This is a genomic window from Enterococcus sp. AZ109 (genome assembly GCF_051714625.1).
GTDB lineage: Bacteria > Bacillota > Bacilli > Lactobacillales > Enterococcaceae > Enterococcus_A.
Genome location: NZ_JBIOSF010000001.1, coordinates 1,101,543 through 1,216,885, shown reverse-complemented (window position 1 = coordinate 1,216,885; position 115,343 = coordinate 1,101,543). Strand labels below are relative to the sequence as shown.

Here is a 115,343-nt window from a genome sequence, read left to right as displayed (position 1 = left end):
CTAGTAGCAATCGCATTAGGTGCAATCACTATTGGTACAGTTGCTATTGTAATTGACAAGAAAAGACGTGCAGCGTAGTTCAAGGAGTAGAAAGGAGAGGTAGAAAATGCATGTAACTAAACAACTGAAAAAACTACTCACTTTTTGCCTTCTACTTCTTATTATCTTTGGAGGGACGAGCATCTTGTCCCTCGGCTCACTGTTAAAAGCAAATGCCAGCAGTGCCGCTTTAGTTGATCTTACTATTAATGGAGAAGATTGGTCTGATGGTACGTTTGAAACAGAGGAAGAATCAGTAACTATTGCTTTAACCGCAAAAGAGCGCAGTCTATTAGAACTTCCATACGATGAAGAGGTACAAATCATACCGCTGGATGAAAACGAACAAGCGTATGCTTATCCAGAATTTGAAAAGGCTGATTTTGAAAAAGAAAAGTTAATCGAACAGTTTAATCAATCGGACGAAAGTGAGACAGCTAGTGAGGAAAGTCAAGCCTACGATTCTGCCATTTTATCTGTTCCCGAGAACGAGCAAAAAGGTATTTTCTATTTAACAATGGAAAAAGGCGAGGTTCAAAGGTTTAACGTAACTTGGAAAAGCACTTCAACTAAGGAAGTTATTGTACGTAGTGCCGAGGATAATAATTTTGTTCAAAAGCTGTTTCAATTTAGACCGGCGAAACAAGTGTTAACCCCAGATGTAATTCCTCCTCTGGATGCTGTATCAGAAGAATCAGAAGAGGAAGAATCGGATGCTGAGTTAGCTTCAAGTGGGAGTAGTCTAACCAATCCTTTTGGTGTAGAAGTTGAAGTCAGTCGTACAACGGGACTAGCACCTTTTGATGAAGGGCATCCATCTGGCTATGACGACCCTGGCTATGATTATGGTGGAGATGACAATATCGTTCGAACCTTTGATCAAGTGAGTTATCGTATAAATGTTGGAATATCCAATACCAATGAGCGCTATACTTCTCTTCGTGTTCGTTTGGATACTGAATTGCCTGATGCCTGGCGTATCGACAAATCAGGACAAGTCCGCCAAACTGCTGAGATTGCGAACGACGATCCCTTGATTGACACTGGAAATGGGACAAAAAAATCGAGTCGAAGCGTTTGGACAAAATTGGATAAGGCTTCTGGACAACTTTTTTTCACTGAAACAATCGAAACCTTTGGTGGAGTACACAAAGATAAGCTAGAACCAAAGTTCACTGTGACAATTGAAAGTGCGACTACAACTGACGAGGATGAACCCGAAGAGATTATTAATCAAAAAATCGACGGTAATGTAGTACCTAGTATGAATGACACAGTATATATCAGTGCCAAGCCATTAGTTGATGTGAATCTTGCTTGGACACCTAATAGAATGTCAAACTTTGAAAGTGCAACAGGCGTATCCTTACCTGAAAAGCAACATACAATGATCACAAATGTTGGTGTTTATGTTCAATTGAAACCTTTACCAGGAAGAGAAGATTTAACATCAATAAAGGGATCAACTTATCCAGTAGGCGGAATTGAATATGAGCTTGAACAAAGGATGATTTATACCAATGAAGAGACACATGAATCTAGAGATTTAATTATTGGAGAAGAGAATCCTCCGCTTGAGGTTATTTCATATGATGGATTGTTCCATACTGATATGCCTAATCCAATATTTACCGAAGAGTACCAAGCATATAAAGATGTTTATCAGTTTGTTAGTCGTCAAGGGTTGAAAGCTCCTGTTGGTTATACTCAAAATACTTATCCACCAAATCAAGAATACAGTACTAGGATAGGGATATACGACACAGGAACTCCGGAAGTTAAAAACTCAAATAAAGAATCAAATTATAATATTCAGTTGAGGAATTTAGACTATCAACCAATAAGTGTCGGTAGGAATAAATGGTTCTTATCAGGGGATCCGATGCCTAGCAATGCTGAACCTTTTTCAGTTACAGCGATGCAAGTGCTGTTTCCTTATGACTATTTAGAAACATCTGGTGTAGAAGGAAACATCAACTATCGATTATCCATATCAGAAATAAAATATGAAGGAAATACACAAGAAGTTGAAGAAGCTCTAGATATGTTATGGGAGAATAAATGGCCAGGAAGAATGAGGACTTTTGCTGCAGCCGTAGATGTTAACAGAATAGGACTTAGCACAAATCCTATTAATTCCAAAAATTATTCTAGTGCGGGAGATAGCATAACCGCAAGAGGAAATAGTATTTGGGGACAATTTTATGGTCCTTATGTGGATGTAGAAGCTGAGACAACTACCTTATACGGCAGATGGAATGCCAACAGTATGGTTTATGATGATAGTCGAACTATATTAGATAGAAGTAGTGGAGTGGAAGTACAAAAAACATATTATGGAGTTGGCCTTAAGGTTCCAGACAGAACAATAAGAACGGATGAGGACTTGGATGAGGATTATGAATGGTATGCTACTTCAGCGGAAGCTATGGCTAATGGTGAAATTTCAGCTGTAAAAGTAGAATATCAAGTTACTGATCCTGCCGGAAGTGGTTCACCGAGATTCTTCGTTCCGTTAAGGGCCGTAGGAGAAATCGGTGCTTTGGATGGTGATGGGAATCCTAATGTGCTATTAACGAACGTATTTAATTATGCTTCTGACGGTGAAATATTAACAAGTTATTATCCGACAGATCGTTTGCTTGATTACAGGCCTACTACTTATAAAGAAAATGGTGCTATTGATACAATCCATGTTCCGTTATCAGACTGGGGGGATACCTTATACATTAGCAACATGACAATTCGCCCGGCGATAACAGCGGATAAGGACACATATACCCCTGATGAGACAATTAACTGGACAGTGGACGGAAGTGTCGAAAGTGGTTATGAAGACAATCTTAAAGTAACCTTTAAAGTAACCATTCCGAAAGAAACACAATATATAGATGGCACAGCTAAAGACTTTCATGGTAACCCGTTACCTGATCCAGCGGCTTCTCAAAATGATGATGGAAGTTGGACGCTAAGTTGGACGCTAGATTATCTAGCGAATAGTAACTATAATCCTAGAGTCACGTTTGATACGTCGATTATTTCTTCGCAACTAGATTTTGATAATAATGTGGCGGATTTGAATGCAAAACTTGTAGTGGAAGTACGTTCAGAGAGCGATGAGAGTATCTATGATAATTCTAGAATTGAATTTAGAACTGCTACAGAGCAAGTCACTGTCACGAATTCCGGTGTATTAGTTGTAGATAAAATTGTCGATAAACCTTACATTGACAACGGAAAATCTGAACTTACTTATACAGTTGCTTATAGAAATCATTCGCCTTTTCCGATGGATGATGTTCGAATCCTAGATGTACTTCCATACAATGGTGATGGAAGAGGAACGAAATATAGTGGGAATTACTCTTTGACAAATGCGGAACAATTGAATGAAAGTATAGATGGATCTATTTGGTATACAAAGAAAACGATTACGGTAGATACAGATCCAAATACGATCGATTTAACCAATGGAGACTGGCACAAGTTAGGTTCGAATATGTCCGATTTAAATGATGCGAAGGCAGTCATGTTGGTTTATGACCGGTTGCCTAATGGTGAGGACATGTCTTTATCCCTCACAATAGAAACTGAAGAACAAACACCGGGAGATATTTTAATCAATTCACCATCATTGAATTCGTCAATGAATTTGTATGTCAACGGCGTTCCACGTAGCGTCCGGGTAGTAGGCCGTGACCTATCTGGTGTAGCTTGGTATGACGATAGTTACGATGGGCTGATCGGTGATAAATATGATCAAACCGGACCTGAAGACTTCGCTGCAGATATTCCAGTGAAGCTTTATAAGATAATAGATAAAAAGCCTCAATTGGTTGAAGAAAATTCGACTGGTGAAAAGTTCATCGATGGTAATGGGGACTCACTAATTAAAACCGATGCTGATGGTAGATATACATTTACTTGTCTTCCAGAAGGTAAATATGTAGTTGAGTTCATAGTTGATAGACAAAAATACCGCGCTACGAAAAAACTGGTGGGCGAGGATGCAACTAAAAATTCTAAAGCGAATCAGGAGTGTAAAACAACGAATTATACTCTACCACTTAACAACGATTGTGGTCCTCTTTGGGTTCTAGGCGATCCACAGAAATCAACACACCACACGACAGATGTCAATATTGGATTAATTGGCCCTAGCGCAATAAAACTTTTCAAGTACGAAGCAGGCACTGCGATTGATGAGGATGAAGATGGTGAACTAAGTGATTCAGAGAAAGCATCTGGGGCACCATTAGAAGGAGCAGTCTTTGATCTTCATGAAGGTCATGGCGGAACGGGCGATAAGATTGGTACAGCGACTACAGATGAGAAGGGGAATATACAGTTTACTGGTCTTTTCCCTGATGACTACTCACTAGTCGAAACCAAAGCGCCATCTAAAGAATATGAACTATTGAAGAAACCAATTAATGTAACTATCACTAGAGGAAACCAGGTAATCCAATTGTATCAAGACAATGAGAGGGGAACTGAGCTACCATTTACCGGTGGAAATAACCCGATACTTATTGTGTTACTCGTTTCAGCAGGTCTGTTAGCAATCGGATTTATCAGTATGATGGCTTATTATCGGCAATCTAAGCAAAGGGGGAAGCTATGATGAGAAAATTAACAACGTTTTTCTTCCTCCTTTCTCTTATTCTGGGCATCTTTTGTCTGCCGCAAAGTGTGGAGGCTGCAGATGCAGGATACAGTATCACCATCGTGAAACACAAACTAGATGCAGGAGTTAGTCTGTCAGAGGACGTGCCTCAAGATGGAACCAGAGCAGAGATAGTAACGGATATTAATGGGAATCAACTTGATCCCTTAGCTGGCATTTCTTATGAGGTTGTCCGGGTTTCACCGATGGAAGGTACCAGTGAGTTTCAGCCTGTCGAAGGTATAGATGCTTTTTCAACTACCATAACGACAGACGCTGAAGGAATTGCTCGTGTTGGGAATCTAGCTGCAGGTACGTATCGGGTAAGTGAACAACCAACGGATATGTTACGAAATGTAATGGCTCCGGTAATCGTTGAATTGCCGTTGCCGCAACGTACTGGCGAGGCACTTTCGGAAGTTTATTTGTATCCAAAGTCCAGTGTACAAGCATTGCCTGGAACAGCTGGGCAAGGAAGTTCTAGACGAACCACGACTGTAGCAGCTAGTAATCCTAATCGGCGACTACCACAAACGAGTGGAACTTTGGGGACGATGAAGCCACTGTATTTTATCTTAGCATTGCTTTTAGTGATGGGGACTATTGGCGGCTATTTTATGCAGAGTAAGAAGCATCATTTTAAATAATTCTAGCGAGTGGCTCTTGGAGCCGCTCGCTCTTTTAAAAAATCGTTGGCAAAGTGAGGAGAATTAGGAATGAAAAAAGCACATCCACAAAAGAAAAAACATTCCTTTTTGATGATCTTTGCCATCGTGATGATTGTCGCAGGTGTTGCTATCTTGCTGTATCCGATTGTCGGCAACTATTTAGCAAATCGTGAACGAAGCGAAGCAACAGCTGAATATGACCAAGTCTTAGAACGTATGAGTCAAGAAGAAATCAAGCAGCAATGGCAACTGGCAAAAGAGTACAATCGCTACGTTTACCAAAAACAACAAGGTGAAAACCCTGAGCCAATGGCATACGAAAACATCGCCAGCATAGGGGACACTATGGGTACCATTGATATTCCAGCAATCGATATTAAAGAGATGCCTTTTTATCATGGCACCTCTTACCAAACGCTAGATAAAGGTTTGGGTCATATCGAAATGACCTCTATTCCAGTAGGTGGTGAAAATACTCGTGCTGTGATAACAGGTCATAGTGGTGTGAAAAATCAAGTGCTATTCACCGATGTTCGTAATCTGACTGAAGGAGATATCTTCTATATCAACATTCTAGGTAAACGCTTGGCTTATGAAATTGAATCTTTTGAAGAAATATTACCTAGTGAAGTAGAAAAAATAAATATACAGCCAGGAAAAGATAAGGTGACCTTACTAACTTGTACACCACCAGGGATTAATACATACCGGTTGTTAGTTACTGGTCATCGAGTTCCGTATAAAGAAGCAATGAAGAAAGATGTCAAAAAACGCAATACCTTCAGTTACCAAAATGTAGTTTTAGCAACGTTAACTTTTAATATTTTATTATTCATTTTATTGATGATGATCTACCGGTACCAATCTAAAAAGCTCAATTCCAATGATATGAATGTATATCTTAAAGCAACTAAACAATTGAAGCGTTTGTTTTGGATAACACGAGCCTATTTTTTCCTTTTATTCTTTGCAATGCTGGCGACGATTGCTTTTGCGATCTACGGTTATTCGAAGATGCAAGAAGTAGTGCCCCTTGATGAAATACAGGTGGGGCAGCAATCGGAATTGTCTGACTACAACCTTGGAAAGATTAGCCAAGCCAACTATGGTGAAAAACAAATTGCCAGCGTCAATGTAGCAGACTACGCCAAAGCAAAAAATATGTTAAAAGACACGACGAATCAATGGGGTGTCGGAAAACTGGTTATTCCCAACGTGGATATTAATCTTCCTATTTTAGCCGGGTTGGCGAATCAAAATTTACTGACTGGGGCAGCAACTTATCAAGTTAATCAACAATTGGGTAAAAGCAACTATGTATTGTTGGCTCACAATATTTTTGACCAAGATTTGTTATTGCACCGGATTCAAAATTTGAAGATCAAGGACATCATCTATGCAACAGATTTCAAAGATATTTACCAATATGAAGTCACTGTAAATAAAATTATCCAAGATACAGAAATCTCCTACATAGAGGAAACCTCGTCCAATCAAACACCAATCATAACTTTATTAAGATGTGAAGGAGATATCGGCACTATTTATCGACGAGTTGTACAAGGAGAATTAGTGAAAAAAGAATCGTTACAGGCTGCCACTAATAACCAGTTAAAACAGCTAGGTGTCAAAAAGGATGGTCAGGTCGAAAATGGCGAGCTGTTGAAAAATGATCCAATATCCAAATTTATCAAGTTATGCATGAGTATTGCAGCCAAGATTATCTCAGATCCTATGCAGACTGTTATTCCCTTGTTTTTGTTAATGTTAGTACCAATCATATTTTTCGGATTAATTCGTTAGGAGCAAAACTAAGAAACCCTCTTGTACGTGTTGAGGAAAATAACCCCATACTGAGAACTCAAAATGTTGTCTAATTGATTTTTGAAATGGTTAACTAATAAATTTGAAAGAATGTAAATTGTATTTGTCGAGAATTACACGAAAAGCCTAGTAATTTGGATGCAATCCACGTTACTCATTAAAAATAAAATCAAGCGAAAGAAGGAGAATCTATGAGTCAAATCTTGCTCCTAACAAAAAATATTCTGTCCAATCAAGTATTACAAGAAAAATTTCAACAATTAAATTATGAAGTTTGGTGCTCTGCGCGGCTAGTTGAGCAAGTTCAACAATTTAGTACACCACCTACCGTTATTCAGCAATTTCAAACGGTTGTTTTCAGTAAAACTATTAGTGATTCTGAGGTGGAAGGCTTATTAGAATTTTTCTCTCGATACTCGATTGCTATTTTACGAGAGACTGAAACTCTTCCTTCCCCAGAAGAACAGACAAAATGGCTAGAATTAGGAATGCATGATTGGTTACTAGAAACGGACAATCTTATCGACTTGCGAGAGAAATTATCTCAAACTAAAATTACAGTAATGAAAAACATGGAAAGCAGTAAGCGAGTCGTTTCTTTTAGTAAAGTCAATGTGAAAAAAGACATAGACCCTTCACAAGTGCAATTAACGGGAAGAGAACGTAAATTATTAGATGTATTAATTAAAGCGGAAGGAAATTTAATTACTCGTACAGAATTGTGTGAAAAAATTTGGTCGGACGGAAAGACCTCTTCTAATATGAGCCAGCTTTCTTGTATGGTTAATCGGATAAAGCGAAAATTCAAAGATCATGGAATAGAAGAGAATATTATCTTGACGCAATGGGGAAAAGGATATCAACTGAGCGAATCTTTCTATCAACAATACGCTGAACGTAAGCAGCAGGTTTATCAGTAAGTCCAAGTCAGTTCTATTCAATACACTAAAAAGAAAAAGGTAAAGCGATCAAGGAAAAAATCTTTGGTTGCTTTTTTTGTTGGCAAAATTAGCGCAGTCCATACTAATTCTAGCGGTCTAAGAAACGATAAAGGCAACTAAAGAAGGGAGTTTTAGTTCATTAGTGATGTTTTTCGATCAAAAACAACTAGCTTCAAAAGGAGCAACAGGAATTTATAAAAAGAGGAGTGATTTATCGAGGCTGTGACATAAAACGTCACAACCTCTGAAAACCGAATAATCGGTGTGACTGAAGTAGCTCTTTTACGAAATAAGCCGCATAATCACAAAAATATGAGAAGCTATTTTCGGATTATGCGGCTTATTTCTCGGAGCTGAACACTTCTGTCACAACCTCCTTGTTTGTAAAGAAATTTACTTTGGCAAGTGGAAGACAGTTTGTTAAAATTATAGGAGATAAGGCGTCAAGAAAGGAGAATTAGCTGGAAATGGATAATGTTCTCATGTTTTTAGACAGAGCTGAATTTCGAACATGGTTAATGAAAAACTGCATGAGCAGTGAAGGTGTCTGGTTGCTTTTTGGAAAAAAAGGTGGTCCGACAACACTCTCAGCAAATGATGCGTTAGAAGAAGCACTATGTTATGGTTGGATCGATGGGCAAATGAAAAAGATTGACGAACAGTCCTACAAGAAATATTTTGCCAATCGTCGTATCAATAGCAATTGGTCAGAAAAAAATAAGAAATTAGTGGAAAAACTGGAAAAGCAAGGAATAATGACTGATTATGGTAGAAATAAGGTCAAAGAGGCGAAAGAAAATGGTCAATGGGACAAACCTAAGGCTCCAGCTATTACTGAAGAGGATATTGTGAGAGTCGCTGCTTTGTTAAAGGGGACCGAGCCGGCTTTTACCAACTTTGAGAGCATGTCACTTTCTGTGAGAAAGACCTATACTCGTGCATACCTAGATGCAAAAACGGATGCCGGACGAGAAAAAAGACTTACGTGGATGATTGAACGCTTGAACAAAAATTTGAAACCTATGTAAGTTCAATTGAAAAAGTGTCTTTGGATAATTTGAAAAATCTATTTTGAAGGATCAGTTGCGATCATCAGAAATAAGAGTAGAAGATATAATATAGTAGAAACTCGTTTTTCAACTATGTTTTTATGTGTGTCTATGTTTAGTTTAGATATATTGGCCGACGCAGAAAATTCTTTAATTAGCTAATCTGATCGAAAAACTGGCCAAAAGAAGAAGCTATAAGAAAATTAGTGAGTCTAGAGAGGTTACGATAGAAGTGTTCAGCTTATTTCCGACAGAGCTGATTCAGTTCCACCTATTATGTGGTTTTTTAGTGGCTGTGACGTTTTATGTCACGGCCACTATTCTAGGTTAACTAATTTTAATCAGCAGCCAGATAATACCGCATATCAGTACCATTTCAATACCAAATTCCAGCCAACTGTCCTCTTTCTTTAGGAAAGTTCCGCCTATTCTATATTCTTTAGGCAACAGGTCTCTCAAAAAAAGGCTAGTCAAAAATAAGCAGAAGACAACTAAATTAAAAACTAATCCCTTGCTGGGTATTGGAAATATTAAATATCCATAGACAATCAGCAGGCAATCTGATACGAGTTTAATTCGTCGTATTTCTTTTAAAGTCATTATTTTCCCTCATTTCTTGTTCGTTTATTCACTTTTAGTATAGCAGTATTTCAAAACAAAAGAAGTCCTTCATCTACGGTTAGTCTCAAAATGATATAATTCAAGTATAAAGAAGGTGAGATAGATGGTTGAAGAAACTTATTACAATAATGGTTTAGATGCATTTATGTTAAAGTTGCTGGCGATTTTTGGGATGACGCTGGATCATATTGCCATTGTGTTTGCTCCGCATTTATCGTTGGAGATACGAACGGTTTTTTATGCCTGTGGCGGAATAACGTTTCCGATTATGGCTTACCTATTGGTAGAAGGATATAAGCGCACGTCAAGCGTGAAGCAATATGGGGTGCGGCTACTGGGGTTTGCAATTATCGCCTATGTACCTTTTTCTTGGGCGATGGGGACATTCATGTTTAATGTGTTGTTTACGTTACTGTTAGGACTTATTACTCTCTATCTATATGATCATATGAATAGCCGACTTTTATTCTGGTTTGTGTTTGTGGGATTAACGCTTTTGTCTGTCATGATGGATTGGGGTCTAGTGGGTGTACCAATGGTTTTAATGTACTATACGGTGAAGGGAAAATGGGCGCATTATATTGTACCTTTGGCGCCGTCTGTTAGCTTAATAACTTTACTTGTACTTCTCCAAGTCAGCAATCTGGCGGCTGCATTTACAGATCTCCTTCCTCAGTTAGCCTTTTTTTATATCGGCGGTGGGATGAGTGTAGTGTTGCTAAAAAATTATAACGGACTGCGAGGTCGTTCGCTGAAATATCTATTTTATGGGTATTATCCAGCCCATTTACTGATGTTGGCTGTTATTCGCGATTTCGTTTTATAAAGTTGTTAGAGCTGTCAGTAATTGGCAGCTTTTTTATCATAAGAAAAGCCTGTAAAATGTAAAGGATTTCTTTTTTGTGGTTGACATATGAATATGTGATCATATATAATAAGTTATGAGGAAGTATTCATATGTTAACAGGAAGAAGGGACGAATTATGGAAAAGACATATCGCCTAGATGGACTGGATTGTGCTCATTGTGCTGCGAAAATTGAGCATGCAGTGCAGGGGATTAATGGTGTGAAACGAGCTAATGTTGATTTTATGACCACCAAAATGATTATTGAGGCACCAGAAAAAGAAATGCCTAGGATTTGTGACGAGGCAGAGAAAGCTGTACATCAATTTGAGCCTGAAGTTGAATTGAAAGATCTAACAGCACCCAAAGAAGAAGAGAGTCAAACGGGGAAAATCATTCAGATTCTCGTTGCGCTTGTTGCTACAGTAGCTTTAGTACTGCTTAACCCAGCGATGCCTTGGAAATTTGTCGCTTACCTAGCCGTGTATCTATGGATTGGTTGGGATGTGCTGAAAACAGCGGCGACTAACATCTTGAAGGGACAAGTCTTTGATGAAAACTTTTTGATGTCAGTGGCAACTATTGGTGCATTAGCGATTGGTGAATATCCTGAGGCTGTCGGTGTTATGCTCTTTTATCAAGTAGGTGAATTCTTCCAAGATTATGCAGTGAATCGTTCCAGAAAATCCATCAGCGCCTTGTTGGAAATCCGTCCCGATTATGCCAACCAGCTGATTGATGGAGAGGTTAAGAAAGTTGCACCAGAACAAGTCAGAGTAGGAGATACTATCATCGTTAACCCCGGCGAACGGGTGCCTTTAGATGGAGAAATTATCGAAGGACAGTCTTTTGTGGACACGTCGGCTCTTACTGGGGAATCAGTTCCTAGGAAAGTTGTCGCCGGTGAAGAACTCTTGAGCGGGTTCGTGAACCAAAGTGGCCGCTTGACGGTGAAAACTACGACTACTTTTGGCGAATCAACCGTTAATAAGATTCTGGATTTAGTTGAAAATGCTAGCAGTAAAAAGGCACCGGCTGAGAACTTTATCACCAGTTTTGCTCGTTATTATACGCCAATTGTTGTTGGACTTGCCGTACTATTGGCAGTTATCCCACCGATGGTACTTAATGAGCCGTTCCAAATGTGGATTTATCGGGCATTGACCTTCTTAGTCATTTCATGTCCATGTGCATTAGTTATTTCAGTACCGTTGAGCTTCTTTGGCGGTATTGGTGGCGCAAGTAAAGCTGGTATTTTGATTAAAGGGAGCAATTACATTGAACGTTTAGCTACGATTGAAACCGTGGTTTTTGACAAAACTGGAACCTTAACTAAAGGTGTCTTTGCAATTCAAAAAATGGAAACAACCATGGATCAGGAAAAATTCCTGCAGGGTGTGGCGAGTGTTGAACAAAATTCCAGCCACCCAATTGCGCAGTCTATTTTAAAAGCCAATCACGCGCCTTTGTTGCCAGTGTCTACATTAGAAGAACGGGCAGGATACGGAATCGATGCAGTAGTAGATGGTCAACATTATTTAGTAGGAAATGCTAAGTTACTAAATCAAGCTGGTGTATCCTTTGAACCAGTCAATGAAATCGGTACGGTGATTTATGTTTCGATCGATCAACAATACGTTGGTTACTTGCTGATTGCTGACGAACTGAAAGCAGGCGTATCAGAAACAATGGTTGAGTTGAAACAAGCAGGGATCAAACAAACAGTGATGCTAACCGGTGATAACAAGAATATTGCTGAAGCAATTGGTAATGAGATCGGCATTGATAAAGTTTATAGTGAACTATTACCAGCTGATAAAGTGGAGCAATTAGAAAAAATATTGGATCAAAAAGTTGCTTTCGTCGGTGACGGCATGAACGATGCGCCAGTTCTTGCGCGAGCGGATCTGGGGATTGCCATGGGCGGCCTAGGCAGTGATGCCGCAATTGAGGCGGCGGATGTCGTGATTATGGATGATCAGCCAGCTAAGATTCCAACTGCAATCAAAATTGCCCGTAAAACGATGCGAATTGTTAAACAAAATATTGTGTTTGCTATTGGTATTAAAGTATTCGTATTACTATTGGGGGCTTTGGGTATTGCTTCAATGGGCGCTGCTGTCTTTGCCGATGTAGGTGTGACAGTACTAGCTGTCTTGAATGCGATGCGGTGTTTGAAATAGAGAATTAAATCATTAAAGGACCAGACAGTCCAACGAGACTAAATTCGTTGGACTGTCTTTTTTCTGCAAAAAAATTTTAAAAAATGCGAGGTTATTCCTTGACCTTTTCCAATTACAATTGTAAACTGTATTTGTAATTACAATTGTAATCGGAAAGGAGGGGCGAGATGTCTGTTACGTTAGAACCAGTAAAGATCAGTGATTCCGAGTGGGAAATCATGCGCGTTGTTTGGACACTGCAAGCAGCCACGGCACAGGAAATTGTGGATGTTTTAAGCGAAAGCAAGGACTGGAAGCCGGCTACCATCAAAACGCTGCTAGGACGCCTAGTAAAAAAAGAAGCTTTAAACACTGAACAAGAAGGAAAAAAATACATTTACTACCCTAATGTCAGTGAAGCTGAAACGGTACAAAGTGCCACGGAGAATTTATTTTCCCACATTTGTGCCAAACGAATCGGCCATACGATCGGTGAGCTGATTGAGCAAGCGGACTTAACTAATGAGGACATTGCTTTTATTCAACAGCAATTAGCTGATAAACAACCAGTAAAAAATATTGAATGTAACTGTATCCCTGGTCAGTGTGAGTGCAAACACCATGGTAGCTAAAGATATAAAATAAAAATATATAAAATGGAGGAATGGATATTATGAAACAAAAATTTACTATTAACGGAATGAGCTGCAACCACTGTGTCGCAACAGTTGAAAAGGCGGTTAATGAACTACCAGGAATTCAAAAGGTAAAAGTGAACTTGAAGAAAAATGAAGGTGTCGTAAAATTTGACGAAGCACAAGTAGATGCTAAACAGATCGCAGAAAAAGTTACGGCGGCAGGTTTTGATACTGAGGTGGTTTAATTGTCAGAAGCGACGGTTGAAACATATGTAATCACAGGGATGACCTGTGCCAATTGCTCGGCTCGGGTAGAAAAAGAGCTGAAGGAAACACCTGGTGTGGTGGAAGCTACCGTGAATTTGGCAACGGAAAAGGCCACCGTTCAATTTGGTGACAGCCTGACTTCGGATCAGATTATTCAGCGGGTGGAAAACATCGGCTATGGCGCCATCATTTTTGATGACGAGCACAAGCAAAAAATTGCCGAAGAAAAAGCTAATTATCTGAAAAAGATGAAGCGGGACTTGATTGTCAGCGCTGTGCTGACTGCGCCCTTAATGATCGCTATGATTGCAATGCTTCTAGGCAGTCATGCCGGATGGGTACATTTCTTCCATCTTCCTTGGGTGCAGCTGCTGTTAGTCACACCGGTTCAATTCGGGGTAGGCTGGCGTTTTTATCAAGGGGCTTATCATGCCCTGAAAACGAAGGCACCCAATATGGACGTGCTGGTGGCGATGGGAACATCGGCGGCTTATGCTTTGAGTATTTATAATGGCTTTTTCAATCCCAATAATTCCGATCTTTATTTTGAAAGCAGCGGAATGATTATCACCTTGATCTTATTAGGGAAGTATTTGGAACAAAAGGCCAAAACCAAAACCAGCGAAGCAATTAAGCAGTTGATGGCTTTGCAGGCCAAAACGGCAGCTGTTTTGCGGGATGGACAGGAAGTAACCATTCCGATTGAAGACGTGCAGGTAGACGATATTGTCTTAGTGCGACCAGGAGAACAAATTCCAGTAGATGGTTTGATTGTTTCTGGGCAAACAACCATTGATGAAAGCATGCTGACGGGTGAAAGCTTGCCAGTTGATAAAAAAGTCGAGGACTCCGTTTTCGGCGGAACCATGAACACTACTGGAACCATTCAATTAAAAGCGACTCAAGTTGGCAGCATGACGGTGCTTTCCCGCATCATCCGGATGGTGGAAGAAGCTCAAGGTCAGAAAGCACCGATTCAGCAAATTGCCGATCGAATTTCGAAAGTCTTTGTGCCGACTGTTTTAGGTGTAGCTTTGCTTACTTTGGTTGCCACGGGTTTGATCACTGGCGATTGGCAGCAGGCGATTGTCCACAGTGTTTCGGTATTAGTAATTGCTTGCCCTTGTGCTTTAGGTCTAGCAACGCCAACAGCTATCATGGTGGGAACTGGCTTAGGTGCTAAACACGGCATTTTGATTAAAGGCGGCGGTGCACTAGAAAAAATCGCCCATTTGACGACAATCATTTTAGATAAAACAGGAACCATCACCGAAGGGAAACCAGTAGTCACTGAATTTGAAAGTAAAACACCAGATGCCTTAGCGATTTTAACCAGTTTGGAGAACCAATCAGAGCATCCGCTGGCTAAAGCGATCGTAGCCTATGGCAAGCAAGAAACCAACCTTTTACCCGTCAGCCAGTTCGAAAGTTTGACAGGTTTGGGAATAGTTGGTGAAATAAATAGTGAAGAGTATTTTGTCGGTTCAAAACGAGGAATTACTGCCCGTGGATTTTCATTGGCGGAGTGGGAAAAGATGCTGGATTTAGAGGCAGAAGGTAAAACAGTTATGTTCTTAGCTGATAGCCAACAGGTCTTAGCCGGAATTGCGGTGAGTGACCAAATCAAATCTTCCTCTAAGAAAGCAATTCAAGAATTGAAGAATCACGGCATCAAAGTCAAGATGGTTACTGGCGACAATCAACGAGCAGCTGGTTTTATTGGCCAGCAGGTTGGTTTGACCCCGGAAGAAATCGTCGCAGAAGTACTGCCGGAAAATAAGGCGGAAGTTGTCCAAGAACTTCATCAAACCAATGAATTAGTTGGTATGGTGGGCGATGGAATCAATGATGCGCCCGCACTAGCATTGGCCGATATCGGTATTGCCATGGGCAGCGGAACAGATATTGCCATGGAAACAGCCGATGTTACGTTGATGAACAGTGACTTATCTTCCATCAGTCAAAGCATCCAATTATCAAAGCTGACGTTGAAAAAAATTAAGCAAAATCTTTTTTGGGCGTTTTTATATAATGTAATTGGCATTCCTTTTGCAGCATTAGGATTTTTGAATCCAATTATTGCCGGAGGAGCTATGGCTTTTAGTTCTGTTAGTGTTTTGATTAATTCCTTGAGTTTGAACCGGAAAAAAATATAAAACCGGAGGGATTAGCAATGAAACAAGAGTCAAAGGAACAACATGCAAGGCACCATGAACATCACGATCATCAACAAATGAATCATTCCATGGAGGACATGGATCACATGCATATGGACCATGGCGATCATGGTGATATGGGAGGGATGGATCATTCGATGCACATGGGGAATTTCAAGCAGAAGTTCTGGATTTCTCTTGTTTTAGCCATCCCGATTATTTTACTGTCGCCAATGATGGGGATTAATCTTCCCTTCCAATTCACTTTCCCTGGTTCTGATTGGGTAGTCTTAATTTTAGCGACAATCTTATTCTTCTATGGTGGACAGCCTTTCTTTTCAGGAGCAAAAAGTGAACTGAAAGCCAAAAGTCCTGCTATGATGATGTTGATTACTATGGGAATTACAGTAGCTTATGTTTATAGTTTGTATTCTTTTATAGTAAATTGGATTAATCCTGAGGCGCATGTGATGGACTTTTTCTGGGAGTTAGCCACCTTGATTGTCATCATGCTGCTAGGCCATTGGATCGAAATGAATGCAGTGTCGAATGCCAGCAGTGCGTTGCAGAAATTGGCAGAGCTCTTACCTGATGAAGTAAACTTGCTGCAGGAAGATGGCAGTACCAAAGAAGTTAAGCTGCAAGAAGTTAAAACGGGCGATCAATTACTGGTAAGAGCTGGCGACAAAATGCCAACCGATGGCAATATCATTAAAGGCTCCACCACGGTTGACGAATCTGCAGTAACCGGTGAATCCAAAGGTGTCAGCAAAAATGTCGGAGATAAAGTTATTGGTGGTTCGGTCAATGGCAACGGCACAATCGAAGTGGAAGTTTCTGGCACAGGAGAAGATGGCTATTTAGCCAAAGTCATGAAAATGGTACGTCAGGCTCAAAGTGAAAAATCTAAGCTAGAATCGTTATCCGACAAGGTTGCTAAATGGCTCTTTTATATTGCGTTAGCAGCAGGGATTATTAGTTTTGTCGTTTGGTTAGTGGTTGCTGATTTACCAGAAGCCTTAAATCGGATGGTAACGGTCTTTATCATTGCCTGTCCCCATGCGTTGGGCTTAGCAATTCCGTTAGTCATTGCTCGTTCAACTTCTTTAGCTGCCCGCAATGGCTTACTGCTGAAAAATCGTCAAGCGTTGGAGCAGGCGAATGAGATGGATTATATTTTCTTGGATAAAACAGGAACTTTAACAAAAGGTGAATTTACCGTAACTGGCGTAGAAGTACTTGATTCCTCAATTGATAAAGAAACTGCACTGAAATATATCGGCGCCTTAGAAGCCCAGACCAATCACCCCTTAGCAATTGGCGTGATGAATTATTTGAAGAAAGAAGATATTACACCGGCACAAGCTAATGATGTGAAAGCCATCAATGGAGTAGGTGTTGAAGGAACGGTTGAGAACAAACAGGTTCTTTTAGCTAATCAAAAAGAAATTGAAAAACGTAGTTTAACGATTGATGAAGATCAGTTGACACGTTACCAACAGCAAGGCAACACGATCTCCTTCTTATTGATAAATGACAAACTAGCCGCTATCTTTGCATTGGGGGACACCATCAAAGATGATGCTAAACAATTCATTGCTGATTTGAAGGCTAAAAGCATTCAACCAGTGATGTTGACTGGTGATAACAATGAAGCAGCAAAAGCTGTTGCTAATTATCTTGGCATGGATGAGTTTTATGGTGAATTACTGCCAGACGACAAAGAAAAAATTATTAAGTCGTATACCGAAAAAGGGAAAAAAGTCATGATGGTGGGTGACGGTATCAATGACGCACCTTCACTGGCGCGGGCTACCATAGGAATGGCGATTGGTGCTGGAACAGATATTGCGATTGATTCAGCCGATGTCGTTCTAACTAACGATAATTTAGCAGACATTTTAAGATTTATTCAATTAGCTAACAAAACACGAAAAAAAATGATTCAAAATCTGTGGTGGGGTGCAGGCTACAATATTGTCGCTATTCCCTTGGCAGCTGGCGTCTTAGCACCGATTGGTATTTTGTTAAGTCCGGCATTAGGAGCAGTACTAATGTCATTGAGTACAATAATTGTCGCCATAAATGCATTATTATTAAACGTCTGAATTAATTTTCAGGCGTTTTACTTTTTTTATTAACAAGAATTAAAAAAGTTCAATCGGTACGTCTGTTTGTTTATGCTATGGTTATTTCAAGGGGGGAGAGTATGTTTTGGAAGAGCATAACAGAAAAACAAACAAGCCGTTATCTAACGATTCTAACTTTATTAAAAAATAGGGCGTATCCACTAGAAAAATTAGCCTATGAAGTAAAAATCAGTAGCAAAACGCTGCGGCGCTACTTGTGGGATTTAGAAAAAACATATCACTTGAGCTTTGAAAAGAAAAATCTAGTTGTCTGGAAAGATTGGCATAAATACAAAGCTTGCTATCAGCAAATACTTCGTGAAAGTGAGCAGTTCCAGCTTTTTTACAAGGCGTTATGGCAAAAGCCTTTTGATCAAAAACGATCGGTTATTCGGCGTTTAAATGATTGTCTGTTGCCATATAACTTATGGGTTGATTACCAGCAGCAACGAATAACAGGACCTATCCCACTGTTGTTGCGATTGCAGTTAAGATATATACAGGAATTCACCGTGTATTATACTCCTGAAGAGTTATCAAAGTGCTGGCAATCTTTAAAATTACCACCAATAACTAATAAGGAATTCGAAACATGGAGGCAGCTTATTGTCGAACCAGATTCTCTAGCAGCATTCATAACCAGCAGAGGTCTCCCAGAAAAATTGGGCTGCTTGCTGTATTTTGAATACCAGATATTTGACGCAAAGCGCCGTCAAAAATTCTATGAAAGCCACAAAGAACAAAGCACGCTTCTCTACCAGGCCACTGATCGGGTGACAGCAATCGTTACAAATGCGGTAAAGATAGAACGAGAATTTACTGAAATTTTACGAATACGTTTTTTCTATTTACTTTTGGAAATATGGCTAGGAGTTCCCGCAGCTTATTTTAGCAGTGCTCAACGGCCACCAAAAAGTTTAGACCAGTTAGCTGCAGCCAGTAAAAAAATAAAGCGGGAATTGAACCTATTTTTCAATTGTACAATTGAGGAATTAGCTTTGGCATTATACTCTGTTTTGAAACGTATATCACCAGATAGTCTAGTCGAACCGGCATTTTCTTTGGGATTAAAGCTTGACGGTTCTTATGAAGAAACTCAGCAACTTTGCTCTCAGTTAAATCGAGCTATTCAATTAAATTACCCAGTTATTTTTTCTCCAGTCTTAGAAGATAATTCACTCAATTACGACTTGTTAATTATTGAAGGTATTCCCCCAGCTGCCGATGTTGTGGAAGAAGCAATTTATTTAGATGACATTTCTTTTAATGAACTAGTCGACTTAGCAGATCAATATTTTTTAAGTAAAAAGAGCGAGACTGCCTTTCCATTTCCCTAATATGCTATAATTGTAAGAACGAGGCTGAAGGGAAGAGAGATATGGAATTGAAGAAACTAGATGTTCCCACATCTTCCATCACGGAAGTGAAGAAATCACCAATGGATGTTTTTGCGCAGGCGCGCAAGGCTGGAACAGGTGTGTATGTCTTTAACCGCGAAAAGATTGCGGGCGTGATGCTGACTAAAGAACAGTACGAAGAACTACTGGAAGAATTAACAGAATTACGGGATAAACAACACCAGCCAGTTGAACGTGAATTGCCGGTTCCGGAAGAATTAGAAGAATTAGCTGCCGCTTTGCGTTCTGCTATTGCTAAAGGTGCAGTTGTTTCGGTACGTCACTTAGATGAACGAATGGTTGCGATGGGTTTCATCACTAAAAAAACTGGTTTCGGTGGTGTAACGGAATTGCTGCGGGAATTGAATGAAACAGGGAAAATCATTTATCAATTAAGACGTCGGGAAAATAATAAAATCATTTATGCTGAAATTACGGCTGAAATGGAAGAACTACCTCGTGGGACAGATAAGTTACTAATTCGAAAAGTAAACTTAATTGAACGTTAGGCAGTTTTAGACTGTGAGAAACACTCGAATTAATTTTCGGGTGTTTCTTTTTTTTAGATAGCCATCATGCTTCATTAAAAAAATAGGTAGTTACTCATTTGTCACTGAACGCACGTTCGGGTATAATAGAGAGGTAAAGGCAGGTGATACGTGATGGCAGAGCTGTATTTTCCTTTGAAAAATGATACTTCTAGAAAAATTATACATATTGATATGGATGCTTTTTTTGCATCGGTGGAAGAACGGGATGATCCAGAGCTGGCAAAGCATCCGTTAGTCATCGCGCGCCATCCCTCGGATACTGGTGGCAAGGGAGTAGTAACCACTGCCAACTACAAAGCACGAAAATATGGCATTCACTCGGCAATGAGTGCACAAAAAGCTTACGAACTTTGTCCCCAGGCCATTTTCAAGCCTGGAAATCACGAAAAATACAATGCAGTCTCTAAGGAAGTTCGTGAGGTCTTTCATCGCTATACTGATGTCATTGAACCCGTATCGATTGATGAAGCCTATTTAGATGTTACTGTAAATAAGATGGGGATTCGTTCAGCAATTAAAGTAGCACGCATGATTCAACGTGATATTTGGGATGCGGTACACTTAACTTGCTCAGCAGGGATCAGTTACAACAAATTTTTGGCCAAGCTAGCTTCTGATAATCATAAACCAAGAGGAATGACAGTGATTTCACCAGATGAGGCAGTGTTGTTTTTAAAACAGTTGCCGATTGAAAAGTTCCACGGTGTCGGCAAGAAAACCGTGCCGAAGATGAATGAGCTAGGCATTTTTACTGGTGCTGATTTATATGAAAAGAGTGAAATGTTCCTAATTCAGGAATTTGGCAAGATGGGTTATTCTTTGTATCGGAAAGTCCGTGGAATTCATGATTCACCGGTTTCGGTTACTCGGGAACGAAAATCGGTGGGCAAGGAGCATACTTATGGTCGATCACTGACAACCGAAGAAGAAGTTTTGGCTCAGTTGCGCCAATTGGCAGAAAAAGTGGAAGGAGCTTTGCGGCGCGTTCAACGACATGGAAAAACCGTCGTAGTTAAAATCCGCTATACTGATTACACAACAGTAACCAAGCGCATAACGTTGCCTTATTACATAATAAAAAAAGAGGATCTGTTTTCTCAGGCCCGCTTAATCTGGGAAGAAGTGGGCGGGGTTGAAAAAGGTATCCGATTGTTAGGAATTACCTTAACCAATTTAGATCCAATGGCTTACGAAAATATTGTTTTGCCTTTGTGGGAAGAACGTACTTATTAGCAACAATCACATCAGAAATTTTGGTGTTGTTAAAGAAGAAATAAGGTGCCCTTTAAATGGAATTACAGCAAGAGACAAGGGGATAGTATCGGAGGTCACAATAAACAAACCGGATGCGCGCTCAGTTGCGTCCGGTTTGTTTTTAAATTAAGTTGTCTCTTTTCACTTGTTCAAAAGCTTTATTTGAGTCGTGAAGCTTTTCCCAAATTACAACTTCACCTTTTGCTAAAGATTGTTTCACATCAATGATTCGCTGATTAGAGCTACCGCGAAACTGCAGCATTAAATTCTTCTTGTTAATGTCGAAACGACCATCAACTAAAATATCAATCTTGCTTAACATTTCGAGCTTATCCTCGCTGTCTACTAACAGTTCCTCAAAAGTATAGCCGCTCCAAGACCAAATATCTTTTGTTTCACCAAATTCAGCGTGCAATCGATCAATCAACTGCAAACAGACTTGGGTATTTAAAAAAGGTTCTCCTCCCAGCAGGGTAATTCCTTGTACATAATCGTGGACGGTATCTTTGATGATCTGCTCTTCTAGCTCCTGAGTATAAGGTTTGCCATAGTGGAAATTTTGCGCAGCTACGTTAAAACAGCCTTCGCAAGCAAAGGGGCAGCCGCTGACATATAGGCTGTTGCGTACACCTTCACCATCGACAAAATTAAACGCTTTGTAATCAGCAATATAGTGTTGACTTAATTCGCTAGCCAACCATTCTTTGGGCTGCGGATTTCGCAATTGTTTCACCTAATTTCTTTGAAGAAGAGGTTGTGACGGAAGTGTTCAGCTCCGAGAAATAAGCCGGATAATCCGAAAATAGCTGCTCATATTTTTGTGATTATCCGACTCATTTCCGAAAGAGCTACTTCAGTTACACCTATTATACGGTTTTCAGTGGCTGTGACTTAAAACGTCACAGCCACTTGGTTTATTCATTTTAATTTGCTTAGCCTTTATTGATTCATGTGTTTAACGCGTGAAGAAATTTCTTTGTGACGACCGTGAACCATAGGACGTTGTTGTGGGTTGCCTAGGTAACCACAGGTACGTTTCACCACATCACAAGATTTCGGATCGTGATTTCCACATTGTGGGCATTCGAAGCCGCGTTTAGTTGGTTTGAAATCACCTTCAAAGTCGCATTCGTAGCAGCGATCGATCGGTGTGTTGGTACCAAGGTAACCGATACGGTCGTAGCCGTAATCCCAAACTGCTTCTAAGGCTGTTGGATTTTGCTGCAACACAGGATATTCGCAATAGTGTATGAACCCACCTGAACAGTATTTAGGATAATCCTTTTCAAAGTCCAATTTTTCAAATGGCGTGGGGTTCTTACGGACATCATAATGGAAACTATTCGTATAGTATTCTTTGTCTGTAATGTTATCAACGATGCCAAAACGTTCTAAGTCTAGACGACAGAAGCGGTCAGTCAAGCTTTCACTTGGTGTTGAGTACACACTGAAGTGGTAGCCGTATTCGTTGCCCCATGAGTCTGTATGTTGCTTTAAGTCTTTCAAAATATCTAAGGTAAATTCTTTGGCTTTAGGATCATTTTCCCAGTCACCACCAAAGAAGGCCGCCGCCGCTTCGTACAAACCAATGTAGCCTAATGAAATAGTTGCGCGTTTATTCTTGAACAATTCATTCACAGAGTCGTTGCGTTTCAATCGTTTGCCAAATGCACCATACTGATACAGGATTGGCGCATTTGCTGGGATAGCTTCTTTACAACGTTCGATACGGAAAACTAACGCATCTTTAGCTATTTGCAAACGTTCTTCCAACAGGCTCCAGAATTTACTGCGGTCGCCAGCAGCTTCCATGGCAATTCGTGGCAAGTTCAGCGTTACAACACCTAAGTTCATCCGGCCAACGTTGATTTCTTTGCCGTCTTCGTCTTTCCAGCCCTGTAAGAAGGAACGACAACCCATAGGTACTTTGAAACTACCAGTTAGTTCAACTAATTTATTGTAATTCAAAATATCCGGATACATGCGTTTAGTTGCGCATTCTAAAGCTAATTGTTTCACATCGTAGTTTGGATCAGTAGCTTCCAAGTTTACCCCACGGCGCAAAGTAAAAATTAGTTTAGGGAAGATCGCTGTGCGCTTTTCAATTCCCAGACCGTTAATCCGAATTTGTAGGATAGCTTTTTGGATTTCTCGTTCAAACCAATCTGTGCCTAAACCAAAACCAAGTGAGGTGAATGGTGTTTGTCCGTTGGAAGTGAACAGGGTATTGATTTCATATTCCAGACTTTGCATCGCATCGTAAATGTCTTTACGGGTTTTTTGTTTAGCATAGGCTTCACGCCGGTCTGGATTTTCAATCCATTCTTCGGCATCTTTCATGTGCTTGTCAAAGTTCAAGCGCGCAAAAGGTGCTAATAATTCGTCCACCCGGTCAGCTGAACAGCCGCCGTATTGGCTAGAAGCTACATTGGCAATAATCTGTGAGATTTGCGCAGTAGCCGTTTGGATTGATTTTGGACTTTCCACATCGGCATTCCCGATTTTAAACCCATTGTTTAACATGCCCTCGAAGTCAATCAAGCAGCAGTTGGTCATTGGGGTGTATGGATGGTAATCCAAATCGTGGTAATGAATGTCGCCTTTTTGATGGGCGTTGGCCACGTGAGGCGGCAGCATTTTCAAACCAATCGATTTGCCAACGATACCGGCAGTTAAATCCCGCTGGGTATTAAAGACATCGCTGTCTTTATTCGCATTTTCGTTTACAACAGATTGATCCTTGTTAATCAATTTGCCAATGGTAAAGTTAATGTCAGTTGCTTTGCTGCGGGCAAAGTCTCGTTGGGTCCGGTAGTTAATGTATTCCTCTGCCAATTCGTATTCATTGCTCTCCAGTAAAATGTGCTCTACAATGTTTTGAATTTCGTAGATTTTTACATTATCTGTGAACCGTTGGGCAAGCTCTCCGTCTATTCGTTCAACAATTGACTGGATGCGTCCGTGGGCCAAAGGATCAATTGTGCCATGGATTTTTGTCTCTGCTTTGATCAATGCATCGTAAATTTTTTGATCATCGAAGGCCACATGGCGGCCGTCGCGTTTGATGACTCTCATTTCCTTGAGAGTTGGTTGAACTTCGCTAGCTAAAGCGTCGTTGGTTCTCATTTCCATCATATCAACCACTCCATTCCTCTAAATTTCACTTCTTTATCATATAGTATTTTTTACTAGGTTGCAACGATATATAGTGGCAAAAATGCTTAAGAAAAGAAAAAACACACTATATATAGTGTGTTCTGAAATGAAAAGCTCAATGAAAACTACAGGCCATCGCCTTTGTTTTTGTGAAAAATAACGCAAAAAAAATTTGACCAATTTCTGACCAGATGACAAATTTGTCAGACAATCACTAGTCGTTGGTCACCTTATTTAGCCTTAGATATGATACCATAAAATGGAAGGATAAAACAGAAAAGTTCTGAGGAAATAGACTAATAATTTGTTAAAGGAAGTGAAAGGCTGATGCTAGCAGGCTTTGCTAGTCTTAAGCTTAAATAATATGAAGAAAATGATTGATGTGCAACATCTAAGTAAGAGCTACGGTGCTCGAACAGACAAAGTTAATGTATTAAGCGATCTAAATTTTTCGATTGAAGAAGGAGAATTTGTCGGAATTATGGGACCAAGTGGCGCAGGGAAAACTACCTTGATGAACATTTTATCTACTATATTATTGCCTACAATGGGGACTGTGAAGATTGATGGTCAGGATATCACTCAGATGAAGGACGGCCAAATGACCGATTTTCGGAGGGAAAAGCTCGGCTTTATATTTCAAGAGTTTAATCTGATTAATAGCTTGAGCGTAGCAGATAATATTTTGCTACCCCTGACAGTTGAGAAAATGTCTTACGAACAAATGCAACACCGTTTAACTCATTATGCTCGTATCTTGGGTATTGAAGGGATTTTGTCTCGTTACCCCGAAGAAATCTCGGTGGGGCAGCGTCAACGAACAGCAGCGGCTCGCGCCTTAATCACGCAGCCAAAAATTATTTTTGCTGACGAGCCGACTGGATCACTGGATTCGAAATCATCAGCGGATTTTTTACACTATTTAGCTGAAATCAATTTGCATGAAGATACAACGATTTTAATGGTTACGCATGATCCGTACACTGCTAGTTACTGTAATCGCGTACTTTTTATTAAAGATGGGCGTTTCTTTTCGGAAATCGTTCGTCGATCCTCAAGGCAAGCTTTCTTTGAGAAAGTGATAGATATGCAAGCAACTATTGGTGGAGGGGGGAAAACAAATGCTGATCAGATTGGCCTGGAAGAGTTTTAAGAAACAGGCTAGAGGGTATTTGTTGTTTTTCTTTAGTATGGTTTTTGCCGTGATGGTCTTTTATTCTTTTACCACCATGACTAATGAACAATTGCTGCAACGCAGTGCCGATACCACGCGCAATGTTATTTCGATGCTGGCTTTGGGCAATATGATGATTGTCTTTATTTTAATTTTCTTCATGCTGAGTGCTAGCCGATTTCTGATTGAAAATCGCCGTGAAGATATTGCTATTTTTCATTTGTATGGATTGAAGTATTATCAAATTTGCTTAGTCTTTATTTTTGAGCTGCTGTTTATCGGATTGCTTTCCTTTGTCAGCGGGATTTTGCTAGGAATTCTATTCTCACGGCTGTTCAGCATGATTCTGTTAAAGGCCATGGATCTTTCCTTACAGGTTACTTTTTTCTTTTCAACTAGTGCGGTTGCCGGGACGGGGTTGGTTTTGCTGGTGGTACTGGGTCTAGTTTCTTTTCAGACTTTATGGCTGGTCTCCAGCTATAAGTTAACTTCTAAGCGGAAGGAAAGAAAGCTCCACCGTCAGATTTCTAAGTTGAATGGCTGGAAAAATGGATTGGCTGTATTAGGTGTCACAATGCTGTTGCTTGGTTGGGCTGCGGCTGTCTACTATTTGACTATCGTAAGATCCTTGATTGAACGAGTCGGCTTTCTATTAGCTAATTTTTATACGATGATTGGCATCTTTACGTTGTGTGTAGTGGGCACCTACCTATTTTATGGTTATACTCTGCGTTGGTATTATAGTCGGAGAACCAAAACTAGTTATCAAAATCTACGTCTGCTTTCTCGCAGTGACAGCCTGTTTCGCTCTTACCGTGAACGAAATTTCTTGGGGTCGGTAACGATTCTGCTTGGACTGGCGCTAACTTTTTTAGGCGCTACTGCTGCCATGGTCTCGATTCAGATGGGGGGTGTGCCAGAACTAGCACCCGTTTCCTTAATGATGGATCATGAGGCCTTTGAAAAAATTCAACCGACACTTGAACAGAAGCTAACTTATGAGCATCAAACACTGACTTTTAAAACAGTTGGCGGATTGCAGAAGCTGGAATTTCCTGGTGAAGGAGTAGAGGAGCGACCCGAACCGATAGATTTAGTCGCGTTGTCTACTTATCAAAAGTTCCGCAAACTTAGTCCCAATCTGGCTCCAATAAGTTTAAACAGTTCTGTGTCAGCCGTGATGATGACACCATTTCAAACGATTTTCAAGGATTATTGGCATTACAGTCGGGATGTTCATTTGGTGGGTAGAAATTTGACTATTCAACAACTGGAAACGAATTATCTAGGTGATCCAACACTACGCTATGCCCGAAATTTATTAGTGGTGACTGACAATACCTTTGAAAACATCCAAGGAATCACTTACCAAATTGACGCAGTTGAAGTAGCTGATCAACAAGAAGACGTTTTGAATCAGTTAATAGCAAAAAATATAGAAGCCGATTGGATTGCACCAATTACTGCTGACTTAAATTGGCAGAACCAGCAGCTAACAGGAGAGGTTGTCGCAGGGGACTTTGGAGCAGAAAATCTTGATACGTATACTTCTTACCGCAGCAACTACACCACTTATCAGGAAACTTATCGGAAAAATCGTAGCAGTTCTGGTCTGTCGTTATTTGTCTTTACCTTTGTGGTGATGACCTTTATCATTATCACTGCCAGCACCGTCAGTTTGCGTCAATTGTCAGATACGAGTGAACAAAAAGAGCGTTACCGTTTGTTGAAACGTTTGGGGATTGGCCAAAAGAATTTGGAGCAGCTTATTTATCGAGAAAATCAGATGTTGTTCTTCCCACCAGTGCTTTTAGGGATGATCCATAGCTTTTTTGCCATCTATGTTCTTTCACAGGTGGTAGAAAGTGCCAATTATTGGTTTGTTTATCTATTCTTTGGAATCTTGTTTGTAGTTTACAGTATTTTCTTCTATTTAACATATCGCTATCAAAAAAAATTGCTGCTATAGAAAACAAACGCAGGCTGGGCTATCCAACCTGCGTTTGTTGCATCATTTATGAACCTACACAATCGCTCCGCCGCCATCAACAACAATAAATTGTCCAGTTGTATAGCTGGCACCATCACTTGAGAAGTAAATAATCGTTCCGTTCAATTCACCCTGTTTTCCAGGACGGCACATTGGGTTTGTACCATTGTATAAATTCAGGAAATCATCTGATTTAAACAAAGTATTTTCAGTCATTTCTGATTCGAACAAACCAGGTCCGATAGCGTTAACGGTAATATTGTATTTACCGTAAGAAGCAGCCATCCCTTTAGTTAAGCCCAGTACAGCTGACTTGCTGGCATTGTAAGAATGACGAATGAAGACATCTGCCTTGTCAGCAATAATAGCATTGATGGAAGCAACATTGACGATTCGGCCGTATTTGTTGTCCATCATATGAGGAACTACATATTTGCTTACCAAGAAAATCCCCTTGACGTTAACATTCATTGATTTGTCGAAGTCTTCAACGGATAATTGGTGCACACCACCGCCAACAGCGATTCCGGCATTGTTTAACAAAATATCCAAGTGTCCGAAATGATCAAATGCTTGCTGAATACCTGCTTTAACGCTTTCTTCATCGGTTACGTCCATTTTAATCGCTAAAACGTCGCGACCCATTTCCTTGATCTTTGCAGCAACTTCTTCTAGGCGTTCCAGTCTTCTTGCCAGTAAGACAACATCTGCGCCTGCTTCAGCGTAGGCGATAGCAGCATCTCGTCCCAAACCACTGCTGGCACCAGTAACGACTGCAACTTTTCCTGTTAAATCAAACATGTATACATCCCCTATCTATTATTTTAATAACAACTGTCAAGATCAACAATTGCCCTTATGAAAAGGTTACCAAAACTTTTGACTAGTTGTCAATACACCTAGTCAATTAAAGTTTTTTAGGGAAACGGCTGGTTCGGATCACTATTTTTTGTCGATCTTACTAACACATGAATGATCTTGAATAAATTATTATTAGTGAAATTACGTATGTTATGGTTTAATTTAAAGAAACTAAGTAAAGAAATCTATCAACCATTTTAGTACGAAGTGCAGACTCATATGTCTCAAAGATTTTATCGTGTTAGGAGACTGTTCGGCTTGATGTGCAAGAAAGGAATGATCCCATGAATGTAAAAGATATGCTAAAAATTCCATCTATGAAAGGTGCTAGGGTGTTATCCGGTGAGAATCAATTGGAGCGATTAGTCACGACGGTTTCTGTTTTAGAAGTTTCTGAGCCAGAGGCTTATGGAAAAATGCCTCTTAAAGGGGAGTATTCGGGGAACGAATTCGTTATCACTTCTTTTGCTCAAATCGCTGATAATCTTCAAAAGCAGCTAGAGATTGTTTCTATTTTACACCAGCATAATCAACTAGGGATTATTCTTTATTATGTAGGAATTATCATGCCAGAAGTATCTCCCCAGTTGATCAAAAAAATGGAAGAGCTTCAAATGATCTTGATTATTATGCCAGAAAATCGGATGGAACTGCGATATAGCGAAGTCATTACCGAAGTGTTGACGTATGTAAACAGCGAGGATTCTTGGTTGATAGAGCAGCAAGATATCCTGATGGAAACTATACGTAATTTACCCCAAAACCAGCATCAAATTGAAACGGGGCTAAGCATTTTATCTGATAAGTTAAAGTGCAGTCTTTTTTTGCTGAACGAGGAACAAGAGATACTGGTTTCAAAATCTTGGCCTAGGAGTTTAGATCAGCATTTGAGAGGGTATCTTCAGCAATCGGATGCAGCAAAACAAAAAAATGCAGTGATTGAATTGCAGCAATTACTTTATTTTTATACGAAAACACCTTTAGAATTGCCAACATTGCACCATGGATACTCATTGTCTGTTTTTAGAAAAGAGCCATTGTCAGATTCTCAGTTGTGTAGTTTACAAAGGATGATTGAAGGAATGATCAAGTTTTTTGGAGAAGAGCAATTGTTGAATACTAGCCAGCAATTCTTTTTTGCTTGTCAAACAAAGGACTTTAACATGGCTGAGCTCTTAGCAAAAAAAGCTGGAATCCGCGTGAATCAACCGTTAGATTTCTACTGTTTTTACAAGGAGCAGGGTGAAGGACGCTTAAAAGAGTTAGTCAAAGAATACCAAAACAACTTATATTACCAAGATGCAAAATTTGAATGGTTGATAGGGAATTCGACGAGTATAAAAAAAGGTGAGCAATCAATAACAGAGACTCCTGCTGAGTTCTTATTTCAAGCCAAACATATCTCTTCTTTCGCAATTGTCCATCAGCAAATGCAGCTGATTGAGAACAATTTGAACGATCTAATCCGGGTGTTTCCGAAAGCATCGGTGTTTGTTCCTGAAGATCTAAGTTTATTGATGGATGTAGGAACTAATTTTGTTCCTATTAAGTTACTTCAGTATCTAAAAGAAGCAGAGATGATCGAAACCTTAGCTGCCTACTTTTTAGATTATGATGAAAGCATAAATCAAACTGCTGAAGCACTATTTCTGCATAATAATACGATAAAATATCGTCTTAAAAAGGCGCAAGAACAATTAGATGTGTCTTTTTCACATACTTCCTCTCGTTATCTATTGGTAAAAAGTTTGATTCATTATCGTAAATATTGTTGATATAAAGAGTCGTTTGTCGATATTGACAAATGACTCTTTTGTTTTTAGTCGCTGAAACATAGCTATAGAAGAAGGTCTTAGCTATAATGTTAAAAATATTTATTTGTCAGAAAATTCAGAAATGAGGGGGATTTATGGAAGAGGTTGTAGAAAACAATACGGGAAATTACGAGAGAGAGCGGGTGCCAGAAAGTCAGCGGAAACGTTGGTTGTCCATTAGCATGGTTTGGATTGCTATCGGGATTGATCTATCTGGTATGTTCATGGGTGTTTCTTTGTCTCAGGGAATGGATTTTTGGACTGCTATTGCGGCGATAATGGTTGGTTCTATTGTTTTAGGTATTTTGGCAATTGGTGCTACTTATGTTGGAGCGAAAGCTGGCTTGTCTACGGGGATGATTTCTCGAGTAGCCTTTGGCAAAAATGGCGCAGCCTTGATGGGATTAATTATGGGGATATCATCCTTAGGTTGGTTTGGTGTACAAATCGGCTTTTTTGCGGAAAATATTCGTGGTGCGATTGCTCAATTGACAGGGGCTTCTATGCCGTTATGGCTACTTTCCTTAATTGGTGGTGGTCTGATGATGCTCTCGGCTTTTTGGGGCTATCAAGCGATTGAAAAGCTGTGTACGTATTCGGTACCTTTATTGGCTGTATTAATCATCGTTGCCACAATCATGTCAATTAGCAACAATGGAACTTCCGGTTTAGCTACACCGCCTCAAGGAACGCCAATCACTTTTGGTTTAGCGGTTTCTTTAGTTATTGGGGTTTATATGGTAGGAGTCGTCATGGCACCGGATGTTGCACGTTGGGCACAAAACCCGAAAGAGGCAATGATTGCTGGATTTATAGGTTTTACAGTAGGGAATAGTTTTATGATCATTATCTCGTTAATTTTGGTGAAAGTTATGGACACTGCTGATTTGACTGCCGTATTCTTTGCCTTAGGATTGGGGATCCCATCAATTTTGGTACTTACCTTAGCCCAATGGACGACTAATACCAATAATCTCTATTCTGCTTCATTGGATTTTTCGATCGTTTTTCGTAAGGTAAATCCTAAACTAATCACAGTGATTAGCGGTACATTAGGTATTCTAATGGCTATGTTGGGGATTTACGGGAAATTCGAAACCTTTCTTTCAATTATCACTGTCTTGGTCTCACCAATTGCGGGTATTTACATGATTGATTATTTTTTCTACAAAGAAAAATACGAATTTTCCTATGAAAGTCAATTGAAAGATTATTATCCCATTGCGATCATTTCTTGGGTGGTCGGCAGTATAGTTGCCTTTATGACAAGTGCCCCACCTGCAGGTTTTGGCTTATTCACAATGACAAATATCTCAGCCTTGGACGGCATTATCGCAGCAGGGATTTGCTATTTTATTTTAACGAAACTAACTAAAGGACGGAATTAAGAAAATGGAATGGATCACAGTAGATGATTTAAATGATATTGCTACAGGAGCAACACTGCTAGGAACCGGTGGTGGTGGAGATCCTTTTGTTGGTAAATTAATGGCACTTCAGGCATTGCAGAAATATGGACCGGTAAAAGTTTTAAGCGTTGATGAGCTGGATGACGAAGCGATGGTTATGCCGGTAGGAGCGATTGGAGCGCCTTCGGTTTCAAATGAAAAAATTGCTGCCGAGGAAGAAATTTTCGCACCAGTTGAGGCTCTAAAAGATTTTTTCCAAGAGAAGACACAAGCAATTATGCCGATTGAAATCGGTGGAGGAAATTCATTGTTGCCGATTGCTTGTGCCGCAAAAATGGGTTTACCGATTGTAGACGCTGATGCAATGGGACGCGCATTTCCAGAATCACAAATGGTAACTTTCTTTCTGAAGGGCTACCAACCAGAAGTGGTTGCAATGGCAGACAGCCAGGGAAACCGGGTTATTTATTACCCTAAAAATGGTGAATGGTCAGAAAAGATCGCTCGTTCGATTACTGATGTCATGGGTGGAAATGCGAATATGGTCGATAATGTATTTCCAGGAAAAGTCGTAAAAGAATGCGGAATTCGAGGGACTTTAAGTCTAGCTAAGAAAATAGGAGAAACTTTGTTCCGCTTAACTGACTCTGCTGCGCCAGTAGACGGTTTGTTAGATATGCTACAAGGGTACTCACTTTTTGAAGGGAAGATCAATCACATTGAACGCAACGTTGAAGGTGGTTTTACTCGTGGACGTACAACATTAACTGGTATTAATAAAAACAAAGATGAAGAATTAGAAGTTCTTTTTCAAAATGAACTATTACTAGCGAAAAAAAATGGAACAGTCGTCGCTTCTACACCTGATTTAATTTGTGCTTTAGACCATGAAACAGGACGACCAATCACAACAGAAACATTACGATATGGTGCTCGAGTTCATATGATCGCTCTGCCTTGTGATCCAAAGTGGCGAACGACTCGCGGAATCGAAGTCGCCGGACCCAAATATTTTGGCTATGATATTGATTACGTTCCAGTGGAGAACTTGATGGGAGATAATGCAAATGTATAGACTTGGGATTGACGTTGGCGGAACGAATACAGACTGTGCGATTTTAGATGAACAGCTGCAATGCGTTGGGAAAGTAAAGAGCCCTACAATGGAAGATGTGAGTCAAGGAATCGATCTAGCTATTCAAAAGGTATTACTAAAAACGAATATTCCAGCGGAAGAAATTAAAGTTGTTATGTTGGGAACCACCCATTGTACAAATGCAATTGTTCAACGCAAAGAGTTAAGCAAAGTTGGAATCTTACGACTAGCAAAGCCAGCAACTACTTCAGTTGAACCGATGGTGGGCTGGCCTGAGGATCTTGCCGCTAAGATGGACTGCCGTTCTTTTATTGTTGCAGGCGGGTATGAATACAATGGTGATAAAATAGCTGAAATCGATGAAGCAGAAATCCGCGAAGCTTGTCAAGAATTGAGAGGGAAAGTGGAGGCTGTTGCGATAGTTGGTGTCTTTTCCCCAGTGAATGATCAGCAAGAGCGACTTGTTGCTGAAATAGTGACGGAAGAACTAAATGTACCAGTCACACTTTCTAGTGAAATTGGTTCTGTAGGATTACTGGAGCGAGAAAATGCTAGTATTCTAAATGCCGCTTTGACGAAGACTATTGTCGAAATGGTTCAAGGCTTGCAACAAGCTCTCATGAAAAATAAACTTTCAGCAGATGTATATATTTGCCAAAATGATGGTACATTAATGAATTTATCCAAAGCATTAAGTTATCCTGTGTTAACAATTGGTTGTGGACCGACCAATTCAATTCGGGGGGCTGCACATTTGAGCGGCTTAAAGAATGCACTTGTAGTAGATGTTGGTGGGACGACTACTGATATTGGTGTTTTGAAGAAGGGATTTCCTCGTGAATCTTCTTTAGCAACAGTTATTGGTGGTATTCGTACGAACTTTAGAATGCCGGATGTATTGTCCATTGGACTTGGTGGTGGAACGATTATCACTCAAGATGAAGCAATCAAGGTAGGACCTGAAAGCTTAGGCTATCGTATTTTAGAGGAAAGCTTATCATTTGGAGGGAAGACGCTTTGTGCGACGGATATTGCTATCGCTAATCGTCAAAATCACGAAGTAACAGGTGCGCAATCACCGCATTTGGATGAAGGATTAGTAGCTGGTGCCAAAGAAAAAATTAAGGAGTTAATCGAAGATGCAATTGACCAGATGAAAACTGATAGTGGCGAGGTACCAGTCATTCTAGTTGGTGGTGGAAGTATTATTTTACCCCAGAAAATGAGTGGTGTTTCAGAAGTGATCATTCCCGAAAATTATGATGCGGCGAATGCGATTGGTGCTGCTTTAGGTGAAGTTTCTGGCGAAGTGAATTCGGTCTATTCATTAGAAGGAACGACGCAAGAGGCAGTGGTAGCCCAAGCACTTCAAACAGCAGAAAATGCGGCGGTGGAAGCTGGTGCAGCCAAAGAAGCATTAGCAACGATTTCTATTGAAGTGATTCCATTGGCTTATTTACCCAAACAGGCTGTAAATGTTAAAGCCAAGGTTGCTGGGAAATTATCTTTCTAATGAATGTAGTTAATGAAAAAATGGCCAGACAATTATTTGTCCAGCCATTTTTCATTTTATCATAAACGAATTCTTGCTTTATTCTTTATAGGTCTCAGGTAGAATAAAGGATTTCTGAGTCTCTAGTTGACGACCGATTGCTAGTAACAAATCTTCCCGTCCCTTTGAAGCCATGAATTGAATTCCTAACGGCAGACCTTCAGCTGTCAGATGCGTAGGTAGACTGATGCCTGGTTGACCTGTCAAATTAGCCAGTTGGGTAAATGGGGTAAGAGCCAAACTTTTTTCAAACATATCATAGACCATTTTTTCTAACTGATCTTCATTAAGTTTTTCAGCGTCAACCAAAGTTTCACGAATAGTATTGCTTTGCAGATCTTCATCAATTCTTGGTGCGGAAAAGGCCGTAGTTGGTGTTAAGAATAAATCATATTGAGTAAACAACTCTTCCATGGCAGCAGCAGTATGGTCCCATTGGTTTAGGGCCTGTACATATTTCTTCACAGGCACCTTTTCGCCATATTGATAAATTCCCCAGGTCATTAATTCCATATCATTTATAGTAAGTGGGTGGCCCAATTGTTGTTGAATACCGTCAAACATCGCAGAGGTTTCAGCAGCATTCATTAAATAATAGTTTTGAATCAACTGGTGTCCATCAACCGGCCAAGTAATTTCTGTGACCACATGTCCTAAGGCAGTAAGCTGCTTTAAGCTGCTTTCCACTGCTTTTACTGCTTCGTCTGAGACAGGAGTGCCAACTGGAGAGCCTGTCAGATAAGCAATCTTTAGCGATTTTGGAATTGCGTGTTGCTGCCATTCATCTCTCGGAGGATGATACGGAGCTGCTTTGTCATTTCCTCGTAAAGCATAGAATAATTTTTCCGTATCCCGCATAGAAACAGTCAAGGCAAAATCAATGGAGGCTCCTTGCCAGCCACGCCAGCCTCCTGGACCTGTTGGTATTGTTCCACGAGTAGGTTTTAGCCCAATTAATCCGCAAAAGGAAGCAGGAATTCGAATCGATCCCCCACCATCACTAGCCCCAGCAATGGGAAATAGTCCGCTGGCTACAGCCGCTGCCGCACCGCCGCTGGAACCGCCAGGTGAATAAGCGGTGTTCCAAGGATTTCTTGCCGGTCCATAAAGGCTTGGATCCGTAATATTTTTAAAGCCGAATTCTGGAGCATTGGTTTGTCCAGCAGGTATAAAGCCTACTTCCTCTAATTTTTTTACAAAGTTGGCAGTTTTTCCAGCGAATGAGTCAGCAAATAATCGCGAGCCGCTAGTAGATTTCCAACCAGCTTTGTCTTGACCAGATAACATTTTCAAAGTGATTGGTACACCAGCGAAAGGGGAATTTTCTTTGAACGAAATGCTCTCGACTTGCTGCTGTAATTCCTCAAAAGACCATTCCACTAAAGCATTCAGGGTCGGATTGTGTTTTTCTATTTTTTTATTTAACTCGTTATAGTATTCAGGCAAGCTTATCTTCTTATCTTTGAATTGCTCGCTCCAATAAGTTGCATCCTTCATAAAATTCCTCCTACAAATAGTCTGTTTTTAGTATAGCATGAGGGGCATTTCTCTTTATGGAAATAATGGAAGAAATATAGGTTTGGATTTATAGAAGGATTATTTATAAAAATGCCGACCTTCGAATAGTTATATAAACTAGCAATCTAAGGTCGGTATATCTTTTATGAGCAATACTTATCTATTGTCTATTGATACTCTTGATAATAAAAAATGGCTAGCTGAGTTCGATCTCGGACTTCTAATTTTTCTAGCAGCTGGCTGAGATAATTTCGCACAGTTCCCTCACTTAAGAAAAGTGCTTCGGCGATCTCTTTATTGTTCTTGCCGTGAGCCACCTCTAACAAAATAGCTTCCTCTCGATCCGACAGCTGATAATCGTGAACCTTTTTAGCTGGACCATTTTGTAAAATTTCTGTCAGTTTGCCGACAATCTCAGTACCAAATACGGATTGTCCGCTGTTCACTGCTTTGATAGCTGGAACAATAGCTGACAGGTTCTGCTTGATTAAGTAACCTTTGACCCCTAAGCTCAAGGCTTCGCGAATATACTCATCATCAGAAAAGGTAGTCAACAGTAAGATTACTGCATCCGGGACTTGCTGCAGAATCTCCTTGGCAGCTTGTATGCCAGTACTTTCTCCCATACGGATGTCGGTTAACAATACATCCGGCCGCTCCTTTAGAAACAAAGCCACCGCTTCTGGAGCGGAATTACCAGTGCCAACAACGATAATTTCTCCGCTGGCTTCTAAAATGGTTTTTAATGATTCTGTTACTAGGCAGTCATCATCAACTACAGCTACTCGTATCATCGGGTGCCTCCTTTGGTAAAATAATGTTGAGTTGGAATCCTTGGTCAGAAGGATGGACATGCAGCTGTCCATTAATTTTCTGAACCCGTTGGCGCATACTGGTCAACCCAATCCCACTGCTGATTTCAGGGTTTTCGGGAATTAATTTTCCGTTATCCAGAATTTTCAGGCGATAAAAAGCGGGTAATTCGTCAAAAATCAGCTGGACCTTAGTAGCTTGACTGTGTTTCATCACGTTAGATAGGCTTTCCTTTATGATTGCTAGAATGACCTTTTCCTGTCCTTTAGCGAGTGATGTGGGAATAATCCCTTCTATTATAACTGGGCAAAAGCGGAAATTTGCCAATAACAGTTGGATAGCTTTTTCCAGGGTTAATGAATTACTATGCAAGTTGTGAACACTTTGACGGATGCTGTCCATACCGGTATGGATGGTTTCTTTTAATTGGATCAGCAATTTTTGCATGGTAGGCTCTTGATTAATTGCTTCCAGGGCTCCTAATTGGATAATGGCGCTGGAAAGTAGGTGACCGACATTGTCGTGAATGTCTCGAGCAATTCGGTTCCGCTCTTCTGCTACTTCTAAATCTACAAAGGTTTCTTGGGTTCGCAGTAGCTCTTCGTTTTGCTCTCTCAATAGTTCTTGTTTCTCCCAGCTATCATCCTTCAGTTGTAAAAGTTCATTGCTCAAACGCAAGTAATCACGATCCCTCAAACACAAATACAAGGAAAAAACAGCCAAGCTGATTAGAATTAGGCGGATGAATAATGGCAAGACCGGTTGAAGCAAAACAATCAGCAAGCTAAATGGGACGAGCCAGTCATATTTAGCTTGCTCCTGCCAAATAATTCGTAGGTTTGCAGGCATAAAAAAGAGCATATTGGGCCATAAGATCCCTGTAATTAGCACAGCAACAAAGGTTAGCCACGATCCCAAATTGATCGGCAACAGCCGTGCAGGAGCCAAAAATAGAAGAGCTATTAGAATATACCAGACGTTAGTCGGTTGAAAAGTTTCACTAAATAATAAGAGAGCTCCAATGATAAAAAAGAAGAGGTATTCTAACCAATACATATATTTTGTCATGTGCACCTCCTGATAATATGACATTTGTCATAGTGGGTTTAGCATATCTTCACTATTCCTGTTACTTCTTTTCCATTATAGTCATTGTAATAAGAAAAAGAAAAGGAGTTTTTCCTCATGATGATCGAAATTGAAAACTTAGTCAAACGCTATGGCGATTTCACGGCCATTAACCATTTAAACTTACAAGTACGAGAAGGAGAAATTTTAGGATTACTAGGACCAAACGGCAGTGGGAAATCTACTACGATTAACTGCATGCTATCGCTGCTTTCTTACGATCGTGGCAGCATCAAAATTTTCGGTGAAGACATGAGTCCAGAAAAATACAACATTAAACAAAAAATCGGCGTAGTACCTCAGGAAATCGCTGTGTTTGAGGAATTAAGAGTTCGAGACAACATCGATTATTATTGTGGTTTATATGTAAATGACAAGAAAACTCGCAATCAATATGTTGATGAAGTGATTTCCTTAGTTGGTCTGGAAGAATTTTGCCGCTTCTTTCCTAAACAGCTAAGCGGCGGACTAAAGCGTCGGTTAAATATCGCCTGTGGTATTGTCCACAAACCTGAGCTGATTTTTCTAGATGAGCCTACCGTTGCAGTCGACCCCCAAAGTCGCAATAAAATTTTGGAAAGCATCAAGGAATTGAATCGTCAGGGTGCCACGATTGTTTATACCACTCACTATATGGAAGAAGTAGAAATTCTCTGCAACCAAATCGTGATTATTGATCAAGGTCAGGTAATTGCTGAAGGTACCAAGGAACAGTTGAAAAACATGGTTCGCACCAACGAAAAAGTGATCCTAGAAGTTCCAGAAATTTCACAAACCCAATTAAAAGCAATCAATGAGTTGCCGGGAGTTTTGGATATCAGCTACGATGAGTTGCATCTGGTGATACGGACGATGGAATTGAAGGAAAGCATGCTGCCATTGTTAAGCTATTTGGAACAGGAAAACATTCCTTTTGCCAATCTACAGACGGAAGAAGCAACCTTAAACGATGTATTTTTGGAAATAACCGGTAAAGAGCTGAGAGATTAGGAGGAAAGTCAGATGTTTATACGATTAATGATTTACCGAATTAAAGTTCTACTACAAAACCGTACCTTACTTTTTTGGACCTTTGCCTTTCCGGTTGTTCTAGGCCTATTGTTTAATTTGGCATTCGGCGGGTTAGATGATGTAGGCAGCCTGGAAACGACTGAGGTAGGAATCGTTTCGACAGATGAGCAAAAGACCGACATGTTTGTTGAAGTGCTGGCGTCGATCGAAAATGATGGTGAGCCGGTTTATCAGGAAGAACGTTTGACCAAGCAAGAAGCAATTACTCAGCTAGCCGATGATGAGATTGCCGGCTACTATGAGATTACGCCGGAGGATATTTCCCTGTCGGTTAGCCAAAACGGGATTCCGCAAACTGTCTTAAAAGAATTTTTGAACCAATATATTCAACGAACGGCTGAATTTGAAGCCTTAATAGCTTCCGGCAGTGTCCAGCCGCAGGATTTGTCCGAAGATACCTTCAGCGATACAGAATTTGTTACCGAGAGTCACGAATCCAGCAATTATAGTATCAAGTCATTTTACTTCTTTACGCTAGTTGCGATGGGAATTATGTACGGCTTCATGTGGGGATTAAGAAATGCCAATGACCAACAAGCCAATCAGTCTTCTAACGGCATTCGTCTATGCATTATGCCGAAGAACAAATTAATGGTGGCAACGGCTAATCTTTTAGCCAGCTTTCTGTTGTTCTATTTGCAAAGTATGTTGATTTTAGCGGTTTTCCGTTTTGTTTATCAAGTTGACTTTGGCAATCGTTGGCTGTATATTTTATTGGTTTATGCTGTTGCTTCGTTAGCGACTTTGTCCTTTGGTACTTTGGTGGGGAATCTATTCTCAAAATGGGATTTTCACCAAAAGATATCACTTGGGGTAGGGATTTCCATGGCTATGAGCTTTTTCGCTGGTATGATGGGAACGCAAACTCTGAAACACTGGATTGATGTAAATCTTCCATTATTAGGGCGAATTAATCTGGTCAATTTGATCAGTGATAGTCTATATCAATTGTTCTATTATCAATCCTTGAAGCCCTTTTACCAAAACATGATTTGGTTGACTGGTTTTGCGGTCGTCTTCATGCTGGTAAGCTACTATTTCGAAAGGAAGGTTCAATATGACCACCTATAAAGCAATTATTGAAATTATCAAACGCAACAAGGGAGTTTTGCTGCTAGGGATTTTGATTACTGGCGTTATCACGATTTTTTATTCCGGTGAAATGAAGGAAAATGATGTGGACTTGGCAGGAGCAAAAATTGTTATCTTCGATCAAGATGATTCTGCTGTTAGCCGCAGTTTAACCGAGCAATTAACTAATCAGCATGAGCGGGTGACCTTGGAAGATAATTCGCAAAAAGGGGTAGATGATGCTCTATACTTTGATGAAGCAGAGTATGTATTGACGATTCCGGCAAACTTTGGTACGGATTTAGCAGCTGGTAAAGCGGTGACAGTGGATAGTCAAACTAAACCCGGTACATTTTCAAAAACACTAGTAAATACAACGATTAACCACTTCTTGAATACCTATCAGACCTTTCAAAAAGAGATGCCAGCAGTCAGTCAGCAGGAATTGTTGAACTTGACTAAAGATACCTTAAGTCAAGAAGGGACTGTTCACTTTGACGCAACCTATCATCAAAAACAGGTTCAAATGGTTAAGGCGAGAATTTACAACTTGTTATCCTACGGCTTGTTCATGACTATTTTCAGCGGTTATGCAGTAATCAACTTAGCCTTTAATCGTAAAGAAATTCGTGATCGCAACAGCTGTTCACCCATCTCACGCCGCAAACTATCTCGGAAGATTTCAGTAGGTAGTCTTAGTTACTCTACCGTTTGTCTAGCTGTCTTCCTAGCTTTTGTTTTCGTGGCTTCTAAAAGTACGTTTGAAGCCGCAACTGGTTATTTCATTTTGAATACAGTGATCTTTTTTTCAACAATGGTTAGTTTCTCGGTGTTGGTGGCTAGTCTGATTAAAAACAGCGAAGCGATCAACGGCATCAGCAATGTATTTATTATGGGCAGTTGCTTTATCAGCGGAGTATTTGTTCCAAGTGATATTTTGCCAGATGCAGTAAGTAAGATTGCAGCCTTCTTCCCGACTTATTGGTTTGCACAGAATAATGAGCTGATCGGCAATAGCACCAATTTTAATCAAGCGTTTAGAGATACATTCATTCAGCAATCACTGATTCTTTTGGCCTTCACTGCAGTATTCTTAGTGATTCATTTAGTTACCATGAGAGAAAAGGGTGGCTTGCGTCTTTCAGGAAAGGAAGCAAAGGCTGCGTTGGATTAATAAAAAAACCGACGGGAAAACCCCGTCAGTAAATAAGTCATGTGAAAGGGCCTTACGGGGTCCTTTTTTTAATACATCTCAAAAATCCGCGGCAATACTTGGTCAATCCGAGACTGTTCGTCATTTGACAAGACCTTTCCGTCTTTGCGCCAAACCGAGATGGTGCGCTTGTCTTTTTCCAGTGCATAATTGTTGGCGACATATTTTGCCTGAGGATTGCCAGTTAGCTGTCGGATGAAAATATTACGCAGCTCGCTTAGTGACAAATCATTTTCTCCCTGCAATAAAAAAGGAGATTCGTAGCGATAAACTCTTTGGTCGTTAGAGATGAATCCGCGCATAATGTACCTTCTCTCTATTTTTCCTTATTTTACCAAGAAATCGCCGTATATAACATAGTCTTTTTACAAGATAATGCTAATCTTCTTTATAATAATGTTGAATTTCACAGAAAAATACGGGCAATAGTTCATTCAGGGTTCCTGCTAAAGTCTGTGATTGTAATTCTGATTTAGCAACCCAAAATAAAGAAGCATCCTTATGTGGTTCTTTGGTGGTTTGAGCTGTATATAGAAGCGCTAACTCACGAGTTTTGGTGCTCAAATGATTCCACTCTGCGATACCTTTTAAACAAGGTGTAACTGTAAGTCCTGTTTCTTCTTGAATTTCTCGAATGGTTGCCTGCAAGCCGCCTTCATTTTCCTCCACATGTCCACCGGGAAATGTCCAGCCAGGCCAGTCAGTTTTTTGCCGATCTTGTACGAGTATTTTTCCTTCTTCATTTTCGATCATCACCATCATGGTTAATTCTATGGATAGCAAACGTGCCATTTTCTTCACCTCGCATATATTATACCAATTAAAACCTTCTAGACTACGCAAACTTTTTTGACAATGGTATACTGGAAAGTGTGAAAATCTGGAGTAGCAACAAGGAGGAAATAAATTGGATCAAAAAGAAGAACAGCTATTAATTGATTTAACTTCAGCCCGTGGTATTGCTGGTAATGAAGACGAGGTAAGAGAGGTATTCAAATCCTATGCCAAGGACTTTGCAGATGATATCTTTTTTGATGGCTTAGGTAGTGTCATCGCTAAACATGGTGCCGGAGGCGGACCGAAAGTGTTTATTTCTGGTCATTTGGACGAAGTTGGCTTCATGGTAACTAAAATTACCGAAAAAGGTTTCTTGGAATTCCAAACCATTGGTGGCTGGTGGAATCAGGTCATGCTAGCACAACAGGTGGAAATCAAAACAATGGATGGCAAGATGATTCATGGCGTGATTGGTTCAAAACCACCCCACGTCTTGACGCCTGAAGCACGGAAAAAACCGTTTGAAATTAAGGACATGTTTATTGATATTGGGGCTTCCAGTGAAGAAGAAGCCAAAAATTGGGGCATTCGACCTGGAGATATGGTGACTCCTTATATTGAATATAAACGGATGAATGATTCTAAATTTTTGTTGGCTAAGGCTTGGGATAATCGGATTGGAACCGCCGTTTCCTTGCGGGTATTGGAAAACCTTTCGAAACGGGAACATCACAATGTTTTATTTGCCGGCAGTGATGTGCAAGAAGAAGTTGGGCTGCGTGGTGCAAGAACTAGTTCCCACTTAGTGAACCCTGATGTCGCTTTTGCTTTGGACACGGGAACGGCGGGGGATACACCGGGGATGACACCGAAAGAAGCAGATTCTGTTCTAGGTAAAGGACCACAAGTTTTGATTTATGATGCTTCAATGGTTCCTCATAAACGTTTGCTGAATTTCGTTATCAAAGTAGCGGAAGAATTAGATATTCCCTTCCAATATACTGTTATCGCAGGTGGCGGAACGGATGCAGGACAAATGCACTTAACGCGGGATGGCGTGCCGTCGTTAGCAATCACGGTACCCGTACGTTACTTACATTCGCATACAACAATTATTCATGAGGATGATTACTTGAATACTGTTCGACTAGTAACAGAAGTAGTTGCACGTTTAGATAATGAGGCATTAGCAGAAATCAAAAATTATTAAATAAGAATTAGGAGCTGGAAAATGGAAAAAATGAAAGTTAGTGAATATCGAAAGATTGCCAAAGAGCGTCTACGAGGGCAGTGGGGGCTAAATGCGGGAATAATCTTTTTGAGTTCTTTGTTAACGATGGCTGTGAATCGGGTCACGGGTGTAGTTAATAGTGGAAGTGTTCAGACCATCATGTCATTTGTTATCAGTATTTTTGTCCTGTTTGCGTTTAGTTATGCCTTGTATTATGTGGGACTGTTTGTCACTCGCGGTGGTCGAGCGGATATTGCTCAGCTATTTGTTGTATTTCAAGGGAAGTATTACATTCCGCTGCTGGTTATTAACGTGATCGCTTCTATTATCCAGTATGTAATAGGTTTTGCAATCTTTATTCCGTTACTGCTGCAAGGTGGACTAGGATTTTATATTAGTTTAGTTTTAGGAACAGGTGCGGTAGATTCTTCAATGGTGAATCGATTTGCCAGTGCGGGCTTTGTGTTACTATTTTTAATTACGGTAATTCTATATGCGATTATCAGCAGCATCGTGGCGGGATTGTTCCGTTTTGCGACATATTTGAAATTTGATTATCCAGAATTAAGTCCGACAGATTGTATTAAAAAGGCGTGGGATTTGATCAAAGATCGTTGGGGTAAATATATTTTACTTCAGCTTTCCTTTATTGGCTGGTATATTTTAGGGATTTTATTACTAGTCTTTCCCGTTCTTTGGGCAGTAGCTTATGCTAATGTGGCGGATGCAGCCTTTTACGACCAAGCGCTGCAGGAAAAAATCGATGTGAAGGGGACGATTTAATGAAACTAACAGTCTTAGGCTGTTTAGGGGCATATCCTTATGAAGGGCAAGGGACTACTAGTTACTTGCTGCAAAGCGGGGAATTTAATTTGCTGTTAGATGCTGGCAGTTCAACGTTAGTGGAGCTGGAGAAAGAACTTGATCCGTTAGAATTAGATGCGGTTATTTTGACTCACTATCACCATGATCATATTGCTGATTTAGGTGTGCTGCAATATTATTGGCAGCTGTATCCAACTCAAGTACCCAAACCAATTTTACCGATTTATGGACATACCGAAGATGATTTCCATTTCAATGATTTAACAATGGAGGGCGTTACAGAAGGTCGACCATATTTTGAAGCAGAAGAGTTGAAAATTGGACCGTTTATCGTTACCTTTATGAAAACGATCCATCCTGTTCCTTGTTTTGCAATGCGTTTTGTGGAGGAGTCGACGGGTAAAGTATTTGTCTTTACCGGAGATTCTGGTTATTTAGAAAGCTTTAACGAATTTGCTAAAGATGCGGATCTGTTTTTAGCGGATACGTACTTATTTAATGGGAATGAACGTCACAAAGCGCACTTTACTGCACAGGAATCTGGTAGTTTTGCTAAAAATGCGAAAGTGAAAAAACTAGTATTAACCCATTTGCCGCAGCATGGCGACTTAGAAGAACTTCGTCAGCAAGCGCAAGCAGCAAGCGGAGATATTCTGGTAGAATTGGCTGCTCCCCATAAACAATTTATTATTTAGGAGATGATTGAATGCTTTACGTGCCAAATGATCAAGAACGTGACCCTCGAGTAAACTTAGCAATTGAGACCTATTTATTGCGGAATATGCCATTAGATGAACCGATTTTATTATTTTATATAAATGAACCTTCCATTATTATCGGTCGTAATCAAAATACGATTGAGGAAATCAATAAAGAGTATGTGGAAGAACACGACATTAAAGTGGTTCGTCGCTTAAGTGGTGGCGGAGCAGTCTATCATGACACAGGTAATTTAAATTTCAGTTTTATAATGCCTGATGATGGCAATTCCTTCCGCGATTTTAAAAAGTTGACAGAACCAATCGTCAAAGCTTTGCATAAATTAGGTGTCAAAGGGGCTGAATTGAAAGGTCGTAACGATCTGGTTATCGAGGATAAAAAATTCTCAGGCAATGCGATGTATTCAACCAATGGACGCATGTTTGCTCATGGTACTTTGATGTTTGACAGTGATGTGGATGAAGTAGTGAACGCCTTGAAAGTTCGCAAAGATAAGATCGAATCAAAGGGCATTAAATCAATTCGCTCACGGGTTACCAACATTAAGCCTTTCTTGCCAGAAGAAAAGCAAAACATGACGACCGAAGAGTTTCGACAAGCGATTTTGTTGCAAATCTTTGGCGTAGATAGTGTCGATCAAGTCAAAACCCATGAGCTAAATGAGGCAGATTGGAAAGCCATCAATCAAATTTCCGATGAATATTACCGTAACTGGGATTGGAATTATGGTCGTTCGCCTGAATTTAATCTAGAACGTCGGCAACGTTTTGCCATCGGTTCGATTGAGGTTCGCTTAAATGTGGCGGATGGAGAAATTAAAGAAGCAAAAATATTCGGTGATTTCTTCGGATTAGGTGAGATTAAAGATGTGGAAGATCAATTAGTTGGTACTAAGTATGAAAAAGCTGCCTTAGAAGCTGATATTGATCAAATTGATTTGTCTCATTACTTTGGCAATGTTACAAAGGAAGAATTTTTAAGTTTGATTTATTAAACAGAAGAGCAGAAAGCCTAGATGGAATAGGTTTTCTGCTCCTTTTTCGTCTATGAAGTCTTTTTTAGTAGGCTAAATGAATGATTAATTGATGTTCTGCGTATTGATATTGTCCTTTTTTTTCTTCAACCAGAGCCTGTATTTTTTTTCGGTAAAAGCTTAAATTGGAGTGACTGACTGGCTGTAATTTAGAGCAGGAATCCAGTTGACTTTCAATCGTTAATTCATTGTTTGTCTGTCGTATTTTAAGAACTGCATCACAGCCTCGAGATTGTTTAGCATCCAGCAATTTTTCAAAAACTTGAATAAACAAACGTAAATAGTCTTGATCCAAAAGCTGTGCAGGGTCCTGTAATGAAAATTCGCAGACTAATTTTCCATGCTGTTGAGCAAAAGCTTTCTGATAATGAGTCTGCAGTTGCTCTAGGACTAAACCAATCGGTAAGCTACGCTTGTTGTTTTCATCATAAATCTTTTTACTGAAGTAAGTGTAAAGCTGGATAAATTTTTCTTCGTAACAGTCAGCACAAAGAGTAGCGAAATGTTCTTCGTTCGTTTGCCGCTTTATTGCAACATGGATTTCTCCAAAATGATAACCAAAAAGTAAGACAGCTAATCCTGTAAAGACAATCAACGGCCAATCGATGATTAAGTTGGCGGCACCGATAAACAACTGAAGATAGAAAAAGCAATGAATCACTGCCCCAGTAACAATACCAGGAGCACAAATGATGTAAAAAGGATTATCATCAGCGGCTTCCAGTAAAGAGATCAAGGCGGTGTAAAGCGTTAGAAAGACATTCAAGCCACTGACGATTTGCAAAATATCCGGTAATAGCAACTGTTTTGTCAGCAGGCTAATGATAGTAAACCCTAAAAGTGTATACTGGCTGGCTATGACTGGAAAGTAACCCTTCCGATATTTTGATGTACGCAACCAGTAATAAGTTGTCAATACTAATGGAATAAATTGTGCGGTAACGCTGTATAGCTGGGACAAGGTCTCCGGCGACAGTGTCCAAACGAAAGGAACTGTACTGACCAGAACCTGCAAACCGGCTAACAAAGCGAAAACGCATAATAGACCAGTGGTGATCTTATTTGTCAGCTCTCGTTTTCGATACCTGACAAATAAGATCGTCCCTCCCAAACTGATACTTATACAAATGAACAAGAGCAGCAATTGAGGACAGGCATGGAGCCAAAAGAAGGACTTCGCTTTAGCTGCTTCTCCTAAGAATACTTGAGCGGGTAGTCCAGCGTAATAGTTATAGGGACTCGATAAAATGATTCGCAAAGTCTTATGCCGGTAATCATCCGGCAAAGCAATACTGGTAAATAATCGTCCAGGATTCTTCTGGGTAGCTGTTTCTTTGTATTGATACAAAAGTTCATCATCTAAAAAGACGGTTAGCCATTGATGATTGGCTCGCAGAATCAGTTCAGGTTGCTGAAAGATCTGCAGTAGTGATTGTTGCATAATCAAAGATTCCTCTTGATCAACAAACTCAATCCTACGAGTATTGGACGTAGTGAGACGCTGATCAGAGTGATTCTCAACAAAAAACATCCAATTTTCAGTCAATTCAATAACATCTGTTTTTTTAACATCTTTCTCTGCTTGGTAAAATGCCCAAATAGATGTTAATAAAATAACAGATATTATTGTGATAGAAATGATGGGGAACAATTCAGCGATTAAGCGTTGCTTATTCTGTAATTTCCCTGATTTAAGGGACATAAAATAATGCCTCATCTTTCAATTATATTTTTTAGTTTCAGTAAACCTATATAACAATAGTATCATAATGAAAACAGTAAGAAAACAAAAATAAGTAAGCGAATATAGATAACTTAATTGATGATTGCTAGGATAAATGTGATATGATGATTATAAGCCTATTTGAAATTTATTGGATGGAGGGATTAACTGATGAGTTACTACAAAAAAATAACTGTATTATATGGTGTGATAATTCTTTTTCTTTTTTTTATATCCACTGTAGTTATTGTTATGCCTCATCTGCTCAATGTCACGCCATATGTTGTTGAAGACAACAAGATGGCTCCTGATTATCGTAAAGGCGGGCTCTTATTTGTTCAACGGGCAGATGAGCAAGCTGCGGTAGGTGATCCCATTACTTATTATGAAAATCAAAGTCGCAGGATTAAGACTAGTCGAGTAATAGCAGTTGATGAGCGAATTCACGGTTATTCTGTGAAGGGTGACAATGTAAAGCAGATGGAAATGGGCTTGGTTCATTTCCGTAATTTACTGGGCAAACCAATTATTTATCTCCCTTTTGTTGGCTTTTTAGTTAATACACAATCTATGCATATCGTGAAAGTAATTCTGTTTTTTATGGCGATATTCTTGACCTTCATGACGATTTTATATCAAAAAAACTATCGCATCAAAAATCAGCAAATCTTGCATAAGCAAACAAAATAACCAGTTACAGCTAATAAAATTAGTTGTAACCGGTTATTTTGTTTGCAGTTAGATAGCTAATTGTAAAATCATCCTTAAACGGTGTCGATAAAATCAAATACCCGATTCAAATTCTTCTCTGTTTCAAATAAAACGGAGGAATGAATTGCGTGAGGAATAATTTCCAATTGGACGTTATTGCTTTCGCAAGCTTCGTTAGCTTGAATAGCAAAACGAATCGATTGTTGCATAGGAAGGATTTCGTCATCGCTGCCATGCTGGATCAATAAAGCAGGCAGTTGTACTCCTTTTTTTAAATAGTTGATGGGACTTGCCTGTTGAATAATCGCTGAAGCCTCTCCAAGGGGAACACCTAGAAATTTCTCAACAACGCCATTTGGTGCCTCATGGAAAGGAAATTCATTTTCTTCCATTGATGGAAAGGCTGGTTCATATTCTTCATGAATATCAGTAATTTCTTTGCGCAAAAAGCGATTGATTTGACTGTTGATTTTTAATTCTTCATCTGAAGTAGAAAAATCTGTTTGCGGGTACCAAGCAACGGCGCCGTTAATTGCCGCTGATTGTTGGAGATTTGGATCATGGGGATTGTCAAACAGACAGTCATTCTCAAATAAACAACTCATCAACGTCATATAACCACCTGCACTTCCGCCCCAAGTAACAATGTGCTCAGTATCTAACTGGTATTCTTCGGCGCGTGCTCTTAAAAAACGAATTGCTTGCTTAATGTCTTGGACAGGCTGTGGAAAGTGTGATTCTGGTGCTAAACGATAATTAACACCTACGACTGCATAACCGCGATCTAATCCTTTAAGCATCGGAGTAATCATTTCTTCATTTCTTTTGTCACAAGCGACATATCCGCCACCGTGAATGCTGATAACCACAGGATATTTTTTATCGGAGTTGCTCTCGGGTAAAAAGATATCCAGCTTTTGTTCTTTTGATTCAAAACCATAGGATAGATCGAAATGGCCATTGTATTTTGTTACATCAATCGTTGGTCCGTTAGTTCTCCACATTCTTAAGCTCATTACTAATTTCTCCTTTATATAAGTCTTTTTTGATAACCAATAGTATGCCAATTACTACCAAGAGCAGCACAGCAAAAATGATCAAAATGTTGAAAAAAACACTATATGCAGTGTTTGCTCCTAGGAAACCGATTTGTAATGTCGGTGTTTCCATCATTTTTCCAGTTAACACAATCAAAACAGAAGGACCGATACTAGTCATTAAGTTAAAAAAGCCAATTCCTACGCCAATTTGATGCAAATCTAAAGTTGCAATAACCAGCTTCATGAAAGGCGGGTATAGTAAAGCAAAAGATGAAGAGAATAAACAAGCCGCTATACCTAAGAGTAGAATACCTTTGTCCATAAAAAGAGCAGCAAAAATCAAAGAGAAGATGCCAAATCCTAAGCTAATCAACAAGGTTTTGTAACTGCCGATTTTTTCCACCAGTTTTCCGCCGTTTAATCCAGTGATTGCGGCACAAATGTAGCTTGGTAGGATGATCATAGATACTTTATCTAAGGTAACGTTGTAGATTGACTGTGCCAAAAATGGAAATAAAAAGGAGTACGCCGATTGTAAGCCAAACGAGATGGCGACTAATAAGATCATAAGGACAAAATTACGATTACGAAAGAATTGGATATTGATAAACGCATTGTTTGCTTTAGAAATGTACCAAAAAAATAAGATCAGCAATAGGAAAGATGCCAGTAATAGATAAGGATTGCTAAAGTTAAAGTACAGGGAAATGAACAGTGTAAAAAGTGTAAGTAAAGATAAGCCTAAAACATCTAGTTTTCCCTTTGAATTTGATTGTTCATCAGGCAGATATTTTGTAATTGCGCGTACTGCTACTAGAGAAACCATAGGGATAAAAAAGACGTAACGCCAACCAATGTAAGTAGCAAAAAAGCCGCCCAGCAAGATACCAATAGCCTGTGAGATAGATACGCAAGCTGTATTATAACCATAGTATTTTGAATGCTCTTTTTCAGAGATGTACTTAGTTACTGTAATAATCATTAGTCCAGAACCACACGTACCGCCGAAAATCATTAAAGCAACTGCAACTAGCAGTAAATAAAAGCTAATGCCAGTAAAGATAAAGGCTAGTAAGGCACCAATGTTTAACAGTGCGATTCCAAAAAGCATAAGTTTCTTTATACTGATGTAATCGGACAGTGTAGAGTAGACCACAGAGGCCACCCCCATCATTAGCATCGCAATCATGCTCAAAAGAGAAACGGTAAGTGGTTCAATGCCAAAATCAATTACTAACTGAGGAGAAATAATGTTAAATACATTAAGCATCGTAGCAGAGGAAATAAAAACCAGCATAAACATAGGAATAACACGGACAACTTTTGTTTCATTTGTCATTTTCCAAACTCCTTTCATTTACAAATATACATTATATATATACTTGTATAAAATGATGTCTAATTTGTGATTAGAGTACCATCTTTAGAAAGCGCTGTCAATACAAAAAAAGCTAAGGACAGCTTTTTATCGCTGGACTTAGCTTGGTTTGTGATAACCGGTGATGGTTATTTCAGTGTTCTCAATTGGGAGGTAGTACTTAGTAAAACATAGTACTTGGCCGTTTTCTCCAAACAATTTTTCAGTAATCAAAGTAACTAAACTGCTAGTATTCACAGCTGAGTGTTCAATGATATTCTCAGACCGAGGGATTATTTTTATCGAATATTGGGCCATTTTCGCTTCTTCATAGATCAGTTTTGTTGTTAGTTCAGTAACTATTTTTTCATCGGACAAATCTTTTCCTTTCAGTAAATCAATATCAGTTGGAAAGATGGAAAAGCTTTCGGCAAGATAAGTGTCTTTTTCAAAGTAACGTAGTGTAACGCCTAACAAGACCGGACATTGTCTTTGGAAAATATCATCGGTATAGAGTTCAGCTGTATCTAAACGGGATTCGCAGGTAATTGTATCAAAACTGGTAATTCCCGCTTTTTTCAACACATTTCCTACATATTCCAAGCCATCGGTTTTATCGGAAGCGTGTTGTTTGATAAACGTACCGACGCCCTTTCTAGACTCTAAAATACCATCTTCTTGCAGAAGTGAGAGTGCTTGCCTAAGAGTCATGCGACTGACATCCATTTGTTTTGCTAGGATATTTTCAGGAGGTAATTTCCCTTCTTCAGCATATAGACCTTCACGTATGTTTTTCAACAGAGAATTGTAAACCTTAATATATCTTGCGGGATTTTGTTTAGAGCGGTTATTTGCCATGCTACTCACCTCGAATAATTTCATTTATGCTCCAACCTTTAGAAGTTGGCTGAAAAGTTGAGCCTGTTAAACTATAGTATCAACTTATTGGCTAAAATTATAGCTAAAATATCAATTTAGCCAAAAATGAGCAGGCATTGCTAATAGTCCTACTAATTTAATCTTGCTCTAGCTTTTGATTGCTGCTTGAATGAACAGCAGTAGGCAAACGACCTTGACTTAGTTCAAAGGTAAAGGAATCACGATTGATATAGCCAATGGTTTGATCGCTATCGTAAAGCTGTAACAGGAATTCAGCCATTTCTTTACTGGTGTGGTAAGTACCAAAGGCTTGGTCATAATTATATTCAGAGACATTGTTAGCGATTTTGCCAAATGCTGTTTGAGTAGCGGCAGGTGCTAGTACCTTGGCTCGCAGCTTAGCATCAGTAGCTAGTAGTTCTGAAGCCAATCCTTCAGTAAAGGCACTGACGAAGAATTTGGTTGCACAATAAACCACTGCTGTGGGGACGAGGGTGTAGCCCCCTGCTGATGAGATGTTGATCAATTGAGTTCTCGGGACGTTCTGATACTTCTTTACAAATAAGGTGGAAAGCAAAGTGAGAGCTTCCACATTTAAGTGAAGCATTGTTTCGATTTTGTTTAGTTCGTTATCTGCTACTTGTCCATACATACCAAAACCAGCATTGTTTATCCATGTTTCCAGAGGATAAGCCGCAGCCTCATTGAAAACTTGGTAGACATTTTTCGTAATCGAAAGATCGGTTGGTAAAATGACAATATCTAAGGTGGGGTGTTCTCGTAAAAGTTCTTGTTTCAGTTCGTTCAGTTTTTCTGAGCGTCGCGCAATGAGAATTAAATGTTTCCCCCGTTTGGCGAAAGCTCTAGCTGTTTCATAGCCGATACCTGAGCTGGCACCGGTGATTACGGTGTATGTTTGTTTGACCATAGTTGTGACCTCCTTTATGAATAATACAAGGATATTGGCTGGAGTATACTCCATGTCAAGTCATCAAAAAAGAAACCAACGATTAACTTTCGCTGGTTTCTTTTTTGTGAGCAAGCATCTGTTGATAAATACTGATTTTGCTTTGAAGAAAGGTGAGATGATCCTCGATCTCTTGTTGTTTTGTATGAAGCAAATCGGCTTGATCAAAGAGTAAATCCAACCGTTCTTGGATTGTTTCATCACCTTTATACCGAAGCTGCGCATATAACCTGATATCTTTTAGCTTCATGCCAGTCATTTTTAATTTTCTGATAAAGTCTAACCAAGCAATATCTCGATCATCAAATATTCGCCGATTGTTTTCATCTCGCTTTGGTTGAATGATGCCTTCTTTTTCGTAATATCGTAAGGTGTCAATGGTGAAGCCAGTGATAGTCGCAAACTTTCCGATACTGTAGAACAAATGCAAATCTCCTTTCATTCAGTGAGTTTGTTTTTTAGTATAACGCAAATGAATATCAGATGAACGAACAATGTGAAAAAGATTTGAATTATTCGTGGGATGTGCTATTCTCATAAATAAGAATTATTCAAAAGGAGAACTCAATGAAAATTAAAGATTACTATCAACAAACCAAGCCTGTTGTTTCTTTCGAATTTTTTCCGCCGAAAAAAGAAGCGGCAATTGAAACGATTTACCAAACCTTAGAAGAATTAAAAGGCATTAAGCCAGATTTTATCAGTGTGACTTACGGAGCTGCCGGATCAAGAGCCGACAATAAAACCTTAGAGTTAGCTTCTATGATCAAAAAAGAATACGGAATCGAGCCTTTGCATCACTTGTCATGTATTGCTAACACCAATGAAGAAATCCAACAGCTGTTAGCGGACATTAAAGCCGGTGGTGTGGAAAATGTGTTGGCGTTGCGGGGGGATTTACCCGCTGATAGTGACACTTGTTCTTCAGACTTTCATTATGCGAAAGATCTAATCGCTTCTATTAAAGAAAATACTGATTTTTCTGTAGGAGCGGCATGCTATCCGGAAGGTCATATTGACCAGTTGGCTGGGGTCGAAAATATCGAACATTTAAAAGCAAAAGAAGATGCAGGTGCGGATTTCTTTATCTCTCAATTGTTTTTTGATAATGATGTCTTTTATCGGCTAATGGAGGATGCTCGCAAGGGAAAGGTTACTGCACCGATTTCTGCAGGAGTGATGCCGATTTTGAGTCGTGGACAGGTTGAGAAAATGATCTTTATGTGTGGAACCTCGTTACCGTCTGAATTGATTAAAATTATCCATAAGTACGAGCATTCGATTGAAGACTTGCGTAAAGCTGGTTTAGAGTATTCACTAAAACAAATTGAAGACTTGCTAGATCATGGCGTGGATGGTGTACACGTGTACGCGATGAATCGACCAATTGTAGCCAAAGAAGCAATGGCTTTACTACGAGGACAATAATGACCGATTTAGATAAAAAAGAAATTTTGCGTTATTTGGGGTATCGTCGTAAACAGGAGCTGACTATGGCTGTTGATCAGGAAATTGATGAGCTGATGACGGAAGTTTTAGCGATTGCTAAGCCACGTTACACGTTTCGGATATTTGATTGTCAGTCTAATGAAACAAGTAAAACGATTGAAGTAATCGGGACTGATTTGGTCTTTAAAGGAAAATCGATTTACAATCATCTGAAGCATGCGAAAAAAGTTGCGTTGTTAGCGGCAACTTTGGGAATCGAAGTAGAACGTAAGATTCGCCAGTATTCGCTAACTGCGATGAGTAAGAGTCTGATTTTGGATTCTTGCTGCACGGAATACATTGAAAAGATTTGTGATCAGGTAGAGTGTGAGATTGAAGACACGATTTCGGCGGAAAACTTAACGCTGAATCGGCGCTTTAGTCCGGGCTATGGGGATTTGGCCTTAGATATTCAGCCAGATTTTTTAGCTGTATTGGAAGCTGATCGCCGGATTGGCTTGAATTTGTCAGAGAGTCTGTTGATGATTCCCCGTAAATCAGTGACGGCGATTATTGGTTTATTTGACGATCCCAAGCTGGCACGACCTCGCCGAAAGAAAATCAGCTGCAGTGATTGCTCTATGAAGGAAACTTGCAGCTATCGCAGATAATCGAAGACCACGACGGAGGATTATATGAAGATTTTAGACGCAATAAAAGAAAAACAATTGCTCTTTGATGGGGCGATGGGCACGATGCTGCAAAAAAAGGGTCTACCTGTAGGCTTAGAACCAGAATATTTTAACTTGACTCATCCTGAGGTCGTTACTGAAATCCATCATGCCTACGTAGCAGCCGGTGCGGATATTATTACTACCAATACTTTCCAAGCAAACCGTACCAAGTTGGAGCAAGAAAAATTACCAGAAATCATTACTGCGGCAATTCAGTTAGCAAAAGCTGCTGAGCCAAGTTTTGTCGCTTATGACATGGGACCAATCGGCCAATTGATGGCTCCGATGGGAACGTTGAGTTTTGATCAAGCTTATGACATGTTTGCTGAACAAGTAATCGTGGCTGAAAAAGCTGGGGCTGATGTAGTTATCTTAGAAACTATGTCGGATTTACTGGAAACGAAAGCAGCAGTGTTGGCAGTTAAAGAAAATACGGAGTTACCGATTTTTTGTACCATGACGTTTCAAGAAGATGGACGTACCTTTGTAGGGACAGATCCGCTGACAGCGGTATTGACGTTACAATCTTTAGGTGTTGATGCAGTGGGAGTAAATTGTTCATTAGGGCCAGTGGAACTTTTGCCGGTTGTTGAAACCATGTTGCGCTATGCTAAGATTCCGGTGATGGTTCAAGCCAATGCAGGTCTTCCAGAAATGACGGATGGACAGACCGTCTACCGCATCTCACCTGTTGAATATGGGCAAGCAGTGGAAACTTTAGTCCAAAAGGGTGTTCAAATCGTGGGCGGCTGCTGTGGCACAACGCCTGAGTTTATTAAAGAGCTGCGAAATATTCTTGATCGTACAGCTGTAGTTGAACGCCAGCCAGAGATCGTTACAGCTGTAACTTCTGGCAGTCAGACGGTCCTATTAAATAATCGTCTGAGCTTAATTGGGGAAAGGATCAATCCGACTGGTAAGAAGCGTTTAAAAGAAGCACTACGCAATAACGAATTAAGTTATCTGTTGAAAGAAGCGTTAAAGCAAGTGGAAGCTGGCGCAGACATTCTAGATGTGAATGTGGGCTTACCTGAGATCGATGAAAGTCGTATGATGCAACAGGCTGTCCAAGAAATTCAAGGAATTGTCACGGTTCCGTTGCAAATTGACAGCTCGAATATTGCTGCGATTGAAACTGGGGCTCGATACTACAATGGCAAGCCGTTAATTAATTCTGTGAATGGTAAAGCCGAAAGCATGGCAGAGATTTTTCCGATTGTGAAAAAATATGGTGGGGTAGTTTTAGGTTTGACTTTGGACGAGACAGGGATTCCTGAGACTGCAGAAGCTCGTTTAGCAATTGCTAAGAGGATCGTTGGTACAGCGGCTGAATATGGAATTCCTAAAGAAGATGTGATGATCGATCCATTAGTTTTAACAGCTTCCGCTCAGCAAGCACAGGTTCAAGTGACACTAGATACTTTGAGTTTGTTGCGTGATGAATTAGGTGTATTGACTGTTGCGGGTCTAAGTAATGTATCATTCGGCTTACCGAACCGTGAATTGATGAACAGTACTTTCTTAGCTGCGGGAGTAGCTGCTGGATTATCAACACCGATTGTCAATCCGTTGTCAGAAGTTTTGATGAACACCGTTCGCGCACTGAAGGTGATTTACAACCAAGACCTTGATGCGGCGGAGTATATTGAGAAAAGCCAAGCGATGAATGTGGTAGCAGAGTCAAAACCTGCCAGCAAGCAAGCGTCAACCGATGCTACTGATTTAAAAACGTTGATCCTTAAAGGACAAAAGGAAGACACACCAGCTTTAACCAAACAATTGTTGGAAACGAAAACACCTTTGGAGATTGTTAATGAGTTTTTCATTCCAGCTTTGGATGAAGTGGGCGGGAAATTCGAGCGAGGTGAATTATTCTTACCTCAGTTAATTCAATCAGCCGAAGCGGTTCAACGTTCGCAGGAAGTGTTGAAGAGCTATTTTGATGCTCACGGTCAGGAAAACCAGTCTCATGGAAAAATCCTGTTAGCAACTGTGGAAGGTGATATCCATGACATTGGAAAAAATATCGTGAAGATGGTTTTGGAGAACTATGGGTTTGAGGTAATTGACCTAGGCAAAGATGTGCCGATTGGAACTGTAGTGGAACGGATTCGAGAAGGGAATATTCAACTAGTGGGACTGAGTGCTTTGATGACCACGACTGTTCAGAACATGAAGGCGACAATCCAAGCGGTGAAGGATGCTGGCCTAGCTCCTTCATTTATGGTGGGTGGCGCTGTGTTAAATGAGGAATATCGGGAGTTTGTCGGGGCGGATTATTATGCCAAGGATGCACTGGAAAGTGTTGCGATTGCTAAGAAGTTTTTTGGTGTAGAGTAGCAGGAATTAAATAGTAGAACGGGCATCTTGAAACAGGTGAAGTCTTAGGGGCGGAGCTGTTTTGAGGTGTCTTTTTGCTGCCTAGATATTTCTGCGGGAAATTTCCCGCTTGTTTGACACTTATACCAAGCAAAACAGTCCTTTCCCAGAAAGGCTTCAAACTATTGTTTGAGACGGTTTTTGGCTCTATACTTCAACTTGTAAACGATCACAAAAAAACAAAAATCGCTTAACTAAAAGCAGGTTTAAAAAAAGGGAGATAAATAATATGGGACTGGTATTAGCAAGAATCGATCAACGTTTAATTCACGGAATTGTCGTAACACAGTGGGCTGGGGCAACTAAGGCAAAACGGTTAATGGTCGTTGACGATGAAGTCTGCAAAGATGAAGTGCAAAAGGCAGCGATGCGAATGAGCAAGCCAGCTGGTACTGGCATGTCAATTATCGATGTTGAGACAGCGGTTACTAATTTTAATCAAGGCAAGTATGACAGTCACAACGTCTTCATGATTGTAAGGGAACCGGAAACGCTGATTCGATTAGCTGAAGGCGGTGTCAAAATTCCGAAAATTAATATCGGGATCATTTTTGATGGCGAAGGAAAAGAAACAGTGAAAAAGATGGTTTCAGTGGATCAAAAAGAAATTGATGATTTGAAAAAATTAGAAGCGATGGGAATTCCGGTGACTTTCCACTTTGTCCCTGGCGATCAAGAAGAAAGTTTAGCAACATACATTAAATAGTAAGGGGACAATCTGATGGAAATTATTCAAGGAATATTAATCATAGCATTATCTGTTTGGATGGTTTGGGACCAGCAGGGTTTAGTAGTAACAACGTGGTTTCCGATTATGGTGGCGTTGTTTGCAGGAATTATTATGGGAGATATGACAACGGCGATGGTGATCGGCGGAACCTTCCAGTTAATGGCGTTGGGGGTGGCAAATATCGGTGGTTCATCGGTGCCTAACTGGGGATTGGCTGCTTTAGTTGGTATCTATGTAGCGATTCGAACCACCAATAATATTGAAGAGGCCAAAGCTGTTGCTTTAGCAGTCGGTGTTCCAGTGGGAATGCTGGGAATTCAATTGGATGTTTTGGCAAAAATCTTGAACACTTATGTGACACACGCAGCGCAAAGTGCAGCGAATAAGATGAACTTTAAAAAGATGAATCGGATTTTATGGTTAGGCCCAGTAATTTTTGGCTTATCAACAGCAGTACCTACGGCTTTGTGTGTGATTTTCGGAGATCGTATTGTCAATTTGATTTTGAATTTTGTCCCAGAATGGTTTACGGATGGCTTGTCTATTGCCGGCGGTATGCTGCCGGTTGTCGGGATTGCTTTATTGCTGCAAGTAATGCCAGTCAAAAAATATCTGACGATGTTATTAATCGGCTTCGTTTTGGCGGCTTACCTGAACTTACCGATCTTAGGTGTGTCAATTGTCGGTTTCGCCTTGGCGTATTACTTCTTTACAACTGAAATGAAAAAGAGTACCCCAGGTGTGGCGACTGAAGTAGGCACCGTTGACGAAGGAGATGACTTTGATGAATAATCCCGAAACAAAACTAACTAAAAAAGATATTAATCAAGCTGCTTTCCGCTACATGTTTATGGCCTGCAACATTTTCAACTATGAAAACCAGCAGGGACCAGCCGTTGTTTATGGCCTGGAAAAAGCATTGCGTAAAATTCATCCCAATGATGAGGATTATGTGGATTCCTTAAATAATCAGTATAAATATTTCAACACGACTACATGGATGGCGAACTTGTTATTAGGTGCCAGCTTAGCCATGGAAGAAAAAGACGGTGTAGATTCTTTAGAAGCAGTCCAAAACTTTAAAACTGGGATGATGGGACCATTAGCTGGTGTGGGTGATACGCTGGTTTGGGTTTTATATCCAACCATCATGGGTTCAATTGCGGCTTACATGGGACTAGAAGGCAATCCGACGGGGGCGATTATTTGGTTACTGATGAATATTTTCTTCTTATTCTTCCGATTCAAATTGTTCTCCATTGGTTATACTTCTGGGATCAAATTAGTGACAGTGTTAGGAGAAAAGATATCGGTATTTACTGAAGCTGCTTCGGTTATGGGGTTGACTGTAGTAGGTGCCTTGATTCCTTCGGTTGTTAAAATCAATGTCGGGTTAGTCTTTCAATCAGGGAAAGTTGAATTACCGATTCAAACTCAAATTTTAGACAGTATTATGCCAGCGCTACTTCCGGCACTACTAACGATTGCGGTTTATAAATTAATTGCCAGTAAGAAAATGACCGTGATCCAAATTATCTTTGCCGTAATTATCTTAGCTTTAGTTCTGTCATTCTTTGGTGTTTTGAGCGTTTAATAAAAATTGCCGAAACTTGGATTTTGAAAAAAGGAGCAGCTTATGCGAAAAATTATTTTAGCCAGCCACCACAATTTGGCTGTAGGAATGAAAGAGACATTGGAATATATTATGCCGACTGTGGGAGAGATTACCACAATTGCGGCGTACACCACTAACACACCGGTTAACGAAGAAATCGATGCTGCGTTAGCAGATGTTTCGGAAGCGGATGAAGCAATTATTTTCACCGACTTGCTGGGAGGATCGGTCAATCAAAACTTTACCAAATATTTAGCCCAGCCCAATATTCATCTGATTGCTGGCATGAATTTGCCGGTGATTATGTCTTGCTTGCTGCCGTTAGGAGATGCGGCTATCGATCCGGAACAATTAAGGGGCGCTATTCAAGAGGGCCAGCAGCAGGTTATTTATGTGAATGATTATTTAGCCCAACAAACAATGGATGAGGATGATGAATAATGACAGCTGAATGGTGGAAGAACAGTGTCGTCTATCAAGTTTATCCTCAAAGCTTTAAGGACAGCAATAATGATGGCGTCGGTGATTTTCAGGGGATTATTGAAAAATTGCCGTATCTAGTTAAGCTAGGTATTGATGTGATTTGGTTGAATCCGATTTTTGATTCGCCTTTGGTTGATAATGGGTACGACATCGCTGACTATGAAAAGATTCTGCCTCAGTATGGCACGATGGAGGATTTCAAGGAGTTATTGGACAAAGCTCATCAATTAAATATTCGGATTATCTTAGACTTGGTGGTTAATCATACCAGCGATTTGCACAAATGGTTTCTGGCCTCTAAAGAAGATCAGGAGAATCCTTATGCTGATTATTATATTTGGAAAGATCCAAAACCCGATGGCTCTGCTCCCAACAATTGGGGTTCAACCTTTGGCGGGCCGGCTTGGGAATATGTGGAAAGCCGCAATCAGTATTATCTTCACTGCTTTGCCAAGGAACAACCTGATTTAAACTGGGAAAATGAAACAGTTCGTCAGGAAATTTATAACATGATGCGTAAGTGGTTTGAGCTAGGGATCGATGGGTTCCGCATGGACGTGATTAGTTTAATTAGCAAAGATCCGGCATATCCGGATGCACCAGATACCTTGGCTTATACCAAATCTTATTATGCCGGTGCTTCAAATGGCCCGCGGGTGCATGAGTTTCTTCATGAAATGAATCAAGAAGTTTTAAGACATTACGATGTGATGACCGTGGGGGAAACACCCAATACCAATAGCACCCAAGCTCAGCTTTATACGTTTCCCGAGCGTGAAGAATTAAATATGGTTTTCCATTTTGACCACATGCATTTGGACTATGGTAAGTTTGGCAAATTTTCAGATATTCGTTTCAAGTTGAGTGATTTGCGCAATACTTTGACGGAATGGCAGAACCAATTAGACCATGGATGGAACTCTTTGTATTGGAGCAATCATGATCAGCCGCGAGCGGTCACCCGTTTTGGCGATGATGGCGAGTATCGGGAAGTATCCGCGAAAATGTTGGGGACGCTTTTGCACATGATGAAGGGGACACCTTTTATTTTCCAAGGGGAAGAATTGGGGATGAGAAATGTACCTTTTACCGACATTTCCGAGTATCAAGATATTGAGACCACCTATTTTTACCAAGAAATGACTGCTGCAGGCGAGGCACTGGAAGATATAAAAAGAGCCGTCTATTTGAAATCTCGGGACAATGCGCGGACACCGATGCCTTGGAATGGGGAAGCCAATAGCGGATTTTCTGAGGCCAAACCATGGATTGCTTATTCACCAGATAATCGCAGGATTAATGTGGAATCGACATTAGCCGATCCCAATTCGATCTTTTATCACTATCAAAAATTGATTGCCTTGCGGAAGGAATATCCGATTATTCAATTGGGAGAGTACCAATTAATAAATGAAGAGGATTCGGCGGTTTACAGTTATCTGCGAACTTATCAAGATGAAACCTTGTTAGTTCTTTGTTCCTTTAGTAAAGACAAGGTGAATGTCCGCGTGCCGCAGGAGTTGTTGGAAAAAGAATCAGCCTTGCTGATTAGTAATTATTCAGATACAGCAACTCAGCCGTTTGCCGAGATGCCGCTGCGACCTTATGAAGCAGTTGTTTACCATTTAACCTAGCTTTTGTCAGCCTGTGAGAATCTCCTTGATTTCTCGCAGGTTTTTTTCTAGTATTAAAGAAGAGAGGAGCTGGTGCTAATGAATTTCGACCAACATATCAAAGTGAATTATGAGGCGCTGTCTGAAAATGAACAGGAAATGATTTACTATATCCGCAACCATCGCCAAGAGGTAATCAAGCTTTCGATTGTTGAATTAGGGAATCTCTTATTGTCTTCCAAAAGTTCGGTTCTGCGTTTAGCCAAGAAATTAGGGTTTCGTGGATTTTCCGACATGAAGTATTCCATTGAGGAGTCCCTGTTGCAAAGTACCATTGCTCCCACCGATTTAGTTGCCTCGTTAAAAAAAGAAATCGATCAGACGTTTCAATACGCGGAACAAACGAATTTTCAACCTTTATTAGATAAGATTAAGCAGGCGAATCAACTGCATCTGTATGCCACGGGCTTTACTCAAAACAATTACACGAAGGATTTTTCCAACGACTTGTTCTTATCCGGTCGGCCGAACTTTTTGATCTCTGGTGAAACCAATTTTGAAATGATCAGTCACACGTTAACCGCAGAAGATTTAGTGATTGTGACGTCGTTGGGCGGTGACACACCTGCGATTAAGAATACGATTCGAAACTTAGAAATGAACAAGGTTTCTATTTGCAGCATAACTTCATTTGGGAAAAGCTTTCTGAGTGAGGCAGCCGATTTTCAACTGTATTATGAAATCACAGATTTGCCAAGTCCTGTGGTGGGCGGAGGCAGTTCGATGGTGGGATTGAACATTATTTTAGCCATTTTAGCTCGCAAATATCGGGAATTTGTTTTGTTTGATGAGTAAAAGGGTTAGGTAAATAAACTAAAAAGTACCGGAGAAGGGGGTTTAATTTCCTTCTACCGGTGTTTGTTTTGCTAAAGCTAAATTTGTGAGTTTTTCTGTTTATACCGCAGTCCAACCGCCGTCAATTGCAATGGTTTGACCTGTTGTATATGAAGAGTTTTCAGAAGCAAATAGTAACAATTGTCCTAAAAGTTCTTCGATTTTCCCAGCACGGCCGATTGGTGTACGGAATTGTAATAATTGTTCCACTGATTCATCGACCACCATCATTTCACTTGGGAACATACCTGGTGCGATGGCGTTGACAGTAATGTTGTATTGCGCCCATTCTTGTGCCAAGCTGCGAGTGAAGTTTGGTACGGCGCCTTTTGTTGAGTTGTAGGCTAAGTTTGGCATTTGCATGCCGGCGATGATCCCAAACATAGAACCGGTGTTGATAATCCGGCCGTATTTATTTTCGATCATATTTTTACCTACTTCGCGAGCCATTAGGAAGTAGCCGGTTAAGCTGACATCTACTACTTGTTGCCAGTCGGCTAAGGTTAAGTCAACCGATGGTGTTACTTGAATCGAGCCAGCGTTATTGACTAGGATATCGATTTTGCCAAAATGATCGACTACTTTTTGAACCGCTTCAACTACGCCCGCTTCCTCTGTAACATCTAAACGAACGGGCAGACATTCTCCACCTGCGGCTTCAATTTCATTTTTCACTTCTTCTAAACGTTCAAGCCGACGAGCCATAACCGCTACTTTTGCTCCGTTTTCTGCTAAAGCTTTTGCATATTCGCGGCCCAAACCTGAAGATGCCCCAGTAACAACAGCAACCCGGCCTGTTAAATCCAAATAATTTTTCAAAAAATCTCCTCCTTCGTTGTTTTACTATACTAGCATAACAAAATGAAAGCCTTTTCTCAATTGTAGAAAGGAACATTTGTACAATAAAACTAAATTCTTCATTCTGAATGCAATTAGAGTTTTAAAACTTATAAAAAGAGATGTGGATGTATTTTTCGAACAAAGTGGTAGCAGATATTTCTTTTTCCTTTTGCTTCAATTGGGAAACCACTAAAGGATGGCTACAGAGTTAATTCAAGTTAGGATTGCTTTGGAGTATTTAGTGCAAAAGGCTGCTATAGTAAGCAAATACAATCAAAAAAGCTGTCAAATGAGTTCATAATTGAAGTCATTTGACAGCTTTTTTAAATTTTTTGAGTGACGATTACGTGCCAGGAGGGATTCGAACCCCCGACCGTTCGCTTAGAAGGCGAATGCTCTATCCGGCTGAGCTACTGGCACAAGTAGTTTAGCAACAATAGCTATTATAGAAAAACTATATTGGAATGTCAATCTTTATTTAGTTATTTTATTTGTTGAAGAGACATTTTTGCGGCAGATGGACCGTTTTCTTATTCTTAATTGTTGATCTAAACTAATCATTTTCACACATGGTCGTTTTGCGATTACATATTGAATCGCCGTGGGTTACCTTCTGAACTGTAGAAAGCTCAGAAGATAGGTTTGTTGTTGTTTTGTTCATCCACAGGATTATTAAACTTATGCCCAGTGCTATTTTTTCTGAAATGAGTAACTAAAATGTAGCAATTTTTCTTGAACTTGTTGTTTCGGTCTTCCGAATAGCTTATTCGTCTTTAGTAATCAGTGCTACGCCATCGCCCAATGGCAGCAGAGAAGATGTCAGATCAGGTGCTTTTGTGACTTCTTCCAAAAATTTGTTTAAATTGCGATAGATGGCACGATTTTTTCTTGGTGTTTCTTCAATTGGATGGAACAGGGTGCCGGCTTGGAAAATATCATCCACCATCAAGATACCGCCGGGCTTCAATAAGCGCAGACATTCTGGTAAAAAGGTAATGTATTTGGATTTGGCACTGTCCATGAAAATGAAATCGTAAGGACCTTCTAGGGATTGCAACAGATCAGCTGCTTCGCCTTCTAGCAGGGTTATGCGATCGGTTAACCCCATTTTTTCAAAAGTAACCTTGGCTTTTTCGATCATCACAGGAAAACGGTCAATGGTGGTAATGTGGGCGTCTTCTCCTAACGTTTCCGCCATTAAGCTGGCTGAAAAGCCAATTGCTGTACCAATTTCTAGGACATTTTTCGCTTTAACTTGTTTCAATAAAAATTGCAGGAAAACCACGGTTTCGTGGGGGATGACTGGGACGCCTTGTTCGTGAGCATAAGCTTCCAGTTCGCCTAATTTTCCAGTTAGTTGTTTTTGTTCAGTTCGCATATAGTGTAAAACATCTTGATTTACAATCGGGCGATGCATCATTTCATTACGCATGTTGTTACCTCTCTTTCAATAATAAACCGAGCTGTTGCCAGTCTTCGGCGATAGTTTCAGTTAGTGAGCGGTTATAGAAAATTGCCGCTGGGTGATACAAGGGATAGACCAGGTATTCTTTTCGGGAAAACTGATAGGCGTTTTGTTCCGGGTTCAATTCTAGGACAGGACCTTGATACAGCTGTCCATGAGTCTCAGTGATGTGATGCTTGGAACCTAATAATCGTTGCAAGCCAATATTGCCTAGGGTAGCGATAATTGGCGGTTCGATCACTGACAGTTCGTAGTCAAGGATTGGCGCATGAGCCAGTACTTCTTTTTTCGTTGGGGTGCGGTTAGGATAAACTGTTTCTGACTGCTCCGTTTTGCGATTGACACGATGAACAACTTTAAAGGGTCGACTGCGAACAGCACTAGTAATATATGTATTTTCTCTAGTCAAACCAACAGATGCCATGGCGCGGATCAACTCTTTGCCAGCAGCGCCACTAAAGGGAATACGATTTTCCACTTCGTTGCGACCTGGGGCTTCTCCCAGCAGCATCAAATTCGGTTGCTTAGGACCTTGCCCTGCTACGAAGCCCTCTAGCTGCATTCCTTTAGAACGAGTTTGCACCAACTGCACCAATTTTTCCGGATACTCCATGTATTTCACCTCGCCTTTCTATAGTAAAGAATAACCTAGTCTCCCGTCAATAATTTAATCATTGACTTAGCAGTATTTTTTTAGTAAACTAAGAATGTTGTAATTGTGGACTCCACAGCTACAACCGCGCAGAGCAAGTCTTAAGTACGCAAGTCACTTGTGATGGCGAGTCTAAGTATAAAATATAAGGAGGTGCCACAAGCATGTACGCAATCATCAAAACAGGCGGCAAACAAATCAAAGTTGAAGAAGGTCAAGCGATCTACATCGAAAAATTAGATGTTGAAGCTGGCGAAAAAGTCACTTTTGATCAAGTAGTTTTAGTCGGCGGTGAATCTACGAAAGTAGGAGCTCCGATCGTTGAAGGTGCAACAGTTGAAGGTACAGTTGAAAAACACGGCAAACAAAAGAAAGTCGTAACATTCAAGTACAAACCTAAAAAACATTCACACCGCAAACAAGGTCATCGTCAACCTTACACTAAAGTTGTCATTGACTCAATCAAAGCGTAGGCTGCTAAAGGAAGGTGCCGAATGATACAAGGTACATTCACACGTAATGAAGCAGGCCGTATTGTTTCTTTTGAACTCTCTGGCCATGCACAATCCGGTGAATACGGACACGATATTGTGTGCGCTGCTGTTTCCGCTTTAGCAATCAGTACCGTTAATGGTATTGACGCACTAGCAGGAACACAACCCATCATTGATGCGAATGAAGTTGAAGGTGGTTACCTTTATGCAGAACTCGTTTCAGGATTAACGCAGGAGCAAACCAATATTACGCAAATTTTATTAGAAAATTTGTTATTGGGCTTACAAGCCATTGAAGAAGAGAACAATCAATTTATCCAAACAAAAACAATCAAACAATAATCAGGAGGTGCATCTTATGTTGATGAAAATGAATTTGCAATTCTTCGCTCATAAAAAAGGTGGCGGTTCAACTTCTAACGGACGTGACTCAGAATCTAAACGTTTAGGCGCTAAACGTGCAGACGGTCAAACTGTTACAGGTGGATCAATCCTTTACCGTCAACGCGGTACAAGAATTTACCCAGGCGTAAACGTGGGTAAAGGCGGAGATGATACTTTATATGCTAAAGTTGATGGCGTAGTACGTTTCGAACGTAAAGGCCGCGACAAAAAGCAAGTATCTGTCTATCCAGTAGCTCAAGAAGCTTAATTAGTAGAAATAAGGCCAGAATCCTTTGGGGTTTTGGTCTTTTTTTGTATGTATAAGTTGGAATAATTAGAGATTTTGAATTTCTTTTTAGAAGTTGAATCAGGAGTACACAAGGTGTATAAATTTATTTCCTTAAAAGAGGTGACTTTGATGAAAACTAAAGAGAGATTAAACGTTAATTTAGACAAAGATCTGAAAGAAGAAACTGCAAAAATTTTAGATGAGTTGGGCTTAGACTACACTACTGCTATCACGATGTATTTCAAACAGATTGTAAATAAGAAAAAAATCCTTTTGAAATTTCAACTGAAAAATACTACTCTGTGTGGAAGAGGTTTTTGGCGATAATTGGCGAGATAGAGTAGCTGAACTCGAGGATGAATGGGAATGAGGTACGAAATCAAATTGACTAAATCGTCTAAGAGAGATTTAGCAAGGTTAGATAACAGTCAGAAGGATCAACTTCTGAAGTCATTCGTCAAAATTGAGCAAAATGGACTGTCAGCTGGTCAACAACTGCATGGCAATTTGAAAGATTGCCGAAAGCTCAAGCACAAGAAATTAGAACTGAGAGTGATTTTTCGAGAATCCGAAATAGGAATCGAGATGATTGAAATAGTGGTTGTAGGTAAGTGTGTAGGCAATGAAGTTTATCCTTTAGCTGAAAAAAGACTTGGGAGATAAAGTGGCTGTGACATAAAACGTCACAGCCACTTAAAACCACATAATCGGTGTAACTGAAGTAGCTCTTTTACGAAACAAGCCGCATAATCGCAAAAATATGAGAAGCTATTTTCGGATTATACGGCTTATTTCTCGGAGCTGAACACTTCTTATACGAAAATAAAACCTGCAAAAAAGCAAAAAAAGGCTCTTCTCCTCTGTTTGAGGCGAACGCTCACTTTGGTTTAGACCACTTGTAACTCGTACAATGTCTTCTTATTCAAATAGTTTTCTCCAAGTTCACGATAATGACACTTCTCTTTAATGACTTTATAAATCAGCCGAATCATTAGGTGCACCACGGCAATAATGGCTTTCTTCTTTCCGCTATTTTTCTGTATCCTCAGGAAAAAGGATTTCATTCGATTTCGTTTTCCTTTCGATATTCCCAGCGCCCCCTGGGATAGTACTCTTTTCAAATAGCGGTTTCCTTTCGGAACTTTTCCACCCTTATTTTTTCCTGCACTTTCATGATTTCCTGGACAGACACCCGCCCAAGAAGCAAGGTGCTTGGAAGAAGGAAAAGTCTCCATATCGATGCCACATTCTGCAATGATGACTGCAGCCGTTGTCTGATCAATGCCTGGAATCTCATCTAATCGATCTGCGATCTCCTGAAAAGGGATCATATACGTATGAATAGTCTCTTCGACACGAGCAATTTGTGCTTCGATATGCTCAATTTGGGTTAGATGCAGTTCCAGCATAAATCGAGAATGAGGCGACATAAATCCATCCATTGCTTCTTTCAACTCGGGTACTTTTCCACGTAAGGTCGTCTTTACAACAGCTAAAATATTCTCTGTCGTTAAGGCGGTCTGGTTAATCAGTAAGCGGAGTAGCCCTCGTCCAGATTCTCCATAGATATCTTTCATTACACTCGCTAGTTTAATTCCCGATTTTTGTAGAACCATATGGCCTCGATTTTTTTCTCGATTCAAGTCCGAAATCAATCGTTTCCGATAACGGGTGACATCTCGCAGTTCTTGAATCGCATCGGGTGGAACGAAACTATGGGGTACAACCCCTAACCGAGTAAGACGGGCAAGCCATTCGGCATCCTTCATATCCGTCTTTTTACCAGGAATTGTTTTAACACGTTGTGGATTTGCCAATCGCAACTCAAAATTATTTTGGAGAATCCGCCACACACAGTGCCAATAAACGCCAGTACTTTCCATACTGACATGAGTGACACCAAAAGAATCTAACCAGTCGGAAAGGAACAGCAGTTCTTTGGTCGTCGTTCCAAACGCTTTTAGATGTTTTTTTGGGCGTTTTTTTCCATCAACGGTTTGGAGAACACAAGCAACGATTTCTTTTGAATGAATATCTAAACCAGCACAACAATCTAAAACAACATCATTCATTCCAATGAACCTCCTTGAAAATAATCACAAAAGAGGGTACTCTATTCATAGAAACGTTCTATTTTTATACACGGGTTGAATGCCAATGATTTGTGCAAACATGAATAGAATGGGTTCAGTTTGTCACACAAGGTCTTGGAGAAAAACCTCAGAGAAGTGTCGACCTCTTTCCTCTCTTGTCATTTTTATTATGACAGGAAGTAGGAATGAGGTCGACACTTTTTTTCATTCAGTTTTGTGGCGCTTGCGCCATGGAGGTATGTCACAACCTCTTTATTTGAGTGTTAAGTTGCGCCGAATTAAAGGGAATCAAAAAATAGCGTTGTAAACATAATAAAGAAATCAACCGCAACATGGACGCTCCAACTTGTAATTATTGAGTTACCTTTAAGAGCTGCTTGGTTAAAGATAAGTCTTGCAACGCCTTGTATTAAGAGTATATGAACTAAGGTGTAGAAAATATTGCCGTTGTTGTAGGCGTGATAATGAGACAATCCAAATAATGTTGCTGATAACATGCTGGCAACCGGAATGCTGAATTTACTAGAGAGAGTCGATAAAAAGTACATAGAGAAAAGTTCCTCTCCCAATATGTTGATGGGGAGACTAATTATGAGTAATAAGTGTATATTATCAGCAACTGGATTACTTTGAAGAGGTAAATTTAATACACGTTGTAGCAATATGGCTGTAGCACAGCTTAAAAACATATTCAAAGCAAAATATTTAACTATGGTTTTAATTATTGGTGCATTAGGTTTGTGGAATAGCTCGTTTAAGCTTTCTTTGCCGTAAACATAATAAAAAGCAAAAAGACCTGTAACAGTTAGGGAAAAGGTACTTATTAGAGCGGGACCAAAGAATAAGCCGATCATGCCGATAATAAGCATGATAACTCCTAAAGCGACTTTCTTTAGTTCTAAATCTCTTTTTAGAAGATTGTTCATCTGTTTCACCTCCTTATCGGTTGGGATGTTTGGAAATTTAGGGATCAAAATAGAACTTGTGAAATGAAGGGATAGTGGGAGAGCCTACTGAAATTTTTCGTCAATTATCTTTTCTTTATTAATAATATCATCGATATATATCGATGAAAAGATAAATTGTTGTTGTGGTTGGTTCTGTGTTAGATATTTTCGGTAATTATTATCTATCCAGAAGTTCCTAGTTAGTAATAATCATTAAATATGGATGTAGTATGAAAGTTTTAATAGGGAAACGTACGCATTTATCGTCCCATTTGTTATCATGTTTTTATATGAATCAATAAAAGGAGTGCAGCCTATGAAAAAAATGCTAGCTGGTATAGGGATATTGTTCTGTTTGTTTGGCTTGGTCGGATGCAATCGTGGTACCGATACGAATGAAGAAAGTAATTCTTCAGTTACAATGACAGAATCAACTAGGGTAAGCTATTCTAATGAAAGCTTGGTGGAAACCGAATCAAGTTCATCTACTCAAGAGACAAAAGAAAGTATCGATAGTACGTCAAGTCAGGTATGGAATTTAGAGAAATCCAATGCATTGCAAAGCTTTATGCACAATTGGGGGAATACGATGGGGCAATCTTACAAAGAATACAGACCCAGTAACAGTGTAGATTTCTATGGCTTAAACTTACCTGATGGTGTGCTTGGGGAAAGTAAAACACAACCTATAGCAGTTAATGGAGCGATTGTGTCAGGGGAATGGTCCGACACAGGTGTGTCATCTGCTGATTATACAATTGTTTCGGTTTATTCTGATGCTGAAACAGCGCCTTATGGGGGCAAACATGTGTACTTTTTCGCAGTCCATAATAATCAGCCGATCGTTCTCGTTTCTATGCAAAATCAAGGGATGCCAGATGGCGCATTTCATTTTAGCCAGACAGAAAATCAAGACTTAAAAAATGGCTTTCAAAGCATCTTTGTAGGAAATGAAACAAATTTACCCGTGCAAACTGATAACGTGTGGTCTTCGATGGATGAAGCGATCCAATTCTACGAAGATATATATCGAAATACAGCAAATGAGATTAGCCATCAGATCATGTGGGAAAACTACGATCGGAAATGCTGGAGTTTAGTAGAACAAAATGGCAATCGGATTGTTTTGCATTGGTCTAATATTGGCGGTGCCGGTGGCAGTTATAACGGATTTATAAAACATGCTGACAACACAACAGAAATGATAACTTACGACGGGAATATTTCTTATCCGAATGATCCAAGTGTTAGATATGTTATCCAAAATGACGATCGTCGTGTGATCGAAACAGAAGAGCTCTGGAATAAGTAATCGTATTTCACTGAGTCAAAGCCGCAAATTTGTAAACAGACTTACTTTCTAAGTATATAATGAAAATTCGGAAAGAAGAACTTGTAAGTTTTCATTGGCTTAGGTACTATTACTCTATATTTTTACATTCTATAGATAGTAGGGGTTTGATGGATAAAAAGCTTTCGTTTAAGCAGTATTTATATGTAGGATCAATGTTGTTTGGTCTGTTTTTTGGCGCAGGAAATTTAATCTTTCCGGTAAATATGGGGCAGCTTGCTGGTGAGAATGTGTTTCTGGCGAACCTAGGCTTTCTGGTGACCGGGATTGGGTTGCCTTTTCTTGGCGTTATTGCCATCGGTATTTCCCAGAGTAAGGGTGTTTTCGAGTTAGCCTCGAAGATTGATCGCAGATATGCCTTTATCTTCACCATTCTGATCTATCTGGTGATCGGTCCGTTTTTTGCGTTGCCGCGCTTGGCGACGACTTCTTTTGAAATCGGGTTGGCACCGTTTATCGGTAGCGGTGATCAGAAAAGTGCATTGGCGGTTTTTAGTTTAGTGTTTTTCCTAGCAACTTGGTTCTTTTCAAGAAAGCCTACCAAGATATTGGACTATGTAGGTAAATTTTTGAACCCGATCTTTTTGTTGCTACTGGGAGCATTGTTGTTCTTAGGTTTTACCCGTCCTTTGGGTTCGATCACCGGTACAGCGGTGCAGCCGACATATCAGACGAATGCCTTTTCACAAGGTTTTATTGAAGGGTATAACACACTGGATGCGTTGGCTTCGTTGGCCTTCGGGATTATTATCGTGACAACTATTCAATCGATGGGTGTCACCAAGCCGAGACAAATTACTAGAGACACAATTAAATCCGGGGCTATCAGTATTTTTTTGATGGGAATTATTTACAGTTTGTTAGCTTATCTAGGAACGATGAGTTTAGGGAAATTTCCTATTAGTGAAAATGGCGGGATTGCTCTTGCGCAAATTGCCAATGAGTATCTAGGTATGTCCGGTAGTGTGCTATTAGCACTGATCGTTATTTCGGCTTGTTTGAAAACGGCGATTGGTTTAGTGACCGCCTTTTCGGAGACCTTTGTTGAATTGTTTCCCAAACGCAGCTACCAATTCTTCATTATTTTAGCTAGCGTGCTACCTTGTTTGTTTGCCAATGTTGGCTTGACGAATATTATTGAGCTATCCTTACCGGTATTGATGTTTATCTATCCGTTGGCTATGACCTTGATTTTATTGTCGATTTTCAGTCCACTGTTCAAACAGCGTAGAATCGTTTATCAAATGACTACCGCCTTCACCATCATTCCAGCGATTTTTGACGGGTTGGCTGCTAGTCCGGCAGGAATTTCAACTAATCCGCTTGTAAGTTCGCTTTTAGCCTTTGTCGGAAAGTACTTGCCATTTTTCCACATTGGCATGGGCTGGATTTTACCAGCAATAGTCGGTTTTTTGATTGGATTGGTTTATGCCGTGTATGCGGAAAAACATGTGAAATATCCAGGGTAGTGGTTTAGGAGTCCATCTTCGGGTGGGCTTTTTTGCTGGAAAAAACTTTGACTTTCTCGATGGAACGCTATACAATTGTTTTAGACAATTGTCGATAATAAATAGGGGTGAGTAAAAATGATGGAAATAAAAAAGCTGCCAGATGCGGAATTTGAAGTGATGAAGGTGATTTGGCATTCGGAGATACCGATTGTTGGGAATACAATTGTAGAAAAGCTGGGGATAGAAACGCAAAAGGAGTGGAAGCTGCAAACAGTCCATAAATTATTGTCACGTTTAGAGGAACGAGAATTCTTGCAGTCTGAGAAAAATGGCAAGCAACGCTTTTTTACTCCTTTAATTAAGGAAGAGGACTACCTGCAATACGAAGCCCAAAGTTTTGTAAAGTCCCATTATGAAGGTTCGTTGTTGAATCTGGTAAATGCCATGTATCAGGGAAAGAGCTTAGACGAAAAAGACTTGGATGAGCTGCAGGAGTGGTTAGATGAAAGGAGTAAACGGGATGATTGATTTTATGGTAGCGTTGTTTAGTTGTTCGCTAGGGATGAGTTTGATGACAGCCTTGTTTTTAGTGTTGGTGCGCCTTTGTCAGCACAAATTTTCCCCTAAATTCTTTTACTATCTTTCAGTGGCCTTGCTTTTTGGATTTGCGATTCCGTTTCGGGTGAAGCTGCAGTCTTTTTTAGTAGGCAGGACAGTGAATCCATCAAAAGTAGTTTCTTTCCAAGAAAATCTTGCGACAGCTGTGCAGGAAAATACAGTGCTGGAAACCGGCAAGTGGTATTCAATGGTTGAGCCTGTGTTCACGTGCTGGCTGATTGTTGCGGCATTGATCCTGCTTTACTCTGTAGCGCAACATGTGAAGGTCACTCGAACACTTAAACGATGGATAGATTTAGATGATCAAATGCTATCAGAAATGGGTAGTTCCACAAATATAAAAATGGTTCGCTGCACATGTATCGCCACTCCGATGTTGGTTCAGTTGGATGAGCCAACGATTTTGTTGCCGGATGAAGACTATTCGCCGGAAGAGTTGGCACTGATTCTTCAGCATGAAGAGATCCATTTCTTGAGAAAGGATTGGCTATTAAGAGGTGTGATGATTTTCGCTGTGGCACTTCATTGGTTCAATCCACTGGTGTATGTCTTGGCTCACCAGATGACGAAGTGGTGCGAAATTTCTTGTGATGAACAAGTAACCAAAGATTTGAGCAGGGCTGAACGCTATAAGTATGCCGATATAATTCTCAAGACAGTTAGAAGACAATCACAACAAAGTATGCTGTCTTCGTTGCTATCTGACGGAAAACACGAGTTAAAGCAGCGGCTTTCCTTTATTGTTGAGGCTAAAAAGCGGCCTTTTAATTCCGGTGGGCTAATTATATGTCTACTTTTGATCCTTGGTGGAAGCACCGCTATCAGTCTCCCCACCAGTGCGGCGACCGGTGGAAGCATCGACATCAGTATTCCGGAGAGCGAGGAGATTGATGTCGGGGAGTACCAAACGGAGGCTGAAAGAGAGGCTGAGTTGGAGACGGCGATGTCGGAAGTGTTTAGTAATGAGTTTAAAGAAAGCGACTTTGCTGGGATGTTAATCAGCTACGACAGAAAAGGTGTGCCGATTGTCAGGGATCCTAACGAGGCAGAAAGGAACCCTGCTATATTTGCAAAAACAAAAAAGCGACTTGTCGGCTTTTACTCAACTTTTGACTGTGACGAGGATTCTTTGTGTTTTCAAGTGGAAAGAGGCAGTGTTGTTGAAGTAACCGATAGCGCATATTACTACAAAGCTGCTAAGGTAAAGTATGCTGGGAAGTCTGGTTACATGAAGAGTTCAACTATTACTTTTAGATTCTAAAAAGACGCTCAATCTAATTTTTGGATTGAGCTTTTTTGGTACGCTAAATTTTGCAGCTGCTCAAAGCATCTCGCTCAGATGACTTCAGCTTGAAGGTAGTTGATCCAATGTTTTGCTCCACATGGTGAAGCTTGGTAGCGCCCGGGATGGCGAAGACGGTTTCGCCATGAGAGTGAATCAGCCAGTTAAGAGCAATTTGAGCTGGGGTCTTGTCGTATTGATCGCCTAGTTCCTTTAAAAGGTCGATCAATGGCTGTGTTTTTTGCAGCTTTTTCTCGGTAATCCCAGATTGATATTTGCGCATGAAGAATAGCTGCTGTATTAATTCGGGGTGTTCATGAAATTTCCCCGTCAGCAGACCTTGCTGTAAAGGTGAGTAGGCAATAATGGAAATACCGTTTTTTTGGGCGGTCTCAAGCACACCATTTTGTTCGATTTTTCGATTCACTAAGTTATAGCAGACTTGGTTAGAGACTAATTGGGCTCCGGCATCCTTTAGATATTGGTGAGCTTTTTCCATTTGCTGGGCAGAAAAATTACTAACACCGACATAGCTGATCTTTTGTCGAGAAACTAGTTCACACATTGCCTCTACTTGCTTTTCGATGGAAGAAAAAGAGGTGGGATGGTGAATTTGGTAGAGATCAATCGCTGGTTTTTGTAAAAGGACTAGGCGCTTATCGATCGTTGCAGTTATGGAGTGGGCTGTTCTAGCTAAGGGCCACCACTTGTCAGCAATATAGGGAGCAGATATTCCTTCATCTTCCAATTCCTGAATAATTCTGCCGATGACTCGTTCAGATTCGCCGTTGCCATACGCTTCAGCGGTGTCCACCCAGTTGACGCTGTTTGCTAAACTGATTCGAAGGATATCTTTCATCGTTTGAAAATCCACCTGGTTCCAAAAATTTGAAGTCAGTCCGTTTCCCCCCGAAAACTGCCAAGTCCCTAAACCGATGGGAGATAGCGCTAATTCGGTTGTTCCAAGTTGTCTTGTTTCCATCCAATCCTTCTTTCTTGTTGCGTTTGTACTATCTTGGGTTTGATTATATACTGGCTAAGATGGTCAATTCAATAGATTCGACCAAGTGCTACACAATCGAAAAAATGTGACAGGAGCTGCAAAATGAAAAGGATAAAACAAATTGAACAATCCAAAGCTTGGTTTTTAGAAGCTTTATTAGGTTTGATGGAGAAAGAAAGTTTTGAAACAATCACCGTCAAACAGATCGCAGCGTCAGCCCAGCTGGATCGCCGAACCTTTTATCGGCATTTTGCTTCAAAGGAGGAGATCATAAATTATCGAGTCAAACAGCTTCTAGCCAATCACTTTGTAGAAATTAAGAAGTTGAATTTGAGAAGTGAAGAAGAAATTATCCGTCAACATTTTTATTTTCTAGAAGAGCATATTCAATTCGTGAAGATCCTTAAGAAGCAGCAGCTGTTTTCTTTTTTGTTAGACAATTATGCAGAATATACCTCACTTTTTGCGACGATCTTTCCAGGAGCACCCCTTGTAGAAAACGAAAGTAATTATCAAGTCACTTTTAAGGCAGGGGGCTTTTTGAATGTGGTCTCCCACTGGCTCGAGCAAGAACAGCGGGAAAGTCCAGTAGAAATGGCTGAACTGCTGACGCACTTTTACCGCTACGGAGTGGAATGAGGCATGAGATTCTTTCAGTTTGTTCTTGACCGATCAATCTGGTTAAGATAAAGTTAAACACATGAATATGTATTCATGTGAAGGCGAGGGATCTATATATTGATAAGAGGTTTAATGTTAGGACTAGTGTGCTTGTTCTATCTCATGTATTTAATAAAAGCATTGTTGTTGAAACGACAAGGTGTTCAAGTAAATTTGTTGGGAGTGGGCAATAAGAGCAAGCGTAAGTTGATTTTTGAACTGCTAATGCGGACAATGACAGTGATAGGTGCGATCCTGCAATTTTTGTCACCAATATTCGTAAAGTCCAGCTCATTTCCTTTAAGCTGGTTAGGTGTGCTGCTGGCATTGCTAGGAACGGGAGTTTTCATTATTGCTGTGAAGACAATGCAGGACAATTGGCGGGCCGGTTTTGATGATGAACAGTCAACTGAGCTGGTTACTACAGGTATTTACCAGTTCAGCCGTAATCCAGCGTTTGTCGGCTTTGATTGTTTGTATCTTGGTATGGCATTGGCTTTTCCAACGATCATAAACTTGTTGGTGGCATTAGCTGCTTTGATCCTTTTTCACTTGCAGATCACCAGTGAGGAAAACTATCTGTTAAAGACGTTCGGCGAGGATTATCGTAAGTATCAAACAACAGTTAGAAAATATTTTTAAAATAAGTCGGATTCCGCTACAGACGAGGAATCCGACTTATTTGTAATTAGGCTTGAACCACTTTTTCAATTAGCTTTACATTTAAGCGGTAAGTAATCAAAGTGAAGCTACTACCTAACAGAACAAAGAGGATCAAAAAGCTACCAGCTGTAGCAAAAACAGTTTTGGTGACTGCTTGAGAAAGGTCGCTAAACAAAGAGCCGGTCAAAAGAATGACCAGTGTCACCCCAAAGGTAGCAATAGGCAAAAGAAAACGAGTAGCGATATCAGTTAGAGCATACTTTTTCAAGGTTAGTTTGTCTTTACCTAAATAATGTAAAATCCGAAAATCATTTTGGGTTTGATAGCTGTCGATCATTTGGATCAGTGACAGCAGAGTAAAATAAAGAAAAACAAAGATGAAGCAGAGCATTCTTTGCAGAAAAATCATGTAGGCTGTTACGGAAAAGTCAGGAAATAAGCCTGCTTGCAATAGACTGGAAAAAGTCAGGGAAGAAAAGGCAAAAAGTAGACATAGACTCAAGATCGTATGTAAAACAGTGTTGGCGCGGTGCCTACTTAATAGTTTGCTTACTCGTACTAAGCGGTTACTGGTATATAGTTCCGTGTTTTCCGGTTTTCGGTAATGATTAAGCCAAGCAAAAAGCGTTTTGTATGCAACAAAAATATTGAAGATCAAGGGCATGCTGACGACCGAACTCAGGGACAACCCTAGACCTTGAATATCCCAAAATATTAAACCGAAAATACTTATTGTGACAAGGGTGTTTAGGCATAAACATCTTTTCCAAAAACGAAGGGAGCGCTTCCCGGGACTGTCCTGCTGAGCTTTCCAGTCAACTAATTGACTGAGTTGAACCTTTTTAATCCTACGTCTTAGCAACAGGGCAGTGAAAAATTCAATTAGCAGCAGATAGCCAATGTTTTGTCCAAAAATTCCTAGGACAGAAAGGTTTATTTCTAATGAAGAGTGGCTAAAGAGGGAAAATAGGACGAAAAGACTTCCACCAAGTGCGGTGCCTAAAAATAAGCAAACCACTCCCAACAGCAACAACTCTCCACAAACCAAAAGTGCAATCCGATCTTTGTTCATTCCCAACAAAGAATAGGTAGCCAATTCTTTGGCACGTTGCCTAAGGAAAAACTGATTCATGTAATCGAGCATCGCAATCGCAATCAGCAAGATTAAAGCTGGAAGTGATGAACCTGATAGTCCGGTCTCAGCTGAGATAGCGGAAACGATATTGGACAAACAGATGATTGCGATCAAGACCGTTAGTGTGATCATGTAAATCAGATAGTCCTTTAATGAACGTCCAGCATTGCGCATGGTTAAATTAAGATACATCGTCATCATCTCCTAAAAAAGCGTCCATTTTCTCGAGTATCAATTGAAAGGTTTCTTTTTGTGAAAATTGTTCGGTGGCTAATTCATTGATAAATTGACCGTCCTGCATAAATAGAACCCGCTTGCAGTAGCTAGCGGCAATCGCATCGTGGGTTACTAGTAAAATCGTTGTTCCTTTGGTTTTGTTGAGCTGTTTTAAAGTAGATAAAAATTGCTTGGCCGAGCGCGTATCCAAGGCACCGGTTGGTTCGTCTGCCAAAATAAGATCTGGCGAGGTAGCCAAGGCACGTGCGCAGGCACAGCGTTGTCGTTGACCACCAGAAACTTGATGAGGGAATTTATGCAGCAACTCATGAATGTCCAGCTGTTGGGCAGTTTCTATGACCAATTGGTTTATTTTATTTTTCGGATGACCTTTTACGGTAAGGGCTAAGGCGATATTTTCATGAAGGGTCAAGTTTTCCAAGAGATTATAATTTTGAAAAATGAAACTCAAGTGCTGGCTGCGAAATGCCGCTTGTTCTTTTTCTGTTAATTGAGCCAGTTCTTTATCTCCAACTAAAACCATTCCTGAACTAGCAATGTCTAAGGTAGAAATGATGTTTAATAAAGTAGATTTACCAGAACCTGAGGCCCCCATAATAGCAACAAAGTCACCTTTCTTCACGGAGAAATTTAGATCATCAATCGCTGTGTAGCTACTGTCTTCAATCTCGTAGACTTTCGTTAAGCTTTTTACTTCTAAAATATTTGTCATAGGTCAGCTCCTAACATTTTATTTAAGTGTAGCATAATCATCAGTGAATGCTTCAATATAAATTAAATGGCTTGTTTATGTAAGAGACAACTCTAGACGCTTTATTGTATTCACCAGCGGGATGAATTAGAATGATAGGTGGATATAGTAGGAGGAGTACAGTGAAGATTATCATTTTAGGAGCTGGTAAGGTGGGCAAGGCACTGACACAGCAATTAGCCAATGAAGACTACGATGTGGTGATTATCGATTTAGATGGAGAAAAAGTGGAACAAATCGTTGATCAATTCGATGTTCTAGGTATCGCGGGCAATGGCGCCACCTTTGATATTCTGCAGGAAGCAGAAGTTTCAGAAGCGGATATTGTTATTGCAGTGACTGATTCAGATGAACTGAATATTTTGGCGGGATTGATGGCCAAGAAAATGGGTGCTACCAATACAATCGCTCGAGTGCGTAACCCTGATTATTTGAAGCAACGGTCATTTATGCGGGATCAGCTAGGGTTATCAATGATTATCAATCCAGAGTTGGAAGCAGCTAATGAGATTCGACGGATTTTATTGTTTCCGGCAGCCTTTAAGGTGGACACGTTTGTTGGTGGGAAAATTGAGCTGGCGGAATTTCGCTTGACCGAAAAAACTAAATTAAACGGAGTGCCTCTGTATAGCTTAACAACGATATCCAAGACTAACGTGCTAATTTGTGCGGTGCAGCGGGGCGAAGAGCTGGTCATTCCGGATGGCGATTTTGTTTTGGCTAAAGGGGATCGAATTCATGTGATGGGTGAGCATCGGGATTTAGTGCGCTTTTGCCAAGATATTGGGTTGTTTGAGCAGAAGACTAAGCGGATTATTATTGTTGGCGGTGGTCGGATTGCTTTTTATTTGGCTCGTCAGTTGACTGAGCACGGTATTCAGGTGAAAATTATTGAAAACAATCCGCAACGTTGTTTGGAGCTGTCGCGAAAATTACCGGACACCATGATTATTGAATCTGATGGCAGCGAGGAAGAAGTTTTAATTGAAGAAGGGATTGAAAATGTCGACGCACTAGTGGCATTAACTGGTTTAGATGAGGAGAATATCGTGATCTCCTTGTATGGCAAACAAATGCATGCGAAAAAAACCGTGGCTAAGGTAACGCGAATGAATTTCTCCCAGGTATTGGATCAATTGGAAATTGACAGTGTGATTTCACCGAAAGGGATTATCGCTACCCACATTTTGCGTTATGTTCGAGCGAAAAGTAACAAAGATGACGACAGCAGTGTCAAAACGCTGCACAAACTAGTCAATGATGAGATCGAAGCGATGGAATTTGTAGTAACCGAACACACTTGTTTTGTAAACAAACGGATCGCTGAGATGAATCTAAAGGACAATATTTTGATTGCGGCGATTTCTCGCGAACGAGGCTTTGTGATTCCCAAAGGTGACACGGTTATTCACTTAAAGGATCATATGGTCATTATTACAACAGACAAAAAAATTTGCAGCTTGAACGATATCATTAGGAGATAGAATGTAAAACTATGAATAAAAAAATGATTCTATTTACATTAGGTAAACTGTTGAAGGTTGAGGGCGTTTTTTTACTACTTCCGCTGTTAGTAGCAGTTACTAGCAGTGAGGATGAATGGGTTGCTTATGGTATTGCCTTTGTAATCACCTTTTTAACCGGAAGTTTATTAAGTCTGAAAGCACCAGAAAACCGAAAAATTTATGCCAAAGAAGGCTTCTTCATCGTGGGAATCAGCTGGTGTCTGCTTTCTTTTTTCGGAGCTTTGCCGCTGGTCTTTTCTGGTGAGATTCCTTCATTTGTGGATGCTTTTTTTGAAACGGTTTCTGGTTTTACGACAACAGGCGCTTCGATTCTGACTGATTTGGATGGAATGAGCCGTGCAAGCTTGTTTTGGCGTAGCTTTACCCACTGGGTCGGTGGCATGGGGGTGCTAGTATTTACAGTAGCCTTTATTCCATTAGCCTCTGGACGATCTATGCACATATTAAAAGCAGAAATGCCAGGACCAGTGGTAGGGAAATTGGTTTCTAAAGTCCGAGTGTCGGCCCGAATTTTATATATCATCTATGCGGTATTGACGTTTATTGAAATTGTGCTGCTTTTGCTGGGCGGAATGCCGCTATTTGACAGTGTGCTGAATTCTTTTGCTACAGCTGGAACGGGTGGCTTTTCGATGACCAATGCTGGGATTGGATTGTACAATAGCCCTTATATTGAAGGCGTCATCACCTTTTTCATGATTCTATTCGGGATTAATTTTAACCTTGTTTATTTCTTTTTGATCGGTAAAATTCTACCCGTATTAAAAAGCGAAGAGCTGCGAGGGTACCTAGTAATTATTGCTTTGGCAACTGTTGGAATCACCCTGAATATTGCACCCATGTATCACTCGTATTTAGAAAGCTTTCGCTATGCCGTTTTTCAAGTCGCTTCTATTATAACAACGACTGGGTTCGCTACTGCCAACTATGATCTGTGGCCGATGTTCTCACAAACCATCTTGTTGCTGTTAATGTTTGTCGGTGCCTGTTCGGGCTCAACTGGTGGGGGCATCAAGGTCTCCCGAATAATCATGTTGCTTAAAAATGCTGTCAAGGAAGTCAAAAAGCTGCTGCATTCTCGTAGTGTAATGACTGTGAATTTTGAAGGAAGTGCAGTTTCACCGAAGACCCTTAACAATATACATTCGTTCCTGATTCTTTATTTTCTGGTTTTTGCGGGTGCGTTGTTGATTTTGTCTTTGGAAAATTTAGATTTTCAAACCACTTTTTCAGCGGTAGCGACTTGTATTAATAATGTTGGTCCCGGCTTTAAAGCCGTCGGACCCACAGAAAATTTCGGCTTTTTGTCCGATTACTCGAAATTAACCCTGTCTTTTGTCATGCTGGCAGGTCGTTTGGAAATTTTTCCGATCTTTATTCTGTTTTCGAAATCCTTTTGGAAAGGGTAAAGTCGCAAGAACAATAGTTAGTCGAATGCTGGTTTTCTGCTATCCATGATAGTAAGCTGGCCATTCGGCTTTTTTTGTATTTACTTCCTTCTATTCCTCTTTCGATTCTTTTTCTTGCCTTTTTTCGAAAAGCTTAGCTGCTGATTCTGTTGATTTTGCTTTTTCTTTCCCTGCTGGAGAAGCTGTCGGTATTTCCAATCGGGTCTTTTCGTGTCTCCGTCATCCGATTTTTTTGACGAGTCACTCTCTGGTGGTATCGGTATCGAACTAGGCTGATTCTTTTGGTGGGACGATGATTTTGGCAGAGAATCTTTTCCCTGTGTCTTTGTAGCTGGATTATTTTCTTGATTAGTCGGATGTTCGCCGGAGTTCGCTCTTTTCATCTCTTGGATTTTTTCGCGGGCATCAGCTGCTTTTGTCTGATTATTTTCCACCCAGCGAGTGGCCGTTTCGGTTTCTCGCTCACTATCGTACACAGGTTCAGTCGGCGAGTAAACATAGCGAACCAATTCAGTGAAGCGGCGCACGCCATTGTGCTGGAAGATCGTCAACGTATTTAAAATACATAGAAGGTCATTGGTAATTTGAACAGAATAGCAAGGATCAAGATTTTTGAAGGTATAGCGATGCTTTTTGCCATTTTCATCCTTGAAGGTGGTGACAATGTTTTGAAGTTCGGTTGCTTTACGACTGCCGGAGTGCAGCAGCGCATGAAGATGGTCAGTATTTGAACGAGTTTCCTCGGTAATTGCTAAATATTCTTTTTGGTTAGTAAACAGACGAGCAGTGACGGTTTTCCACTCTTTTTTAGTGAAATATTCTTGGAAATAAACGCACAAATGACGCACGGAAGCCAACGAATCGCTGGTGAAAAACAACTTGCGGATCAAATCCTTGGCTATAAATGAAAAATCTTCAGGACTAAAAGCGTTACGTACCATCATGGCTATAGCACATTGAATTAGGTAAGAATCATTATTTTCTTGTTGGTCAAATTGAGAGAATCTATTGTCAATTCCTGGCCGCTTCATTAGGAAGAGCTGACGAGTTTCGAGTTTAATCATTTTTCACTGCTCCTTAAAAGTTAATATGATGTATAAACATAATATTAATGTAATCGCTTTCTGATTTCAAGTGTTAATATGAAATTATAGTATCTTTTTTTGTTAATGCTATCGTTATTAAAATAACAGTTGGTGTTTTAAAGCTTTTTAGTACGAACGAATGATTAATTGAAACAATTTTGAATGCAATTATCGCCCAGTTAAAATCAATTTCACTACAGTATTCGATCGTTTAATTGACGTATTACAACTTAGTGTTATATATGGTTACATATAGTAAGCGTTTTTTTGTTCAAAATTATGTTTATGTCAGATTTTGTGACATAAAGTATTGACTAGTTCATTTTTTGGTGGTAATTTGTTAGATAAGGTTACACGAAAAAAGAAAGGGTTGGTAGGATGTACTCATCAGTAGACGTAATTTGGACGTTATTAGGAGCTTTTCTAGTATTTTTCATGCAGGCAGGTTTTACTTTAGTAGAAGCGGGATTCACTAGAGCAAAAAACGCCGGCAACATCATTATGAAGAACTTGATTGATTTTTGTTTTGGGACTGTGCTCTATTGGATCATTGGTTTTGGTATTATGTTTGGCGGAAGCAGTGCCATTTTCGGCGGATTTAACTTTTTCGCCTCTGGGACATTAACGTTTGATCTTCCGACTCCAACATTTTTACTGTTCCAAACAGTGTTCTGTGCGACAGCGGCAACCATCGTTTCGGGAGCGATGGCTGAACGGACGAACTTTGTTGCCTACTGTATCTTCAGTGCAGTAATCAGTGGACTTATTTATCCGATTTCTGGGCACTGGATCTGGGGCGGCGGCTTCTTAGCTGAGATGGGCTTCCACGATTTTGCTGGTTCAACAGCGGTGCATATGGTTGGTGGTGTAGCGGCATTTGTCGGAGCAGCAATTTTAGGTCCACGTATTGGAAAATACACGAAGGACAAAAAATCTCAGGCGATTCCTGGTCATAACTTAACTTTTGCTGCTTTAGGAGTATTTATCCTTTGGTTCAGCTGGTTTGGTTTTAATGGGGGTTCAACGACTTCAATGACCGGTGATGACACAATGGTATTGGCATCAAATGTATTAGTAAATACTAATATTGCAGCGGCTACTGGTACTTTAGCAGCAATGATTGTTTCTTGGATTAAGTACAAAAAACCTGATGTCTCTTTAACTCTAAATGGTACATTGGCTGGTTTAGTTGGGATTACTGCTGGTTGTGATGTGGTAAGCGCACCAGGTGCGTTGGCAATTGGTACGATTGCTGGGATTGCAATGGTCTTTGCAGTTGAATTTATTGATAATAAATTACGAGTGGATGATCCAGTTGGTGCTGTAGCAGTTCACGGGGTGTGTGGCGCTTTGGGTACTCTGTTAACTGGCGTATTCGCTGTAGAAGGTGGTTTGTTGTACGGCGGCGGCTTGAACTATTTGGGCACGCAGTTTATCGGTGTAATTATCACGATGGCTTGGGTTGGTGCGACAACTACTGTATTGTTCACCGTATTAAAACACACCGTTGGCTTACGAGTTTCAGAAGAAGTCGAAATTGCTGGTTTGGATATTGTTGAACATGGTCTGCCAACTGCTTACAGTGGATTTGTAGTGGCACCTGATATGACAGATGGCAGTGGTGAATCAGCTTCTCAAAACGCTCTTGTTGGAACTGGTTCAATCTTGAATCCGACACCGGAATTAGCTACTAATGTGGCGAACATCAAGTTGGAAGACACCGTAGAAGAAACGGGTTCTTCAACGGCAACGGTAACCAAAGACTGGTTACGTCCATCTACTACCAAAGAGAAAAACGATATTACCACGATTTCGGTGGTCATTAACGAAAATAAATTAGATAACTTAAAAAATGGTCTGGAAGATATCGGGATTGAAGGCCTGACCGTTACTCAAGTATTGGGACACGGCATTCAAAAAGGCAATACCGAATACTACCGTGGCTCACCAGTTCCAACCAAGCTTTTACCGAAAGTGAAAGTTGATGTAGTAGTCAGCAGCATCCCTGTTCATCAAGTGGTGGAAAAAATGAAGCGTATTCTCCACACTGGAAATCCTGGAGATGGTAAAATCTTTGTTTCATCCATGGAAAATGTGATTCGTATCAGTAACAGCGACGAAGGATCAGAAGCGCTGCAAGGATACGACACAAAAATCTGATGTTAGCTGGTCACATACCTGCTTGACATATTCTCATTCTTTTGTGGCTTGCCTAACCAGCAAGAACACCAAAAAAGCCAAACTGCCTGAAAAAAAGGTGGTTTGGCTTTTTTTGGTGGCGTTAATTTGCAGCACCTGCTTCTACAACCCAAGTTATCGTAGACTGATAAGTTTCGCCAACTAGACCCTGTCCACGGGGCACTCGAAGCTGTACTTGATTTTTCTTCCATACATAGGTTGATTCGTCTTTGGAATTCACACCAGCTCCTGTCAAAAGAGTAGTGGGATCAGCAGTCAACGGCATCGCTCCTTGAGCAACCAAGCCGGTAGGATCAACTGTTCCACTGCTATTACGGTTGTATGCTTCTCCTTGTGGAAGGATCAGATTAGCCCCAAGTAATTGGTCACCACTAGATTCAAAAGGGGTCGCAGAAACTTTCAAGTCCCATCCTGATTCATTGGATCGATTATCGGATATTTGTACCCATTGATCATCGGTTCCTTGAGCCGAATAGGTACGATCGGTCCATTGAACGATTCCGGTTCCAAAGTCAAAAACCGAAGGAACGTAATCTAAACGTAAATCAGTATTTTCACCAGTCCCTTGGTTTTCAGTGTCCTCTAAAAATTCATTGGAAGAAGGATCTCGTGGATTCACCAAGTTCGATAGAACAAAAAGATTTACAGATTTTACTAAGGGTTGAGACAATTGGTTTTCGGAAGTCACTGGTACGACTAGCTGAATGGAATACGGACCACCGACATTGTTAGGGATCGAGAGTGAATTTCCAATCGTAATCTCTGAGGTTAAATCAACCAGTTCTCCATTAATAATTGTTTGGGCAGTCGCATTTAACTGACCAAGTAAGTAAGCGGCGTACTCAGCTGATCCTACTTCAAATTCGGCAACATCACTGTAGCGTCGGGTCAGATTATTGGCTTGAATTGTGTTGATAGTATCAGCGCGGTGAACCACCAAAGTCACCTCGATCGGTTCTGAATCATTTTCCCGAGTATCATCAATAATGACTTGGTCTTGATACGTTTGCGTTTCCTCCCCTGAGCTGATTACCGCAGGTGCGCCAGATGCTATCGTATTGTCAGCAAACCTGTAATTAAAAGCAGCTTTATCAGTTTGTGTAGGGTTGGTATCCGAGACACTTTCGATAAACTCCGCTGCATTCGGGATCGTTGTACTTTCTGCTACATGAACCGTTCGGCCTGTCCCAGTAGGACTCGTCGCGTCTTCAACAGCGGTTTCTGCATATTTGACAGGGTCACGAACATAAGTGGCTCGGATCGTGTCACCGTAGTAAAAGGGTCTTGGTAAAGTTCCCTGCCATTGATAGGTTCCATCGCTTTGAATGACCGTTTGCTTTTGCTGGGCAGTCAAGGATGGATCATCAAAAGGTCCCCCAGATAGTTCCACTGGTTCACCTGGAGGCTGTGCATTCCCAGTAACGGTGTATTCAGTTTGTGTTTCATTCGTTAACAGATCAATCGACTCGATTTCTTGAACTAATGGTCGAATCAGCAAATGCTGAGCGGTCGAGGTGAAATCAGAGCTGAACCGGGCAACGACCCCGTTATCTTCAAAGGTAGCAGCGACCTGAGTTTGTCGACCCGTGACGACTGTTCCAGCATAAGTCAAAACAGTTTGATCCAATGGTCGGAAAAGCTCGCTAGGTGTGTCGCCAAATTGATTTTCTGTCCAGTAACCAATCTGGTGAGCGTAGTTTCCAGTTTGTGGAACACGAATGTTTCCAAATAGATAGATGAGCGGGTTTGCCGCCGGTTTCAAGAAACCTACATCAAAGGTTGCTTGATCAGCTAATTGAATAGAAGAAGGCGCAGTAGGCATGAAAATCAGTCCTGTTGTGGTACTGCTAGCACTTCTTAATTTAAAATCGGCGTCTGTCCCAATTCGAATGCTGCCTAATCCTGCGAAATAAATAGCATCACCACTCACGGTTCCAAATTCATTAGTGCCCACCGCTTCTGGCAATTGGCCTACAGTCAAATTAAAGTTGGCATTAGTACCTAAAACAATCGATCCGCCGCCAGCAAAATACATGGGGGATAGGAACAGACCACCACCACCTGTGTTTTCGGCAATATAGCCGTTAAAGGTGGCATTATCACCTAGCTCGAATAGCCCGTTTCCCAGCATGAATTGAATAAGTCCAGCATTGCGTCTGCGGGCAGCTCCGTTTTCCATAGTAACAGTGGCATTATCACCAAAATAGATGCTATTCGTTCGGCCTTGTAAAGAGGATGGACGATAATTGGCAGGCCAAGGTTGTGCCGTAATTCCTGCAACAATAGAAATATTTGAAGGGGAGTAATCTTGTGCGCCGCCCCAACCGTTAGGATTAAGCGGCTGTTCCAAATTGCTTAAAATAAGTTCCGTTTGTCCACCGTCTTCGATATAGAAATTCCCACCAGTGGCAATACTAAAGTTGCTGCCGTAGCGCCCATTATCCATTCGGATAGACGAACCGGTTTTTATGTAGACTTCACCCACTTCGATATTCGAACTACCGTTTCCACCGATAAAGCGTTGGTCAATAGTGACTGTCTGCTGATCAATTGGCGAGACATAACTTTCAGTATGGCTACTGGTCATTGAAGTATTGCCAGAAAGAATGATCTTCCCACGCGAGCCTTCAAAAGCCTGTGCCCCATACTGAATATAATTATGAACTGTGATGATTGGAAAGCCACTCACGTTATAAGTGTCAGCAAGACCCCAATCATTGGCGTTATAAATATTCACGTTTTGGAAGACCAAATCCCAATTAGCACCAGTAAATCGCATGGTCAAGTCACGAAAATCAATCGTGTGTCCGTTCCCTTCGACGACAAGTTTTTTGTCTGTGCGTGAGGTCGTGGCCAATTGAGCCCCATCAACAACAGTCGTTGCAGTGGACATCTGGAAATCCTGAGTAATAGTAATATATGTAATTTCTTGTGCATTGTTATTAGCGGTCGTTAGTGCCGAATTCCACTCATCCCGTGATCCAACCTCAAAGTAGTTGACATTTTCGAACTGATCTTGACTAACAGGTGCAACTGGCAAGGTTCTTTGAGTAGGTATTCCTAAATCTAAGGTTCCTTCAGCTAATGGGACTGCTTCTTGCATTGGTGGCTTGTTTTCAACTTCCGTTGTTGAACTTTCTACTTCTTCGTTAACGATCTTGATCAATTCGGCACTTGCTTGTCCAATGATTGAACCTTCAAGGTAAAGATTTCCAGATATTAAAGATGAAGAAGCTAGCTCATCAGTATTTACTGTCAAAATTAGCTCTAACTTTTCTTGAGCTGGAGATAAATCAACGGTAATTTTTTGATCTTCCTGAAGAATTGTCGAAGCCAGTTGCGGATGTTTGCTTTTCTCAAGAGAGAGCCCGCTTGGTAATTGGAGCTGTAATTTTTTGTCCTTTTTTGGTGGTGCCTCTGGGAGATTGTCAGTAAGAAGTTCTAATGATTGATAGTTTATGGTTAGCTTTACTTGCGTATCTTTTTGCTTAATTTGAGTGGTGCTCTCTCCGTTAAGCAAAAGAACTAGGGCATCTTCTGGCAGCGCGTTTTCACTGGCAAAAGAGAAGGCAGTTGGAGAAAACAAGAAGCTCAGAATCAATACCACGCTTATAAAGCCACTAATGGTTTTCTTTTTCATCCGTTTTCTCCTTCCTTCTTTTATAGATAATCAACAATATGAAACCAATCAGCACAATACCTAATGTAGTGAAAGCTTGTCTAATTTTTTCGCCAGTCTGGGGATAGCGTTTCCCTGCGGTGCCGCCGCCGACCGTGGACTCAACAGGTTGCTGTTGCGGATCATCTGCCCATTCGGAAAAGCGTATAGAAACTTCGGAGTCCGCATTAGAAACTGCTAATGCAGAAAGGGGGGCTAAAACAATGAAACATCCGAGCATAACTAAACAGTTAATCATCGTTGAAAAGTATTTCATTGCATTTCCTCCTAACTTTCTTCCTTTCTGGCTCCTTGTTTTTTCCGGAAAAGGACAACGATCAAAATAAGGATTAATAGCAGAATGATTCCGATCAAGATGTATATTAAATAATTAGGCTCAGGCTCGGGATCGTTGACAGCAGCTTGGTTGATCTGATTGGATTGTTCGCGTGTTATTGTGAAGTCCTCAGTCCATTCCCAAGTTTGTTCCTCCCACTTTGGATCAGTAGTGGTTGCCTGTAGGTGCAAAGTATAGTCCCCAGGCTCTAACTGACGTTCACCGAAGAAAAAAGGTACATTGTAATTTGAATTAGGGGCCATTACTCGATTTTCCAATGATTGATTCAATAATACTCGGTCGTTGCCTTGACGGGTAATCTCTCCGGTAAAAGCCAACTCGCTGAGAATCGCTGCCTGATCATTTTGTACCTTAGCATTAATTACTTTTTGATAATTATTTAATCCAGGTTCAACCGTTAAAAGATTCATATTCGGTGAAGCAACTTCTTCTTGAATCGTTAGTTTCACAGCCATGGCGTAGGCAAAGCGGTTGTCAATTACAACACCGCCTTCTTCTTGTTCGGGTGCTTGATTTTCAGCTGTTTGCTTTTCAAAATACCAAGAGCCTAAAACGACGCCATTTTTTGCATCCTGTGGAACGTTAATCCCCATAGAAACAACCTTTTTCTCTCCAGGAGCAAGCGTCACAGTATCGCCCTCCATCAACGAAGAGATCGCTGAAAAAGGCAATTCTAAACTTTCATCTTGTCGGTCTTCTGGCAAAGCCGCGGAATAGTTAATTTCTCCATTATCATTGGTAAAGGTGGTATAGTTTCCCATCTTGATAGTGTTCTCATCGGCGCTGTAATTAGTCAATTCAGCTTGAATGGTCACAGTATCACCAGGCTGAACTAATAAATCGTAGAAAGCGCTGTTTGCGTCAACTTGGGGAGCGTCTGGTTTTATTTTGGTGGCGCTAAACTCAGCCGCCTCGCCAGGATCGCTGTCTTGAGCGAAAGCGATCGAGGACGGCAAAGCCAGTAACATAAAAGTAAAGATGATAAAAAAATTTTTCAACTGTTTCACTTGATTCGTGTCCTTTCTAACAAAATCGTTGTTTCTGATGAAGGCTCTTAAGCCCCAGCACCGGCTGTTACTGTCCAAGTAATAGTCGAAGCGAAGGTACCGGTTGATCCGTCACCCTCTCCCACGATCAACTGTGCCCGTGGGGTGCGTTCTGCTAAAGCGCTAGTAGTGTTGGCTTTTCCGACTTGATTGCTGCCTATTGTCGTGGCTAAAACAGTTACCGTATTGGTGTTTCCAACGGGAATATCAGCGGCAGTCGAAACAATTGACCCGTTAGTGATTTCATTTTGCGGTCCGCCGGCATTGCCTTGAGCGTCTGTGGTATTACTATTGCGAATGACTCCTTGGGGCAAGGCTAAACGAGCTGGCAATGTAGTGTCGGCATTAGCAAAAGTTGTTCTAGATGCAGTCACTGCCCAACCGTCAACTGCAGCATTTCGATTATCCCGAACCTCAATATAGGTATTGTTTGGTTCGATATCATCATAAGTTACACCGGATTGGTTAACCTCATGTTCACCGAAATTAAAATAAGGAACTACTTTTAAAATTAGGGGACCGCGCTCTCCGGATTCAGTTACATCCTGATTAGGATTTTCCTGACTAGGATTATTAGGATCGCTGGGATTTCCCTCACCGGTACTAGGGTCAAAGGCAATTGTTGCGTTTGATGTTGCGGCTAAGGTAGTTGCAGTACCTGCAAGTAAAGTTGAAAATAATAATAAACCGGTAACTAATAGTTTTGTTTTTTTCATGATTGTTAATCTCCTTGTTTTTAGTTTGATGGACCTCCATCAGTCAAAATCCAATAAATTTTTGTTGAATAGTCTCCAGCTTGTACAGTATCTTTGGGAACGCTCAGCTTCACATCATGTGCTTGCCAAAAAATAGTTGAAGTTGCTTTGCCTACATTCTCACGATTAGGTGCACTGAAAATAGTCACTTCCTGATTTGTGATGGAAACTTCGGATGCGATTAAATTGTTTGCGTCACTCGCTGAACCAGCAGGATTGTTGGTATTTCTTGGCTTGCCTTTTGGCAGATAAAGCGTGGCTCCAGTTAACTCGTGATTTGTTTGTGCGTCATGCAAATAGTCGGATTGGCGAACTTTTAAAGACCAACCATTTACAGCTCGGTCTCGGTTATCGGTGACCTGCACATACTGGAGATGATTGTCGCTTGCTGTCGCTTGGTAAGTGTGAGCTGCATGGTACATTTTCTGTGTGCCAAAGTAAAATCCTCTGGGTACAACATCCAGTGAGAGGGGACCTTTTTCATTTGTGGGACGGTTGTATGGATCATTAGGTCGCGTTTCTTCAGGATTCAAGGGCTCTTTAGGTTCAGTTACCCGATTATTTTCATGCAACAAAACTTTTCCGTCAGAGTTTACTTGCGCAAAAACGAGGTCATTCACTGGAAGAAAAAGCAGTAAAACGACACAGTAAGTAAAAAGCGTAGCCGCAAGCAATCTTCTTTCCAAACCTCCACCTCCTTTGAACTGTTCCTGAGGGATTGCTAGTGATCAATTATAGTGTCAATTGAGTAATTGATTATTAACCTTAAGAACGTTTTTAAATAGAATATGTATCAAGCTAAAACAACTCTATTCACTGTAAACACTATCATGGATACGTTATTTACGCATTTTTTATGCTTTTAATAACCGGATATGAAACAGAAAAATAATAATTATGAAAATGCTTGTACAATTGATACAGCATGAGGAGTAATTAATATTAATTATTTTAAAAGGAGACTGTCGAAACGAACGTCAACTGGTTGTTTAAATCAGTATTTTCTCTTTTTTAAGCTGAATAATGATTGGGATGAACCGTCTAAATGCTAAGTGGGTTAGGTGAATAAAAAAGCTGAAGTGGCAGAATTTAAATGTAAGGGGAAGCAATTTCTCTAAGGAAGAAGTGTGTTAATTTGAGTGGACTGCTCTTTTTTGATCGTTATTAAATGTTTTATTGATTTGACAGGACAAAGGCCTCTTGGTATAGTGTTCTTGAGAATAAATCATCCACCTAGAATATATGAGGTAATTTTGTGAGTGTAATAGGTATCTAATTCAGTAAGTTGAATAGCCAATAAACGAGTAGGTTTATTTGGTGTGCTTATATGAGTGATACCTGTCGATAGATAGAATTTTGTATTCTAAGACGATAGTATGACTATCGTCTTTTTTGTGTTCTCTTTGCATTCTCTAGGTGGAGGATTTATTTGAGGACAGGTATCTCTTTTCAAGAAGGGAAAGAGAAGAATGAATAACGAAACAATCAATCATTTACAATTTAATCGAATTATTGAAGAAATCCAAAGCCGAGCCATCGGCAATTATAGTAAAGAGCGGATTGCAGAGATGAAGCCTCAAAGTAATTTAGCGACCGTGCGAGCTTGGCAAAAAGAAACGCAAGAAGCTCGACTTATTATTGACAGCAGCCAGCACGTTCCCTTTATGGGGCTAAGTCAGATCGACCATTTGATCAGCCAAGTGAAAAAGGGAATGCTGCTGACACCGCCTGAATTAATAGAGGCAGCTGATTTTCTGCGCAGCAGTCGCATGATCACCAAGTTTTTTGAAAAAAATCAGTACCAGACGCCTTTACTGTACAATTACGCCAAAGAATTACCCCAACTCTTAGCTGTGGAGGAAGAGATCTATCAAAAAATCCACAATCATAAAGTTAGCGACGATGCTTCCAAGAATTTGCGGCGAGTCCGCAAGCAAGTCAATGAAACTGAAAGAGAAATCCAAGACAAACTGCTGAAATTCTTGCGGCATCCTAACAATAAAACAATGCTGCAGGAAGCCTTAATTATTAAAAAAGGTGAACATTACACCGTACCGATCAAAGCTAGCTACAAAAACAAAATTGCCGGCACGATTGTCGAGCAGTCGGGCAACGGTCAGACCGCCTTTATTGAACCCAATACTGTTTCTAAATTGAATGAACGCCATGCCATGCTGAAGGCTGAAGAGGTAGCCGAAGAATATCAAGTATTGGCAGAGTTAACCGGTTTGTTAGCCGAAAACGAAAGCGTGATTGATTTTGCGATAGAGACCATTACCGCTTTTGATGTCATTTTTGCTCGGGCGAAATATAGTCGTGACCTAAATGGCGTCACACCAGATGTCAACAAATCAGAAGTGATTCAGATCAAAAAAGGCCGGCATCCCTTCTTACCTAAAGATGCGGTACCGCTGGATTTCAATCTTGGTGAAAAATATCGCGGCTTAGTTATTACTGGAGCAAATGCTGGCGGAAAAACGGTAGTATTGAAAACAGTGGGGTTGTTAACCTTGATGACCATGATCGGTTTACAGATACCCGCTCAGGCAGGAACAAAAATTGCCGTCTTGGATCATTTGTTCGTCGATATCGGCGATCAGCAGAATCTAGAAAACGCTCTAAGTACATTTTCTGGTCATATGCACAATATCGCCCAGATTTTAAATCAAGTGAAGCGCAATACGTTGATATTGTTAGATGAAATCGGCAGTGGAACCGAACCAAATGAAGGGGCTGCTTTAGCAGTTGCTATTATGGAAAGTATGTACGAAAACGGTGGATTAGTGGTAGCGACGACCCATTACGGAGAGATCAAACGTTTCGCTGAGATTCACGAAGATTTTGTGCCAGCTGCGATGGCTTTTGATCGGGACACGTTAACGCCAAAATATCTCTTGCAAGTCGGTGAAATTGGCGACAGTCAAGCTTTATGGATTGCGAAAAAAATGCACATGTCCAAGGGCTTAATTCAGCAAGCCCAGAAATATATTCATCAAAAGGACTACCGTACAAGTAAGCAAACCTTTGCCAAAACCGAGGAACCAAGTCTATTCAAAAAAGAGAAGGCGCTTATTCTCTTTCAAAAAGGGGATCGGGTACAATTAACCGAAACGGAAACGATCGGTCTGGTTTATCATGACGAAGGAGAAAGTCAACTTGCGGTACTCGTCAAGGATGAAATCAATAACGTGCCCCGTCAAAGAGTGAAATTATTGATGGCAGCTCAAGAACTCTATCCAGCCGATTACGATTTAGACAGCCTGTTTATCGACTATCACACCCGCAAGAAAAATCGTGACCTAGATCGCGGCTCTAAACAGGCCCAAAAGCAATTAGACAAAGAAATGCGCGAAAGACGGACGAATATGAAGTAAAATTTTTAAATGAAAAGAAGGACAAAAATCTGCAGGTAAAAATGCAGCCCTTGTCCTTCTTTGTTGATGTGTGTAAAAAGTAAAAGATTTTCAAAATTAGCAAACCTACTAAAACCATTATAAACGGTATACGGCTTCAAAAAAAAGCTTTGTCTTAATACTCTAAAGCGGAGTCCTTTATCCGGCTATTCGGCAAAAGTTAACACATAGCCTGTATTATCCACAATTGCAAATTCCTTTGTATCATAAAAAGTGGTGTGAAGATCAGCTGCTAAGGGAACCGCAGATTTTAGCGATTCATATAGTTCATCGAAGTTAGCAACCTTAATAAATAAACTGATAGAAGGTTTTGTAGCCGGAGTATTGAGCATCGGATATTCCTCAGTAAAGTTTTTCCGTTCTTGGAACATCAGGTTCAAGCCGTCCTTTTCGACAATCGCAAACTGCAAATAGCCATCTGCATGGGGAGCAGAGGTCAATAAGTTAAATCCTAGTTTTTCAGTATAAAATGCTAGTGTGTCCTCGATGCTTTCTACCATTAAATTGGCGGTTAATTGTTGGTACATAATGATTCCTCCCTTTTTCTTTAGTTTAAAAGAAGAGGAGAATCAACGATAGGAAAAAACCGTCACGCTCGATAATACTGAATCAATTCTTTTGGCGTGATGCCGATATTTCGTTTAAAGTCTTGGATAAAATGCGACTGGTCATAATAATAATTAATTGTAGAAGGTTCCGTTGATTGCAGGAGTTCTTTCAAGCCTGTTTGAAAACGTAAAATCGACAGAACTTTTTTAGGCGATAACGCATACTTTTCCTGGAATATCCGCTGACAACTACGCTCTTTCAGATCTAGTAATTCATACAAAGCGGCAGCTGTTTCGGGCAATTCTTCTATTAAAGTGTCAAAAAGTTGCGTATAATATTCTGCGTGCTTTTTCTCCAAAAGCTGGGTCCAATAATGAGTTAAATACTGCTTGGCTTCATCAAAAGGTAATTGGAAAAAGCACTGCTGATCAAAATCTGCGACTAAATCTTCAAAAGGTAAAAACTGATCCATTCCTTGATCTGCCGACAACTGAAACAATTGCTGAAAAGCACCGGGTTTAAAACGCAAGCCCATAAAGCGCTCAGTCGAAGGAATCGTAAAGTGGAAGTCTGTCTCCCGCATACCAGAAAAACCAATTTGTTGTTGGTCAAAGGCAACTACCAGATCGATACAGCCATCTGCAATGATAATATTCTCGATGTCATGTTTTTGGGTGGTTAAAGGTGTCATTTGCCAATAACAAATGACAAACTCCTGCAAGCCGGTATACTGTTCTTCATGATAGGAGACAAAACGTTGGAACTCTTTTGATAACAGGTAAGGAATTTGGATCGGATAATAAGCGTTACCCATCTTGCTTTGCCTGCCATTTCGCTAGTTTGGTTTCTAGCAGTACTTGTAATTCTTTCTCGTCAGTCCCTAACTTATGCAAAAAGGCAAAGGTAACCAGTAAGGTATCTACCAGTTCTTCCTTCACATCAGCTGTAGTTAAGTTCTTATACTCACTGCCAGGAGCATTTTGGCTAGCCAACAACGCTTGGGCGGCTTCTCCGACTTCTTCCATTAATTTGATCAACAGTTGTTGTTCGTTCTTTTTTTCTTTCTCCGCTGCTTGGAAAATAGCTGTCAGTAATTCCTGCATAGAGCATCCTCCTTCTAAAATTCTTTGATCTTATTATAGCTTATTTCAATAGAAAGAAAAAAACACCCTTCAAGCAACTGAAGAGCGAAATGTCAGGCTGATGGTAAAGATTTCAACAAGCAATGGAAGAAAAAGCCTAACCCGATTGTTAGTAAAATATGGCCCATTCCAGCAATTCCTGAAATCGCAGCAGAATCAGGATGACCAAGCACGGTTAAGGTGCCGTGAACTAAAAGCATAGCTAAGGTGATAATCAACCCTAAATTGAAGAACAGGAAAAACTTGTTAAAATGTTTTTGCTGACTAAGCGAAAAATTCTTTTCTAGCAGTAAAACCAGTAAAAAGAAGAGCATTCCTAGCACTAAGGTGTGAGTGTGTAAAACAGCTAATTGTGTTTTCCCGTTAAACCCAGTAAACTTAGTAAACTCTCGATAATAAACGCCAAAGACCAATCCAACAATCAGATAAACCAAACTGGTTCGAGCTAATTTTTGCATTTTATTCCTCCTTTAGTGTTTCATTCCGACGATCATTCCGACAATATAGGGCACAAGCCAAAAGAGCCAAACCACTAAGCTAAAGCGATGAAAGGTTTGCTTTGATTGAATGCTGCCCTTGAAATAAACGTAAATGCCCCAGATCAGATGAAAGGCCATTAAAAAAATAGCCAACATACCAGTAATTTGATGCAAAGTAATTCCTGTAACGGGTTCAGCTTTGGCGATGGCCGACATGATAGTAGTACCTGTGGTGTCAAAAATCAGTCCTAAGGCGAATAATCCTAGATGGTTCAATTTCAACTCTCCGGCACGCCGTTCAGCGAAAACGCCGAGAGTATAAAAGACTAAAGCTAAGGTAATAGTGACTATTGCTAATAGTAGTTGCATTGGTAGAAAGACCTCCGTTTCAGTGACAAAATGTCACTCTTTGCAATTAGTATAAACTAACGGTGACGAAATGTCACCAAATTTCTGCTAAAGGCTATTATCCCTTGATTTCATTGTGTCTATGCTATACTAAATGAGTAGAAAACTTCTCAAAGGAGGATGATCATGAGTAGTCAAAATGAGAAAGAACATAAAATTCAACAGCTGGGCAGAGCGGCTTCCGTTTTATCCGTGCTAATGTATGTCTCTTATATTCCTCAGATTATGAACAATCTTGAAGGAAACCAGGGCAGTCCAATCCAGCCGTTTGTAGCAATGATTAATTGTACGTGTTGGGTCATCTATGGAGCGATGAAAAAGCAAAAGGACTGGCCACTGGTGATTGCTAACTTGCCAGGTATTTTTCTAGGAGCTATGACCTTTTTTACAGCAATTTAGATCCGTTCTCAGCGGGTCTTTTTTTACGAAAATCTTTTCTTTCTAGAATCGTGAAAGATAATCTGAAAGTTGTGTTTCTTCTATTATAAATGTATAAAACAAACTGAAATTATTTGAACAGTTTGAAAGATGATAGTTAAGGTGGAATTGGAATTAACTATAATACACTAGCGTTTGTTGTCTGTTGTAATGTTTCAAAAAGCAAAGCATTTAAACAGAAAGAGATTGTTATTTATAATGGATGGAAAACGTTGAAAAAACCTAGTATAGGGCATCTAAAAAATCAAGTAGTGTTTGTTTAATATCTTACGAATACCTAAAAGTAAAGCGTAATCTTTTGTATTTATTCAAAATATAGTGTATCATTTCTTTAGAAAATAATTATCTTTGGGCTCTTTCCTTGGAAAAGGATACACTTAGAAAAAGCGGGTGGGGAAATGGAACGACGAATTGATCGAATCTACGAATATGTTTGTGACCATGCACATGTTACGACGAAAGAAGTTGCTGATGCTTTGCAGATCCAACGAACAAATGCGAGTAAAGATCTTAATTTGTTGGTAAAAGAAGGCGCATTGCAGAAGACTGATGGTCGTCCAGTCCGTTATTTTGCACAAGTCCAGCAATCCGGACTAGCGCAAGTGACGAAGGAAGCCTTTTCTGCAGACCAAGTGGAACGACCAGAAAAGCGGATTTTAGCTAAGCCGCAAGGCGATGTTTTTTCTCGGATAATCGGTTCTACAGGCAGTATGAAAAATGCTGTCGATCAAGCTAAAGCTGCAATTTTGTATCCGCCTCGGGGATTGAACTGCTTGATAACGGGGCCCACTGGTTCAGGAAAAACTTTTTTTGCCCATGCGATGTTTCAATTTGCTCAATCGCAACTAGTGATTGATCCAGAGCGGGAATTAGTGGTTTTCAATTGTGCCGACTATGCGAATAACCCTGAGTTGCTGATGAGTCACTTGTTTGGTTATGTCAAAGGTGCCTTTACTGGGGCCGATAGTGATAAAGAAGGACTCATCCAGCAAGCCGATGGTAGTATGCTGTTTTTGGATGAAATTCATCGCCTGCCACCAGAAGGACAAGAAATGATTTTTTATTTTATGGATCACGGCAGCTATAATCGTCTAGGGGAAACGGGGAAGAATCATACAGCAGACGTCCGAATTGTTGGCGCAACCACCGAAGATCCCCACTCTTCTTTGTTAGATACTTTTATCCGCCGCATTCCGATTAGTATTCAAATGCCGCCTTTTAATAGCCGCCCACCTGCTGAACAGATTGACTTAGTGCGAGTGATGGTGGCGATGGAAGCCAACCGTATTCAACGAAAGATTACCCTAGCCGAAGACGTAGTTAAAGCCTTACTTGGTAGTGTAACTTATGGAAATGTTGGTCAATTGAAATCCAATGTCCAACTGGTTTGTGCCCGTGGCTTTATGTTGCACATGAATCAAGACAAAATCAGTATTACCTTAAATGATTTAACCGATGGGATAAAATCAGGGTTGGTCCAATTGTCTGCGGACCGCTTGAAGACTACCGATATTTCGCCTTATTTGGAACCGAAAATGATTGTGACACCTAATGAAATTGACAATCTAATCCGAACCGATACGTACGAATTACCCTACAATCTATATGATATTATTGGCGACAAAGCCGCTTTGTTGAAAATGGAAGGTTTGGATCAGGAAACAATTAATCATTTTATTTCAACTGATATCAATATTCATTTGAAATCCTTTTATAAAGATCATGGCTTTACCTTTGATACTGAAACTCGCTTGGCCGAATTTGTCGATAAACGCGTAATTGAAACGAGCAATCGGATTGCTGCATTGGTTAGCGAACGGTTAAATACGTACTTTCAACAAAATTTTGTATATGCCATGAGCTTGCATATTTCCTCTTTTTTGAAAAAAATTCATGAAGGGGAAACCCGAGAAACCAACGCCAATATTCGTGAGATGGCAACCAATTATCCAAAAGAATTTCAGGTTGCGAAAGAAATTCGCAAGTTGGTCGAACAAGAATTTCAAGTAAAGATTCCAGAAAGTGAAGATTATTACTTAACGGTGCTCTTGGTTTCTTTAAGAGAAGATCAGCCAACCGGCAAGATCGGGGTGGTGGTTGCAGCTCATGGAAACAGCACCGCATCTTCAATGGCTCAAGTTGTTCGTGAATTATTAGATGTGACTAATTTGAAAGCCGTTGATATGCCTTTGGATATGCATCCGCGAACAGCCTTTGAAAAAATCCGTGAGGCAGTCTTACAGGTGGAAGAAGGCAGCGGGGTGCTGCTGATGGTGGATATGGGGTCTTTAGCTTCCTTTAACGATGAACTACAAAAAGACACTGGGATCGCAATCCGTACACTGGATATGGTAACTACCCCTCTTGTTGTTGAAGCCGCTCGTAAATCTAGTGTATTAGGTTCTGGTCTCGAAGAGCTATATGAGTCCTTGAAGGGTTTTCGAGGTTATGGCAAAGTTGCACCGATGGAAAATCCGAAGGTTGAAGGCAAACAAGCCATTTTAGCCATCTGTGCTTCTGGCGAAGGGACTGCACAGCGACTTAAAGAAATCATCGAATGGCCATTAAAGCAGCGTAAACTAGATCATATTGAAGTACTAACCTTGTCAGTAACTGAAATCAATCAAAAAATTCCTGAGTTCAAAAAAGACTATAAAATCATTGCTACCACTGGAATTATGGACCCGAAGATCGGCGTCCCCTATATTCCAATGGAAAAATTCATCAATCAACGAGCGGATCAGGTAATTGATGAATTACTGTTGGAAAATGATTTGGAAAATCAGCAAGAAGTAGAACTAACCCATGAGACTGCCAGAGCCTTGTGTATTACTTTTATGGAAGAAAGCTACACCTTCATTAATCCAAAGAAGATTATTGAACCTGTCTGGCGGTTAGCTGACTCAGTCATTGCTAATGACGGGCAATCAGCTGATTATGCTTTAATGGTGAACTTTGTCATGCATATGGCGGGGGCAATTGAGCGGGGCATTTTAAATCAACCACTGCATATTGATAAGGCAACCTTAACAGAGTATCAGCATGTCACGGACAATACCGTATTAAATCGAGGATTGAATGACCTAGAAAATCAATTAAAAGTCACTTTTCCGGCTTCTGAGCGATACTATATCTATCAATTGTTAAAGAACCATGAAGAATTAGTCCAATAACAATACACAAAAGACGATACAGTATACTGTATCGTTTTTTTGTGTATTGTTATTAACCATTGATTTAAAGCTTTTTTGCGCCTAGTGTATTTTGGCACGGCACTTGCTTATATATAGGTGAGTGCTTGTGTACTCAACGGTCCATTGGAATCTTTTAGAAGTAGGTTGAATCGAAAGATGGGGGTGACGCAAATGGTAATGGATATCCGGTTAGCTAGGATTGATGATCGTTTGATTCATGGCCAAGTAGCGACTGTTTGGTCAAAAGCTACGGGCGTAGAACGTATCCTCGTTGTCAGTGATGAAGTTGCGCATGATGAATTACGCAAGTTTCTATTGAAGCAAGCTGCTCCGCCAGGAATTAAATCAAACGTCATTACGAAGAAAAAGTTAGTTGAGATTTATCATGATCAGTTGTTTAATCAACTACGTGTCATGCTTTTGTTTGCCACTGCGCAAGATGTTTTAGAAGTTGTTGAGGCCGGTGTGGACTTGACCTCAATCAATATCGGGGGCATGCGTTTTATGGAAGGCAAGAAGATGGTGACAAACTTTATTTCTTTAGATGAAGAAGATGTGAACTGCTTTATGAAGCTTGCAGATCGCGGGATCGAATTGGAAACACGAAAAGTTCCAGCCGATCGAAAAAATGATTTGATTCAATTGATCCAAAAAGAAAAAATGGTACCACAAAATCCGGTTACAGGTTCTTAGAACTTATTTATATTATTTAGACTGTAACAATAATAGTAGGAGGTAAAAAGATGGTAGGAATTATCATTGCCAGTCATGGCGAATTCGCAAATGGCATCTTGCAATCTGGAGCGATGATCTTCGGAGAACAAGAAAACGTAAAAGCTGTTACGTTGATGCCAAGTGAAGGTCCAGATGACGTTAAGGCAAAAATGAAAGAAGCTATTGCATCTTTCGACGATCAAGATGAAGTGTTGTTCTTAGTCGATCTTTGGGGCGGTACACCATTCAACCAAGCCAATAGCTTGTTTGAAGAACACAAAGACAAATGGGCAATCGTTGCTGGGATGAACTTGCCGATGGTAATTGAAGCGTATGCTTCACGTTTCTCAATGAACACTGCACATGAAATTGCTGAGCATATCTTAGGTACAGCAAAAGAAGGCGTAAGGGTAAGACCTGAAGAGTTGGAACCTGCAGAAGCAGCAGCTCCTCAAGCAGCCGAACAAACGTCAAATGCTGGTACACCAGGAACATTCGAATATGTTTTAGCACGTATTGACTCTCGTTTGTTGCATGGTCAAGTAGCAACTGCTTGGACAAAAACGACAGGTCCAACACGGATCATCGTTGTTTCGGATACAGTAGCTGAAGACGAACTTCGTAAGAAATTAATTCAACAAGCTGCTCCTCCAGGTGTAAAGGCTCACGTAGTGCCAGTTGATCAAATGATCAAATTGGCAAAAGATGACCAACACTTTGGCGGCCAACGGGCACTATTGCTTTTTGAAAATCCTCAAGATGCACTTAGAGCAGTTGAAGGTGGCGTTCCATTGAAAACAATCAACGTTGGTTCAATGGCTCACTCACCAGGAAAAGTTCAACCAAATAAAGTATTGGCATTCAGTCAAGACGATTTAGATGCCTTTAAGAAACTTGCAGACCTTGGCTTGAGCTTTGACGTACGTAAAGTGCCAAATGATTCAAAAGGCGACATGAACGAAATCATGAGAAAAGCGCAAGATGAATTAAACAAACAAAAATAATTTGATTATCAGAGAAACGGAGGATTAATAATCATGGAATTAAACTTTATTCAAGTGATATTAGTCGTTATCGTCGCATTCTTAGCTGGTATGGAAGGTATTTTGGATGAATTCCATTTCCATCAACCAGTAATCGCTTGTACGTTAATCGGCTTGGTGACTGGCAACTTGATGCCATGTCTTATTCTAGGTGGTACGCTTCAAATGATCGCTCTTGGCTGGGCAAATATCGGTGCTGCTGTAGCGCCCGATGCTGCATTGGCTTCAGTTGCATCAGCAATTATCTTAGTGTTAGGTGGACAAGGTCAAGCTGGGGTTTCTTCAGCTATTGCAATCGCAGTGCCACTAGCAGTTGCAGGTCTACTATTAACAATCATTTGTCGTACGATTGCCACAGCGTTCGTTCATTTAATGGATGCAGCAGCAAGAGAAGGCAACATTAAAAAAGTTGAATTATGGCACATCGTTGCTATTGCTATGCAAGGGGTTCGTATTGCTATCCCTGCAGCTCTAATCTTAGCTATTGGTGAAGGTCCAGTACGTGGCTTGCTTGAATCAATGCCTGTTTGGTTAACAGACGGTTTAGCAATCGGCGGGGGAATGGTGGTAGCCGTTGGTTACGCAATGGTTATCAACATGATGGCTACTAAAGAAGTATGGCCATTCTTCGCAATTGGTTTCGTATTGGCAACAATTTCACAAATTACTCTTATTGGTCTAGGTGCAATCGGTGTATCTCTTGCTCTTATCTACTTGGCGCTTTCTAAACAAGGCGGCGGTTCAGGTAACGGCGGCGGTTCTAACACTGGTGACCCACTAGGCGACATTATTGATAACTATTAAGAAAGGAGCTAACACGAAATGGCAGAGCAATTGAAATTATCGAAAAAAGATCGTATTTCCGTTTGGTGGCGTTCGACATTTATTCAAGGTTCTTGGAACTATGAACGTATGCAAAATGGTGGTTGGGCATTCTCAATGATCCCAGCGATCAAGAAATTATATACTACTAAAGAAGACCGTGCCGCAGCATTGACACGTCACTTAGAATTCTTTAATACACACCCATATGTAGCTTCACCAATTATCGGTGTAACATTAGCATTGGAAGAAGAGCGTGCAAATGGCGCTCCTGTAGATGATGTAGCAATTCAAGGGGTTAAGGTTGGTATGATGGGACCTTTAGCCGGTATCGGGGATCCAGTTTTCTGGTTCACTGTTAAACCGATCCTTGGTGCGTTAGCTGCTTCTCTAGCAATGGCTGGGAACATTCTTGGACCAATCATTTACTTCGTAGCTTGGAATGCTATCCGTATGGCATTCATGTGGTATACGCAAGAATTCGGCTACAAAGCTGGTTCTAAAATCACAGATGACTTGTCTGGTGGATTACTGCAAGATATCACTAAAGGGGCATCCATTTTAGGGATGTTCATCTTGGGATCACTGGTTAACCGTTGGGTATCTGTTGGATTTGCACCAGTTGTCTCAAGAGTTCAACTTGACGATGGTGCGTTCATCGATTGGAACAGCCTGCCTGCTGGAGCTGAAGGAATTAAATCAGCTTTGGAACAACAAGCAGCTGGTCTTTCATTAAGCGATATTCAAGTAACAACTTTACAAGACAACTTAGACAGCTTAATTCCAGGATTAGCTGGTTTAGGTTTAACTCTTCTATGTATGTGGTTGCTTAAGAAAAAAGTTTCTCCAATCATTATCATTCTTGGTTTGTTCGTAGTGGGTATTGTTGCTCACTTAGTTGGATTGATGTAAGAAAAATTGAGCCTGGGCAGCAATGCCTAGGCTTTTTATGTTTTTGCTTAAACTAGGAAAAACCAGTATAATAGCTATGGAAATAAAAGGAGATGGAGTAAAAAGAATGGTTCAATCAATCAACAGCAAAGTTGACTTAGTCATGAATGCCACGTCGCACATGGGGCTTACCGATTATGGAAAAATTATGATCGGCGATAAAGGCTTCGAATTTTTCAATGACCGTGACGCTCATAAATTTATTCAAATTCCTTGGGAAGAAGTTGATCAAGTGATTGCTTCGGTCATTTTCAAAGGAAAATGGATTCCACGGTATGCGATTCGAACTAAGAAAAACGGGACCTTTACTTTTTCTTCAAAGGAACCTAAAAAAGTGCTGCGAGCAATCCGTGAATACGTCGATCCAAACAACATGGTGCAATCATTGAGCTTTCTCGATGTAGTGAAACGTGGAATTAAATCAACTTTCAAACGGTAAACTGGCTGGTAGCGGCCAGTTTTTTCTTTGGATAAAATAGCATACATAATCAAGCTAATATAATAGAAGAAAAAATGTCGCCTTAGGAAAACCCAGGCGGCTTTTTCATTTTTATAGGAAACGTTTCCCGTCTGTCAAAAATCTTGCCCTGCAATCTTGGCACAAAGTTTTGTGCCAAAGCCCTAATTACTATTTCTTGAAAGCACTTACTGGTACAGGCTACAATATACATGTAAACGAAATCATTCAATTTATTCATTCAAAGGAGGAAATAAACATGGAGAACACAGAGCAGAAAAGTGGGCTGAAGGCGAAGGTTCAACGTCTGGGTAGTTACCTTTCCGGTATGGTTATGCCCAACATCGGAGCCTTTATTGCATGGGGAGTTATCACAGCATTATTTATTGAAACAGGTTGGATGCCAAATGAACAGTTAGCAACGATCGGAGGACCGATGTTGACTTACTTATTGCCACTATTAATTGCTTACACTGGTGGTAGCGTAGTACACGGTCAACGAGGAGCGGTAGTTGGGGCAATCGCAACGATGGGTGTTATTGTCGGATCTGGTATACCGATGTTTATCGGTGCCATGATTATGGGACCATTAGGTGGCTGGTGTATCAAGAAATTTGATGACATTTTCCAAGACAAGATCAAAGCTGGCTTTGAGATGTTAGTCAACAACTTCTCTGCAGGACTAATTGGTTTCGCATTAGCAATTCTTGCATTTTATGCAATTGGTCCAGTCGTAGAAGCACTGACTGAAATGATGGCAGCAGGCGTAGAAGCTATCATTAATATGCGTTTATTGCCATTAGCAAACATTCTAATTGAACCGGCGAAAATTCTATTCCTTAATAACGCAATCAACCATGGTATTTTAACACCGCTAGGAGCCGATCAAGCAGCCGAAGCTGGGAAATCAATTTTATTCCTATTAGAAGCAAACCCTGGACCTGGTTTAGGTGTCTTGCTAGCCTTCACGATCTTTGGAAAAGGTTCAGCGAAATCTTCTGCACCAGGTGCGATTATTATTCAATTCTTGGGTGGTATTCACGAAATTTACTTCCCATATGTTATGATGAAACCTTTGTTGTTCTTAGCAGTAATGGCCGGCGGGGTTGCCGGAACATTTACTTTCCAATTGTTCGGTGCTGGTTTACAGGCAGCAGCTTCACCAGGCTCGATCATTGCAATCTTAGCAATGACACCTAGAGGCGGTTACCTAGCCAACATCGCTGGTATCATTGTGGGAACCATCGTATCCTTCTTAGTAGCTATGGTAATTATCAAGTCGGACAAGAGCGAAGAAGACGACTTGGCAGCAACCCAAGCAGCTGTTCAAAGCTCAAAAGCCCAAAGTAAAGGCGGAGCAACTGCTGTTCAAAACGCTAATCAAGAAATGTTTGGTAACGTAAACAAAATCATCTTTGCTTGTGATGCCGGAATGGGCTCAAGTGCCATGGGTGCTTCGGTTCTACGGGACAAAGTGAAAAAAGCGGGGATTGATATCCCGGTTACGAACTCAGCAATTAACAATTTATCCGATGATCCAAATGCCTTAATCGTCACTCAAGAAGAATTGTACGATCGGGCAAGTCAAAAAGCGCCAAGTGCCACTTATGTTCAAGTTGAAAACTTCATGAATTCACCACGCTACGATGAAATCGTCGAACGCTTGGGTGCAGCTCCAGCTGCTACTGATGATGGAAAAAAGTTGAGTGATGATGTTGTTGAAGGGATTGCCGATTATGACAGAGTAGACCACATCATCTTTGCATATGTAGAAGGAAAAGGTTCAGCTAATATGGGTGCAACTATTATGAAGAAGATTTTGAAAGAGAAAAATATTGCTCTTCCCGTAACAGTTGTTAAAGTAAGTGAACTGAAAGATGCACCTTCAGCAATGATCGTAACCATCAAAGGTGAAACGGTGAAAGCAGAACAACAAGCACCAAGTGCCGTTCATGTACCCGTTGTTGACATGGTTACTTCAGAAAAATATGACAAAATTGTCGCTCAGTTAAAAAATAAGTAGTCTTTTTTGCAGAATCGTATTACCCTTAAAGCAGTGAGTTTCTTCACTGCTTTTACCCGTTATGATTTTGGAGGAGGTACTAGTGTATTTTTCGGTTCGAGAAAAAAAGATTTTAGCGCTTTTGATAGCGTATCCAGATGGTGTCTTGCTGGAGCAGCTGCAAGAAGAGCTGAACGTCAGCAAACGGACAATTTACCGTGAAGTTGCCAGTATTGAAAAAACCATCAAGCCATTAGATGTTCAAATTATCAAACCCCGTGGCGCCGGCTATCGTCTGGTAGGGGAGAGTATTAACCTAGATAAATTAAAAGCACAGTTAGAAGAAAATAAAGAAGAGTTGTTTACTGATAATGTCCAAAGGCAAGGAGCCATTGTTACTACCTTGTTGATGGTTGACGAGGAAGAGACCATTGAAGGACTGTCGATTGATTTTCAAGTGAGCCCTTCGACAATTGTCTCAGACTTGCAGGCAATTGAGCAGAGTTTAGAAGACTATCGGCTCCAGTTGCTGCGACTAAGAGGTCGAGGGATAAAAATTGCCGGTCGGGAAAAAGAAAAGCGTCAAATTTTAGGCAACTTGATCTTCAACGGCGTGAATGAATACGAGTTTTTCCAATTCATCGATCACCTAGAAGCAGCGTCTTCTGAGGAAACGACCGATAATTTTTTCTTGAAGCAACTGACACCTCAGAGCTTATACTTAGCCAGAGACATTCTTTACCATATTCCTCAATATTCGGTAAAAGAAGTCACCGACAACCAGTTACAGCGAATTTTGATTCTGTTGGCATTATCTATCGACCGTATCCAGCAAAAAAAGTACGTGGAAGAAGAGCAAGACAGTAGTCCCAAACCAGAAAGCATGCAGATTGCCAGCCAGATTATGATCAAAGTAGCAACAGCGGCTAGGGAGTCAATTCCAGCGCAAGAGGTTCGTTTTTTTGCTTATCAGCTGGAAGGGATCAATTATAAAAAGCCGCAAAATATCTTTATTGATCATTTTGATGTGGAGCTTTCTTATCAAATCAAAGAGCTGATTCGCATGGTTTCGGAAAACAGCGGACTAGAATTTCGGAAAGATGAGCAGCTGTTTAATGATCTACTGACCCATATGTCAGCCGCTTTAAAGCGTAGCTTAACCGTTTTACCTAACATGGTAAATCCGCTTTTGCAAAAGATTCAAGAGAAATACCATACCTTAACCGATGCAGTTGTTAATGGCTTGGCTGAAGTGTTCCCAGATTACCAGTTTACCCATGATGAGCTAGGATATGTGGTGATCCATTTTGCTACTTCATTGGAGCGTCATCCTTCGGGCAAAGGACTATTCGTATTAGTTCTGTGTTCCAGTGGCATTGGCACAGCACGTATTTTGGAAAGCCGGATCAAGAAATATATGCCAGAGATTCAGCAGATTCAAGTGGCGAAAATTTCGGAAATGAATCGGTTGAACTTTAAGCAATATGACTTGATTTTAGCTACACTATTTTTGCCGGAGTTCACCTTGCCATACAAGGTGATTTCACCGCTACTGCTAGATGAAGAAATTCAAGAGCTGCGGGCGTACATTCATGACCTGCGACCTGAGACAGAAAAAATGGTTAAGGAAGAACCGCTTCAAGAACCAAGCGATACCTTCGACAATCTTTATGAAACGATGCGGACAGCTAATCACCTGCTCAATCAGTTGGAGGTCAAGCCCTTTGCTGCCGAAGAGACGGTGGAATTAACGCTTGAAAAGATTGTCAACGAGCTGGAAGGGACCATTGTTTCCAATGCAGAATATGTCACGCAAAAAGTGATTGATCGGTACATTGTGGCACCAATTGGCGTTCCCAATACGAATTTTGCGTTGTTTCACAGTGCCAATAAATGTGTAATGGAACCCTTTTTCGCTATTTATGATTTAGACAAGGCCTTTCCAATTTTAGGTATGGACAAAAAGAGCATTAAGTTGACGAGAATTTTATTGTTGTTAGCTCCTGATCCCATGAAGGAAGCGCAGCAAGGACTTCTAGGAAAAATCAGCAGTTCGGTGATCGAAAGTGATTTGAATACCGAGATTTATAAGTTCGGCAATCATGAGCTTGTCTATCAATTGTTGAGTTCATTATTTATCAAGGAAATAAAAGAAAGCTAAGGAGGAATTAGAAATGGATTTACAACCAGAAATGATTTTATTAGATCAGTCATTTACCGACAAAGAAGAGGCGATTCGTGCATGTGGACGCTTATTGGTGGACAGCGGCTGTGTTGAAGAAGACTATATTGAAGCAATGATCGAGCGCAATAATCTAGTGTCAACGTATATGGGCAACTTTATCGCGATCCCTCATGGTACGGACGAAGCTAAACGTTTTGTGAAGAAAAGCGGCATTTCGATTGTTCAAGTACCAGAAGGGGTCCAATTCGGCAATGATGATACTGAAGATGTAGCGATGGTACTTTTTGGTATCGCAGGTGTAGAAAACGAGCACTTGGATTTACTACAAAAAATCGCAATCTTCTGTTCAGAGGTTGAAAATGTAGTAAAATTAGCGGATGCGAAGACCAAAGAAGAAATGATTAAGTATTTGCAGGAGGTAGAATAACGATGCGGGCAACTCATTTTGGTGCAGGAAATATTGGCCGAGGCTTTATTGGTGAAATTTTAGCAAAAAATGATTTTTCGATTGATTTTGTGGATATCAACGAAACGATTATCGATGCTTTGAAAGAACGGAATGAATACACGATTGAATTAGCTGACGAACAAAAAGAACAAATCCACGTAAATAATGTGACAGGGATTAACAACAAAGACAATCCTGAAGCAGTCGTTGCTTCTGTAGCAGCTGCTGATATCGTTACTACAGCGATCGGTCCTAACGTATTACCATTTATTGCTGAATTAATCGCAAAAGGCATTCAAAAACGTCGTGCCGAAAATGTTACGACACCATTAGATGTGATTGCCTGTGAAAATATGATTGGTGGTAGCCAATTCTTGTTTGAAAAAGTTGAAGGATTTCTAACGGAGGAAGATTTAGCGTATGTTGCTGAATTTGTCGGCTTCCCTAATGCAGCGGTTGACCGGATTGTGCCGATACAGCACCATGAAGATCCACTATTTGTTTCCGTGGAACCTTTCAGTGAATGGGTTGTGGACGAAACGCAATGTAAAAACAAAGACTTGCGATTAAGCAATGTGACGTATGTTGATGATTTAGCTCCTTACATCGAACGTAAATTATTCTCTGTGAACACTGGGCATGCGACAGTTGCTTATACCGGTGCTTGTGCTGGATACAAAACCATCGATGAAGCAATTGGTCACGAGGATGTATTAAACCAGTTGCGAGCAGTTTTAGGTGAAACTGGGAATTTATTAGTAGCTAAGTGGGGCTTTGATTCAGAACAGCATCAAGCTTACATTAATAAAATTGTTGGACGGTTTGAAAATCCCTATATTTCTGACAGCATTGATCGCGTAGCCCGGACACCGATTCGTAAGTTAGGCTACGACGAACGATTCATTCGCCCAATCCGTGAACTAAAAGAACGCGGCTTAGGTTATGTGCATCTAGTAGAAGTAGCTGCGATGATTTTGAAATACAACGATCCTAACGACGAACAAAGCGTGCAGCTACAAACTATGTTGAAAGAAAAATCAGCAGAAGCAGTGATCGCTGAAGTTACCAGCTTAACCGATGAAACCTTAATTGCGGAAATTGCCGCAGCATATAACGCCTAGACTGCCAGTCCTACTTTTAGCAGTTTGCTAAGATAGAAGTAGATACAAAAATTAATTATCGATAAAAAGATTCGAGATGTTTAGTAGGATGGTAAGCGTACGAGGATGAGTTTGATTTTTCGCGGTCTTGGAAAAATCGATTCCTAAAAAGGAGCTAGCTGCCAGTCCTACTTTTAGCAGTATGTCAGGTATGAGAACCAAGTATTAATTGCTTTAACTAATAGTGAATTCAGGATGTTTAGTAGGATGGTAAGCGTACGAGGATAAGCCTGATTTTTCGCGGTCTTGGAAAAATCAATTCCTAAAAAGGAGCTAGCTGCCAGTCCTACTTTTAGCAGTATGTCAGGTATGAGAACCAAGTATTAATTGCTTTAACTAATAGTGAATTCAGGATGTTTAGTAGGATGGTAAGCGTACGAGGATAAGCCTGATTTTTCGTGGTCTTGGAAAAATCAATTCCTTCATTTCGAGCTAGCTGCCAGTCCTACTTTTTTAGTTTGTTCATTAAATAATGATTCCTCTCCTCTTCTTCCGTCTCAAGACAGATAGAATATCTTGTCAAAGAAGAGTATACTTTCAAGAGTAGGAAGGGGATGTATGGATGAGTCAATCAACTGTGGAAAGTGTCTTGATCAATGGCACTAAGCTCTTTTATTCAATAAATAAAGGATCAATAAAAAAGCCGCTCATTTTATATCTTCATGGTGGACCAGGTGATGCGTGTATTCCGTTGACCAAAAAGTTTAATGCAACTCTTGAAAAGGATTTTACCTTTGTTAATTTAGAACAGCGGGGATGTGGGCTGTCCTATTATCCTTTCTCAAAATCTGAGGAGTTGTCTGTCCAAACTATTTTGGAGGATATTTATCAGTTTGTTCTTTATTTATTGGTACAAGGTAAACAAAATAAAATTATCTTGATGGGACATTCGTGGGGATCAGTTCTAGGCATACTCTTTATCAAGGAACATCCCGAAGTGGTTTCTAAGTATATTGGTGTTGGGCAAGTAGTTAATATGAGTAAAAACATTGAATTACAAAAAGAATATTTGAATAAAACAGGACAAGGAGATAGGATTGACAGCCTAGATTTTATTAACGATCCTGTTTCTTCAAGTTTAACCTTAACTAAAAAAATTGTTTCGACAGGTGGTTCGCTTTATGGCAAGAAAAATTATACCAAACTCATCCTGCCCTTTGTTTTTTCAAAGGATTATTCTATTAAGGACTTAGTTCATCGAATAAAGGGTTCGAATCAGTCTATTATTGCTTTTTGGGAGGAATTGCTGGAAATTAATTTGGAGTCTATTACTGAATTTGCCATGCCAGTCCTGTTTTGCGAAGGCAGACATGATTATCATGTCCCTTCAATACTAGCTGCTGAATATTTTTCTAGCATTAACAGCTCTAAAAGACTTGTTTGGTTTGAAAACTCGGCACATTTTCCACAATGGGAAGAGCCGGAAAAATTTAATTTCGAAATAACAGCTTTTGTTAATACGCTATAAATTATTCAAGGGAGGGCAACCTCTCTTTTTTTCATGCATTGATACTATCAATTCTATCCTCATCAAATTCTTAAAATTTGGTCTAGACAAATCTATTGCTTATTCTTTCACGAGGTGGTAAAATTGGTGTATACCAAATAGACAAAGGAGCGTTTACCATGGAAGTAATTCGCGTAAAAGATGCCCAAGAAGGCGGCAAAAAAGCATTTGAACTGATTAAAGACGGTATGGCTAACGGAGCGAAGGTATTAGGCTTGGCAACTGGAAGCACTCCTGAAACTTTATATCAAGAAATGACTAGCAGTGATTTAGATTTTTCTGATATGACTTCTGTAAACTTAGATGAATACGTAGGTTTAGGTGGCGAAGATACGCAAAGCTACCGCTACTTCATGAATGATCGTTTATTTAATAAAAAACCTTTCAAAGAAACTTTTGTACCGAACGGCAAAGCTGACGACTTGGCAGCTGAATGCAAGCATTACGATGAAGTAATCGCAGCGCATCCAATTGATATCCAAGTATTAGGAATCGGTCGTAATGGACACATCGGCTTCAACGAACCTGGCACACCATTTACCGAAACAACCCATGTGGTAGAACTGACTGAATCAACTATCGAAGCAAACAAAGTGTATTTCGACAAAGCAGAAGATGTACCTACTACTGCCGTTTCAATGGGGATTGGTTCAATCATGCCAAGTAAAAAGATTTTGCTATTGGCCTTTGGCGAAGTAAAAGCTGATGCCATTAAAGGCATGATCGAAGGTCCTGTAACGGAAGATCTACCAGCAAGCATTCTGCAAAAACATGATGACGTAATCGTGATTATCGACGAAGCAGCAGCCAGCAAATTAGCATAAACAGAAATTTCTTAGGACTCTCAAATCGAGGGTCCTATTTTTTTACGCCCAAATAAAGATTGTGTGTGAGGATATTCCTTGATAAAGTTAAAGTAAGACATACTAGAGGAATGAGGAACTCTCATGCGAAGAATTTTATTACTGGAAGACGATATTAATTTAAATAGAGGAATCAATTTGTGTTTAACCAAAGAAGGCTATGAAGTGATGTCTTGCTTTGACATTGCCGCAGCCAAAGCCGCCTTCAAAGCTCTGGAAATCGACTTAATTATTAGCGATATTTCTTTACCAGATGGCAGCGGGCTGGATTTCTGCCAGGAGATTCGCCGCCAGTCCAAGGTGATGATTATCATGCTCACCAGCTACAATCAAGAATACGATATCGTGGCTGGTTATGAACACGGGGCTGATGACTATGTGACCAAGCCCTTCAGTTTGATGGTGTTGGTTTCTAAGGTGAACGCCTTAATTAAGCGAATTGCTGAGCCCAGTAGTGATATGCTAATCTCAGATGATCTCAGTCTGTCCTTATCTGAAATGAAGGTTACTCTAAGCAACGAACCACTGCCCCTTAGCAAGACCGAACTGAAAATATTGACGATCTTCATGAAAAATCCGAAACAGATCCTTTCCTCCGAACAGCTGCTGGAACACATTTGGGATGTCAAAGGGGATTATGTAGACAGCAACACGGTTTCCGTCAATATCAGTCGTTTACGGCAAAAAATCGGCAAGGAAAAAATCAGAACCGTCAGAGGAGTGGGTTATCTATGGGTACACGACGTGCAAAAATAATCGCACCCTTTATTTTAATCATCTTCATCAGCCTCGGTTTGGTGATCTGGAATCTTGCTAAAATGCAGCAGGCCTTGCACTACGAACGGGTCACAACGTTAGGTCAGTTGGCAGAAAATCAGGAGATCCCAGAGCCTCAGTTAATCGAGGCCTTTAATGCTGAGGGAACTGAAGAGGACTACACAAGAGGGGGAGAACTTGAAGCAAAGTATGGCATGAGTACGCGCCAGACTAGTTTTGAACAGCTGATCCGACGATTCGCTCTGCGCAACCTGTTAATTATTGTTGGAACTTTTCTGGTGTTGATCGGACTGGTCATTTGGAATTTAAGAAAACAAAGAAAATTGCAGGAAAAAGCCGCCGAATTAGAGGATCAATACCAAACTGAAAAAAGTCAATACCAGGTTCTTTTGCAGCGGACCCAGCAGGAAGACGGACAAATCAAATCCAGCATCACTGATATTGCTCACCAATTAAAAACGCCGGTGGCTTCCTTAAAGCTCAGCCTGGATATCGCACTTTCCGATAAATATTCAGCCGATGAACGCCAAGATTTCAGCGAGCAGGCCTTGATTCAGATCAACAAACTGGATTTGATGCTGGACGGCTTAGCCAAGATTTCCCAAATGGAAACGGACCTGATTCAAATCAATCCGCAACGCTATTCCCTAAAGGAGCTGGCTAAAGAAGCCATCAACAGTGTGATTATCAAGGCGATTGAAAAGGACATCGAGATTGAGCTGACTGAAATCGTTGACGCGGATATTTTTGTCGACCATAAATGGACCTTAGAAGCCATCAGCAATGTTTTGGAAAATGCCATCAAGTATTCACCTGCTGATACCACTATCCAAGTAACTGGAAAAGTATTAACGACTTATGCTGTGTTGGAAGTTATCGACCAAGGACCTGGTATCTCAGCCACGGAACAAAACAAGATCTACCAGCGTTTTTATCGCGGCAACAACAGTGAAGCTGTGGATGGATCGGGGGTTGGCTTGTATTTAACCCGCAAAATCATCGAGGAACAAGGCGGTACAATTATGGTAAAAAACCGCCAGCCAACCGGCGCCAACTTCCAGCTGACTTTTCCGTTAGCTCGCTAATTTCTTATCAAGCGAAGAAAGTATACGTTTTTCACAATTGAAAATATTGTACCAACAAGGTTAACGATGTCCGGCTTAGCAAACTAGTTTGCCAGTTCCACTTTTCACAGTAAAAAAAGTTGGTTTATCAGATAATCAGGTTTTAACGAGTATCAGGTTTGAGCCGCTTAGTGGAATGGTATGCGTACGAGAATAAAGTGAATTTTTACAGAAAATTCACTACCGCATTAAGGAGCTAACTTTGTCGGCATTAAGCGAAAGTTTGGAGAAACTTGAGAAGCACCAAGTAGGTACCAATCAACATCAGCTTCTGCGATCGCTGTGTTTCTTGGCAGTTTATCCAAACTTTAGTCTTAATGCTGTGATACACAACGACTGCCTTAGCAGAGTTGATGTAGAACAGTACCTAATCGGTGCTCCAAAGCTGAACGAGTTTGCGAAGCCTTTCTTATCTTACAATTTTGTAAAGTTCCTTGAAAGGGAACTGCAAGGTTCAGCCATTAAACTAAAGGTAAGATAAGAGAGAGGGAGATGACCATGATCTTAAGAATTAGAGATTTAGTCAAGCATTACGACGATGGGAATTCAATTGTAAAGGCTGTAGACCATGTTGATTTAGATGTTCACCAAGGAGAATTCGTGGCAATTGTCGGCAAGTCCGGCTCCGGGAAAAGTACCCTCTTGAATTTAATCGGCGGCTTGGATCGACCGGATGCCGGCGAAGTGCTGGTGGAAGGCAAAAATATCTATCGCATGAAGGATGAGCAGCTGGCAGTTTTCCGTCGTCAAAAGGTGGGTTTTGTTTTCCAGAATTATAATTTGATTCCTTCTTTGAACGTTTGGGAAAATGTCGTTCTGCCGATTGGATTGGACAATCGTAAGGTGAACGTTGCCTTTGTAGAGGATTTACTGAAGACAATTGGCTTACTTGATCGAAAAGATGCCTTGCCTAGCATGCTTTCTGGCGGGCAGCAGCAGCGGGTGGCGATCGCCCGAGCGATTGCTTCACAGCCGGCGATTGTGTTAGCTGATGAGCCAACGGGAAATTTAGATACCAAGACCGAGCTGGAGGTTATGACGCTCTTAAAAAGCTCAGTTGAGAAATTTGGCCAGACCTTAATCGTGATTACTCATGATGAAGG

At 40.4% G+C, this 115,343-nt stretch carries 103 protein-coding genes, 1 tRNA gene and 1 other annotated feature (2 of these 105 cut by a window edge); of the genes, 69 read left to right on the top strand and 35 right to left on the bottom strand.

Annotated elements, in window-relative coordinates; genetic code table 11:
• The 6 genes from IGI42_RS05790 to IGI42_RS05765 form a co-directional block, all read left to right on the top strand.
• Positions 1-78: the 3' portion of a SpaH/EbpB family LPXTG-anchored major pilin gene (locus tag IGI42_RS05790; protein ID WP_438714878.1), read on the top strand. It extends 1,188 nt beyond the left edge of the window; 78 of the gene's 1,266 nt are visible here — the last part of the coding sequence; the start codon falls outside the window, past its left edge; its stop codon occupies positions 76-78.
• Between the two features lie 106 nt (positions 79-184).
• Positions 185-4,663, top strand: coding sequence for a SpaA isopeptide-forming pilin-related protein (locus tag IGI42_RS05785; RefSeq protein ID WP_438714877.1), 4,479 nt, complete (start codon positions 185-187; stop codon positions 4,661-4,663).
• Positions 4,663-5,352, top strand: coding sequence for a pilin N-terminal domain-containing protein (locus IGI42_RS05780; protein ID WP_438714876.1), 690 nt, complete (start codon positions 4,663-4,665; stop codon positions 5,350-5,352). The genes IGI42_RS05785 and IGI42_RS05780 overlap by 1 nt, the downstream gene beginning before the upstream one ends.
• A 69-nt stretch (positions 5,353-5,421) precedes the next feature.
• Positions 5,422-7,176 (top strand): class C sortase, encoded by a 1,755-nt coding sequence (locus IGI42_RS05775; protein WP_438714875.1) that lies wholly within the window; start codon positions 5,422-5,424, stop codon positions 7,174-7,176.
• Between the two features lie 212 nt (positions 7,177-7,388).
• On the top strand, positions 7,389-8,117 hold the full coding sequence (locus IGI42_RS05770) for a helix-turn-helix domain-containing protein (RefSeq protein ID WP_438714874.1): 729 nt from the start codon (positions 7,389-7,391) through the stop codon (positions 8,115-8,117).
• A 488-nt stretch (positions 8,118-8,605) separates the two neighbouring features.
• Positions 8,606-9,166, top strand: coding sequence for a YdeI/OmpD-associated family protein (locus tag IGI42_RS05765; protein WP_438714873.1), 561 nt, complete (start codon positions 8,606-8,608; stop codon positions 9,164-9,166).
• A 348-nt stretch (positions 9,167-9,514) separates the two neighbouring features.
• Here IGI42_RS05765 and IGI42_RS05760 read toward each other — a convergent pair whose 3' ends face one another.
• Positions 9,515-9,787, bottom strand: a complete 273-nt coding sequence (locus tag IGI42_RS05760) for a hypothetical protein (protein WP_438714872.1) — start codon at positions 9,785-9,787, stop codon at positions 9,515-9,517.
• Positions 9,788-9,911: 124 nt separating this feature from the next.
• Here IGI42_RS05760 and IGI42_RS05755 point away from each other — a divergent pair, with 124 nt between their 5' ends.
• The 9 genes from IGI42_RS05755 (at position 9,912) to dinB (ending at position 21,187) form a co-directional block, all read left to right on the top strand.
• Positions 9,912-10,634, top strand: a complete 723-nt coding sequence (locus tag IGI42_RS05755) for a TraX family protein (protein ID WP_438714871.1) — start codon at positions 9,912-9,914, stop codon at positions 10,632-10,634.
• A gap of 157 nt (positions 10,635-10,791) precedes the next feature.
• Complete coding sequence (locus IGI42_RS05750; protein ID WP_438714870.1) at positions 10,792-12,837, top strand: heavy metal translocating P-type ATPase; 2,046 nt, start codon at positions 10,792-10,794, stop codon at positions 12,835-12,837.
• Between the two features lie 167 nt (positions 12,838-13,004).
• Positions 13,005-13,448: a CopY/TcrY family copper transport repressor gene (locus IGI42_RS05745; RefSeq protein ID WP_438714869.1), complete on the top strand. Its 444-nt coding sequence runs from the start codon at positions 13,005-13,007 to the stop codon at positions 13,446-13,448.
• A gap of 41 nt (positions 13,449-13,489) precedes the next feature.
• Positions 13,490-13,699: a copper chaperone CopZ gene (copZ, locus tag IGI42_RS05740; protein ID WP_438714868.1), complete on the top strand. Its 210-nt coding sequence runs from the start codon at positions 13,490-13,492 to the stop codon at positions 13,697-13,699.
• A 39-nt stretch (positions 13,700-13,738) separates the two neighbouring features.
• Positions 13,739-15,877, top strand: coding sequence for a heavy metal translocating P-type ATPase (locus IGI42_RS05735; RefSeq protein ID WP_438717015.1), 2,139 nt, complete (start codon positions 13,739-13,741; stop codon positions 15,875-15,877).
• A gap of 17 nt (positions 15,878-15,894) precedes the next feature.
• The gene (locus IGI42_RS05730) at positions 15,895-17,985 is read left to right on the top strand and encodes a heavy metal translocating P-type ATPase (protein WP_438714867.1); all 2,091 of its coding nucleotides are present in this window, start codon (positions 15,895-15,897) and stop codon (positions 17,983-17,985) included.
• Between the two features lie 236 nt (positions 17,986-18,221).
• Entirely contained in the window at positions 18,222-19,343 is a 1,122-nt protein-coding gene (locus IGI42_RS05725; RefSeq protein ID WP_438714866.1) for a hypothetical protein, read from the top strand.
• Positions 19,344-19,384: 41 nt separating this feature from the next.
• Positions 19,385-19,912 (top strand): type II toxin-antitoxin system Phd/YefM family antitoxin, encoded by a 528-nt coding sequence (locus tag IGI42_RS05720; protein ID WP_438714865.1) that lies wholly within the window; start codon positions 19,385-19,387, stop codon positions 19,910-19,912.
• Positions 19,913-20,065: 153 nt separating this feature from the next.
• Positions 20,066-21,187 carry a DNA polymerase IV gene (gene dinB, locus IGI42_RS05715; protein ID WP_438714864.1) on the top strand — a complete coding sequence of 374 codons (1,122 nt, stop codon included), beginning with the start codon at positions 20,066-20,068 and terminating at the stop codon, positions 21,185-21,187.
• Between the two features lie 142 nt (positions 21,188-21,329).
• Here the strand turns inward: dinB and nrdG are convergent, their stop codons facing one another.
• Together nrdG and nrdD are read right to left on the bottom strand one after the other, a co-directional pair.
• Entirely contained in the window at positions 21,330-21,932 is a 603-nt protein-coding gene (gene nrdG / locus IGI42_RS05710) for an anaerobic ribonucleoside-triphosphate reductase activating protein (RefSeq protein WP_438714863.1), read from the bottom strand.
• Between the two features lie 215 nt (positions 21,933-22,147).
• Positions 22,148-24,343, bottom strand: coding sequence for an anaerobic ribonucleoside-triphosphate reductase (gene nrdD, locus IGI42_RS05705; protein ID WP_438714862.1), 2,196 nt, complete (start codon positions 24,341-24,343; stop codon positions 22,148-22,150).
• Between the two features lie 385 nt (positions 24,344-24,728).
• Between nrdD and IGI42_RS05700 the strand changes: the two genes are divergently transcribed.
• Both IGI42_RS05700 and IGI42_RS05695 read left to right on the top strand, forming a co-directional pair.
• The gene (locus tag IGI42_RS05700) at positions 24,729-25,517 is read left to right on the top strand and encodes an ABC transporter ATP-binding protein (RefSeq protein ID WP_438714861.1); all 789 of its coding nucleotides are present in this window, start codon (positions 24,729-24,731) and stop codon (positions 25,515-25,517) included.
• On the top strand, positions 25,486-27,507 hold the full coding sequence (locus IGI42_RS05695; RefSeq protein WP_438714860.1) for an FtsX-like permease family protein: 2,022 nt from the start codon (positions 25,486-25,488) through the stop codon (positions 27,505-27,507). Before IGI42_RS05700 ends, IGI42_RS05695 begins: the two co-directional genes overlap by 32 nt.
• A gap of 54 nt (positions 27,508-27,561) precedes the next feature.
• Here IGI42_RS05695 and IGI42_RS05690 read toward each other — a convergent pair whose 3' ends face one another.
• Positions 27,562-28,329: an SDR family NAD(P)-dependent oxidoreductase gene (locus tag IGI42_RS05690; RefSeq protein ID WP_438714859.1), complete on the bottom strand. Its 768-nt coding sequence runs from the start codon at positions 28,327-28,329 to the stop codon at positions 27,562-27,564.
• A gap of 344 nt (positions 28,330-28,673) precedes the next feature.
• On the opposite strand from IGI42_RS05690, the gene IGI42_RS05685 reads away from it, so the two are divergent.
• From IGI42_RS05685 to IGI42_RS05670, 4 genes are all read left to right on the top strand, one after another.
• Positions 28,674-30,164, top strand: coding sequence for a PucR family transcriptional regulator (locus IGI42_RS05685; RefSeq protein ID WP_438714858.1), 1,491 nt, complete (start codon positions 28,674-28,676; stop codon positions 30,162-30,164).
• Between the two features lie 134 nt (positions 30,165-30,298).
• Positions 30,299-31,591: a cytosine permease gene (locus IGI42_RS05680; RefSeq protein WP_438714857.1), complete on the top strand. Its 1,293-nt coding sequence runs from the start codon at positions 30,299-30,301 to the stop codon at positions 31,589-31,591.
• Positions 31,592-31,595: 4 nt separating this feature from the next.
• The gene (locus tag IGI42_RS05675) at positions 31,596-32,687 is read left to right on the top strand and encodes a DUF917 domain-containing protein (RefSeq protein ID WP_438714856.1); all 1,092 of its coding nucleotides are present in this window, start codon (positions 31,596-31,598) and stop codon (positions 32,685-32,687) included.
• On the top strand, positions 32,680-34,221 hold the full coding sequence (locus tag IGI42_RS05670; RefSeq protein ID WP_438714855.1) for a hydantoinase/oxoprolinase N-terminal domain-containing protein: 1,542 nt from the start codon (positions 32,680-32,682) through the stop codon (positions 34,219-34,221). The genes IGI42_RS05675 and IGI42_RS05670 overlap by 8 nt, the downstream gene beginning before the upstream one ends.
• A 78-nt stretch (positions 34,222-34,299) precedes the next feature.
• On the opposite strand, the gene IGI42_RS05665 is transcribed toward IGI42_RS05670, so the two are convergent.
• The 3 genes from IGI42_RS05665 to IGI42_RS05655 form a co-directional block, all read right to left on the bottom strand.
• Positions 34,300-35,757 (bottom strand): amidase, encoded by a 1,458-nt coding sequence (locus tag IGI42_RS05665; RefSeq protein ID WP_438714854.1) that lies wholly within the window; start codon positions 35,755-35,757, stop codon positions 34,300-34,302.
• Between the two features lie 188 nt (positions 35,758-35,945).
• Positions 35,946-36,572: a response regulator transcription factor gene (locus tag IGI42_RS05660; RefSeq protein WP_438714853.1), complete on the bottom strand. Its 627-nt coding sequence runs from the start codon at positions 36,570-36,572 to the stop codon at positions 35,946-35,948.
• The gene (locus IGI42_RS05655) at positions 36,550-37,659 is read right to left on the bottom strand and encodes a sensor histidine kinase (protein WP_438714852.1); all 1,110 of its coding nucleotides are present in this window, start codon (positions 37,657-37,659) and stop codon (positions 36,550-36,552) included. The genes IGI42_RS05660 and IGI42_RS05655 overlap by 23 nt, the downstream gene beginning before the upstream one ends.
• A gap of 117 nt (positions 37,660-37,776) precedes the next feature.
• Between IGI42_RS05655 and IGI42_RS05650 the strand changes: the two genes are divergently transcribed.
• The 3 genes from IGI42_RS05650 to IGI42_RS05640 are packed head-to-tail and all read left to right on the top strand — an operon-like array spanning position 37,777 to position 41,035.
• On the top strand, positions 37,777-38,709 hold the full coding sequence (locus tag IGI42_RS05650; protein ID WP_438714851.1) for an ATP-binding cassette domain-containing protein: 933 nt from the start codon (positions 37,777-37,779) through the stop codon (positions 38,707-38,709).
• 12 nt (positions 38,710-38,721) lie between these two features.
• Positions 38,722-39,861 (top strand): ABC transporter permease, encoded by a 1,140-nt coding sequence (locus tag IGI42_RS05645; RefSeq protein ID WP_438714850.1) that lies wholly within the window; start codon positions 38,722-38,724, stop codon positions 39,859-39,861.
• A complete protein-coding gene (locus tag IGI42_RS05640) occupies positions 39,848-41,035 on the top strand; it encodes an ABC transporter permease (RefSeq protein ID WP_438714849.1) in 1,188 nt (395 codons plus the stop codon). Before IGI42_RS05645 ends, IGI42_RS05640 begins: the two co-directional genes overlap by 14 nt.
• Before the next feature lie 68 nt (positions 41,036-41,103).
• Here IGI42_RS05640 and IGI42_RS05635 read toward each other — a convergent pair whose 3' ends face one another.
• Both IGI42_RS05635 and IGI42_RS05630 read right to left on the bottom strand, forming a co-directional pair.
• Positions 41,104-41,376, bottom strand: coding sequence for a hypothetical protein (locus tag IGI42_RS05635; protein WP_438714848.1), 273 nt, complete (start codon positions 41,374-41,376; stop codon positions 41,104-41,106).
• 76 nt (positions 41,377-41,452) lie between these two features.
• Positions 41,453-41,866 carry an NUDIX domain-containing protein gene (locus IGI42_RS05630; RefSeq protein WP_438714847.1) on the bottom strand — a complete coding sequence of 138 codons (414 nt, stop codon included), beginning with the start codon at positions 41,864-41,866 and terminating at the stop codon, positions 41,453-41,455.
• Positions 41,867-41,981: 115 nt separating this feature from the next.
• On the opposite strand from IGI42_RS05630, the gene IGI42_RS05625 reads away from it, so the two are divergent.
• The 4 genes from IGI42_RS05625 to IGI42_RS05610 are packed head-to-tail and all read left to right on the top strand — an operon-like array spanning position 41,982 to position 45,621.
• Positions 41,982-43,061 carry a M42 family metallopeptidase gene (locus IGI42_RS05625; protein ID WP_438714846.1) on the top strand — a complete coding sequence of 360 codons (1,080 nt, stop codon included), beginning with the start codon at positions 41,982-41,984 and terminating at the stop codon, positions 43,059-43,061.
• Positions 43,062-43,082: 21 nt separating this feature from the next.
• Complete coding sequence (locus tag IGI42_RS05620; protein WP_438714845.1) at positions 43,083-43,865, top strand: DUF975 family protein; 783 nt, start codon at positions 43,083-43,085, stop codon at positions 43,863-43,865.
• Complete coding sequence (locus IGI42_RS05615; RefSeq protein WP_438714844.1) at positions 43,865-44,602, top strand: MBL fold metallo-hydrolase; 738 nt, start codon at positions 43,865-43,867, stop codon at positions 44,600-44,602. The genes IGI42_RS05620 and IGI42_RS05615 overlap by 1 nt, the downstream gene beginning before the upstream one ends.
• A gap of 11 nt (positions 44,603-44,613) precedes the next feature.
• A complete protein-coding gene (locus IGI42_RS05610; RefSeq protein WP_438714843.1) occupies positions 44,614-45,621 on the top strand; it encodes a lipoate--protein ligase in 1,008 nt (335 codons plus the stop codon).
• 64 nt (positions 45,622-45,685) lie between these two features.
• Here IGI42_RS05610 and IGI42_RS05605 read toward each other — a convergent pair whose 3' ends face one another.
• Positions 45,686-47,362, bottom strand: coding sequence for an MFS transporter (locus tag IGI42_RS05605; protein ID WP_438714842.1), 1,677 nt, complete (start codon positions 47,360-47,362; stop codon positions 45,686-45,688).
• Between the two features lie 192 nt (positions 47,363-47,554).
• Here IGI42_RS05605 and IGI42_RS05600 point away from each other — a divergent pair, with 192 nt between their 5' ends.
• Positions 47,555-48,073, top strand: coding sequence for a S26 family signal peptidase (locus IGI42_RS05600; RefSeq protein ID WP_438714841.1), 519 nt, complete (start codon positions 47,555-47,557; stop codon positions 48,071-48,073).
• Positions 48,074-48,147: 74 nt separating this feature from the next.
• Here IGI42_RS05600 and IGI42_RS05595 read toward each other — a convergent pair whose 3' ends face one another.
• The 5 genes from IGI42_RS05595 to IGI42_RS05575 all read right to left on the bottom strand — a co-directional run bounded on the left by IGI42_RS05595 (position 48,148) and on the right by IGI42_RS05575 (position 52,761).
• Complete coding sequence (locus IGI42_RS05595; RefSeq protein ID WP_438714840.1) at positions 48,148-49,110, bottom strand: alpha/beta hydrolase fold domain-containing protein; 963 nt, start codon at positions 49,108-49,110, stop codon at positions 48,148-48,150.
• Positions 49,085-50,473, bottom strand: a complete 1,389-nt coding sequence (locus IGI42_RS05590) for an MFS transporter (RefSeq protein WP_438714839.1) — start codon at positions 50,471-50,473, stop codon at positions 49,085-49,087. Before IGI42_RS05590 ends, IGI42_RS05595 begins: the two co-directional genes overlap by 26 nt.
• A gap of 138 nt (positions 50,474-50,611) precedes the next feature.
• Positions 50,612-51,349 (bottom strand): GntR family transcriptional regulator, encoded by a 738-nt coding sequence (locus IGI42_RS05585; RefSeq protein WP_438714838.1) that lies wholly within the window; start codon positions 51,347-51,349, stop codon positions 50,612-50,614.
• A gap of 157 nt (positions 51,350-51,506) precedes the next feature.
• Positions 51,507-52,298 carry an SDR family NAD(P)-dependent oxidoreductase gene (locus IGI42_RS05580; protein ID WP_438714837.1) on the bottom strand — a complete coding sequence of 264 codons (792 nt, stop codon included), beginning with the start codon at positions 52,296-52,298 and terminating at the stop codon, positions 51,507-51,509.
• 82 nt (positions 52,299-52,380) lie between these two features.
• The gene (locus tag IGI42_RS05575) at positions 52,381-52,761 is read right to left on the bottom strand and encodes a MerR family transcriptional regulator (RefSeq protein WP_438714836.1); all 381 of its coding nucleotides are present in this window, start codon (positions 52,759-52,761) and stop codon (positions 52,381-52,383) included.
• 143 nt (positions 52,762-52,904) lie between these two features.
• On the opposite strand from IGI42_RS05575, the gene IGI42_RS05570 reads away from it, so the two are divergent.
• The 9 genes from IGI42_RS05570 to IGI42_RS05530 all read left to right on the top strand — a co-directional run bounded on the left by IGI42_RS05570 (position 52,905) and on the right by IGI42_RS05530 (position 62,174).
• Complete coding sequence (locus IGI42_RS05570; RefSeq protein ID WP_438714835.1) at positions 52,905-53,765, top strand: methylenetetrahydrofolate reductase; 861 nt, start codon at positions 52,905-52,907, stop codon at positions 53,763-53,765.
• Complete coding sequence (locus IGI42_RS05565; protein WP_438714834.1) at positions 53,765-54,436, top strand: methionine synthase; 672 nt, start codon at positions 53,765-53,767, stop codon at positions 54,434-54,436. Before IGI42_RS05570 ends, IGI42_RS05565 begins: the two co-directional genes overlap by 1 nt.
• Positions 54,437-54,460: 24 nt before the next feature.
• Positions 54,461-56,839, top strand: a complete 2,379-nt coding sequence (locus tag IGI42_RS05560) for a homocysteine S-methyltransferase family protein (protein WP_438714833.1) — start codon at positions 54,461-54,463, stop codon at positions 56,837-56,839.
• A gap of 268 nt (positions 56,840-57,107) precedes the next feature.
• Positions 57,108-57,584, top strand: a complete 477-nt coding sequence (locus IGI42_RS05555) for a PTS system mannose/fructose/N-acetylgalactosamine-transporter subunit IIB (RefSeq protein ID WP_438714832.1) — start codon at positions 57,108-57,110, stop codon at positions 57,582-57,584.
• A 15-nt stretch (positions 57,585-57,599) separates the two neighbouring features.
• A complete protein-coding gene (locus IGI42_RS05550) occupies positions 57,600-58,400 on the top strand; it encodes a PTS mannose/fructose/sorbose/N-acetylgalactosamine transporter subunit IIC (protein ID WP_438714831.1) in 801 nt (266 codons plus the stop codon).
• Entirely contained in the window at positions 58,393-59,202 is an 810-nt protein-coding gene (locus IGI42_RS05545) for a PTS system mannose/fructose/sorbose family transporter subunit IID (RefSeq protein ID WP_438714830.1), read from the top strand. The genes IGI42_RS05550 and IGI42_RS05545 overlap by 8 nt, the downstream gene beginning before the upstream one ends.
• Before the next feature lie 42 nt (positions 59,203-59,244).
• A complete protein-coding gene (locus IGI42_RS05540) occupies positions 59,245-59,664 on the top strand; it encodes a PTS sugar transporter subunit IIA (RefSeq protein WP_438714829.1) in 420 nt (139 codons plus the stop codon).
• On the top strand, positions 59,664-61,340 hold the full coding sequence (locus tag IGI42_RS05535; protein ID WP_438714828.1) for a glycoside hydrolase family 13 protein: 1,677 nt from the start codon (positions 59,664-59,666) through the stop codon (positions 61,338-61,340). Before IGI42_RS05540 ends, IGI42_RS05535 begins: the two co-directional genes overlap by 1 nt.
• A gap of 78 nt (positions 61,341-61,418) precedes the next feature.
• Positions 61,419-62,174 (top strand): MurR/RpiR family transcriptional regulator, encoded by a 756-nt coding sequence (locus IGI42_RS05530; protein ID WP_438714827.1) that lies wholly within the window; start codon positions 61,419-61,421, stop codon positions 62,172-62,174.
• Positions 62,175-62,273: 99 nt separating this feature from the next.
• On the opposite strand, the gene IGI42_RS05525 is transcribed toward IGI42_RS05530, so the two are convergent.
• The 4 genes from IGI42_RS05525 to IGI42_RS05510 all read right to left on the bottom strand — a co-directional run bounded on the left by IGI42_RS05525 (position 62,274) and on the right by IGI42_RS05510 (position 65,131).
• Positions 62,274-63,032, bottom strand: a complete 759-nt coding sequence (locus tag IGI42_RS05525; protein ID WP_438714826.1) for an SDR family NAD(P)-dependent oxidoreductase — start codon at positions 63,030-63,032, stop codon at positions 62,274-62,276.
• A gap of 367 nt (positions 63,033-63,399) precedes the next feature.
• Positions 63,400-63,473, bottom strand: a tRNA-Arg gene (locus IGI42_RS05520).
• Between the two features lie 343 nt (positions 63,474-63,816).
• Complete coding sequence (locus IGI42_RS05515; RefSeq protein WP_438714825.1) at positions 63,817-64,485, bottom strand: O-methyltransferase; 669 nt, start codon at positions 64,483-64,485, stop codon at positions 63,817-63,819.
• 4 nt (positions 64,486-64,489) lie between these two features.
• Positions 64,490-65,131: a uracil-DNA glycosylase gene (locus IGI42_RS05510; protein WP_438714824.1), complete on the bottom strand. Its 642-nt coding sequence runs from the start codon at positions 65,129-65,131 to the stop codon at positions 64,490-64,492.
• A 112-nt stretch (positions 65,132-65,243) separates the two neighbouring features.
• Positions 65,244-65,314: a sequence feature (ribosomal protein L21 leader region), on the top strand.
• 20 nt (positions 65,315-65,334) lie between these two features.
• Here IGI42_RS05510 and rplU point away from each other — a divergent pair.
• From rplU to IGI42_RS05485, 5 genes are all read left to right on the top strand, one after another.
• Complete coding sequence (rplU, locus tag IGI42_RS05505; protein ID WP_438714823.1) at positions 65,335-65,643, top strand: 50S ribosomal protein L21; 309 nt, start codon at positions 65,335-65,337, stop codon at positions 65,641-65,643.
• A gap of 21 nt (positions 65,644-65,664) precedes the next feature.
• The gene (locus tag IGI42_RS05500; protein WP_438714822.1) at positions 65,665-66,006 is read left to right on the top strand and encodes a ribosomal-processing cysteine protease Prp; all 342 of its coding nucleotides are present in this window, start codon (positions 65,665-65,667) and stop codon (positions 66,004-66,006) included.
• Between the two features lie 16 nt (positions 66,007-66,022).
• Positions 66,023-66,316 (top strand): 50S ribosomal protein L27, encoded by a 294-nt coding sequence (gene rpmA, locus IGI42_RS05495; RefSeq protein ID WP_010755684.1) that lies wholly within the window; start codon positions 66,023-66,025, stop codon positions 66,314-66,316.
• Between the two features lie 114 nt (positions 66,317-66,430).
• Positions 66,431-66,664: a type II toxin-antitoxin system RelB/DinJ family antitoxin gene (locus tag IGI42_RS05490; RefSeq protein WP_438714821.1), complete on the top strand. Its 234-nt coding sequence runs from the start codon at positions 66,431-66,433 to the stop codon at positions 66,662-66,664.
• Positions 66,665-66,703: 39 nt separating this feature from the next.
• Complete coding sequence (locus IGI42_RS05485; RefSeq protein WP_438714820.1) at positions 66,704-67,000, top strand: type II toxin-antitoxin system RelE family toxin; 297 nt, start codon at positions 66,704-66,706, stop codon at positions 66,998-67,000.
• A 224-nt stretch (positions 67,001-67,224) separates the two neighbouring features.
• On the opposite strand, the gene IGI42_RS05480 is transcribed toward IGI42_RS05485, so the two are convergent.
• Positions 67,225-68,409 (bottom strand): IS110 family transposase, encoded by a 1,185-nt coding sequence (locus IGI42_RS05480; protein WP_438714819.1) that lies wholly within the window; start codon positions 68,407-68,409, stop codon positions 67,225-67,227.
• Positions 68,410-68,708: 299 nt separating this feature from the next.
• A complete protein-coding gene (locus tag IGI42_RS05475; protein WP_438714818.1) occupies positions 68,709-69,356 on the bottom strand; it encodes a CPBP family intramembrane glutamic endopeptidase in 648 nt (215 codons plus the stop codon).
• 337 nt (positions 69,357-69,693) lie between these two features.
• On the opposite strand from IGI42_RS05475, the gene IGI42_RS05470 reads away from it, so the two are divergent.
• The 4 genes from IGI42_RS05470 to IGI42_RS05455 all read left to right on the top strand — a co-directional run bounded on the left by IGI42_RS05470 (position 69,694) and on the right by IGI42_RS05455 (position 74,058).
• Positions 69,694-70,689, top strand: a complete 996-nt coding sequence (locus IGI42_RS05470; RefSeq protein ID WP_438714817.1) for a DUF4767 domain-containing protein — start codon at positions 69,694-69,696, stop codon at positions 70,687-70,689.
• Between the two features lie 149 nt (positions 70,690-70,838).
• Positions 70,839-72,197 (top strand): branched-chain amino acid transport system II carrier protein, encoded by a 1,359-nt coding sequence (brnQ, locus tag IGI42_RS05465; protein ID WP_438714816.1) that lies wholly within the window; start codon positions 70,839-70,841, stop codon positions 72,195-72,197.
• Between the two features lie 117 nt (positions 72,198-72,314).
• On the top strand, positions 72,315-72,707 hold the full coding sequence (locus IGI42_RS05460) for a BlaI/MecI/CopY family transcriptional regulator (protein WP_438714815.1): 393 nt from the start codon (positions 72,315-72,317) through the stop codon (positions 72,705-72,707).
• A complete protein-coding gene (locus IGI42_RS05455) occupies positions 72,682-74,058 on the top strand; it encodes a M56 family metallopeptidase (RefSeq protein ID WP_438714814.1) in 1,377 nt (458 codons plus the stop codon). The genes IGI42_RS05460 and IGI42_RS05455 overlap by 26 nt, the downstream gene beginning before the upstream one ends.
• Before the next feature lie 43 nt (positions 74,059-74,101).
• Here the strand turns inward: IGI42_RS05455 and IGI42_RS05450 are convergent, their stop codons facing one another.
• Entirely contained in the window at positions 74,102-75,061 is a 960-nt protein-coding gene (locus IGI42_RS05450) for an aldo/keto reductase (RefSeq protein ID WP_438714813.1), read from the bottom strand.
• A gap of 123 nt (positions 75,062-75,184) precedes the next feature.
• Here IGI42_RS05450 and IGI42_RS05445 point away from each other — a divergent pair, with 123 nt between their 5' ends.
• Entirely contained in the window at positions 75,185-75,721 is a 537-nt protein-coding gene (locus IGI42_RS05445) for a TetR/AcrR family transcriptional regulator (protein WP_438714812.1), read from the top strand.
• Positions 75,722-75,835: 114 nt separating this feature from the next.
• Positions 75,836-76,384, top strand: coding sequence for a methyltransferase family protein (locus IGI42_RS05440; protein WP_438714811.1), 549 nt, complete (start codon positions 75,836-75,838; stop codon positions 76,382-76,384).
• Positions 76,385-76,430: 46 nt separating this feature from the next.
• Here IGI42_RS05440 and IGI42_RS05435 read toward each other — a convergent pair whose 3' ends face one another.
• Together IGI42_RS05435 and IGI42_RS05430 are read right to left on the bottom strand one after the other, a co-directional pair.
• Complete coding sequence (locus IGI42_RS05435; protein WP_438714809.1) at positions 76,431-77,732, bottom strand: FtsX-like permease family protein; 1,302 nt, start codon at positions 77,730-77,732, stop codon at positions 76,431-76,433.
• Positions 77,722-78,489, bottom strand: coding sequence for an ABC transporter ATP-binding protein (locus tag IGI42_RS05430; protein WP_438714807.1), 768 nt, complete (start codon positions 78,487-78,489; stop codon positions 77,722-77,724). The genes IGI42_RS05435 and IGI42_RS05430 overlap by 11 nt, the downstream gene beginning before the upstream one ends.
• A gap of 161 nt (positions 78,490-78,650) precedes the next feature.
• Between IGI42_RS05430 and trkA the strand changes: the two genes are divergently transcribed.
• Together trkA and IGI42_RS05420 are read left to right on the top strand one after the other, a co-directional pair.
• Positions 78,651-80,012, top strand: a complete 1,362-nt coding sequence (gene trkA / locus IGI42_RS05425; RefSeq protein WP_438714805.1) for a Trk system potassium transporter TrkA — start codon at positions 78,651-78,653, stop codon at positions 80,010-80,012.
• 11 nt (positions 80,013-80,023) lie between these two features.
• Positions 80,024-81,463: a TrkH family potassium uptake protein gene (locus IGI42_RS05420; RefSeq protein ID WP_438714803.1), complete on the top strand. Its 1,440-nt coding sequence runs from the start codon at positions 80,024-80,026 to the stop codon at positions 81,461-81,463.
• 80 nt (positions 81,464-81,543) lie between these two features.
• Here the strand turns inward: IGI42_RS05420 and IGI42_RS05415 are convergent, their stop codons facing one another.
• The gene (locus tag IGI42_RS05415) at positions 81,544-82,527 is read right to left on the bottom strand and encodes a hypothetical protein (RefSeq protein WP_438714801.1); all 984 of its coding nucleotides are present in this window, start codon (positions 82,525-82,527) and stop codon (positions 81,544-81,546) included.
• Between the two features lie 399 nt (positions 82,528-82,926).
• On the opposite strand from IGI42_RS05415, the gene IGI42_RS05410 reads away from it, so the two are divergent.
• On the top strand, positions 82,927-84,708 hold the full coding sequence (locus IGI42_RS05410; protein WP_438714799.1) for an ammonium transporter: 1,782 nt from the start codon (positions 82,927-82,929) through the stop codon (positions 84,706-84,708).
• 121 nt (positions 84,709-84,829) lie between these two features.
• Here IGI42_RS05410 and IGI42_RS05405 read toward each other — a convergent pair whose 3' ends face one another.
• Genes IGI42_RS05405 through IGI42_RS05385 form a run of 5 tightly spaced genes read right to left on the bottom strand, consistent with a single transcriptional unit; the run spans position 84,830 to position 91,250 of the window.
• Complete coding sequence (locus IGI42_RS05405; protein WP_438714797.1) at positions 84,830-88,387, bottom strand: WxL domain-containing protein; 3,558 nt, start codon at positions 88,385-88,387, stop codon at positions 84,830-84,832.
• A complete protein-coding gene (locus IGI42_RS05400; protein ID WP_438714795.1) occupies positions 88,368-88,682 on the bottom strand; it encodes an LPXTG cell wall anchor domain-containing protein in 315 nt (104 codons plus the stop codon). The genes IGI42_RS05405 and IGI42_RS05400 overlap by 20 nt, the downstream gene beginning before the upstream one ends.
• Before the next feature lie 11 nt (positions 88,683-88,693).
• Positions 88,694-89,770, bottom strand: a complete 1,077-nt coding sequence (locus IGI42_RS05395; protein ID WP_438714793.1) for a DUF916 and DUF3324 domain-containing protein — start codon at positions 89,768-89,770, stop codon at positions 88,694-88,696.
• A gap of 47 nt (positions 89,771-89,817) precedes the next feature.
• Complete coding sequence (locus IGI42_RS05390; protein WP_438714791.1) at positions 89,818-90,525, bottom strand: WxL domain-containing protein; 708 nt, start codon at positions 90,523-90,525, stop codon at positions 89,818-89,820.
• A 20-nt stretch (positions 90,526-90,545) separates the two neighbouring features.
• Positions 90,546-91,250, bottom strand: a complete 705-nt coding sequence (locus IGI42_RS05385) for a WxL domain-containing protein (protein ID WP_438714789.1) — start codon at positions 91,248-91,250, stop codon at positions 90,546-90,548.
• Positions 91,251-92,033: 783 nt separating this feature from the next.
• Between IGI42_RS05385 and IGI42_RS05380 the strand changes: the two genes are divergently transcribed.
• The gene (locus IGI42_RS05380; protein WP_438714787.1) at positions 92,034-93,938 is read left to right on the top strand and encodes an endonuclease MutS2; all 1,905 of its coding nucleotides are present in this window, start codon (positions 92,034-92,036) and stop codon (positions 93,936-93,938) included.
• A gap of 185 nt (positions 93,939-94,123) precedes the next feature.
• Here IGI42_RS05380 and IGI42_RS05375 read toward each other — a convergent pair whose 3' ends face one another.
• The 5 genes from IGI42_RS05375 to IGI42_RS05355 form a co-directional block, all read right to left on the bottom strand.
• Complete coding sequence (locus IGI42_RS05375) at positions 94,124-94,504, bottom strand: VOC family protein (protein ID WP_438714786.1); 381 nt, start codon at positions 94,502-94,504, stop codon at positions 94,124-94,126.
• Between the two features lie 62 nt (positions 94,505-94,566).
• Positions 94,567-95,340, bottom strand: a complete 774-nt coding sequence (locus tag IGI42_RS05370; RefSeq protein WP_438714784.1) for a DUF6597 domain-containing transcriptional factor — start codon at positions 95,338-95,340, stop codon at positions 94,567-94,569.
• Positions 95,333-95,629: a hypothetical protein gene (locus IGI42_RS05365; RefSeq protein ID WP_438714782.1), complete on the bottom strand. Its 297-nt coding sequence runs from the start codon at positions 95,627-95,629 to the stop codon at positions 95,333-95,335. The genes IGI42_RS05370 and IGI42_RS05365 overlap by 8 nt, the downstream gene beginning before the upstream one ends.
• A gap of 92 nt (positions 95,630-95,721) precedes the next feature.
• A complete protein-coding gene (locus IGI42_RS05360) occupies positions 95,722-96,126 on the bottom strand; it encodes a DUF2871 domain-containing protein (RefSeq protein ID WP_438714780.1) in 405 nt (134 codons plus the stop codon).
• A gap of 12 nt (positions 96,127-96,138) precedes the next feature.
• The gene (locus IGI42_RS05355; protein ID WP_438714779.1) at positions 96,139-96,516 is read right to left on the bottom strand and encodes an HsmA family protein; all 378 of its coding nucleotides are present in this window, start codon (positions 96,514-96,516) and stop codon (positions 96,139-96,141) included.
• 165 nt (positions 96,517-96,681) lie between these two features.
• On the opposite strand from IGI42_RS05355, the gene IGI42_RS05350 reads away from it, so the two are divergent.
• The 16 genes from IGI42_RS05350 to IGI42_RS05275 all read left to right on the top strand — a co-directional run.
• Positions 96,682-96,954: a SemiSWEET family transporter gene (locus tag IGI42_RS05350; protein WP_438714777.1), complete on the top strand. Its 273-nt coding sequence runs from the start codon at positions 96,682-96,684 to the stop codon at positions 96,952-96,954.
• A gap of 437 nt (positions 96,955-97,391) precedes the next feature.
• Positions 97,392-100,166: a sigma 54-interacting transcriptional regulator gene (locus tag IGI42_RS05345; RefSeq protein WP_438714775.1), complete on the top strand. Its 2,775-nt coding sequence runs from the start codon at positions 97,392-97,394 to the stop codon at positions 100,164-100,166.
• A gap of 198 nt (positions 100,167-100,364) precedes the next feature.
• Positions 100,365-100,880, top strand: coding sequence for a PTS system mannose/fructose/N-acetylgalactosamine-transporter subunit IIB (locus IGI42_RS05340; protein ID WP_438717014.1), 516 nt, complete (start codon positions 100,365-100,367; stop codon positions 100,878-100,880).
• A 50-nt stretch (positions 100,881-100,930) separates the two neighbouring features.
• Positions 100,931-101,905 carry a mannose/fructose/sorbose PTS transporter subunit IIA gene (locus tag IGI42_RS05335; RefSeq protein WP_438714774.1) on the top strand — a complete coding sequence of 325 codons (975 nt, stop codon included), beginning with the start codon at positions 100,931-100,933 and terminating at the stop codon, positions 101,903-101,905.
• A gap of 33 nt (positions 101,906-101,938) precedes the next feature.
• Positions 101,939-102,748 carry a PTS mannose/fructose/sorbose transporter subunit IIC gene (locus IGI42_RS05330; RefSeq protein ID WP_207671958.1) on the top strand — a complete coding sequence of 270 codons (810 nt, stop codon included), beginning with the start codon at positions 101,939-101,941 and terminating at the stop codon, positions 102,746-102,748.
• 18 nt (positions 102,749-102,766) lie between these two features.
• Positions 102,767-103,678, top strand: coding sequence for a PTS system mannose/fructose/sorbose family transporter subunit IID (locus IGI42_RS05325; protein ID WP_438714771.1), 912 nt, complete (start codon positions 102,767-102,769; stop codon positions 103,676-103,678).
• Between the two features lie 106 nt (positions 103,679-103,784).
• Positions 103,785-104,156 carry a DUF956 family protein gene (locus IGI42_RS05320; RefSeq protein WP_438714770.1) on the top strand — a complete coding sequence of 124 codons (372 nt, stop codon included), beginning with the start codon at positions 103,785-103,787 and terminating at the stop codon, positions 104,154-104,156.
• 277 nt (positions 104,157-104,433) lie between these two features.
• A complete protein-coding gene (locus IGI42_RS05315) occupies positions 104,434-106,197 on the top strand; it encodes a PTS mannitol transporter subunit IICBA (protein ID WP_438714768.1) in 1,764 nt (587 codons plus the stop codon).
• A gap of 82 nt (positions 106,198-106,279) precedes the next feature.
• On the top strand, positions 106,280-108,337 hold the full coding sequence (locus tag IGI42_RS05310) for a BglG family transcription antiterminator (protein ID WP_438714766.1): 2,058 nt from the start codon (positions 106,280-106,282) through the stop codon (positions 108,335-108,337).
• A 13-nt stretch (positions 108,338-108,350) separates the two neighbouring features.
• Positions 108,351-108,788, top strand: coding sequence for a PTS sugar transporter subunit IIA (locus IGI42_RS05305; RefSeq protein ID WP_438714764.1), 438 nt, complete (start codon positions 108,351-108,353; stop codon positions 108,786-108,788).
• Between the two features lie 2 nt (positions 108,789-108,790).
• Positions 108,791-109,930: a mannitol-1-phosphate 5-dehydrogenase gene (locus IGI42_RS05300; RefSeq protein ID WP_438714763.1), complete on the top strand. Its 1,140-nt coding sequence runs from the start codon at positions 108,791-108,793 to the stop codon at positions 109,928-109,930.
• A 616-nt stretch (positions 109,931-110,546) separates the two neighbouring features.
• Positions 110,547-111,437: an alpha/beta fold hydrolase gene (locus IGI42_RS05295; RefSeq protein WP_438714761.1), complete on the top strand. Its 891-nt coding sequence runs from the start codon at positions 110,547-110,549 to the stop codon at positions 111,435-111,437.
• Positions 111,438-111,595: 158 nt separating this feature from the next.
• Positions 111,596-112,300 carry a glucosamine-6-phosphate deaminase gene (gene nagB, locus IGI42_RS05290; RefSeq protein ID WP_438714759.1) on the top strand — a complete coding sequence of 235 codons (705 nt, stop codon included), beginning with the start codon at positions 111,596-111,598 and terminating at the stop codon, positions 112,298-112,300.
• A gap of 123 nt (positions 112,301-112,423) precedes the next feature.
• On the top strand, positions 112,424-113,095 hold the full coding sequence (locus tag IGI42_RS05285) for a response regulator transcription factor (protein ID WP_438714757.1): 672 nt from the start codon (positions 112,424-112,426) through the stop codon (positions 113,093-113,095).
• Positions 113,071-114,201, top strand: coding sequence for a sensor histidine kinase (locus IGI42_RS05280; RefSeq protein ID WP_438714755.1), 1,131 nt, complete (start codon positions 113,071-113,073; stop codon positions 114,199-114,201). Before IGI42_RS05285 ends, IGI42_RS05280 begins: the two co-directional genes overlap by 25 nt.
• Positions 114,202-114,738: 537 nt before the next feature.
• Positions 114,739-115,343 carry the 5' portion of an ABC transporter ATP-binding protein gene (locus IGI42_RS05275; RefSeq protein ID WP_430748880.1) on the top strand. It continues 55 nt past the right edge of the window, so 605 of the gene's 660 nt are visible here — the first part of the coding sequence; its start codon is at positions 114,739-114,741; its stop codon lies off the right edge, out of view.

What these genes read in the sequence shown, in the direction of transcription:
- IGI42_RS05780 (WP_438714876.1), top strand. Translation starts at nt 4,663, where the DNA reads ATGAGAAAATTAACAACGTTTTTCTTCCTCCTTTCTCTTATTCTGGGC.
- IGI42_RS05775 (WP_438714875.1), top strand. Translation starts at nt 5,422, where the DNA reads ATGAAAAAAGCACATCCACAAAAGAAAAAACATTCCTTTTTGATGATC.
- IGI42_RS05770 (WP_438714874.1), top strand. Translation starts at nt 7,389, where the DNA reads ATGAGTCAAATCTTGCTCCTAACAAAAAATATTCTGTCCAATCAAGTA.
- IGI42_RS05765 (WP_438714873.1), top strand. Translation starts at nt 8,606, where the DNA reads ATGGATAATGTTCTCATGTTTTTAGACAGAGCTGAATTTCGAACATGG.
- IGI42_RS05760 (WP_438714872.1), bottom strand. Translation starts at nt 9,787, where the DNA reads ATGACTTTAAAAGAAATACGACGAATTAAACTCGTATCAGATTGCCTG.
- IGI42_RS05755 (WP_438714871.1), top strand. Translation starts at nt 9,912, where the DNA reads ATGGTTGAAGAAACTTATTACAATAATGGTTTAGATGCATTTATGTTA.
- IGI42_RS05750 (WP_438714870.1), top strand. Translation starts at nt 10,792, where the DNA reads ATGGAAAAGACATATCGCCTAGATGGACTGGATTGTGCTCATTGTGCT.
- IGI42_RS05745 (WP_438714869.1), top strand. Translation starts at nt 13,005, where the DNA reads ATGTCTGTTACGTTAGAACCAGTAAAGATCAGTGATTCCGAGTGGGAA.
- copZ (WP_438714868.1), top strand. Translation starts at nt 13,490, where the DNA reads ATGAAACAAAAATTTACTATTAACGGAATGAGCTGCAACCACTGTGTC.
- IGI42_RS05735 (WP_438717015.1), top strand. Translation starts at nt 13,739, where the DNA reads ATGACCTGTGCCAATTGCTCGGCTCGGGTAGAAAAAGAGCTGAAGGAA.
- IGI42_RS05730 (WP_438714867.1), top strand. Translation starts at nt 15,895, where the DNA reads ATGAAACAAGAGTCAAAGGAACAACATGCAAGGCACCATGAACATCAC.
- IGI42_RS05720 (WP_438714865.1), top strand. Translation starts at nt 19,385, where the DNA reads ATGGAATTGAAGAAACTAGATGTTCCCACATCTTCCATCACGGAAGTG.
- dinB (WP_438714864.1), top strand. Translation starts at nt 20,066, where the DNA reads ATGGCAGAGCTGTATTTTCCTTTGAAAAATGATACTTCTAGAAAAATT.
- nrdD (WP_438714862.1), bottom strand. Translation starts at nt 24,343, where the DNA reads ATGATGGAAATGAGAACCAACGACGCTTTAGCTAGCGAAGTTCAACCA.
- IGI42_RS05700 (WP_438714861.1), top strand. Translation starts at nt 24,729, where the DNA reads ATGAAGAAAATGATTGATGTGCAACATCTAAGTAAGAGCTACGGTGCT.
- IGI42_RS05695 (WP_438714860.1), top strand. Translation starts at nt 25,486, where the DNA reads ATGCTGATCAGATTGGCCTGGAAGAGTTTTAAGAAACAGGCTAGAGGG.
- IGI42_RS05690 (WP_438714859.1), bottom strand. Translation starts at nt 28,329, where the DNA reads ATGTTTGATTTAACAGGAAAAGTTGCAGTCGTTACTGGTGCCAGCAGT.
- IGI42_RS05685 (WP_438714858.1), top strand. Translation starts at nt 28,674, where the DNA reads ATGAATGTAAAAGATATGCTAAAAATTCCATCTATGAAAGGTGCTAGG.
- IGI42_RS05680 (WP_438714857.1), top strand. Translation starts at nt 30,299, where the DNA reads ATGGAAGAGGTTGTAGAAAACAATACGGGAAATTACGAGAGAGAGCGG.
- IGI42_RS05675 (WP_438714856.1), top strand. Translation starts at nt 31,596, where the DNA reads ATGGAATGGATCACAGTAGATGATTTAAATGATATTGCTACAGGAGCA.
- IGI42_RS05670 (WP_438714855.1), top strand. Translation starts at nt 32,680, where the DNA reads ATGTATAGACTTGGGATTGACGTTGGCGGAACGAATACAGACTGTGCG.
- IGI42_RS05665 (WP_438714854.1), bottom strand. Translation starts at nt 35,757, where the DNA reads ATGAAGGATGCAACTTATTGGAGCGAGCAATTCAAAGATAAGAAGATA.
- IGI42_RS05660 (WP_438714853.1), bottom strand. Translation starts at nt 36,572, where the DNA reads ATGATACGAGTAGCTGTAGTTGATGATGACTGCCTAGTAACAGAATCA.
- IGI42_RS05655 (WP_438714852.1), bottom strand. Translation starts at nt 37,659, where the DNA reads ATGACAAAATATATGTATTGGTTAGAATACCTCTTCTTTTTTATCATT.
- IGI42_RS05650 (WP_438714851.1), top strand. Translation starts at nt 37,777, where the DNA reads ATGATGATCGAAATTGAAAACTTAGTCAAACGCTATGGCGATTTCACG.
- IGI42_RS05645 (WP_438714850.1), top strand. Translation starts at nt 38,722, where the DNA reads ATGTTTATACGATTAATGATTTACCGAATTAAAGTTCTACTACAAAAC.
- IGI42_RS05640 (WP_438714849.1), top strand. Translation starts at nt 39,848, where the DNA reads ATGACCACCTATAAAGCAATTATTGAAATTATCAAACGCAACAAGGGA.
- IGI42_RS05635 (WP_438714848.1), bottom strand. Translation starts at nt 41,376, where the DNA reads ATGCGCGGATTCATCTCTAACGACCAAAGAGTTTATCGCTACGAATCT.
- IGI42_RS05630 (WP_438714847.1), bottom strand. Translation starts at nt 41,866, where the DNA reads ATGGCACGTTTGCTATCCATAGAATTAACCATGATGGTGATGATCGAA.
- IGI42_RS05620 (WP_438714845.1), top strand. Translation starts at nt 43,083, where the DNA reads ATGGAAAAAATGAAAGTTAGTGAATATCGAAAGATTGCCAAAGAGCGT.
- IGI42_RS05615 (WP_438714844.1), top strand. Translation starts at nt 43,865, where the DNA reads ATGAAACTAACAGTCTTAGGCTGTTTAGGGGCATATCCTTATGAAGGG.
- IGI42_RS05610 (WP_438714843.1), top strand. Translation starts at nt 44,614, where the DNA reads ATGCTTTACGTGCCAAATGATCAAGAACGTGACCCTCGAGTAAACTTA.
- IGI42_RS05605 (WP_438714842.1), bottom strand. Translation starts at nt 47,362, where the DNA reads ATGTCCCTTAAATCAGGGAAATTACAGAATAAGCAACGCTTAATCGCT.
- IGI42_RS05600 (WP_438714841.1), top strand. Translation starts at nt 47,555, where the DNA reads ATGAGTTACTACAAAAAAATAACTGTATTATATGGTGTGATAATTCTT.
- IGI42_RS05595 (WP_438714840.1), bottom strand. Translation starts at nt 49,110, where the DNA reads ATGAGCTTAAGAATGTGGAGAACTAACGGACCAACGATTGATGTAACA.
- IGI42_RS05590 (WP_438714839.1), bottom strand. Translation starts at nt 50,473, where the DNA reads ATGACAAATGAAACAAAAGTTGTCCGTGTTATTCCTATGTTTATGCTG.
- IGI42_RS05585 (WP_438714838.1), bottom strand. Translation starts at nt 51,349, where the DNA reads ATGGCAAATAACCGCTCTAAACAAAATCCCGCAAGATATATTAAGGTT.
- IGI42_RS05580 (WP_438714837.1), bottom strand. Translation starts at nt 52,298, where the DNA reads ATGGTCAAACAAACATACACCGTAATCACCGGTGCCAGCTCAGGTATC.
- IGI42_RS05570 (WP_438714835.1), top strand. Translation starts at nt 52,905, where the DNA reads ATGAAAATTAAAGATTACTATCAACAAACCAAGCCTGTTGTTTCTTTC.
- IGI42_RS05565 (WP_438714834.1), top strand. Translation starts at nt 53,765, where the DNA reads ATGACCGATTTAGATAAAAAAGAAATTTTGCGTTATTTGGGGTATCGT.
- IGI42_RS05560 (WP_438714833.1), top strand. Translation starts at nt 54,461, where the DNA reads ATGAAGATTTTAGACGCAATAAAAGAAAAACAATTGCTCTTTGATGGG.
- IGI42_RS05555 (WP_438714832.1), top strand. Translation starts at nt 57,108, where the DNA reads ATGGGACTGGTATTAGCAAGAATCGATCAACGTTTAATTCACGGAATT.
- IGI42_RS05550 (WP_438714831.1), top strand. Translation starts at nt 57,600, where the DNA reads ATGGAAATTATTCAAGGAATATTAATCATAGCATTATCTGTTTGGATG.
- IGI42_RS05545 (WP_438714830.1), top strand. Translation starts at nt 58,393, where the DNA reads ATGAATAATCCCGAAACAAAACTAACTAAAAAAGATATTAATCAAGCT.
- IGI42_RS05540 (WP_438714829.1), top strand. Translation starts at nt 59,245, where the DNA reads ATGCGAAAAATTATTTTAGCCAGCCACCACAATTTGGCTGTAGGAATG.
- IGI42_RS05535 (WP_438714828.1), top strand. Translation starts at nt 59,664, where the DNA reads ATGACAGCTGAATGGTGGAAGAACAGTGTCGTCTATCAAGTTTATCCT.
- IGI42_RS05530 (WP_438714827.1), top strand. Translation starts at nt 61,419, where the DNA reads ATGAATTTCGACCAACATATCAAAGTGAATTATGAGGCGCTGTCTGAA.
- IGI42_RS05515 (WP_438714825.1), bottom strand. Translation starts at nt 64,485, where the DNA reads ATGCGTAATGAAATGATGCATCGCCCGATTGTAAATCAAGATGTTTTA.
- IGI42_RS05510 (WP_438714824.1), bottom strand. Translation starts at nt 65,131, where the DNA reads ATGGAGTATCCGGAAAAATTGGTGCAGTTGGTGCAAACTCGTTCTAAA.
- rplU (WP_438714823.1), top strand. Translation starts at nt 65,335, where the DNA reads ATGTACGCAATCATCAAAACAGGCGGCAAACAAATCAAAGTTGAAGAA.
- IGI42_RS05500 (WP_438714822.1), top strand. Translation starts at nt 65,665, where the DNA reads ATGATACAAGGTACATTCACACGTAATGAAGCAGGCCGTATTGTTTCT.
- rpmA (WP_010755684.1), top strand. Translation starts at nt 66,023, where the DNA reads ATGTTGATGAAAATGAATTTGCAATTCTTCGCTCATAAAAAAGGTGGC.
- IGI42_RS05485 (WP_438714820.1), top strand. Translation starts at nt 66,704, where the DNA reads ATGAGGTACGAAATCAAATTGACTAAATCGTCTAAGAGAGATTTAGCA.
- IGI42_RS05480 (WP_438714819.1), bottom strand. Translation starts at nt 68,409, where the DNA reads ATGAATGATGTTGTTTTAGATTGTTGTGCTGGTTTAGATATTCATTCA.
- IGI42_RS05475 (WP_438714818.1), bottom strand. Translation starts at nt 69,356, where the DNA reads ATGAACAATCTTCTAAAAAGAGATTTAGAACTAAAGAAAGTCGCTTTA.
- IGI42_RS05470 (WP_438714817.1), top strand. Translation starts at nt 69,694, where the DNA reads ATGAAAAAAATGCTAGCTGGTATAGGGATATTGTTCTGTTTGTTTGGC.
- brnQ (WP_438714816.1), top strand. Translation starts at nt 70,839, where the DNA reads ATGGATAAAAAGCTTTCGTTTAAGCAGTATTTATATGTAGGATCAATG.
- IGI42_RS05460 (WP_438714815.1), top strand. Translation starts at nt 72,315, where the DNA reads ATGATGGAAATAAAAAAGCTGCCAGATGCGGAATTTGAAGTGATGAAG.
- IGI42_RS05455 (WP_438714814.1), top strand. Translation starts at nt 72,682, where the DNA reads ATGAAAGGAGTAAACGGGATGATTGATTTTATGGTAGCGTTGTTTAGT.
- IGI42_RS05450 (WP_438714813.1), bottom strand. Translation starts at nt 75,061, where the DNA reads ATGGAAACAAGACAACTTGGAACAACCGAATTAGCGCTATCTCCCATC.
- IGI42_RS05445 (WP_438714812.1), top strand. Translation starts at nt 75,185, where the DNA reads ATGAAAAGGATAAAACAAATTGAACAATCCAAAGCTTGGTTTTTAGAA.
- IGI42_RS05440 (WP_438714811.1), top strand. Translation starts at nt 75,836, where the DNA reads ATGTTAGGACTAGTGTGCTTGTTCTATCTCATGTATTTAATAAAAGCA.
- IGI42_RS05435 (WP_438714809.1), bottom strand. Translation starts at nt 77,732, where the DNA reads ATGTATCTTAATTTAACCATGCGCAATGCTGGACGTTCATTAAAGGAC.
- IGI42_RS05430 (WP_438714807.1), bottom strand. Translation starts at nt 78,489, where the DNA reads ATGACAAATATTTTAGAAGTAAAAAGCTTAACGAAAGTCTACGAGATT.
- IGI42_RS05420 (WP_438714803.1), top strand. Translation starts at nt 80,024, where the DNA reads ATGAATAAAAAAATGATTCTATTTACATTAGGTAAACTGTTGAAGGTT.
- IGI42_RS05415 (WP_438714801.1), bottom strand. Translation starts at nt 82,527, where the DNA reads ATGATTAAACTCGAAACTCGTCAGCTCTTCCTAATGAAGCGGCCAGGA.
- IGI42_RS05410 (WP_438714799.1), top strand. Translation starts at nt 82,927, where the DNA reads ATGTACTCATCAGTAGACGTAATTTGGACGTTATTAGGAGCTTTTCTA.
- IGI42_RS05405 (WP_438714797.1), bottom strand. Translation starts at nt 88,387, where the DNA reads ATGAAAAAGAAAACCATTAGTGGCTTTATAAGCGTGGTATTGATTCTG.
- IGI42_RS05400 (WP_438714795.1), bottom strand. Translation starts at nt 88,682, where the DNA reads ATGAAATACTTTTCAACGATGATTAACTGTTTAGTTATGCTCGGATGT.
- IGI42_RS05390 (WP_438714791.1), bottom strand. Translation starts at nt 90,525, where the DNA reads ATGAAAAAAACAAAACTATTAGTTACCGGTTTATTATTATTTTCAACT.
- IGI42_RS05380 (WP_438714787.1), top strand. Translation starts at nt 92,034, where the DNA reads ATGAATAACGAAACAATCAATCATTTACAATTTAATCGAATTATTGAA.
- IGI42_RS05375 (WP_438714786.1), bottom strand. Translation starts at nt 94,504, where the DNA reads ATGTACCAACAATTAACCGCCAATTTAATGGTAGAAAGCATCGAGGAC.
- IGI42_RS05370 (WP_438714784.1), bottom strand. Translation starts at nt 95,340, where the DNA reads ATGGGTAACGCTTATTATCCGATCCAAATTCCTTACCTGTTATCAAAA.
- IGI42_RS05365 (WP_438714782.1), bottom strand. Translation starts at nt 95,629, where the DNA reads ATGCAGGAATTACTGACAGCTATTTTCCAAGCAGCGGAGAAAGAAAAA.
- IGI42_RS05360 (WP_438714780.1), bottom strand. Translation starts at nt 96,126, where the DNA reads ATGCAAAAATTAGCTCGAACCAGTTTGGTTTATCTGATTGTTGGATTG.
- IGI42_RS05355 (WP_438714779.1), bottom strand. Translation starts at nt 96,516, where the DNA reads ATGCAACTACTATTAGCAATAGTCACTATTACCTTAGCTTTAGTCTTT.
- IGI42_RS05350 (WP_438714777.1), top strand. Translation starts at nt 96,682, where the DNA reads ATGAGTAGTCAAAATGAGAAAGAACATAAAATTCAACAGCTGGGCAGA.
- IGI42_RS05345 (WP_438714775.1), top strand. Translation starts at nt 97,392, where the DNA reads ATGGAACGACGAATTGATCGAATCTACGAATATGTTTGTGACCATGCA.
- IGI42_RS05340 (WP_438717014.1), top strand. Translation starts at nt 100,365, where the DNA reads ATGGATATCCGGTTAGCTAGGATTGATGATCGTTTGATTCATGGCCAA.
- IGI42_RS05335 (WP_438714774.1), top strand. Translation starts at nt 100,931, where the DNA reads ATGGTAGGAATTATCATTGCCAGTCATGGCGAATTCGCAAATGGCATC.
- IGI42_RS05330 (WP_207671958.1), top strand. Translation starts at nt 101,939, where the DNA reads ATGGAATTAAACTTTATTCAAGTGATATTAGTCGTTATCGTCGCATTC.
- IGI42_RS05325 (WP_438714771.1), top strand. Translation starts at nt 102,767, where the DNA reads ATGGCAGAGCAATTGAAATTATCGAAAAAAGATCGTATTTCCGTTTGG.
- IGI42_RS05320 (WP_438714770.1), top strand. Translation starts at nt 103,785, where the DNA reads ATGGTTCAATCAATCAACAGCAAAGTTGACTTAGTCATGAATGCCACG.
- IGI42_RS05315 (WP_438714768.1), top strand. Translation starts at nt 104,434, where the DNA reads ATGGAGAACACAGAGCAGAAAAGTGGGCTGAAGGCGAAGGTTCAACGT.
- IGI42_RS05305 (WP_438714764.1), top strand. Translation starts at nt 108,351, where the DNA reads ATGGATTTACAACCAGAAATGATTTTATTAGATCAGTCATTTACCGAC.
- IGI42_RS05300 (WP_438714763.1), top strand. Translation starts at nt 108,791, where the DNA reads ATGCGGGCAACTCATTTTGGTGCAGGAAATATTGGCCGAGGCTTTATT.
- nagB (WP_438714759.1), top strand. Translation starts at nt 111,596, where the DNA reads ATGGAAGTAATTCGCGTAAAAGATGCCCAAGAAGGCGGCAAAAAAGCA.
- IGI42_RS05285 (WP_438714757.1), top strand. Translation starts at nt 112,424, where the DNA reads ATGCGAAGAATTTTATTACTGGAAGACGATATTAATTTAAATAGAGGA.
- IGI42_RS05280 (WP_438714755.1), top strand. Translation starts at nt 113,071, where the DNA reads ATGGGTACACGACGTGCAAAAATAATCGCACCCTTTATTTTAATCATC.